Source organism: Photobacterium kishitanii (assembly GCF_000613045.3).
GTDB lineage: Bacteria > Pseudomonadota > Gammaproteobacteria > Enterobacterales > Vibrionaceae > Photobacterium > Photobacterium kishitanii.
In genome coordinates this window covers 1,495,925-1,611,267 of record NZ_LN794352.1, presented here as the reverse complement: position 1 = coordinate 1,611,267, position 115,343 = coordinate 1,495,925, and the positions used below count along the sequence as shown (strand labels likewise).

Here is a 115,343-nt window from a genome sequence, read left to right as displayed (position 1 = left end):
TCTGATTGGAAGTGAGACTGCTTTAATAAATTCAATCTCAGATATGAACTCTTCACCATCGTCAAACACGATAGCGTGAGTAAATTGTGACAACTTCCATTCTTTTGCAATTTCAAATGAAGCTACATTACCACCCTCAGAAGAAAACTGACTAACAAAACCATTATAATCTAACGGGGAAATAATTGTATAAACCCCAAAGTTACTCACAATATTTTTTAACTTACGAGCAAACTTTGAGTATGATTTAAACTCTTTTGGATAAATTACGAGTAACTTGTTCATATTAATATAGATGCTTCACTTTAAGTTTTAAATCCGTTGTCTGATTTAGGTAGTCAACAACTAACCTCCTATGACAAAAGTGTGGTTCGTGCTCACTACATAAAAGACAACCATTATTAATCAAAGTCTTGTCGATAGTACGTTCAACGTTTCTTTTTACCATCAAACTCATAAACTCTTCTTCATAGTTATCCCAAGTAATTATTCCTTTCTTGTAATTACTTAATATATCTTTTGTTGGTGCTAAATCTGGCAGGTGGACATATTCAGTTTGACAGATTTCTCTAAGAAAAAATTTCAAATCATCTCTTTTTGCAAAGCCCGCCAATTGAGATACATTATTTAAACGAACATCAATTAATGTAGATATCTCTTGGCTTTTTATAAAGTTAAAAAAAGTTTCAGCGTTTTTTTTTGTAAAGCCTATTGTATATACATTCATTAAGCATAGTTCCTTTGCAAATAACCATCAAAATCAAATGCGGTAGCCACAAGCTTATAGTGCATATCTTCAGTTCCAAATCTAGGACTCAAGCTCATACACAATATATAGTTATCACCTTTATTTAAACTCATAGTTATAGGTTCTTTACCTTGTTGAGGATACTTATTTTTAAGAATCAGTCTCACAACAGGACAAGTAACAGATATGTTAGCATAGCTAACATCCAAATAATTAAAGCTTGCAACAATTTTCTTCTTATACTCACCCTCATAGTCATCATATTCGTTAGACAAAGTAACCATAAAGTTTTTAGGTTGGATTAAGCATAGTGACTGCAACACCAACCCTTGCTCGTCATACTCCGCTGTCACTTTGTTTGATTCAGTGGTGGTATCATTCCAAATACTCGCCACTTTTTCTGTCGCCTTGAGTATACTGTCGCCGTTAAGGTTACCAATTTTTTTCCATTTTTTATTCTCGTCTACAACATGATTTTCAGGCTGACCATCTAGGGGAAATGCTCTGACTATTGGAACTTCTACGATATCTAAAACTCTAGCTTCTGTCCCGTCTTCATATATATACATATCTCTAGTTAGTGCTCCTTTTCCTGTACCATCATTTGCTACAGGTCGCACCCAATCACCTAACGCTACTTTCTTGTCTCCGATAAATTTAACTCTTCGACCTGCAATACATCTACCACCAGGCTTATAGGATTTAGCCAATAAAACCATCACGATACTTTCCATTATCTATCTCTAATATTTTTGATTAACTCTTAACACTGGTATAAGCAATGATAAGTAATGTATTGCATATGGTATTATTGAATATACTGATGAGATAACACGAAACTATAGAAATGTGAGCAATGACGTACCATTAAATAAAAAAAATATTATTACACTATAAAATCATACAGATAAATATCATCTTCTTAACATCACAAATACCCCAACAACCTATTAACAGCCAACTCTACTTCTTCCTCATCATCAAAGTAACTATTCAAAATGCTATTCCACAAGACTCCAAACGATGCTTGGTATAACTCACTGAATTCAACATCATCCATTTTGGCAAACCGAATACTCTTAGCCTCTCTGCGAATAGAACCATTAGGTAATATAACTTGGTCATACCATCCTGCTTCAACAATCACCCATTTGCGATACGCTTCAAATGACTTCTCTGTTTCAAGCTGCGCTCTATGTACTGATAGATGGTCTAAATAACCACTCGCCATATCTTGCAATGTTTGTTGTTCTCCGCCGTATTGCGCTAACATCCGAACAAAGCGCATCAATAGCCCACATTCTGCTGGTGATACTGTTCCTCCTGTTGGATTCCAGTAATCAAATCCTAAGTTCAATAGAGCAAAGTATTTACGATGAAACATTGGATTACGTAACGTTTTAAAATCACACTCGAGCACCGTCCCTACGCGTTTTTTATCAATGAAGTTCTTATCATCATAAGTAAGCGGGACTAATGCCCCGCCTTGCGTTTTGACCAACGCTATCTTAGCCATTGATAAAACAGCTCGCTTGCGCACCTTGCAGCTTAAACGCACGCTTAGTGACAACTTCGGCGATAACACACTTAAAAACATGAACTTCTATTGAGTGCCATACACCGCCAGATTTCACTTTATGGATAACATGACCAGAACGTTCACCGTGTTTCTCGATAGCAGCAATTGCAGCAACACGCTTATCAAACGTGTCAGCACCAATAATTCGAATCTCTCGACTGGTCATACTGCTACCGCCTTAAGTACACCAGCTTTAATGAGCTTCTTAGTGAGCCACAGTTCACCTTTGCCTGTAATCAATGTGGTATTAGCAATACGGTCATTTTCAGGCCCATAGGTACTTTGGCGCACAACAAAGCAGCCATTCTTATTGCTGCATCGGCAAGTTATAGCCTTGGCAGCCACTGATTAGTATTTTCATATCACGCAGAACAGCGAAGATTTTACGGGGGCCTAAGTTCACGGCTTTAGCGAATTTACCCAATGTCATACCGCAATCTACTTTAGCGATACGCTCGGCAAAGTCTACCTTTGGGGCATCAAGCATGAGCTGCTTATTTTGGGTTTCAATTTGTCTAGCTTGGTCAGCGGCCAGTTGTAATGCATCAGCAAATGACGCTGGCAGCACAGTGCTCGGCTGTGATAGCTCTCTTAGTTTAACTAATACGTTTTTCCGAACAGCTTTTGATTCACGCATACCAATGAGCATCATCTGGTCGTATGTAAGTTCAAAATATTTAACTGTATTGCCACGTACGATTTTTTCGTACGTCACCAAGTCATCACATTCATCAATAATCTTCTTATTAAAATCATTATTTCGAACTTCACTCTCGTTTGCTGCAATACGTGTAGGATTAATATAATCATTCAAAAAATCTAGCGAGCTCATATTTAGCTCATGGTTTTGCATTACTGAAATATTCATCACTACATCTCCCCTACACTCATTGAGCACTCAAAATTTGCTGTTTTGATTGACGGTTTACCTATCACCCCTCGAGCCGCAATATCCCAACCATTAAACGTGCTGGCCTTTGCTCGACCTGATTTAACCAGGTTGTAATCGTACTCAAGCCACTGCTCGACAATTGCCTTCGTTGGCTGTAACTGATGGGCTTTGATTGATAGGCGATAACACGCTGCAAACTCTAATGCACGCTCGACATACACTCCACGTAAACCATGTTTCGACCACGATTTAATGGCGCTACCACTGGCACAGCAATAGGTTCCTACTTTGTATTTTGCTCTCGTCACATCAGGGATATTTTTATCGTGAAGAACAATCAAACGTAGCAATGAATTAAAACCATTAATCGCCAATTCTTCTGCCATTGCTGCACGCTCTGACTCAGTAAATTTACTCATAATTTGCTCCTTTTCGTGCAATACGAGCAAACACTGAATTAGCTTTAAACTGCTCTGGTCGCACTGTTGTCGAGTTACGTTGTTTATCAAATTCAGTTACTAAGCTACTCGGGGGCAGCTGCACAAGTTCAGTTAATAAACCTTGTTCTTCAAGTCCCTGATATTTCTCAAAAGCTAGTTTGAATTTCTTCTCAGCATCGGATGCTGATAACTTGTTTCTAATCGCCCAAGATGTTGCCTGACGCGCTCTTTTTTCAGCTAAATTTTGTACTGGCTCATGATCCAACATGCGCTTAAACGCCTCTTGCCATGAATCATCTTTGCACCAACCGCAGAACTTACCCACGCTTGGAAAGAAATCAGACTCTTGCTGACGGGCTTTCACTAACCCACGTTGTACTTGGGTCATGCTAACAATGCCGTTTTCCATCATGCCTTTGGCAAAGCTTGCGCGTGTCGCTTTGAACTCTTCAGCGGTTCTCAAGTGATTACGCCAAGCGGGTAAAATCGCGCATAACTCTTTGAATATTTCATTGATGTTCTGCATAGCAAATTCATCAATATTTCTTACTGACTGTTGTTGCGCTGGTCGATGCGCAATGTTTGCCTTTTGTGCTATTTCAGCGATAGTTTTCATTGGTCGTTACCTTTGGTCGTTATAGGCCTAAATCATGACCCCAAGTGGTGTCATCAAAATCTGCGAGAGTGACGGGTCGATTAGCATCATTGCCACTTGCTTGGTTAGCAAAGAACTTTAGCTCGTATAAATCCCGCCATTCAGAATCAATACTCTGATTCACAATTGCCATTTGAATAGATTTATCACCACCCGATAGCGTGATCAGACGGTTAGCTTTAACTTGTTCGCCATTGAGCGTTTTGTAAGATGTTTTGATAGTTTTCTTATACTCAAGCCATTTCGTCCAAGCTTGTTGATTGAGTTCTTGAGGGAATTGACTAAGCAGTGAACCGCCAGCAACCTTGCGTTGCTTATCTTTATTGTTACTCTTCAGTTCTTGTTTTAGATTAGTCTTTATTAGTATCGGCTCAGACTGATTAGGTTTATCCGCATCAGGGTTTTCCGTATTTGGTTCAAACTGCTCTATTTCTATTAGATCATATTGATATTCACTCGACTTAGGCTTCTTATCCTCTTTATTTATAAAGGCTTTATTACCTATAGGCGTGTCATAAACAATATAATTGGTTTCACCTGTAGACAGCTTTTCACGAAGAATAAAACCAGTATCACGAAGCTCTTTTAAAATGGCGTAAACGCCATCTCTAGCGGTCTTTTTTGCTGTGTTTTTAGTGACTGTGATTAACTGCGCTGGCGATACACTCCAGTTATCAGGTTTAGATAAAATGTAAGACAACATACCCATAGCCTGAAATGACAGTTGGTTATTAGCAAAGACGGTATTACTAATTGTTGTGTATCGATTACGACGTTCAGATCGGATGATAGACATTACACTTCCTCCAACTTTTGCGGAGTCTGCTGACGATGAAACAAAGTGGCATTAGCACTTGTTGGTTCAGTCCCTAGCAACAATAAACTTCTAGCAACCGTGATACTCATGCCACGGCGTTTAGCCGCGACACGGGATGCTATAGCGATAATTTTATCGAGATCATTTATGTTATTCATAACTCAGTCATCCATTCAGGAATGGCAATACCAGCAATCGTTAATTCATCTCTTATCTCGCGAGCTAACTCGGCATCATTAATCATCATTTCGCGAACGCTTGAGATAGCTAACGTGTATAAAAACTGTGCTTCGTTGGTATCAGCTGCTTTAGAAAAAGAATCAATCACTGCTCGGTCAGATTCAGTAAATCGTACTTTCACCTGTTCATCACGAATCAAGGCTTGTGGCAGCCCTACTTTTCCGATCTTACGGCGTGCTGCGATAGTGATTAGCATCTGTGTTTCGAACTCGTTTAATTGAATCATTGGTCGTTACCTCTTTGGTCGTTTTAATATTTAGCCTCTTTCCATTCCGTCCATAGTTGCTAGGGTTGTAGGTGTACGGAATATCTTTTGATAAATGACACAGTAAAGCTATTTTCTCAGGGACTTTCTTTTTGAAATGACTAGCGCGCTCTAAACCAAACGCCTTGGCAATTGCTTGTTCTGTTTTAAAAACATCTAAAAGTATTTGATATAAAGAATCCATATATCACCTCCGACAATAAATGGTTAGATAATTTTGATTTTTTAGAACGATTACACAGCGTCCTTAAACCAAGTAAACCCATTGATAATATTGAACAATTATGGGGTCGAAAAAAACAACTCCAAGAATTAGAAGTAGCATTACATGCTGATGGACGACACGCTTTTATTCTAGGAGATAGAGGAGTCGGTAAATCTTCATTGGCTCAAACTGCGGCACATCTTCTGCAATCGTCAGATAATCAGCCGATTATTGTTAGTTGTGATTATACATCTACATTAACTGGTATTATTTCTGCCATTTTGAATGAAGCTCTATCCACTATTGATATATCAGAGTGCTCCCATAAAATTGCTTTTAAACCACCACTATTCTCTTTTGAATTTTCGGGACAACTATCAAACAAACCATCATTACCCGAAGTTATAGATCCGCTAACCGCCACAATAGCTTTGAATAGTTTATCTAAATGGCACTCTGAAAAGACGATTATTGTTATTGATGAGTTTGATCAGATGCCTGATGATCAGCGAAAAGCTTTTGGTGTATTACTTAAGCAACTCGGTGATAAAGGATCTAAAGTTAAATTAATTTTTACAGGTATTGGGCAATCATTAGATAGCTTAATGGATGGTCATTTATCCAGCTTTAGGCAGTTACATCAAGTAAAACTAGATGTATTACCATGGGATGGACGTTTTAAGATTATTGATACGGCCTTTAACGAGTTCAATATTAAATTACCTGATGATATTCGTTATAAAGTAGCTGGCTTAAGCGATGGTTTTCCTAGTTATGTACACTTGATTTGCGAAAAAATCCTCGTTGCAGCTCATTTTTCAGATGATCCAATAACTGAAATTAATTTTTCTTTATTTTTGCAGGCTCTTGATGATGCAATCAATTCTGTCTCTGAAATATTACGAAAAAGCTATGATCAAGCAACAGATGGAAAACCAGAATATATTCATCATATCCTCTGGGCAATGGCGGATTCAGCAGATTTAATCCGAAGTTATGAGCATATAACCTTTTCCTATTCAGATATTGTTAATCAATTAAAATTAGAAGCTTTAGACGAAGATAAATTTAAAAAAGAATTTGCTAAATTAATAAATAAATCCTACGGATGTATATTAAAACGAGCATTTGATAATCGTCCCGGTTGGTTTGCTTTTCGTGAAAATGTTATTCGAGGCTTTATTCGAATGTGCGCTGAGAAAAGCAATGTTCAGTTAGATTTTGAACGTTACTTCACTGCCCATACAGCATCAGCTAGAACAGTGGGAACTCAACGCAAATATCAACCACTGACAGAAGTTGAACGTAATGTTGAATATCTAAAATGTAAAAAATGATTATTTTTATGAACGTAAGCCAAAAGAAACTTTTTACTAATGCGCTTTAGTCATTAGAGCGCATTTAGGTAAAGACCAAGAAAGCCAAAGGTAATGACCGAGATACAGCTCTTCGGGGCTGTATCTCAAAGAGAATTGAATTCAGTTTTCTTTGAGATACAAATAGCTAATTACGAATAAAGAATGAACCCATCAATCCCATAGTTATCATTTTTATTATCTTTATCAAAATAAGAAATATGGTAATGATAATTAAAAAAATAATAACCCCAAACAACAAACACGAAAACAAAAATGATTTCCATTTTTCAATCTTTAATCTTTTATTTGTAATAACTGACTGACTCATAAAATTCATAACATTAAAATATCTCCAAAGAAATTCCTCAAAAAAATAGACTTTACTGATTTCCTTACAATAGAAAGCAACGTATTTATTTAGTTTTTCTTCAATAAATAATTTAACTGTAAAAAACATCCTAAAACAATTCCGCACATATTCACCCTTGACCATATGGTTGAAACTTGAGCGTAACATATCATTAAAGAATAACAAATAATCTATATGGTACTTTTATGAATATAAAAAACCCTGCCATTCCTGACAGGGTTGACTTAGCCAATAACAATTAACAGTAACTGATTATCAGGAATGGGTAGATTTCACGAAAAGAGATTGAAAATAATGTGAGTTTATATCTAATCCAATAGGGCTAATTTCTATACTGCTCATCCCTTTCAATGTCTCGAAGTCAGGTTTTTTACTCGGTTTCGCCCCGAATAATAGAGCAATTATTGATAGTTCAGGTGGGAAAAACACTTGAATATGAAGACTATTTTTATACATGACGGAAATAGGACATTTTAAAAAACCACCTGATGGAAAGCAATTAAGGTAATCGACTACAGCCGATGAAATTTGAATCTCTGTATTGAGAGCCTCATTTGGCATATCTATATAATCGATATTTAAAACGCTCCACGTCATATCTAATACTCATATTGTTTAGTAATAAAATGCTCAATAACTATACACGTCAATATGAATTTCGTTAATTTTTATCTGATACAAAAAAACCCTGCCATCTCTGACAGGGTTGATTTGGGCACTAATCACGACCAAGAAATTAGCGCCATGGTGTATCGACCAGATATCACCAAAGGTAACGACCATTGCTTTGCAGACAGCTAATAAACATAGCAACCAACAACAACAAGGGACATGGAGAGTATCTTATGAAAAATATCTTTAATCAAGTCTCACCCCAAGAAGTTGAGACACTGGAGAGGTTCCTAGATATAGGTAAACATCGGATCCTAAATAACCGTGAGTTTTGCGGCCTATCAGTCTCTGATTTCGTAACCTTTTACTTTGAAGTTCATGATGGGAAATTAGCCAATGCAATGGTCAAATTTCTTATCACCGCCGACTGTGGTTCAAACAACACCCTACTTGTTTTAATGGGTTTTCAAGAATTCGCAAAAGATGTATTTGAGGATTTCTTTAATGAAAATGAAGCCACTATCTTAAAAACCTTTCGTACTGAATATAAGGAGCAAAAAGAAGAATTTGAAATTGCATTGGCAGGTTTATAACTCATTCGTAAAGTGCTCTTACTTAACCAGAGCACTTTGAGGATGCATAACCTAAGGTAACGACTAATGACCACTCAACCTACTATTTCTTTCGAGCAAGAATACCCTGCTGTCGCACAGCGAGGTATAGATCAATCAACATGGGGAGCCCTGCAAAATAGTGTCTTCCCTGGTGCGCGAGACGAGTCAATATTAATGGCTGTGGATTACTGCCTATCTCGTCATTTAGATATTCTACTTAAACCCGTTCACCTTGTTCCGATGAGCGTTAAAGATGCTTCTTCGGGTAATTCAACATGGCGTGATGTTGTTATGCCAGGTATTGGTTTATATCGAATCCAAGCTGACCGAAGTGGTACTTATGCTGGTGCAGATGAGCCCGAGTTTGGCCCAGTATTAACAGCCGATTTGGATGGTAACCAATACACGTTCCCTGAATGGTGCAAATACACTGTACATAAGTTAATTGGTGATCGAATTGTCGCTTTCAGTGCGAAAGAATACTGGCTAGAAAACTATGCAACCTCAGGACGTAACGCCCAAGCACCCAATGCAATGTGGAAAAAACGCCCTTATGCTCAGTTAGCAAAATGTGCTGAAGCACAAGCTCTACGTAAAGCGTGGCCAGATATCGGACAAGCACCTACCGCCGAAGAAATGGAAGGCAAAGAGTTTGTACCCTCCGAAAAAGATATCACCCCACAACAACCAGCCATCAAACACTATCCTGTCGATCAGTTTGAACTCAATTACACTAAGTGGTCATCCGTTATTCAGTCCGGTAAGAAAACCGCTGAACAGTTGATCTCCATGATTGAAAGTAAAGGTCAATTAACTGAACCTCAAAAACAAGCACTCATCAATTGTGAAGCGGAGTAAGCCTAATGCAAATTATCAACGTCACTCAAGGTTCGCAAGCGTGGTTAGATTTACGAGCTACCAAGTTCACCGCATCAGAGGCGCCAATGATGATGGGAGCATCAAAATATCAAAGTCGTGATACCCTACTTAAACAAAAAGCAACGGGTGAGCGACCAGAAGTGAATAGCTTTCAAGAGAAGATATTTGCCAAAGGTCATGCCGCAGAAGATGCAGCTCGTCCACTCGTAGAAAAGCTCATTGATGAAGAGTTATTCCCAGCAACAGCTGTCAGTGATGAATACGATTGGATGCTTGCCAGTTTTGACGGTATCACCCTACTTGAAGACATTATCTTTGAGCACAAACTCTATAATCAAAACTTGTTTGCTCATGTACTTAATGGTCACTTAGAGCCCCATTATTACTGGCAATTAGAACAGCAACTTCTGGTATCTGGCGCAGATAAAGTCATCTTTGTTTGTAGTGATGGCACAGAAAAACTCTTTGCATCTTGTGAGTATGTTTCACTGTCAGAGCGCCGCGAACAGCTTATTGCCGGTTGGCTGCAATTCCAAAAGGACTTAGCTAATTATGAGCAAAAAGAAGAAATCATTATTCTTGAAGCAGAGCCTATCCGTGACCTACCCGCTTTAACTTACAAAATGGATGGTCTAACACTTAACAGCAACTTTGATATTTTCAAACAAGCTACCATGGCACTGATTGAAAAATCAAAAATCCCCATTGAAACTGACCAAGAGTTTGCTGATGCAGAGCAGCTTGTCAAAGTATTCAAAGGTGCAGAAGACAAACTAAAAGCACTATCAGAGCAAGTGCTTGGTGAAGTCCAAAGTATTGATGCGTTCATTAAGGAATTGAAGTTTATCAGTGAACAAATTCGCCAAGCGCGATTAGCTGCAGATAAACAAGTGAAGAGTCGTAAGGATGAAATTCGCAAAGGTATTCTTAACGATGCTAATGCTAAAATTCAACAACATCTCAATGCGTTATCCTTAGAAATCAAAGCCCCAATGCCAACACCTACAGTATCAGTACTTAATGCCATCAAAGGTAAAAAGACAGTTCAATCACTGGAGGAAGCTGCAGATACTGCTGCAGCACAAACTCTTGTAGAAGCAGACCTTATAGCTAACAAAGCAAAGGAAAACTACGCCACCCTATCGACACATGCTGAGTACCAATTCTTATTTAATGACTGGGCGGCAATTTGCTTCAAAGATACCGATGATTTTAATGCTCTTGTTAAAACTCGAATTACTGACCACAAAGCTGCAGAAGATATTCGATTAGAACAAGAACGCCAACAAATGCAGATAGAAGCAGATGCTAAAGCACAAGCAAAGGTTGAGGCTCAACAGGAAATACTACCCGCTAGCGAAGAAAGTAAGCAAAGCGATGTGATTGCCCATACACTTGAAAAAGGCAAAGCTGCACTTTTACCAACGACATTAGCCCATCAAATAGAAACATCAGAAATCAAAACGGTACCTATGGTTCAAATGACAGCTAAAGAAGCGAATTATCTTCGTAAACGTGATGCTATTTTGACAGCGCTAGAAAATGCAGGTGTTGATAATTGGTCAGGTTATGAGAATGCTATCAGCAATATTACTAGCACCAACACCCAACTATAAATTCTTTACTAAAGAACTTTTCCGTTTTAACACCCGTAACACACAATTGCCAAGCGTCTATTGGGGTCGTTCTATCCATATTCCCATCACTGCACACCATGAATCGGGGTCGTCTTTCTAATTTTGTTAGCACAACATGCCAATAAGGAATCAAACATGTTCGATTACAACAGCTACCCTACTGTAAACATCTCATATACCATAGAAAATAGCTTAAACGTGACACCGTCACACTATAAAAGTAAACAAGAAAAGCAACTACCTGATTCACCGCCACCAGCAAAAACTTATGCTGAACTTAATGAGCAATCAACACACCTTTTAATTAGTCACGTTGAAGTTTTAGAGATGTTTCAAATCACAAGTCGAGCAACTATTTATAAATGGCGACAAACACGAGGCTTCCCTGAACCAATTACACTGATGCCCTTACGTTGGTTACGTTCTGCCGTTGAAGAATGGAAAGATAATACAAGTCGTTTTGGAAAGCGGTTTTAGGAGCAAAGCGATCTTGGTGAGAGATCGCTTTGTTTGTTTTTGGCAATAATACTTAGGAATAAATTATGGCAAGTATTAACTATGAATATTCACTTGATGAAAAAATCTTAGTTGTTTATGAACACAATTCCTTCGATGATATTCAAGAAACATTATTAACGTGTTGCCAGCAATATCTAAATTGTACATTCAAAGTTTACTTTAATAATTACAATCATGAATTTACTCATATTGGATTTGTAAAACTCACTTATAACTACACTAATGCTATACATGTCATTCAGCCTTTCACAGCTGATCATGAAGAGCTATCCAATCAATGGGACGCAGTTAAGTTTTATCAACACCGATGCAGATTAAAATCTAGATTATAAATACTTTAATATAGAAAATCTCAAAAAACCAACAATACTAAATGTAGAAAATCGTATTAATATGCCTGTTAAATCTATACAAACATACTAAACCGAAGCTCTTACTGCCCTTTCAAAATCGTCACTTCTGGACAAAGCCTTCATTAAAACGACCCGCCAATGATTTATACCATATAGCTGCTCATCAGAAGATAATAGTATGTTAATGAATCGACCAACATCTATCCCCCCTCCCCGAAGGTGACTAATACAAACATTAAATACTTCAGATATTTCATTATTTGCTAGTTCATTATATATCTTAATTAGATTTAGTTTAATATAGTGCATGCTCAAAACATCCCATACATTATTAGGAATGTTTGGAGCTCGAGATATAGAAAAAATAGCACCTACAGCACACAAATTTATATCAGACACCAGCCTAACATTAAGGTACTGAATATCAGGTATAATATCCATGTAAAAATGTAAAAAAAGTCTATGGTTATCGTTTTTCCAAAAATTATTCTTTGTTTGATTACATGAATTACAGCAAGGGATCAAATTCAATGCATGAACAGAGAGTTCAGGATAAAGACTTTCAGGTAAGTAATGATCATAAGTTTTTGGTAACGTAATACCACAATACGGACAACGCCTCAAAAAATTAGCCGGCTGTACATCCTCTATTGACGAAAAGATTTCTTTTACTTTTGCAGTCCTTCCTGTGTAGCAACTCAATAAATCATCTTTATGTTCAGCTAAAATTGGATCTTGCGCTAAATTAAAAAGGTTACCGCTACTTAAACTCGACTCAAAAGCACTATACCTAGCTTCAATTGCTGACTCTAAGCTTTGTAAATTCTGTTTAATTAAGTTTGGTTCACCTTTTACTGTGTTAGCTTTTGAACTAACTACATTTTTATGTCTTTGAAAGTATGAGATTGAATCTGCTGACGGAGTAATCATTCTTTTCATTCATCACCGCCATACTGCGCAAGTAAGTATGCTTTAGCATTAAAACTAAGATTATTATTAAAAAGTTTATTTACATCTTCAGCTGACATACTCTTTGATAAGTTTTTAAGCACTGTTTTGTAATAGTTTGAAATTGACGCGGTATCAAATACATGCCTAGTTAACTCGGAGACACTTTCTCCAAAGGTTTCAAACTGCATTCGAGTTGGCATAGTACTATTGCCTTCTCTTGTAAGCAAAATCACTCGTTTACTAGGAATTTCTTGAATTACAATAGGTGAATGTGTCGCGATTATTGCATATGACTTGTAACGTCTTAGCATATGATTCATTACATTAAAGAGGTTTGCTACTGCATTTGGATGTAAATGAGTTTCAGGCTCATCAAATAAGACTAATGTATTTTCCTGAATACGAGCAACAAGAGCAGTAACGAAATGCGCTAATATAGATTGTCCCGAACTTAATAATGATAAGCTTTCACTGTCAGCATCTTCAATATTTTCAATTTCCTTTAAAAGATTCTCTTTAAAACCATCTCCTAACTCATCAAGTATTTGTGCCATATAATTGACCCAAGCATCAACTCTCTCTTGGTCTTTTATTTTTTTTAAATTACATTTATAATTTTTAATTAATGACGATTTAGATAAGCCACCTTTTTCATCTCTTATACCACAATATACATAGCTAGCTTGTGGGTTTTTAGGACGTATAAATTTATCAAACGCACTATATGATATTGTAATAACACGATTAAATATGGGTCTGCTACCCTTAAATCTTCTATTTTTATCGTCAATCGTCTTTTGTGATACCCGACCAACTTGTACTAAATCTTTAGCTAACGCTCCCATCAAATGAGTTTTTCCAACGGCATTACGACCTATAATACCCACAATTCTATTCGGTAATAAATCGTCATCATCAAAATCTATTGATATATCATAAGAGCAGCCTGATGATTCAATATTCACCATATATTCAAACGAAACACTATCATCGTATGGCTCATTTAAAATAATTGATCGCCCAAAACGAAATGCGTTATGTGCACTGTTTTCTCTAAATAAGGCATTTCTATATGCAGGTTTGCTTTCAAACTCATCAGCTTTATTTGCTTGCCATGAGATATCATTCAATGAATCTAATACAACTTCTGAGTCCGTTGCACCGATACACTCTCGTAAGTTCTCATAAAACTCTATACTTTGTCCAAGTGATATGTATTCTGAATCTAAGTCGTCAAACTCTTTATCAAGCTTTGTCGTGCTTTCATTAAGCTGTATTATTTTCAACTCACCAATTTTAATAACTACACTTTTACTTTTGTGGTATCGGAGATTAAAAGTACACTTAAAGCCAAAATCATCCCAACTATCTGTTGATAGACTAAATATTGGATATTTATTACTTACTAACGTTTCGCCATACTCTTTAACTTTAAACATTTTATTATTCCTGATTTACTACCGATGTAAGTTTTATATAATAAGAATATTAAATTGTACTATCTTTATCTTAGAGATATAACCAAAATATCATACAACATCATTAACTTTTATGATATTAATCATGTTGTTAACGCTTATTAAATACAATAATTTAAAAACTAAAAACGATATTACTTTAAATAATCAAGTCATAACGATAAAAAATAAATAGTCACTTATATTAATTAAATTCAGAACATCGTAAACACAAATAAAAAAGTATTTCCTTATCAATAGCAAAAAAAATAACAAGAAAAGTACAAGCTATTATTATTTTAAATAAGACTCCAACTTCTCCGCATACAGCTCATACCCTTCTAGCTGATCTTTCAAGCAATCATTTTTGTTATAAACAAAAAAGGCCCATATCGGGCCTCTTCTATTATCATTGTTTATTCATCTGCTTAAACTGCGCATCTTGCAGCCTTGCTATCTCTGCAATACTTGTATTCACACTATTCGATATCGCCAGTAGCTCATCCACACTGAACAAACTCGACTCGTTAAATATTTGAGCAAGACTTGGTTTACTAATTATGAACGCATCATTAGGGATTATTTTTGACTCTATAGGCTGACCATTTTCAATAACGGTCATGATTCTATAGCTAACAGGTTCTGCTACTGGTTTCTTCGTGAGTTGTTCTACCATTAGATTAAAGGCATTGATATAAGCTTCTTTGACTGCTGCTGCTCGTTTCCCCGTAAATCCCATTACGAGGAACATGAAGCCATCTTTCGTCATTTGGTAAACTTTAGAGTCTCTAACAACTATACCTGCTGTGATTTTTTTTGTGTGAGCCGAAAAGTTGGCTGACGTAAAAACTTCTGAACAATCAAGAGATTCTATTTTTGATAAGACATGTTTGTGTTGTTTACTGAAATGCTTCGATACCATTAAAGAATCGGTAACGAGTTCATTAGTATCAGAGATAAAAATAAGATCTGAGGGACTGAGTTGCGCGATAGGCAAAGCAGATTGGATAGGCATAATAACCTCCTGTAGTATGATTTACTCATCACTCAAAAGGCTAATTTTGGGTGGTGAGCTGAACAGGATTAGCCTTACCGCCTACAGGAAACGGCGCACCGAAGTGCTCCCACTCAGCCCACCATAATTCAGATGTGCGAGTTCGCCGCATAAAAAAACCAGCTAAGTGCTGGCGATAATGCGCCCGTAGTTTGTGCGAGAGGCTAATCTCGATACCAGATTTTGCTGGTACTCTTTAAAGATAATATACAGGTGCTTATTAAGTCAACGAGTAATAGTGAATATTATCCGTAGGGGTTTTTATTAGGTAGCCTTGCTTGTCCAACACTTCGGATAGGTGTCGGCTGCGCGACACATATCTTTATCTGTTAACTTATTACTCGTTTAAGTTGCTCATTTATACCCTTGACCCATTCCTGCTGCTTTTCTTGTGAACGAGGTAAAGGGTGGTAAAAAAGACCTTTCTTACTTTTGTTTCCTACAATTCGATTTGTTTCAAACTTGGAAACAGCCCTAGATGTTAGAAAGCGCAGTTTGTAATTGACACCACTTGCAAAAATAACTGAAGATGCCTTACACCTTTCTATAATTTGATTCAATTCATCGCATCTACTCTCGGAGAAAAGGGAGTGCCCTTCACCAAACGAGCCAAATGAAAACCGATTTAATTTTCTTGTAAACAGACTACTCTTGGGTTCTCTTATATCAGATAGGTTTATAACAATAGTAGTCCTAAAGTTATTGTCACCCATGACCTTCATAATTTGAGATTGAGTATTATCTGGCTTTGTAAGCACACATGGTTTTGAAAATATTGTAGCTCGAACATTTGAATCTTTTGGTTCAGAATTACCTGGATTCATCATCACTACTAATAAGTCAATTTGAATGTCATCCGAAATATCCTCTAAATCAGTAATTAAGAGTAAATCACGAAAATTCAGCTCACAAGATGAGTAGAAATGACCATAACACTTATAATTCATATTGCTATTACTCGTAAAATTAATTCTAGTTTTGACGCCAACAGCCTTGAACATTGACTGCTAATAACCCACATTGCAAGCTAACAGTGTATAAATAATAACCCTTGCTTTAATGCAAAAGTATACTTCTAAAACCCAGCAATCACTAATAAATTAACCTTTAAATATCAAAAACTTGTTAGTATTCTTATCTTTCAAGTAGCTAACTCACTTGTGTCGAGTAGACGACACTTGTTACCAAGTGCCGCCCCTCTAAGAACCGTACGTGCAACTTTCACTGCATACGGCTCAAGCCTCCACTAAGGCATCATTGATACCCAGCAACTTAAAACGAAGTCAGGACAGGCTCTTTCCAATAATTACGAGCTAGCCTTTTGGGTTTTCTCTTCGCCAAGTATTCTTGGTGTTGAGGGTCAAAAGGGGTCGCTGCACTCCTAATTTTCACGTGTCGTTCGATGGGCACTTTCGCTATTTGGAACAGATTGAAGTGACAGTCCATGTTCATGACTTTCTGCCAACCGTGAAATTGCCACTGGCTTTTACGATTGAGGAAGTACTTATGGACAACCCAGTCTTTGGACTTGGTTGGATGACGTCTAACTGCCCAGTGCCATAGCGCTTGGAATAGTTTGTGGCCGACATACCCGAATATCTGCTTAGCGACACAGTGGCGATAGTAATTCGCCCATCCTCTGAGTTTCGGATTTATCAACTTGATAAGATCGTTAACAGGAATGGTTGCGTGCTTTTTGATGAGTTCACGTAGGTTTCTCAAAAATAACAACGTGTTGGATTTGCTCGGTTTAATAAGCAATTTTCCTTTGTACTTTCTATGGTTGAAGCCAAGAAAGTCAAAGCCATCATCAATGTGAGTAAGCTTCGTTTTCTCTACGGAGAGGGTTAACCCTCTTTCTGCCAGAAAATCAGAAATCAACGGTTTGATGTCGTTCACTAGCACTTCCTTTGAAGAGCAAGTGACCACAAAATCATCTGCGTAACCAATAAAGTTGGCTCTAGCGCTCTTTTTGAGCGCAGTGGATTTTATGCACTGCTCTAGCCCTGCGAGAGTCATTAACATCAAGGTCGGAGATATGATTCCACCTTGTGGTGTACCCTCATCAGTATCATAGAACAGACCTTTGTCCATAAAGCCAGACTTTAGCCATTGTTCCAACATTCGCTTATCTACAGCGATGTTATCAAGAAGCCATTGATGGCCGATCTTGTCGAAACAGGCTTTGATATCCCCTTCAAGTACCCATTTGGCTGATTTCTTTAGAGCCAAACATTTGAAGCATTGACTGACTGCGTCAGCAGTACTGCGGTTAGATCTAAATCCATAACTATTGGGGTCAGCAAGTGTTTCAGACACAGGCTCTAGTGCTAGTAGATGGAGTGCTTGTTGCGCTCTATCAACCATGCATGGAATGCCTAATGGCCTGAGTTTGCCGTTCTTTTTGGGAATGTAGATGCGTTTAAGTGGTTTCGCTTTATAAGTCTTGCGACTAAGCTGGTTGACTGCTTTCATACGGCGTGCATCTGTGTTCCAGATGACACCATCTATTCCAGGCGTTTTACTGCCTTTGTTTTGAGATACTCGCCTAACCGCAAGAAGCTTAGCTGAGCGAGAATGAGTTAAGAGCCACTGTAAGGAGTTCACCTTACCGTAATTCTTTTCTCTAGTTGCTTTTGCGATACGCATTTGAAGCTTTAATACCTGCGCTTCAACGGATTTCCAGTCTATTGACTGCCATTGAGCACCGTCAGAAGATGCACTAATCTCTTTCGAGATCACCATTTGCTTTTCTCCTTAAATAAAGTTCTTCAAACTCTCTCGCAAAGGGAGACCAGTCAGAAGTGGGCTCACTTTCGTGATCAGACATGGGTCTGTATCTACATCATTACAATGTAGCTTTCGCTTTTTCCAACCTCCTATACCTGCATCACTATCGGCCACAAAGGCTTTCCCAAAGGGAATGATACAGGCTTACCCTGTTCCGTATGTCACGTAAAATGTCAGCTTAGATGCCCACTATAGTGCGGAGAGTACTGCGATCACGAAAGAATACTGTCCAACGTCTTTCCAACTCTCATTGCCTTTTGGCCACAGCGTATTAACCACTTCCGCTGCTTCATCGTATAACGCACCTTGAATGGATTCACATACGTTCATCATACTGACTACCTAGCACTTACCCGAATTGTGGTTTTCAGGAGGAACGTCCTCTCACGATTCTTTTCCCACTCAGCCCAACGGCCAAATTTCGTTACATTGTCCGAGCCGCTGCTTTATTCAGGCTCGTAGGTTCATCTGGTGATACAGATGGTTCATTCATAAAGCGATGAACAACGCTTCATACGACTTCAGGTCGCACGGACAAAAACGGGTTAGGCAATTTGGGCTGGTAGGTATAAATAAAAGTATGGATAACGCTTAAATAAACGGCTAAAAATGCTTGGTTATACTTGGGAACGCAGCGAACTAAGCAAGCGTTGTTAGTCCGATTAATTTTCTTGTTATAGCTAAATGTAGTCTCTAGGGTTGAACTTTACGGTATACATAATACCTTTTATTTTTATTGCTTTTTTAAGCTGAGAATAGGCAAACAACATTGCTAATCCACCGTAAATATTTAAGTAAGGTAAATACTTCAAATACTTAGTATCTGCTTGACCTTGGAATACAAGAATTAAACACATAAAACTCAGTATTGCCAAAAGCGTTGAGCGTTGCCTAAATCGACTTTCTTCAAACCCCAGTAAAAACAAAGTTCGATCACACTCTTGAACTTTTTTAACTAGCTCAATATGTTTGTTTTTCCTTTGTTCAACATTTAATTTCCATGCTTTAAAAATAGAAGATAATATTTTATCAATTGACTCTTTTATGTATGCAGCAATGACACTAACCAGTATGCCAACTACAACAACACTAATCCACCAAACAGGTGAAGTTAAACTTTTAAAAAATTCGTCCATTCTGGCTGGACTCTCCTTATTAGCTATCAACGCCGCGTTAAGTGGTGAGCAACGCAAACCACCTGACCTAAACTATTGTGCCGTAAACACTTAAGCTGAAGCAAACCGAAAATACCGAGCATTGGAAATCCGTCTTAAATACTTGTTAGCTCATGGGCGGATTAATACATGTACTTCTAGTTCAGAGTCTTTTCTTAAATCTGTTTCCAGCCCTCTAGGATTAACGATACGTTCTTCTGGATCGTAGACAAAACACACTAAAGTTTTACAGTCAGGATGTGTCTTGTATCTATGTATATCTTCGATCAATTGACTACCAACTTCCTTTGCAGTTAGTCCTTGCCTAGTTTTCTTCACTTCAATAATGATTCCCTCATTTTTGAGTAAGAAATCGACACGAGTGCATTTGGCAGCATTACTTGGAACCCATTCTTCTGCTCGAATATCTTCAAAGTGCAAATGTAGAAGTCCATGTAGTAAATCTTGCACATCGTATTCATCATTCACATTTAACGTTTCTCGACTTGAATACCTGCTTCTGAGTTGTTTAACAACTTTATGAAAGCTGTTACACACATTAACGACATTTTCTAAAGGCAAATTAGTACTTAAATGTTCATCTGTAGTTTTTGTTACGTCAGATTCAATAATTTGAGGCTGTTCATATGTGCCCTCTTCTAGATCAATAATTAGGGATTCCAGATACGAGCTAACCTTTTCTCCATCTTGACGCCAGAAAGATTCAAAGGCAGACTCCCAGCGGCCTTGATGTACTCCAAGTAGTGTTCGCTTATTCTTAAACCTTTGACTTTCACCAGGTAAGTGCTGATCGAGAAATTTTGTAACTTGTTGACGCCATGAGCCATAACGTTCATTTCCAAACTGCATGCCTCGCTCATTATATGCTGGCACAATTTTTTCAATCAGATCATCATGATGCTTTTGAATTACATCTATTATTTTTTCTGGATCCATTTATTCCTCTTATAAGCATTCTTACTTTTATGTAGCGTGATGCCTAAAATTTTGGGTAATCATACAAGAAATTTGGATATAAAGTCATTATACTGATAGCGATTTATTACTTTCCTTTAGAATTGTTTGAAGAAATTACCAACAAGCTACCACTAATTCAACTTTAAGGTTAAGTTGATTATTAAAACTAATCCAAACCGCGTTAATGAGATATTAATAAGTATTTGACCTCACTCGTTTCGAGGCAATTATGAGTTAGCTGAATAGCTAACTCACTTGTGGACAAAAATTGGTTAGAGTATTAGCGCTAATCAGACTAAGATATATTAGGAAAAGTAAGGGGAATGCCGCATTAAGGTATGAGCGACGCTACCAACTAACCTAGACCATTGCACCGTAAACACGAAACCCAACCTTAAACTGAAAATACCCAAACATTGGGAATAACTCTTAAATGCTTTATTATACATTGTTCTCAGCAACTACTTTTGTGCCGTAAATTGAAATGTGGTGCGCACGTGTACCAACACTGGAGTGATGCCAAATCTCAATAGAGCTAGCATCATGACCTTCATTTACAAACTGAGTAACAGCATTTGTAATATTTCTGATTAACCTAGGTTTATCACCATAAATCAGACAAATACCACGCTCATATCCAGCATGATTGGACTGCATAAATTTAACTATTGTTTTAAAGTCTTTTATAAGCTTCTGACGATCAAAGTCGGCTGGTTTGACTTCAATAATTGCAAAATTTGCGGGCTCCCCTGGTACATGAACAAGAAAATCAGGAGACTCATCAGAATCTCTCAGTACTGGGTGGCCGCGTTTATCAATTTCACCACAAATTTTCCAGTTAGTTTCATTTGGCCAACAGCTACGCAGTTGATGATAAAGCTCATAGCAATATACGCGCTCTCTGAAAATAACAGTGTCACGACCATTAACTTCTAATTGAAAATATTCCGCACTTATTCTTGAGGCAGAATCAGCTAAATAACTATCAAAATTATGCATTTAAACCTCTAAAATGTATAACGCCCTGTTAGCTCTTGGACATAAAGTTACCGCACCTTTCTTGCCACATATTTAACCATTCTTCTCGTGAAGTGCCATTAGCTTCCAAAGTATGGTCGTGCGAACCACGCATGACTTCAGCTTTTCCGTTTTCTGTTGCGTAATAACCAGATGCTTTTAATAGTTTATGTGTATCTTTATTCGCCAGTCTGGCACTCGAATGACTACAGTTCTTGCAGCTAGAACAACAATACTTTTGCGTTCGATTGACTGGGCTAAATTGACGCCCGCAATATGCGCAATTTTTATACATCACACGATCCTTTAATTTTATTTCTAAGAGAGCTAACAGCTTATTAGCAAGCGTTCTTACTTTCACGTAAAGGAATACCCCTAAAGCCCGACAATCATAATCAATTTAACGCATAAATATCATTGATTTGATTGCATTATTTTGTTTCAAAGTGTGTATTGGGCATGTATTAAACAACTCTGATTAACTACAATCCTACTTCAAATAACTATCCAGCTTCTCCGCATACAGCTCATAACCTTCTAGTTGGTCTTTCAACCAATCATGTTTGTTATAAACCGCTAATACTCCACCTAGCTCATGGCCAAGCATTTTCTCTACTACATGCGGCATTACACCTAATTCTGATGCACCGGTAGATAGTGAACGTCTAAAATCATGAGTACGCCAATCATCAATAGGTAAACCATCTCTAATACGGCGGATATAACGGTTAGCTGCTGAAATAGTTATCGGCTTATCAAGATCACCACCAGGGAAAAGCACATCATCATAAGTAGCCATTACTCGCTCTAATATCACCCGCGCTTTAGTTGGGATTGGGCGTCTTATTGGCGTATTGGTTTTACTGAGCTCTTTCGGTACCGTCCATATACCCGCTTCCATATCAAAATGGCTACGACGAGCAAGGCGCAACTCTGAAAGACGGCTGCCCCACAACATAGTTAATTGATGCAGCGCCTTATTGGATGAGCTGGCGCGGCTGCGTTCGATAGCCAACCAAATCATGCTGAGTTCTGAAAACGTTGGCACTCGAGTTCCGACTTCTGGTGCTTTACCTACGTGCTGTCTTTTAATTCGGTCTAAGTCTGTTTTTTCAATAATGAACTTACTCTTACAGAAATTTAAACAGGCTCTTAACTTGGTGAATAGTGAATTAGCGGTTTTGGGTTTATCAAGACTAATAGTATCTAACCATTGCATCCACTCTCTGGCAGGAATGGTTTCGACATTACGTTCAGGGAACGCACCAATAAAGTAATTCTTTGCAAAAGAGCGATAAAGCACCTGAGTACCCACTTTTAATTGAGGGACATAATGTTTAAGCCAGTACGCGACACAGTCATCTAAAGTGATGAATTCAAGCTCACCCGTTATAGCAATGTTGGGATTTCGACCAGATTCTCTTAATTCCATCATTAATTTATGCTTTCGCCTTGCCTCTTTAAGGCTAGTTACGGGATACTTACCTATACGAATTCTTAGGCTTTTTTTATTAAAGCGGCAACGGTAATGAAAATAGATTTTAGCTTGAGGTGTTATGCGGACAACGAGCCCTTCACCATCACTAATTTCAGCTTTACCGTCATAAGTGTCTTACTTTGATATAAGATTAAGTTGTCGGTCTGTCAGGCTCATTACGCTATTCCTTTAAATTAGGACACAGGCTCAGATTTAGGGACACACATTAGGACACTAATGCAAATCCCACGCTGAATTCAATTGGAATTAACTACTGTATATATAAACAGTATATCACGAAAAGCCATAGTTATAACAATTACTTAATACAACACACATGGCTTCTGGAAACTACTATGAACAAGAAAAACGAGCCAACATTATACTGGATTGATTACGAAACCTTTGGTGCCAGTCCAGCAAATGATCGCCCTTGCCAGTTTGCAGGGGTACGTACCGATATGGAGATGAACATTATCGGTGAGCCTTTGGTGATCTATTGTAAGCCACCAGCCGATTACCTACCGTCACCTGAAGCATGTTTGATCACGGGGATCACGCCACAGGAAGCAATGGAAAAAGGTTTATCAGAGCCGGAGTTTATTGCCCAAATTCATGCCGAGCTGTCAAAGCCGAATACTTGTGTTATTGGTTATAATAACGTTCGCTTTGATGATGAAGTGACCCGCTATACGTTATACCGTAACTTCTATGACCCATATGGTTGGGCATGGCAAAATGGTAACTCGCGTTGGGATCTATTAGATATTATGCGTACCTGTTATGCATTACGTCCTGATGGGCTTAACTGGCCAACTGACGATGAAGGTCGTCCGAGCTTTAAGCTTGAAAAACTCTCAATTGCTAACGGTATTGAACACACTAATGCCCACGATGCTATGGCTGATGTATACGCCACTATCGAACTGGCAAAAATCTTAAAGCAAAACCAACCTAAGCTGTTTGATTACTTGTTTAACTTACGTCATAAGCGTCAATTACAAGAATTAATCGATATTGTCGATCTCACCCCTATTGTGCATGTATCGGGGATGTTCGGTACTGAGTGCGGTAATACCAGTTGGATCGTGCCGATGGCATGGCATCCTGATAATAAAAATGCAGTGATTTGCGTTAATCTTGCGCAAGATCCGACCCCATTAATTGAACTTAATGCCGACCAACTGCGTGAGCGTTTATATACTAAACGCATTGATCTTGGTCCTGATGAATTGCCAGTACCGATTAAAGAAGTGCATTTAAATAAATGTCCGGTACTTGCGCCAGCTAAAACACTTAAAGCTGAAGATGCGGCCCGCTTAGGGATTGATCGTGAGTTATGCCTTAAGAATCTTGCGCTATTAAAGCAACATCCTGAAGTGCGAGCCAAATTACTCGAAATGTTCAGTGTTAAACGTGAGTACGCTAATAATGGTAACGTTGATACCATGCTCTATGATGGCTTCTTCTCCACCGCTGATCGCTCAACCATGGATATTATTCGTGAAACAGCAGCAGATTCACTAGCAACACTGGAAATTAATGTCGATGATGAGCGCATTAAGCCGTTATTGTTCCGCTATCGCGCACGTAATTATCCATTAACGTTAACTTATCAAGAACAGCAACGTTGGAAGCACCACTGTCAAGATTTCTTTGAAGAAAACATGACCAAATATATGGAAAACTTTGAAGCTGTCGCGCTAGATTGCCAGTCAAATGAACACAAAATGAAGATCATGAAGTCGTTATATGACTACATTAATAAATTGATGTAATTCATTATGTTATGACTTTTGAATACGCATAAGCTCGTCATAGTGATCCTGTGATGGGCTTTTTTATTATTAATAAGACCCGTTATTTGATGATTGTCGTAATTCCGTCAACACTTAATGCTATCGAATGATGTTGTGTTCGAAGCGTTTACAAGTGGGTGATCTAATGACAACCAAAACAGCAGTAAAATGTTATCGGTTTGAAGGGATTGATTTTATTCCTGAAAATAGACTACTTAACTGGCATGATAATCAACAAACACTATTAACGGCTGATGAGTCCCGTTTTTTAGCCTCACTGTGTTACCTCGCAGGTGAAGTGGTTAGCACTGAATCGATATATCGTTATACCTTTACCTCCCCTAACGCCTACGAAGAAAGCTGTGATCATCATTATGATCTAAATGTTTTATTGCTATCACTGTCTAAAAAATTACTCCGCAATGGAAAGATGGCGATACCTATCTATATTATTCCAAGTTATGGCTTTCGAGTGTCTTTACCTAATACCACTGCAGTTCGCAATGAAACGACACCACTTAAATCCCCTCCATCATGGCCTGCTCTAGTTAAAAACAAATCAAAAAAGCCTTTGCTTCAAGTGATTAACATAAATTACGCCATCATCACAACGGTAGTAATCATTACATTTACACTACTGATTAGTTATTGGATTATGACAACCCAATAACATTGATGCTTGTTTTATCAACAGAAACAAATATAGTTCATTAATCGTGAAAAATTAGTGTGACATTTATCATACTTATTTGTATGATGAATTAAATATTTAAAAGTTGTAATATCCATGAATTATATACGCTCATTTGCCATCGTTATGATTTGTTTCTTTTTAGGACAAGGCATTCAACACTTTTCTGGATTACCGATTCCAGGCAGTATTATCGGTTTATTTATCCTTTTTATCAGTCTTGTCACAGGCATTTGTCGGGCTGAGTGGGTTGAAAGTACCTGTAATCTATTAATAAAACATATGGCGTTGCTATTTGTCCCCGTCGGTGTTGGCTTGATGAACTATTTAGGTGTCATTGAAAACAACGCTGCGATCATTTTTGCAAGCACCCTAGGTAGTACCATTATCGTATTAATTGTTATTGGCTTAGCGGTACACCATAAGGAGAAAGAGTCATGATATGGCTAGTAGCAACCTTAGTGTGCTTTTATTCCGCACGCTATTTAGCAATGAAAATCAAAAATCCCTTTTTTAACCCCCTTTTGATCACGCTTATTGTGATGATCGTGGCACTTAAATGGTTCACTGTACCTTATCAAACCTATTTTGCCCAAAATGAAGTGATTAACTATTTGTTAGGTCCTGCTGTTGTTGCATTAGCCTTTCCTTTATACCAACAAATTGGGCTTATTCGCAGCAAATGGAAGACGATCTTAACTTCGTGTTTTGTTGGTAGTGTATTGTCGATGACATTTGGTACTGCTATTGCTTTTTCAATGGGCGCCGATGCCCAACTCGCAGCAAGTATTTTACCGAAATCAATCACAACGCCACTAGCGATGGCGGCTTCACAGCAAATTGGTGGTATTCCTGCAATTACATCTGCAATGGTTATTATTGTTGGCTTATTTGGTGCCGTATTAGGTTATCCAATCATGAAATTATTTCGTGTTAAACATCCTTTAGCAAAAGGTTTGTCGATTGGTACGGTTTCACATGCATTAGGCACAGCCAAAGCCGTTGAGGAAGACTATCAAGAAGGGGCGTTTAGTTCATTAGCATTGGTTATTTGCGGCATTATGACGACCCTATTAGCACCGCTGATGTTCCCTTTGCTTTTACGCCTATTTGGACACACCTAACAGCAATGTATGAAAAGCAATCAATTTGATTAATTTTCACTAAGTTATTGAAATATTATCTGCAAAATTGCAGAAACAAGTGTGACGCCACTCCCAACAATGTAATAGGTGCAACATCAAAACCAACAATGTGACCAAGATCACTTCCAATACCTTGTGATTCACATAGAATGTTTTGCCATCAACAATGAAGGAGTAACACCCAATGTACGCACGTGTTATAAAAGCATTAAGCTTATTACCTGCTGAATTGGCGTCAGCTTTAAAGCCTATTATTGAAGCTTCAGATTTCGACTCAACCATTAGTCCTGAGCAATTCGAACTTTTATTATCAACTACTCAGATGACTGATACTGAACTTCGCTTGGCTCTCCTTCCTATTGCTGCATCTTATGCTGTTGTACCTATTTCCAATTTCTATGTCGGCGCGATTGTGCGTGGCGCATCTGGTCGCCTTTACTTTGGTGCGAATATGGAATTTGAGAACGCTAGCATGGGTTGTACTATTCATGCCGAGCAATCAGCTATTAGCCATGCATGGATCAAAGGTGAAGTTGGCATTAAAGATGTCACCATCAATTACAGTCCGTGTGGTCACTGTCGTCAGTTTATGAATGAATTAACATCAGCTAACGATATGATAATTCAACTGCCGCAACGTCAGCCAATGACATTACAACAATACTTACCCGATTCATTTGGTCCACTTGATTTAGGCATTAAAGATGGCTTATTAAGTGACATTGATAATGGTATTAGTATCGAAGAAGATTCAGAGCTAGCTGCTTGTGCTTGTAAGGCCGCTAACCGCTCACATGCGCCTTACTCGAAAAACTTCAGCGGTGTTGCATTAAAAGCACAAGATGGTCGTATTTTTGAGGGGATGTATGCAGAAAATGCAGCCTTCAACCCTAGTCTACCTCCGCTGCAAGTTGCATTGATTAATATGAATATGTCTAATTATCCGCTATCTGAAATCGTTGAAGCGGCATTAGTAGAAAGTGCTGACAGCAAAATTAGTCAACTAGCACGCACACAAGCATTACTTGAAGCACTTAATCCTGATGTGCAATTAACGTACGTTGCTTATTAAGTCACCAATTGATTTAAATAATCTAAAAAGACCGCCTTACTGGCGGTTTTTTATTACCTAATATTGATCAATGTTGGCTATCAAACATCAAAAGCGTATTATCTCGCCACCTATTATTAGAAGCCAATGACAATGTCTCAAACACATAATCCTTTGCAAGGCGCTGCATGGATGCTCACTGCAGGGCTCGCGTTTGCTATCGTAAACAGTTTAGCTCAGTACCTTAGTATCAAAATGCATGTTCCCTCAACCTCTGTAGCTTTGATCCAATATTTCATTGCTCTAATCGCGATGTTACCTTGGTTACGTACTATGGGTATTCGCCACTCGCTTAAAACAAATCACTTTTGGTTACACTGCTTACGCGTGTTTTTAGCGGTTATTGGTATTCAATTATGGCTATGGGCACTGGCCTATCCGGTACCAATTTGGCAAGGCATTGCCCTACTCATGATTTCACCACTATTTGCCACTATTGGTTCAGGTCTAATTTTAAAAGAAACGGTCGGTAAGGCGCGTTGGTTTGCAACGTTAGCAGGGTTTGCTGGTGCCATGATTATTCTTGAACCATGGTCTGAAAATTTTAATATCGCGACACTATTGCCTGTCGGCGCCGCATTTTTCTGGGCGGCCTATTCATTAATGGTGAAAAAACAGTCCAGTAATGAATCACCGACGACTATCGTGATGTACCTACTCATTTTAATGACACCATTTAATCTTATTTTAGCGGCGCCTGATTTTACAATGCCAACAGTGAGTTTTAGCTGGTGGCTATTAATTCTAGCAGGCTTACTAACGGGCTTAGCGCAATGGGCGATTGCAAAAGCTTATGCTGTCGCTGACGCGTCTTTTGTACAACCCTTTGATCATGCGAAGTTACCACTAAACGTATTAGGTGGCTGGCTGGTCTTTGGCTGGGCTCCTCCTGGACGACTCTGGCTGGGTGCAGCTATTATTATTCTTTCCGTCGCGTTTATTACCCATTGGGAAAATCGCAAAAAATAACCATTTTAAAAACCGCTTATCATAAGCGGTTTTTTTTGTCTTCGGTTATGGTTATCCATTAATCAGGTCGAAAGCAAACGATTGCGCAAACGTAAAAATAAGGTATTATTAATTTCAGATTTCACCTTTAATGACAAATCGTAAGGAATATCAATGTTTGGTACAGCTACTTGTTCTGATGCAACCCGTGTATTACTGCTTGGTTCTGGTGAACTGGGTAAAGAAGTTGCTATTGAGTGTCAGCGTCTTGGCCTTGAAGTAATTGCCGTTGATCGTTATGAGAATGCGCCAGCGATGCAAGTTGCGCATCGTAGCCACGTTATTGATATGTTAGATGGCGATGCACTTAAACGCATTATTGCGCTTGAAAAGCCCCATTTTGTTGTTCCTGAAATTGAAGCAATTGCAACAGATACATTGGTTGAACTTGAGAACCAAGGGGTAAATATTGTCCCAACCGCTAACGCGACTAAATTAACCATGAACCGTGAAGGTATTCGTCGTCTAGCCGCTGAAACGTTAGCTATTCCAACCTCCCCTTACGAATTTTCAGATCAATATGCTGATTTTGAAGCTTCTGTGCATCGTATTGGTATGCCATGTGTGGTTAAGCCAATCATGAGTTCATCAGGTAAAGGTCAAAGTGTCATTAAAACCGCCACTGATATTAAATCTGCATGGCAGTATGCACAAGAAGGCGGACGCGCAGGCGCGGGACGTGTCATTGTGGAAGGCTTTGTTGATTTTGACTACGAAATTACGTTACTAACAGTACGTGCTGTTGATGGTGTGCATTTTTGTGCCCCAATTGGACATCGACAGGAAGATGGCGACTACCGTGAGTCATGGCAGCCACAACAAATGTCTGCTGCTGCCCTAAAAGCAGCAGAGAACGTTGCTCAGAAGGTTGTAAACGAATTGGGCGGTTATGGCTTGTTCGGTGTTGAGCTGTTCGTTAAAGGCGATACAGTGCTATTTAGTGAAGTATCCCCTCGCCCACACGATACAGGTATGGTCACATTAATATCGCAAGAGTTATCTGAATTTGCACTCCATGTACGTGCATTTTTAGGCATGCCTATTGAGCAGATCACTCAATATGGTGCGTCGGCTTCTGCCGTTATTCTTGCAGAAGGTGTATCTACTAATATTCGTTTTGATAACCTTACCGCCGCGCTATCTCGTCCACAAACACAAGTTAGATTATTTGGTAAGCCTGAAATCAATGGCCGTCGTCGTCTTGGCGTAGCGCTCACACGCCGTGATAACATCGATAATGCAATAACTGATGCTATTGCTACTGCTGCTGACATTAAAGTGATTCTATAGCCTTAGCAGCGCAATAGAGACCATAAAGGCGTCATCATGACGCCTTTATTCTTCATATAGCAGTCTTAAATCAAATTACACTTCGATTAACCATACTTCTTCAGCAAAGCGCTCAACACCACGTTGACGGCGAGGATGGGTTTCATCTGCCTCATCACGCTCTAAATGGGTAATTTTGCAGCCACTAAATAAAGCGCTGACTTCAGCCTTAGGTACAGAGAATGGAGGTCCGTCCATTTGTGCTTGAGGATAATCCAGCGTGACTAATAAAATTCGTCCACCGGGTTTGATTAAACTCAATAAACGTTCAACGTAACGTTCACGCATTGACTGTGGCATCGCTATCAATGCTGCACGATCATACACCACATCAACAGGTGCTACCGGAACAGTAAAGTAATCACCTTGATAAATAGTGATCTCATCAAAAGAATATACATGCTCACAACCAATCCCTGTCACTAATGGCGTATAGAGATTCTCTGCAAAGAAGGCTTTCACTGCAATATCACTTAACTCGATGCCAACAACATCGCTATGATGTGCTGCTAGCCAAACTAAATCTTCTGACTTACCGCACATAGGCACTAGCACTCGCTCATCACTCTGAGCGTTAACCTGCGGCCAATATTTCACTAATAACGGATTAACGTCAGTTAAGTGAAAACCAATGCGATCTTCAGCCCAACGGCTATGCCAAAATTCAGCGTCCATGAATTACCTTTTCTAGTGATCTCTAATTTGGCGTTAGTTGACCATAATTTTATATAGAGACTCAAGGATTATCAGTAAAAACAAGAGAAACAGGAAAGAGGTAAAGCAGGTAAAGCAGGTAAAGCAGGTAAAGCAGGTAAAGCAGAATACTGGAGGGAGAAAGGTAAATAATATGATTTACATTAATCAACAAAAAAGGGATGCCGCAGCATCCCCTTTTTATTGACCACGCTGATAGCTAGATCAAAAATCTGTTTTTCAATTTTTCTATCGGAGAGTCATTGAATAACGATTGGAAGCCACTCAGGTTATGAAATTCTGAATAGTTTAATCGAATCACGACGAACCGTTACGCCACGGAAAGTTACAGGCTCTAACAACGTCATTAGTTGCTTAGAAACAAAAAACTTACCGCCATAGCTACGATCACCGCCACGATTAACCCAATCAGCAAATTCATCAGCCAGACTGAACATTGAGTTACCGACTAGTAAAACTAGAACTTTAGCAACTTCGCTATCGTTCTGACGGTTAAACTCTGCGTCACGAACTTTTTTGCGATATTCGTCGACAATTCTTTCAAGGCACTCAAATCTGCTCATATACACCACCATAAAAATCGAGGCGTGGATACTACTGCTCAACTCCCATGAAATCAAGCTATCTCGGCATGTTTCTTGTGTTTAATCATTAAATTTTTCACTTTAATAACATTATCAACACTTATTGCTAAAATATTTCATCTTTATCTTCATTATTTGTTATTTTTTGAAAGTTTTATTTAAAATGCATCTTTATAAGCGTTAGAATAATTCCTTTTACTAATAGTGATCATAAAACATGGATAAAGACACTGATTTTCACCTATTTGGTAAGCTTAATACTGAATTTGATACCATAACTGCAATGATCGACCTTTATTGTTTAAACCATCACCAAATCAATACGAATAAATTTCAGCGTTGTACTAACTGTGAGCAATTTAGAGCCTACGTCAAACAACGTCTCGACCGATGTCCTTATGGTGAAAATAAACCCAGTTGTAAGCAATGCCCTATTCATTGCTACAAACCACAACAAAAGGTTAATTCACAAACAATTATGCGTTATTCTGGCCCTAAAATGATAGTTAAACATCCAATTATGGCAATCAGACACTTAATTCATGACAAAAGATCAATCCCCGTAATAAACAGAGATATGATATCTAATCACAAAAGAAGAAAATCATTATTAAACAATAAATAATAAAGAAAAAATAATAACTACAAATAATTCATTTCGTAATTATGATTATATTTCGCACCACATAAGTGGTGATTATTTTTTAACCGTAATAAGCAAATTATGCTGAATGATTAAGTGAAGGCAATGGTGATATTATGGCTAAAAATAGCTATAGAGTATGAAAAGAAACAGAAAATGCAGAACGCAGCCCTTAGATAAGTAAAGACTGCTTGATTATAATATAGGCGTACGTAACCCATTTAGTTACGGTAAAAATCTATCACTTCAATTTTTACTGGGGTATTCTTTTTGGTTAACTCAACAGTAAATTGATCTTCATCAACTACTTTTGCATCTTTCGCACCTTCACCTACAACACTCACCCCTTCGATTTTAGTGTAAAGCTTACTGTAGTCGTAGTGCATAGTAACCGTTACTTTTGTTGGAGCAGAAGTTGATAATTCAAAAGTACAGATACCCGTTGGACAAAATACATCAATATCATCAGGTGATGTGACCGATACAGTATCGACGTTTTTAACTGGTGTCGCTGTGACTGTCGCTTCACTACAACCCGCTAATAACATTGTTGCTGCCACCACAAGAAAACCTAATTGACTTTTTTTCACCGATTCATCCTCATTTGATTTTATATGCCATGCACTTGCTTGATTATAAATATTGCACAGCATATATTAACTTTATTATTGGCTTAATGCCTTGATTTCATCAACCGTCAAATAGCGCCATTGACCCTCGTCAACATCTAACGTTACGCTACCAATAGACTCACGATGTAAGCTAACAACTTTATTGCCAATGCTTGCAAACATACGTTTTACTTGATGAAATTTACCTTCTGTGATCGTTAGTAATACCTGTTTATCATCAACAATAGTTAATATTGCAGGTGCAGTCAGCTGTGTTTCACCTTGTAATTTAATACCTTGAGCAAACAGCTGTTTAGCACTTGCATCAATCGGCTGGCGAAGTTGAACTCGGTATACTTTAGGGCATAATTTATTTGGCGAGGTAATATTAAACGACCATCGACCATCGTCTGTAATCAGCACCAACCCTGTCGTATCTGCATCTAACCGTCCAACAATATGTAACTCTTGAAGACGTTCTATATCAATATAATTGAACAACGATGGGTAAACTTCGTCAATATTAGAGCAAATTGTCTGCGGCGGTTTATGCATTAATAAATAACGAAATGGACGTGGGTAAAGCCGCTCACCGAGCAATGTTACATCATTATTTTCATGTACTTGAGTGGTAATGTCAGTAATTACCTCACTATTAACCGTTACATCACAGCGAGTAATCGCAGCAATGGCTTGCGCTTTCGTTAATGCGGTACTTTTACAAACAAATTTATCAAGGCGCATAAAATATCGCTATTTATAAAGCGATTATTATCCTTGTCCGTCAATAATAATCAACACTTACACCTATATTTAGCATGTCAACTATCAATCCCTTATTATAAAAGTAAAGCAGTATAGTTATACTAGCATTGTTCCCTTTAATACGGTTACAGCTTGACCACTAAGCATAACGCGATCGTTTCCAAGTAATTCAACCTTCACTTCCCCACCTCGTAATGATGCTTGATAGCCTGTCAACATAGTTTTATTTAGCTTTTGGCCCCAAAAAACGGCCAATCCACAATGAGCTGCACCAGTTACAGGATCTTCATTGATTCCGACCCAAGGCCCAAAATGGCGCGACATAAAATCAATCGAATCCGTTGTTGATGGAGAGGTCACAACTACAGCAGATAATCCACTAACGCTGTTCAATCCATCAAAATTAGGTGTTAATGCCAGTAAATCTGCTTCATTTTCAATTTCAATTAATGCCTTACCATTAAAAAAATGACTGCTAAGCACTTGTTTTTCAGCTAAACCTAAATGAGTTAATAAGGCTGATGTTGGTGTAAATGTTGAATCAATATTTGCGGCAGGAAAGTTCATATCAATACCAGCATCATTAATGGTCACAACTAATTCTCCTGATAATGTATGAAAAACCAGTTGCTGCCCTAGCGTGACGTTATGTTGCTGTTGGAGAATATGAGTAACAGCCAATGTGCCGTGTCCGCATAACTTTACTTCTACTGTGGGCGTAAACCATCTTAATCTAAAGTCATCAAGGGATAAAAAAGCCGTCTCTGGCAATGCCATTTCAGCGGCAATTGATAGCATCAAATCATCTTCAAGCGCAGTATCAGTAATACAGACACCCGCAGGATTACCTTTAAATGGCTGTGATGTAAATGCATCAACTTGGTAAATAGCGATTTCCATACGTTTTCCTTAACAAAATAGATTAACGCCACTACTACACCAGAAAAACCATCTAATTACCACCAGCCTCGACAAGTCAACATATACCAATTAAGAATCAAATGAGATCAATCTTAATAATTTTATTAATTTGCTAAATATTGTTTGTTGCATTACTAAAGCTAGGCTAATATCGCGCAACTTTGGTAATAGAACGATTACCACAACCAAGATAATCTCTTTATAATCATTAGGTTAATAATGTCTTATAACGCTTTATACACTGATTTGTCTGGCTACTATGATTTAATGTGTGCTGATATCGATTACCAAGAACAAAGTAATTGTGTTCGTAGACTCCACCAGCTATTTGGCAATCAAGGCACTCGTTATCTTGATCTCGCTTGTGGTACAGGGCCTCACGTAGAACATTTTATTGGTTATGGTTACCAAGCAAGTGGCTTAGATATTAATCAGCCGATGCTAAATATTGCTCAACAACGCTGTCCACAAGCAACGTTTGTACAACACGATATGTGTAATTTCCTTGTTGATGCACCATTAGATTTAATTACCTGTTTCTTATATTCATTACACTACAACGCTAATATCGAAAAGCTAATGCAATGTATTGAAAGTGCGTTTAATGCATTAGGTCCAGATGGTGTTTTCTGCTTTAACGCTGTTGATAAAGATAAAATTGATAATAACTCGTTTGTACGTCATACAACCGAGTTTGAGGGAAGTCATTTTATGTTTCAGTCAGGTTGGAATTATAATGGCGATGGCGAACATCAACAATTACAGTTACATATTGAAAAAACATCAGACAATGTAACGCAATCTTGGCGTGATAATCACCCAATGGTGGCAATAAATTTTGCTCAGCTACAGCAACTACTAGCACCCTTTTTTGATGTCACTATGTTTGAACATAGCTACGATAAAATCGTACCGTGGAATGGCAAATCGGGTAATGCCATTTTTGTATGCGTCAAAAAAGAAAATGCGCTAATGTGCCAACAAGCCGCATAAAAAAAGCCACGATCAATATATTGATCGTGGCTTCATCTGCTTAACTAATAATCCATGCAATGCTTTAATATCACTGCACTTAAAAAACGATATTATTTGTTATTTTCAGCAATTACGATGTCAGCTGCTGCTTCTGCAGATGCTTCTTCTTCTTTAAGGAAGTTTTCTTTATCACGCTCGTTCAATTCAGAACGGTGAGCAAGTGGCTTCTCTTTTTTCTTAATGATTTGACGCTCTAAACGTGCAAATGCTGCATTTAGCGCATCGCTTAATTCTTTTTCATCAGCAGATGCTTCAATATCACCTACGCTAGTTTTAACTGCGATTTCGACAATAAATTGACGACCAGGTTCTAGCTTCATAAATACATTACGGCTATGGAATACAACTTGGAATTTATCGAATTTAGCAAACTCAGATTCAATATGAGCTTCCATGTAGTCAGGTAATTCAAAACCTTTAGCAGTTACTTTTAAAGTCATTTTATCCACCAATAATTTATTAAGTTATTTATTGTTTGTGCTATTAAGATGAACCTAAATTAAAAAACAAAACGTGATATAGATCACATTTTTAAATTATCATTGTTAACTCTCTTTTGAATAACACCTATTAAATCAATCACAAACGATAAAAAATAGAACAAATACCAACCAACAACAAACAATAGAGTGCAAAAAAAATACTGATTTATCTTTTTTTGACAGCATCATTATTGTTATAAAAAAAATTAAATTAATAAAATTAGAACTAAATAGTTAATTTGGTCTATGGTTCATGAGGCTAATGTTTAAGTCTTACTTAATTATCTATTTATAATAATTGATTACATAAATTTGAATTTTAACCTTTAGGTTTTAGATAATGACTTAAATATTTGCTGGCGATAAAGTGTTGCTAATGTTGAGTACATTAAATTATATATATTTAATATGTACCCGTGCTTTAGCGTTTTTAAATTTAATTTATCATTGGTATAAAATTATGAATCAGACATTTCCTCTAATAAAAGGTAATTGGCTTCCTAAGAATAAAGCACATGTTGCAGCTTGGATTAAAAATTTAAAAACACGTACGCATTTAACGTCTCACTCGATCGCTCAACCGATTGCTGAATTCAAAGAATTAGTTGAAAGTGATCCTGTACTTTTACGTCTTTCACAAGATATGTTTAGCGAAGCAAAAAGTCACAAAGAACTGACCCCTTTAGAAACGTCTGAGGTTAATAACTTTGATGAGTTTTTAGTTTTATTGAATCATATTATGACTCAAGCACCAGAATGCACTGAGTTTTTAGATCCCAAAACAGGCGCACTTGAGCCTTGTGGTTTAATTGGTTTCCCAATTAATGCCCTACTTGATTGGCCAATGGCAACTGATTCAGGTTATGCGTTCTTTGCTAACGAACTTGTTAATCAACAATTCAAGAAAATTTTAACTTACTGGAGCCTATACCTTTCATCTCCAGAGTCACGTTCAGTATTGGTTGAAAACCATCCTGATCGCACTCCGAAAGTATTTGGTTGGCTAAGTGATAATGCTCAAAAAGAAATGGTGACTGTTGCCTGTCAAGCTGAAGCCAGTGATTCAGAAAACCATGATAAACCATTTGAGCATTTCTTTAACTGTGATCCAACAGATAAACACTACGGCTTTAAGTCTTGGGATGATTTCTTTACACGTACCTTTAAAGACGGCGTAAGACCTGTTGCAGAAGGTGATGATGTTATCGCTAACGCCTGTGAATCTGCGCCTTTACAAGTCGTGACTAATGTTGCTAAATCTTCAAGCTTCTGGCTTAAAGGTCAACCTTATTCATTAGAAAACATGATGGATTTTGATCCACTTGCAGAGCAATTTGTTGGTGGTACTGTTTATCAGGCCTTCTTAAGCGCATTAAGCTACCACCGCTGGAACAGCCCAGTAAGTGGTACTGTTAAGAAAACCTACATGGTTAATGGTTCATACTATTTAGGTAACCGTTACCAAGGTTTTAATAACCCTGACGGTGCTGATGATAGTGCGCCAAATAATTCACAGCCATTCTTAACTGCTGTTGCGACACGTGCTGTGATCTTTATTGAATCAGACAACCCTAAAATTGGTTTAATGTGTTTCATTGCTATTGGTATGGCTGAGGTTTCTTCTTGCGCTGTTACTGTAGAAGAAGGTCAACACATTAATAAAGGTGATGAACTAGGTATGTTCCACTTTGGTGGTTCTACTCACTGTCTAATCTTCAAACCAGGTGTAGAGCTTGAGTTTGATTTCCACAATACAGCACCAGGTCTTGATGCAACGAACATTCCTGTTTGTTCTCGTATCGCGACAGTAAAAAATAAATAATATAACCACATAATTGAACGAACGAAGGCAGCCTGATAATAGGCTGCTTTTTTATGCCTTAACTTTCCAACCAGCATGGGTTTTTATAAAGATAACTTGTTGCTGATTACTGCTAACATCCCCTGCTTTATACTGCTCATACTCAACTGAAAGCACATATAAACCCAAACCTGAAGCACGAACATCCTTGCCTATAGTATGGTTTTGTTGACTACTAATAAAACGAATGTCGTAACTCACTTCTGCTATATATTGATCCTGTTTTTTATATCCACTGACTTTAGCGAAGTTATCAACGGTCAAGATTTTACTAGCTTTAGAGGACTGTGCTGCGGAGTAAAAGGCTTGTTCTAATGTCATATCATTAGGGATTTCAGTGCACCCAGCGAGAAGAGGAATCATCGCTATACTAATGTTTTTGTTCATACCAACATCCTTTGTCATTAAACAATATGAATTACAAGTCATATTAAATTGAGCAACGAATAATGACAAAGGAAAAACATCTTTATACTAAAAATTATGCTGTTATATGTTACATGCACTGATTATGATACTGCAACAGTACGCGTTTCTTTTACCCAACGGTTAATTAGTCTCCCAATTGTTTCAGTATCAGAATATTGATGCCTATCACCGTTAACCTCTAAACAGCAAATATTATGCTTGCCTGCCACCTGTGCGGCAATTTCAGCATAAGAACCAAAAGGATCGTGCTTTTCTTGAATAATCAATATAGGCAGATCTTTATCTTCTAATGCTGGTAATAATTCCCGCTCTTGATCTGAAAATAGGCTCCATGCAACACCAATAAGCACTAATCGATCCCAACTAATGGTATTTTGCGCTTTCAGGGTAATTAAACTCCCTATTGATTTAGTAATTACCACATCAAAGTGCCCTGATGGTAAATAGCTTATTTCTTTATCTACACTAAATGTTTGTTCATTATCCCACGCCGCAAAACGGTGCATCTCGATAGATTCTTTACTCCAATTCGTCGCCGCTAATATTTTTAATAGCCACTTTTCTGTGATCGGCATTTTTCCTGGTATTGCCAAAATCTTCATATATCATCCTTAATTAGATCTATAACACAATAGAATTAACTCTATAATAGTCCTGTTTATTGATGAAGAAGGCACCCAAAAACGCAATATTATTATTGCTTGATGTCCAATAAAAAACATTGGTTCAATTGTTACTAAGACACTAACGCTTACCAACAATCGAGTAATACAAAAATAAGTGACTCTGATTGGCAAGTTACCTTACTTGTTATTCTCGCTTTTAATCAAGTTGGCGAGTCCATCAACCTCAGAGAGTTTTTCAATTAAGTTAATCGGTAATGGAAATACAATTGTCGACGTTCGTTCATTAGCAATTTCAGTTAAAGTTTGAAGATAACGTAACTGCAGTGCATTAGGTGCTTTATTCAATTCTACGGCTGCTTGTTGAAGCTTCGCTGACGCCTCTAATTCACCTGTTGCATGAATTACTTTTGCTCGACGTGATCGTTCAGCTTCCGCCTGTCTCGCCAGAGCACGCACCATACTCTCATCTAAATCAACATGTTTTATTTCAACATTGGCAATTTTAATACCCCAATTATCAGTATGTTGATCAAGAATCCCTTGTAAACCTCGATTAAGCTCCTCACGCTCAGATAATAATTCATCAAGTTCATGTTGACCTAATACAGAACGTAATGTGGTCTGTGATAATTGACTGGTTGCCTCTAAATAATTCTCTACATTAATGATCGCCATTTTAGGATCAACTACTCTAAAATATACGACAGCATTCACTTTCACCGATACATTATCACGAGTGATTAAATCTTGAGTTGGTACATCAAGCACAATAGTACGTAAATCTACTCGTACTATTTGCTGCACAATCGGAACAATGATAACTAATCCCGGCCCTTTTACTTCATAAAAACGTCCCAGTAAAAATACGACTGCTCGTTCATATTCTCTGAGAATTTTAAACATACTGATCACAAGAGCAATGACCAATACAGTTACTGTCACCAGCGAATAAATCAACATAAATGCTCCTCTAGTAGCGGTATGCTGAAGTGACACCGCATAGTATTACCTTGTTACTAGACTTCTATTTCTAGCCATAAGCCCTGCACATTGGTTACTGTCACCTTATCACCTTGTTTTAGGCTCTGTGGCCCTTTGGCTTGCCATACTTCACCATTAACTAATACTCGATATTGCCCATCGGCTTTACTGCAATCAACGACTTCAGCTTGGGTGCCAATCAATATTTGAACCCCTGTAGTAACAGGCCGTCGGCGTGATTTGAGAAGTAACGTCACAATAACGAAAAAGAAAACAACTGATACAATCGTAAACCCTGCAATTAAAGGAGCAGCTATTTGATAACCAGGCAAATCTGTATCCATTAGCATGATCGACCCAACGACAAAAGCAACAATGCCACCTAAGCCTAAAACACCAAAACTCGGGCTAAAGGCTTCTGCTACCATTAACATGATGCCAAGTACAAGCAACGCTAAGCCGGCATAACTAATCGGCAGCATTTGTAATGAGTACATCGCTAGCACTAAACAGATCCCACCTAATACGCCAGCAAGACCAACGCCTGGACTATAAAACTCCAATAACAGACCATACATTCCCAGCAGCATTAAAATATAAGCGACATTAGGATTAGTCAGAACCGAAAGTAATTTAAACCGCCAATCCTGTTCTCGCTCAACAAAAGTCACATTATTTAATTCAACAGGAGTCTCAACCCCATTGAGTTTCACCATGGTGTTATTTGACTGTTTAACAACCTGATTGATATCGTTAGCTATAAAATCGATAACATTCTGTTTTAGTGCCTGCTCTGCATCAAGACTCGCAGCTTGCCGCACCGCTTTCTCTGCCCACTGCGCATTACGTCCATGTAATTTGGCTAAACTTTGAATATAAGCAGCTGCATCATTAATCACTTTCTTTTCCATTGAGGTTTTATTTGAAGCTGGTACGGCTTTAGCTGCTTCTTCTGCTATATCTGACGGTGCTTTGTCTTTGGGTGACGGTGGGCTTTCAGAAGATGGCTGTGGTTTATCCTCTTTTTCAGAGGAGAATGGATTACTCTTGGGTTTTCCACCACCAAGTGATACTGGGGTTGCGGCACCAAGATTAGTGCCAGGTGCCATCGTTGCAATATGGCTTGCAAATAAAATATAAGTTCCAGCACTCGCAGCACGTGCACCTGATGGCCCGACCCAAGTGGCAACAGGTACAGTAGATACAGTTATAGCTTGAATAATTTGTCGCATAGAAGTGTCTAGGCCACCGGGAGTATCCATCTCTAAAATAATCATCGCCGCATTATTTTTTTGTGCTTCAGTTATTTCTCGTGTGACATAATCACTGACAGCTGGACCAATTCCACCTTTAATATTAATAACCCAAACTTGTTGCCCAAATACAGGAAATGTATGTAATGCGATAATAAACAATAACAGTCGAATAAATATATTCATGAATTCACCTATTACAAGCATAGGGTGTGATTAACCTAACCCAATACTTATTGTGAGTATTATTAGGTTCCACCTTAACTATACTGCTATAGATACAACTATGATTTCTCAACAATGCTAAAACAACACTTAATTAACATTCCCCCTCGCCAACTAAATAGTAAAAGCTTAACAGCACTCCATATTACTCTACCAGGCAGTTATACTAAAAATCACAAAAAATATATCTAAAATGACTGGTGTTTTATAAAATACTAATAAGGTGAAAATAAACAATACGATTTGCTACAAATTTAACCAACCGTAATATTAACCAGATAGCTATCTATATTTATTACCCACATTAATAACAAACGACTTTATTATATAAAAATATTTTTGTTCGATTTGATTTAGAATGCGTAATAAAAACAAACTCTCGTTATATATAAATTTAATAAGAAAATAATATATAATAATAATGAGTTCATTTTATATATTTCCATATCTTATATTAAATTTAATCCTAAACTTCCAATAACATATAATTATTATTATTTTTCTTATAACCCTTTAAATATTGATTGTAGTTGTCTACAATTCAATGGTTCTAACAAAACATTAATAAGGCATCTCCTTATAACCACAGATATCAAAGGAATTTAGTTATGAGCAATATGCCTCTAAATGGTGTTTATCGTGCTGTTTTTAAAGCAAATATAGTAATGAGCCAGTCGCTATTGCAAGAACGATTACAAATTCGTAAGGAACAACAACATATAACATTAGAAAAAGTGAAAATTCTAGATGAAAACAACCATAAAGAAGCAATATTAACAGGTAACTCTTCTGATATTTACCAAAAAATTCAAGAGATAATTACATCTGTTCAATAACACTATTTACTTTATATTTACAAAATTTCAATTTATATTTATGCGTGGTATTAAATAATTTAATACCTGCGATTTTTATAAAAATAAACTTTATCATGATCACTTATTTCACGAGTAACCTTACACGGGTTTCCCATTGCGACCATATTACTTGGAATATTTTTTGTTACGATACTCCCGGCTCCTATGACGGTATTATCACCAATAGAAACACCGGGTAAAATAACACTGTTTGCGCCAATCCAAACATTATTACCAATTGTCACTGGAATATTAAATTGTGTTACCTGTTGTCGTAATAGTGGATCTATTGGGTGTCCGGCAGTTGCGATAGTGACATTAGGACCAATCATGACATTATTGCCAATATAAATATGGGTATCATCAACCAAGGTTAAATTAAAATTCACATATACATCGCAACCAAAGTGAGTATGCTTACCCCAATTAGCATGCAATGGCGGCTCGATATAACACCCCTTACCGACTTCAGCAAACAACTGCTGCATAAGTTCTGCACGTTTTGATATTTCTGAAGGACGCGTATGATTAAAATCATAAAGCACTTCCAAACACGCTAATTGTTGTACTGCTAATGCCTCATCACATGCATACACTTTTTGACTATGTAATTTATCTTCTGGATTGACTTTCATTCTTTATCACCTTGATATTTATAAAGTAAAAGTATCATAGATTTTTTTAATTCATCTAATGATAAAGCAATGATTTACACCAAAAATAGACACTGGTCACTCAATTACTTTTCAGCCTTTATTGTTGCAACTTGATACATAAAATCACATGCTAAACTAGTCGTTCTCAATTACAATTACGACCTCTTTGAGCTAGCTTTTAATCTTAACCATGCGTGTTATATTCCACACAGTTTCAGTTTTATTATTAAGCTCCATGCTTATCATATCGCCAGCAGTATATGCAGCGACAAAGACAACGAATGAAATTCAACAAGCAGCAAAAATCACACTTGGGCGTTATCTTTTCAATGATAATCGACTATCCAAAACGGGAAATCGTAGTTGCGCTTTATGCCATGCGCCGGATTTAGGCTGGACTAACCGCTTTGCTAAAGTGCCAGATATCAATAACAGTCCTACCACCCTCAATACACCGTCATTACTTAATAGCGCGCAGCTAACGACATTCATGCAACGTCAGCCAAATTTAACCACGCTCACTGACACCATTAAATTACCGCTTTTTTCATTACATCCACCAGAAATGGGGATGACAGATGCATTACTACTAACACGGCTACAACAAGCAGACACGTTATATCAACCTCTTTTTAAAGCTAGTTTTGGTGACAACACGTTGAGTACACCTAAAGTCATTGACGCATTAAGCAATTATGTAGCAACCATTAGAGACACCAATACAGCTTATCAAGCTTTTATTGATGGCGATAAAACGGCACTTAATGAGCAACAGCAACAAGGACTAGCACTATTTACCAGTCAACGACTTAATTGTTCTCAATGTCATGCTGGACCATTATTAAACCAACCGAAAGCCAGTAAGACCGTCTATTACAATACTGGACTCTATGGCATCACAAATAATTCAGATGAATATGGCTACCCACAGCATGAAGTTGGATTACGACAATTTACCCAACAAAAAAACGATGATGGTAAATTTCGCATTCCGTCACTGATCAATGTGATAAATACTGGGCCATGGGGACACGATGGTAGTTTTAATCGTCTTGAAGCAGTACTTGATAGTTATGCTGCTGGTGGGCGTATTATCAATATTGGCCCAAATAAAGGTGATGGCCGTAAACATCCTAATAAAGATCAAAGGTTACAAGGCTTTACACTAACGACTACTGAAAAACAGGCATTACTCGCCTTTTTTTCAAGTTTAAATACCCGTGATATGAGTAAAGATCCAGCTCATCAATCACCCTTTTGCCAAATTATTCCACTAAAAACTAAACAAGATCCACCTAATTGCATTACAGCTTTTCCACTTCAACAATAAGAATATTACCATGAAAAAAACACTGTCGGCTTTGCTCACTATTGCTGCTAGCTATCCTGCAATTGCAGCACCACAAATCCCTTCTGACGCTGAAATTCAAGGTCGCAACACCTATTTTATTACACCATATAAAGCAACATGTGATGTGATACCCGTCAATCAACCAACGTCGAATACTGCAGAAGAAGCAATGCAGTTAGAGCAAATATTTGACAAAACATTGGGTTACTCACTAACCCTCAACGCTAAAGGACAAGCGTATATTCAGTTAGCGATTAAAGAATGGAACGAAAAAATGGTTTTTGCCGTCAACCCAGATGTAAAAATAACCATCAAAGGAGCTGATATTAATGGTCAATACATTACGAATAAGTATTGTCTTGAACAAAATCTAGCTTTGCATCATGTAAATACCCATGAATGGGGCAGTTATTTAGTTGAACTACAAGGTAAGCCAAATCAATTAATCAGCTTACGTATCGTTAAAGAATAGCAAATACAAAAAGGCCTGCACGAATGCAGGCCTTAGTTATATCTCTACAGGTTAAGGATTACAGCTTGCGCCATACGCCCCACTCACCTGTTGTACCTGGTTCTTCACCAACTGTATGCCAGTGTGCTTTCCAGCTAATGCCGTCATGAATTGCTACGTCATTTTCATTGTATGTTTTAGCCGCAGACCAAGCTGAAACAGCAGGTGTTTCACCTTCAGCTAGTACTTGTGTCCACACGTTTGCAACGCCAGGTTGTTCACCTTTCGTCCACCAACCAGCTTTCCACGTTTTACCATCATGTGTAACTACATCATCAGCAACATAAGTTGCAGCCTTGCTCCAGCTACCTTCTGGTAATTCAGGTTCTGGTAATTCAGGATCAACAACTGGTGGTGGCAATGGCTCAAGCGCTTTAAAAATACTTAATGCAAAGCCATAATTCTCACCTTCTACCCATACTTGGTTAGCATAAATATTATCAGCATTGAATTCGTACTTAGTTGCGGCTTGATTCCAAACACCAATAAATAGTTTATCGTCTGCTAATGCGTTTACTTGCTCTGCTAATGTTTGTGCCCATGTTGCTTGGTTAGCAGTAGTGATCACTAAACGCTCGTCTAAAACTTCAGCGCCAGTACCTGGTGCCATTAGACGAAAACGAACTGTATCGCCAGCAACAGGTGTAAAGCCAGGCTTAACAAAGAAACCTGGAATTGCGTGTAAATCACCGCCTACAACTGGTGGTGGTGGAGTAATATCACCATTACCTTGCTTAATTGTAATGTCACTACAGTTGTAGAAACCTTCACCGGCTGGATCAATACGCTGCCAGCGAGAGTAAAGGATAACATCATCACCTACGCGATCTTTCGGTAATTTAACTTTGAAATTATATGAAGCTGGTACTGTATCTGTTGATGGCGCAACGTCGCTTACTTCATCAACAAGATCTAAATCATCCCACGTTAACGGCTGTGACTTATTGTAACCCGGCTTAGTAATATAGAACTGCCAGAATGATGGATTATGTGTTGCTGTTGCAACCCATTTAAAATCAAACTCGCCGTTAGCATCAACAGTAACTTCTGTTTTCTGCCATTCATTATGTGGAATATCTAGACCCGCTTTTTTCTCATCGCCACCAGAACATAACAGACCATCAACAACTTGTTTTTTTACTTCTTCGATGTTGTAGTAATCTTCAGTGTTTGCAGCATTTTCATTCTTTTGAGTAAAAGGATGAGCATTTGATTTATCCCAAAGTGCCTGACATGCCGCATTAGGAATTTTATCCTGCCAATAGCCACCGTCACGATCACAAATTTCAGTACGTGATGGCGGAAAGTCAGCCCAACCATGTGCACTTACAGCACCAGCTGCTGCAAGGTTAGTTGCAATAAGCGCAATCGCTAATGATAGTTTTTTTAATTTTAAAGGCATGTTTATCTCTTTTATTTATAAAAACACCGTCTATCCATTGTGAGCATATAGATAATAACGATGCCATTGCTTTCATATTTGTGTAGTGAATATACCTAACAAATCATGCCGTTAAGAAATGGATTTTTACACACCAAATATAAACAAAACTTATAGTAGCAATAAGTATATGATATATAAGAAAATAAAACTTTAGCTGGCAAATAAAAGAAATATCTTGTTACAAATGTACTATTTTGCTTTGAGTCAATACAGTCACATATATAACTATCATGATTTTTATGCTTATTTTACAATCAGTTTAAAGCATTGTTGATAAATATAAATGTGATTTTTTTAACCCAAAATGTATATATTATCTCCCTATTCTATTACTACTAACCCCACCCTTACTGGCAGTGAAAAATATTACTCAAAGTTTATTTTTAGCTATTAAATATCGTATACATCAATACGACTGAATATATAGTCGATTAAATTTGTAATATTTGGTTTTTTAGCTAACTCTAATTATAAGTACCGAATATATAGGAGAGGTATGATGAATACGCCATTAATGTGTAGTTTACAGCTTACCCAACTTAGTGATCATGCGGTTAATGAGCTTGCCCCTTCATTCAAATATTTGCCTCACACTTCTCACGCTGACGGAGAGTACCGTTTACGTCGTTATTCTATTATCCGTATTCATAACGGTAAGATAGAACCTTTACCTTCAACAGATTTTGTCCAATCTAATGATATTAATCATTTTCAAGGCAATGTTGTACGCCATTTTGAGGCTTTAGACGATGAGCTTATTCATTGCGGTGGGATGTTAGAAATGTGCAAATTATTTCAACGTGCAAATACCTTACCTGATGATCAACCGATTGAAATTCACCAGATGCGTATTGCCACCCTCGATAGTGAAGTTCCAGCATCTCCTGAAGGTATCCATCAGGATGGCTTTGAACATATTGCTGTAATTGGGATTGATCGTCACAATATTAAAGGCGGGGAATTTTTAGTATATAAAGATAAAACAGCATCACCTTTTCTTTGTACAACATTGCAACATGGTGAAATGGCAATATTAGCTGATGATATTTTATGGCATAACGCTCACCCTATTAAGGCGATCAAGAAACATCAACAAGGATACTGGGATGTATTTGTATTAACGACCAAGGAGATCCAGCATGGCGTTTGATCCCTTTACTAAGCGGTTATTATTTCCAGCACTAAATCGATACATAAATAAACAACCTGTATGTTTCTTTGATGGTCCCGGAGGCTCACAAGTTCCTCAATCAGTTTTAGATGCAATGAGTCACTATTTAAGCCATTTTAATTCAAACTTAGGCGGTGCTTTTTTCTCAAGTACTGCAACCACATCATTAATGGCGAATGCTCGTGAAGTGGCGCAGGCGTTCGTTAATGCACCATCAATCAATAATATGGTTTTTGGTGCTAATATGACCAGCTTAACGTTTCAACTAAGTCGTATTATTAGTCGTGATTGGCAAGCTGGGGATGAAATTATTGTAACTGCCCTCGATCATTATTCAAATGTATCAAGTTGGCAACAAGCAGCCGAAGATAAAGGAGTGATCGTACATCAAGTACGCTTAGATGATACTAATTGTGATTTAGATTATGACCACTTTAGCTCACTACTCAATTCGCGGACTAAACTGGTCGCTGTCACTTACGCCTCAAACGTGACAGGGTCACTAATTGATATGAAGCGTATAATTAGCGCTGCTCATGCTATAGAAGCACAAGTGTATGTTGATGCTGTACATTATGCGCCACATTGTTTAATTGATGTCCAAGAATTAGATTGTGACTTTTTAGTTTGTTCTGCCTACAAGTTTTTTGGTCCTCATCTGGGTATTGCTTATATCGCTCCCCAATGGATCCAGACATTACGTCCTTATAAGGTCGAGCCTGCTCCCAATAATGGACCCGCTCGTTTTGAAACTGGAACGCAAAATTTTGAAGCCTTGGCTGGATTTATTGCCGCAGTCAATTATTTAGCAGATTACAGCCGTAATTTAGACGAGCAATCATTATCTCTTCGGCAACATTTAAGCCGTAGTTTTAAATATTATCAAATCTATGAAGGTACACTCAGTCAGTATTTCCTTTCTCGTTTAAATCGCTATAGCAACGTCAAATTATTTGGCTTAAATCATCATCACCAACGTACACCTACTTTTGCAATACGTATTAACAATGTAGAACCTGCCGAAGTGGCAGCCTATCTTGCTAAACACAACATCTGTATCTGGCACGGCCATTTCTATGCACAAGGATTATGCGAACAATTAAATCTGCTTAATAAAGGTGGCGTGATACGTATCGGATGCATGCATTATAATACTTTTAATGAAATCGATACTTTGTTTAGCATGCTCGATTGTTTCTTAACCCCAAAATAAAACAGTTACATTTGTTTTAAATATTGCTTTGGCGTAGTACCTAATTTCTTTTTAAAAAAAGTAATAAAAGCACTCACCGACTCATAACCTAAATCATCAGCAATTAGTTGTACTGGCATACCGTCCGATAATTTTTTAAATGCTAGTACTAGATGCAATTGTGAGCGCCAACGTGCAAATGATAAACCCATTTCTTGTTTAACTAAGCGACTTAATGTTCGCTCACTCATTGCATATTTAGTCGCCCACTCACCCACAGTACTACGATCAGCTGGGTTATCTAATAGCTGTTCTGCAATTTTTTGCAGTCTTGGCTCCGTTGGGATTGGAAAGTCGAAATGTTGTGTTGGCATTACAATCAATTGATCAATTAACACATCGGCTAACCGTACTGTTGTTTGTTGTTGCTGCTGTTGATGATCGACATGACACAAATATGTAATAAGCTCACGCAATAATGGCGAAATTGATATCATTGCAGCTTGCTCTGGCAAACCTTTAACTGTTGAGTCAATAAACAAATTACAGACTTGGGCATCTGGTGAGACACGTACACTATGAGGGGTATCTGTTGGTACCCATACTGCACAATTTGCAGGCATCATCCATATCGCATCAGCAATTTTACAAGTAACAAATCCACTTAATGGCATTACCAACTGACATTTTTTATGTTGATGCATTGGGGTTTCACTTTCTTGATCAATGCCATTCAGCATATAAGCAATCGCTTTTTGTGGAAATGCATCAGAATCAAAGTGAGGATCAAAAGAATGGTATTCCATTAGGTACTCTTTTATTGTTTTTCAGACCAATATACCTAGCTGAGCTAACAACGCAACAATCAATAGCGATTCATTAATACCGCTATCGTTGACTTTTAATAACAAAAGAAACATTGCTTTTTTTTGTTATTAAAGTAAAAATAATCGAGAATTACTAATGGAATATTAGATTGCAAAAGACAACCGGGCGCTTATCTTTTTTTATCACTTTACTTACGGTATTACTTTTTTGTAATGTCGCGAGTGTGGTTGAGCTCGGCTTTTCTCAACATTCGTTTACAGAAGCAAGCCAAGATCGTGCTCCTGATGCTTCAATAGATATTCTTATTCAGCGTCATGCAACATCTAGAATAAATTCACTTGAAGCACAACCCCCAACTAAAGATCCACAATCATGGCCAATTTTGTTGCTCACTATTGCCATGTTGCTTGGTCTATTTTCTAATTTAAAATATATAGCCCCTCACTACCTTACATTTAGTAGCCATCGTCTTGCTGGCTGGCAAGATGCGAACCTCCAATTTCGATTTATTCATAGTCGCAGATAATCCCTTTTATACCTCAATAACGTTCTATTTCTATATGTTGGTATATTGGAGAAAACTATGTTTGAAACAATCCAGGAAATACTGGTTGCCCTTTGGCGTCAGGATTTTGATGCACTACTCACGCCGGGTAGCGCCATTGTAATTTATATTATCGTCACGCTGTTTATTTTATTAGAAAGTGCTTTTTTGCCAGCAGCCCCTCTACCTTGTGACAGTATTGTCGTTTTGGTTGGAACGCTCACTGCTATTGGTGTACTACATCCACTAATCATCTTTCCACTGCTCATTTTAGCAGCATCATTTGGTAGTTGGCTCGCCTATTTACAAGGGCAATGGCTGAATAAACTGCCTCTGGCTACCTCATGGCTAAATAAAGTTCCTCAAAAAGGTCTCGATACGGCTGACACTTTATTAATTCGGCATGGCCTAATTGCCCTCTTTGCAGCACGTTTTATTCCTTGTGTACGCTCTGTTCTCCCAATGATGATGGGAATTCGATCACAAAAAATAGCACAATTTCATTATTTCTCATGGATAAGTGCTTGTTTATGGGTGGGAATTCTTTCTGGGCTTGGGTGGCTATTACCTATTCTTCCCGATCCATTTAATCGTATCGTGACTATTGGGTTAATGATTGCACCTTTTGTAACCTTAGGTATTGCTCTTATAACTGCCATTATTTGGCGTTTAAATAAAACAATACTCGTGATAAATCCACTACATAAGGATATGTAAGATGACGATAATATCGAATAAAAAGAATCGAATAGCACCACTAAACCGACTCAGTAAGTGGAAATATGCGCTTTTATTACTGATGCTAATTAGCTTATTTCTACAAGCAATCCCAACCTTTTACGGTGATATTCCCGCACTAGGCATACACCCTAAAAAAGGAGAGCACGTCTCTTTAACTAATATCAAAAGCATTTTAGCAGCTGAATATATTCCGACGGTTGATGTTGCTATAAATGATGGCACTATCATTGTTACATTTGAGGATATTGATAACCAACAACGTGCAAAATTAGCATTAACAGATGCCATCGCAACAAAAGCGGATATTACAGTGCAATATCAATCCGCAGCACCCGCTTGGTTTGCTACTTTTGGGGCTGACTCTGTAAAACTTGGACTCGATTTACGCGGGGGGGTGCAATTATTACTTTTTGTTGATCTGGATGCTGTATATACAAAACACACAGATGCAATGGTTAATGAAATACGGCGTACATTACGTGAAGATAAACTACGTGGTATTACTGTTCGTAAAACTGCGTCAACCAATATAGTAATTAATACTAATACTTCTGATCTTAATCACAGCATGCAAACGTTGTTACAAACTTATACCCATCAATGGCAACTTATTGATAATGGCAATCAAATAAAGCTAGCAATAACTGATGATGAGCGTCTTTCTTTAGCCCAATCAGCTATGGCACAAAATATGTCCATTTTACGCAATCGTATTGGTGAATTAGGCATTGTTGAAGCCAGTGTTCAACGTCAAGGTCGTGATCATATTCGAATTGAATTACCTGGCGTACATGATCCTAAGCAAGCAAAGTCAGTAATAGGTGCTACAGCGTCATTAGCCTTTTATGAAGCAAATGCTGCCGGCGCACTCACTATTCTTGACCGAAATGATGTCCCTGTACGGCTAGTTCGCCAAGCTGTACTTTCAGGTGATCACATCATTAATGCCAACAGTAGCAATGATGAAATGGGGCGACCACAAGTTGACATTCGTCTTGATGGTATCGGTGGCGATAAAATGACAACATTTAGCCGTCAACATATTGGCCAACCTATGGCTACTGTTTATACCGAATATAAACTAAATAATATCAATAAATTAGTTCCTCATGATCAAGTTATTAATGTTGCAACGATTCAAAGTACGTTAGGTAATAGCTTTCGTATAACAGGTTTAGACACTATTACAGAAGCGCAAGAAATTGCCCTACTGTTACGTTCAGGAGCTTTAACTGCCCCAATTCAAATTGTTGAAGAACGCGCCATAGGACCAACATTAGGTGCTGAAAATATTCGAGCTGGATTCAGTGCATTAGCATTAGGTATGGCTGGTATGGCTATCTTTTTAATCTGCTGGTATCGACGTTTTGGCTGGGTCGCTATTGTCGGATTATCCGCGAATCTAATCATGCAAATTGGTCTGTTGGTACTCTTACCTGGTGCTGTATTAACCTTACCTGGTATTGCAGGTTTAGTGCTAACTGTAGGTATGGCCGTCGATACTAATGTGCTTATTTTTGAACGTATTCGAGACCGATTACGTGAAGGAGCATCATTAGCAACATCCATTGATTTTGGCTATCGTTCCGCATTTACAACAATTTTTGATGCGAATATAACCACATTAATTTCTGCTATTTGTCTTTACAGTATTGGATCTGGGCCATTACAAGGCTTTGCTACCACACTGATTTTAGGCTTAATTTCTAGCATGGTCTGCGGCATATGGGGAACACGTGCCATCATCAACCCATTATGGGGCCGCGATAATCGTCGTGCCATCAAGATTTAAGGATAATAATTATGCTATTTCGTACATTAACACAATTACGTTATTTCGGTCTTGGCTGCTCATTACTACTCGTTACTGCCAGTATTTTAAGTATTAGCCACTACGGACTAAAATTGGGAATCGATTTTACGGGTGGAATTATTATTGATGTCTCTATACAAACCTTAGCAACAGCGGCAGAACTTCAAGCACAACTCTCTGGTTCATGGGCTACGATAACGGCAGATGCAGCGCAAGGGATTTGGCAACTAGCTTTGCCTGCAAAATCAACCATTACGGATCCTCAACAAATCATTAGCCTATTAGCTCAACAGCTAAACCTTCCGGTTAATTTACTACAGGCAACCGTTATTGGCCCACAAGTTGGCGAGGAACTTTATCATCAAGGTGGGTTAGCTCTGCTGGTTGCATCACTTTCTATCATGCTTTATTTAACCATACGTTTTGAATGGCGTTTATCATTAGCAGCCATTGCATCGCTTATTCACGATACAATTATAACTCTTGGTTTATTGGCTTTTCTAGAAGTAGAGATGGATCTTAATGTGGTTGCAGGCTTATTAGCCGTTATTGGCTACTCACTTAATGATTCAATAGTTATTGCTGATCGTTTACGTGATGTATTACGAGCAAAGCCTGATACTAATATCTTCACTAGTACGGATATTGCAGTATCAGCAACTTTTACTCGAACTTTAATCACAGCAGGTACGACATTGTTTACAATTGGTTGTTTACTTTTATTAGGTGGCGAAGCGCTTTATGGATTCTCTATTACTTTATTTGCAGGCGTGGTAACGGGTACATGGTCATCAGTCACGATTGCATCAACAGTTCAAGAGTTGCTTGGATTACACCCTCAGCATTATCAACCTAAACCTGATTTAATCGACGAATTACCTTAACCAACGTAATGTCTACGACAAAGGGATAATATTATTATCCCTTTCTAATTCTTCGCTGTCATTGACTCAAAAATACAAAAAAATTATTGGAGTAATGTCACTTAATATAAAAATTATTACGCTAAATTCTGCAATTTATAATTAACGTATTAACTATTATCTTACGCCAGTAATAGTATGATATTATTATCTAACCCGCTCCAACTCGGTACACCAATGAATCAGTCTCAACAATTACTTGATATAAGTACTAACGCTCTACTACATCTAGAGTTTAAAAAACTTGATAAACGACTAACACAAATAGAACAAAATAACCTACTTGTTCAGTATCTAAAGCACATCCTAAAAGATAATAGATACCGTACAGTTAAAAAATCGACTAAAAGCTGGTTATTACGCGGTAGAAAAGCAGGTGCCAACCTAGAATCTATACTTAATAATGATCGAGAACGTATTCTGCAAACCAGTTCAACGGATCTTTACCGTTTTGTTGAGCTTATTGAAGACGTCGAGTCGCAACTACATACCAAAGTGCAATATTCGTTAGCGCATAATATCAATCTTAAAGCACGCTTTGGTAAAGTGTTGGTATGTGTAGTCGATGAAGATTTAACATCAAGTTTTGATGATGATGGGCTGATGATTAAATCAACTCAGGTTTTATTTATTGGCAGTATTGAGCATAAAGATATTTTTTCTGCTGCAATTGATCAAAGTGGGTATTTCCAATCTGTAATTGCATATGAAGATGAAATTCACCTTCGCGTTGAGCTCTTTAGACTCTAAAGTTAAACATCCTTGTAACTTAACAATACCAATGAGTTAGCCCTTCTGACTTACTCATTGGTAATGAATATTTCAAATTAATAATGATAAGAAAAGCCATTACCTTATTGATAGTAGACATAATTACTTTATTGGTTTGCTAAAAAAACATCTCTTGCTGCAACAAAAGACACTTCTTCTAATAGATAATCAATATTATCACATGCGTCATTAACCATTAGTTTTTTTGCTATTTGTTTTACTACATAACATTTGGCTGGTATTTGTGGCTGCTCATGACTGCCATTAAAAAATTGAGCATCATTAATTGCAAGAGATACTGGTAATTGAGTATCAATATCAATTTCAGCAGTCAAAACATCACCAACACGCGGTAAATAAGATAAGCTATCAGCTGTAATATATTTTCTAGCTGGAATAATGTTTTGGTCTGATTGTAGATCAATAAAATTAACCATCAATGCAATCATTGAATTATTTAACATGTTATCACCTTATTTAACTGTTTTTTTTATTATATCGACTTAACGACCAAGCGATGACAGCTAAATTCTATTTATTATTTTCCATAAAATAACCGATAACAATGTTCCAATTTCACAGTAAAATTAAAGTAACACCTTGTCAAATATAATACACAGAAAACAAATAAAATCAACAGCTTAATTAAAAAACAAAACCATCTAAGATTCTAATCAGGTTCGACTAATACCATTAATGAAAATATTAGACTCTGTGACATCTAAATCACAGAGCCTAAAAATAACTGTTACATCATGAATTAAAACATCTGTAACAATTCAGCCTTTATATGCAAACTTAGCTCCTCTTATGACAGAACCCTATTATTTAAATACATGATCATTAAATAAATGCTGAATAATATCATTTGAGGTTGTAATACCCGTTAAATCTGAATGAGCAGCAAAGTTATCCAATACAACGAGTGTATGCATCGAATCATCAGCGTTATGAATCGACAGCTGTACATCCATTTTATTGTCATGATCGACGTCTTTAATCTCAGCTGAAACGTGCTTTAACAAATCATCTATTGTTGTTTTATTACTATTATCAAGAATATCAGTCAAATCTATTTTATCTTCACCAACTGAAAAATCCTTAATATGGTCAATAGGTTGATTATTAGTCGAATCTTTAGCTGCTAATGAATCTTGACTCCAACTAAATACATCTTTACCTGTTCCTCCCATCAAGATATCACTACCAAGACCACCATCTAACCAGTCATTACCACTGCCACCAGTTAAGATATCATTACCCAACCCACCGATAAGGTGATCATTACCACCATCACCAATTAGAATATCATCACCCTTACCGCCATTTAGATTATCATTACCGCCATATTCATTATTACCAAACTTTTCTAAATGGTCAGCAACAAAGTGGTTTAGATCTGAGGTAAGAACCTTACTGACGTCACCATTATGGTGTTCATCAGCTAAATACTGCTTAAGCTGGTCAGCGGGTTGATCTTTACCGTGGTCATGTTGAAATTTACTATCAAGAATTTTATCGTCATACATCCACTGAATATTTAAAGCGTCACCAACGAGCACATCATTATCATCACTACCAGTGATAGTGTCACTTCCAGGGACAAAATGCTGACCTATGTTATGGAAGGCATCATTTAATTCATTCGCGTTAGTAATAACTTTAGAATAGCTTGGTGCTGTCGGATCATTATGATCATACCCAGAACCCATTTGAGCAATTTCATTGACTTGTTTTCCATCACCTGAAGGACCAACAGCAATAGAAACTATTTCTGTATTGGGTAAAAAATGTATTCCATTTGGATGAAAAGAATCCTCATCTTTACCGTCACTTAAAAAGTAAATAATATTTCTTTTTGTGCTATCAGTAATATGTGCGCTTGCATCTTTTAAGGCACCTTCAAATTGAGTACCACCGCCAGCATGAAGACTGCTAATATAAGTATCTATTGATACATTTTTACTATTCACATATTCATGTGTTTTTGCATCATAATGAAACGATTCATTTCCCTGAACAGAATTACTGAATGTCACAATATTAAACTCTAATAAACTTTTATTATCAGTACTATCAAGAATACTATTTGTTAACGTCTCATATGCCTGCTTTGTCATATCAAATATTGAAGGTAACGATAAAAACGGATTGCTAAAATCTTGACCATCTGCTGATTTAATATAGATATCATCATAATTACCAGCATCATATTGTAAGCCCGCTTTAAGTTGATCATACGTTACAGTTACCCAACCTTGAGTACTGGCGATACGAGTACCATCTGCGGCAGTTAATTCTGAATTATCACTAACATATATTCGATATGAATCGGCTTTATGTCCATGTACTGCGTCTAATGTTAATAAACGGCCAAAATACATACTACCTGATGTATCGATAACAAAATTTACGTTAGTTGGCTTTGGTTCCACTTCTACAGGTACAAGATCACCAATTAATAAATCACTACCAACCGTACCATTAATTATGTTGTCACCATTATCACCTTGAATAACAGAACCATCAATCTGATAACTTTGTTCGGCTGTATCTGACGCTGTATGGCTAGCCCCATCAGTAGTTGTTACTGACGCATCTACAATACGATCACTGTCTTTTAATAAAGCATTACCATCAACATTAATCTGGTAGTGTCCATCTTTTGCTTCGCCAGTAAAATGCTGGCCATCGATGGTTAATGTTACAGTATCGCCATCTTTTACATCACCACCAACAGAACCTTTAATTGCTACCGTACTCTTACCTTCTGCTTGAGTAACAATATTATCTTCAGCAATAGAATCAATAGTCACTAATGCGCCAATATCTACTTTATATGGTTCATTCGTTTCTACTGTCGCATTATGAGAACTATAAGATGTCGTAACGCTTACTACAGCTTGATCTGCGTGCAGAACATTCGTCCCAGCTACCGCAACACTCCAACTCAGATCTTTATTAACATGAGTAACATAATTTGTATTATTAATTGTTAATGTAACAACATCCCCTGCACGTGCTTGTCCACCTACTGTACCAGTAATATCAATACTCTTTTGGTGACCTTCTTGCTGAGTAATGATGTTATCACCCGTGATAGGATCAATATCAATGGTCGCACTAACATCAACAGTGTAATTATGTGTATCTGTATCACTGGCGTGATTACCTGCAGCATCGGTTATCGCCACAGATGCTGTCACGTTATCGGCTTTGGCATCTAGTAATATCTTGCCATCAACAGACAAACTCCATGACTTATCCGCTTGCACTTCTGCGGTGCCTAACTGCTGACCATCCAGCGTCACAGTAACAATGTCACCCGCTTTTACATCACCACTGACCGTACCAATAATAGCCTGAGTATGCTCTGAGTCAGGGCCGGTGACGTTATCATCCGTTGCAATCGAAGTGATCGTGATATGAGCCGTAATCTCAGTATCAACTTGATAATCGTGATTATCTGTCGCCGTTGCACTGTGACCAGCTTCATCTTTCGTCATTACGGTGGCGGTAACACTGTCTTTGTTAGCACTCGACAACACACTGCCGTCAACCTCTGCGCTCCACGTCAGTTTACCGTTATGACTTTCTACTGTCGCCTGACCAATCTCTTTACCGTCTACAGAAACAGTAACCGTATCACCCGCTTTTACATCACCACCTACTGTACCGGTAACAGGTACTTTTGTGTGTGACTCTGCATTGTTGATCACATTATCACCACCGATGCTATCAATAGTCACACCCGCGTTGATTTCAACCTGATAATTTTCATCACTGCTTGCAGTGGCATTATGAGAACTGTATGAGGTAGTGACGGTTGCAGTAGCTTCATGGGCGTGCAGTACATCACTGCCCGTGACATTCACTGACCACTTATTACCCGCTTCAACTTTGGTTTCATAATGGTGCCCACCTAGAGTGACCTTGACGATATCACCTTCTTGAACCTGACCGCCCACAGTACCTGTGATGGTAATATTCTGCTGATGACCTTCTTGCTGAGTAATGATGTTATCGCCAGTGATAGGATCAATATCAATGGTCGCACTAACATCAACAGTGTAATTATGTGTATCTGTATCACTGGCGTGATTACCTGCAGCATCGGTTATCGCCACAGATGCTGTGACGTTATCGGCTTTGGCATCTAATAATGTCCTGCCATCAACAGACAAATGCCATGACTTATCCGCTTGCACTTCTGCGGTGCCTAACTGCTGACCATCCAGCGTCACAGTAACAATATCACCCGCTTTTACATCACCACTGACTGTACCAACAATAGCCTGAGTATGCTCTGAGTCAGGACCAGTAACGTTATCATCGGTGGCAATCGAAGTGATCGTGATATCAGCATGAATAGTGGTATCAACTTGATAATCGTGATTATCTGTCGCCGTTGCACTGTGACCAGCTTCATCTTTCGTCATTACGGTGGCGGTAACACTGTCTTTGTTAGCACCTGACAACACACTGCCGTCAACCTCTGCGGTCCACGTCAGTTTACCGTTATGACTTTCTACTGTCGCCTGACCAATCTCTTTACCGTCTACAGAAACAGTAACCGTATCACCCGCTTTTACATCACCACCTACTGTACCGGTAACAGGCACTTTTGTGTGTGACTCTGCATTGTTGATCACATCATCACCACCGATGCTATCAATAGTCACACCCGCGTTGATTTCAACCTGATAATTTTCATCACTGCTTGCAGTGGCATTATGAGAACTGTATGAGGTAGTGACGGTTGCAGTAGCTTCATGGGCGTGCAGTACATCACTGCCCGTGACATTCACTGACCACTTATTACCCGCTTCAACTTTGGTTTCATAATGGTGCCCACCTAGAGTGACCTTGACGATATCACCTTCTTGAACCTGACCGCCCACAGTACCTGTGATGGTAATATTCTGCTGATGACCTTCTTGCTGAGTAATGATGTTATCGCCAGTGATAGGATCAATATCAATGGTCGCACTAACATCAACAGTGTAATTATGTGTATCTGTATCACTGGCGTGATTACCTGCAGCATCAGTTATCGCCACAGATGCTGTGACGTTATCGGCTTTGGCATCTAATAATATCTTGCCATCAACAGACAAACTCCATGACTTATCCGCTTGCACTTCTGCGGTGCCTAACTGCTGACCATCCAGCGTCACAGTAACAATGTCACCCGCTTTTACATCACCACTGACCGTACCAATAATCGCCTGAGTATGCTCTGAGTCAGGGCCGGTGATGTTATCATCGGTGGCAATCGAAGTGATCGTGATATGAGCCGTAATCTCAGTATCAACTTGATAATCATGATTATCTGTCGCCGTTGCACTGTGACCAGCTTCATCTTTCGTCGTTACGGTGGCGGTAACACTGTCTTTATTAGCACTCGACAACGCACTGCCGTCAACCTCTGCAGTCCACGTCAGTTTACCGTTATGACTTTCCACTGTCGCCTGACCAATCTCTTTACCGTCTACAGAAACAGTAACCGTATCACCCGCTTTTACATCACCACCTACTGTACCGGTAACAGGCACTTTTGTGTGTGACTCTGCATTGTTGATCACATCATCACCACCGATGCTATCAATAGTCACACCCGCGTTGATTTCAACCTGATAATTTTCATCACTGCTTGCAGTGGCATTATGAGAACTGTATGAGGTAGTGACGGTTGCAGTAGCTTCATGGGCGTGCAGTACATCACTGCCCGTGACATTCACTGACCACTTATTACCCGCTTCAACTTTGGTGTTGTAGTCAGTACCATTAACGGTAACCACAACCTGATCGCCAACTTGTACTTGGCCGCCCACAGTACCTGTGATGGTAATATTCTGCTGATGACCTTCTTGCTGAGTAATGATGTTATCGCCAGTGATAGGATCAATATCAATGGTCGCACTAACATCAACGCTGTAGTTATGCGTATCTGTATCACTGGCGTGATTACCTGCAGCATCGGTTATCGCCACAGATGCTGTGACGTTATCGGCTTTGGCATCTAATAATGTCCTGCCATCAACAGACAAATGCCATGACTTATCCGCTTGCACTTCTGCGGTGCCTAACTGCTGACCATCCAGCGTCACAGTAACAATATCACCCGCTTTTACATCACCACTGACCGTACCAATAATAGACTGAGTATGCTCTGAGTCAGGGCCAGTGACGTTATCATCGGTGGCAATCGAAGTGATCGTGATATGAGCCGTAATCTCAGTATCAACTTGATAATCATGATTATCTGTCGCCGTTGCACTGTGACCAGCTTCATCTTTCGTCGTTACGGTGGCGGTAACACTGTCTTTATTAGCACTCGACAACACACTGCCGTCAACCTCTGCGGTCCACGTCAGTTTACCGTTGTGACTTTCCACTGTCGCCTGACCAATCTCTTTACCGTCTACAGAAACAGTAACCGTATCGCCCGCTTTTACATCACCACCTACTGTACCCGTAACAGGCACTTTTGTGTGTGACTCTGCATTGTTGATCACATCATCACCACCGATATGATCAATGGTCACACCCGCGTTGATTTCAACCTGATAATTTTCATCACTGCTTGCAGTGGCATTATGAGAACTGTATGACGTAGTGACGGTTGCAGTAGCTTCATGGGCGTACAGTACATCACTGCCCGTGACATTCACTGACCACTTATTACCCGCTTCAACTTTGGTGTTGTAGTCAGTACCATTAACGGTAACCACAACCTGATCGCCAACTTGTACTTGGCCGCCCACAGTACCTGTGATGGTAATATTCTGCTGATGACCTTCTTGCTGAGTAATGATGTTATCGCCAGTGATAGGATTAATATCAATGGTCGCACTAACATCAACGCTGTAGTTATGCGTATCTGTATCACTGGCGTGATTACCCGCAGCATCAGTCGCTGTCACGGTTGCAGTCACGTTATCGGCTTTGGCATCTAATAATGTCTTGCCATCAACAGACAAACTCCATGACTTATCCGCTTGCACTTCTGCGGTGCCTAGCTGCTGACCATCCAGCGTCACAGTAACAATATCACCCGCTTTTACATCATCACTGACCGTACCAATAATAGCCTGAGTATGCTCTGAGTCAGGGCCGGTGATGTTATCATCCGTTGCAATCGAAGTGATCGTGATATGAGCCGTAATCTCAGTATCAACTTGATAATCATGATTATCTGTCGCCGTTGCACTGTGACCAGCTTCATCTTTCGTCGTTACGGTGGCGGTAACACTGTCTTTGTTAGCATTCGACAACACACTGCCGTCAACCTCTGCGGTCCACGTCAGTTTACCGTTGTGACTTTCTACTGTCGCATGACCAATCTCTTTACCGTCAACAGAAACAGTAACCGTATCGCCCGCTTTTACATCGCCACCTACCGTACCGGTAACAGGCACTTTTGTGTGTGACTCTGCACTGTTGATCACATCATCACCACCGATATGATCAATGGTCACACCCGCGTTGATTTCAACCTGATAGTTTTCATCGCTGCTTACGGTTTTATTATGAGAACTGTATGAGGTAGTGACGGTTGCGGTAGCTTCATGGGCGTGCAGTACATCACTGCCCGTGACATTCACTGACCACTTGTTACCCGCTTCAACTTTGGTTTCATAATGGTGATCACCCAGAGTGACCTTGACGATATCACCTTCTTGAACCTGACCGCCCACAGTACCTGTGATGGTAATATTCTGCTGATGACCTTCTTGCTGAGTAATATGGTTATCACCCGTGATAGGATCAATATCAATGGTTGCGTTAACATCAACGCTGTAATCATGATGATCCGTTGCTGTTTGACTGTTACCCGCAGCATCTGTCGCTGTCACGGTTGCAGTGACGTTATCAGCTTTGGCATCTAATAATGTCTTGCCATCAACAGACAAGCGCCATGATTTATCCGCTTGCACTTCTGCGGTGCCTAGCTGCTGACCATCCAGCGTCACAGTGACAATGTCACCCGCTTTTACATCACCACTGACCGTACCAATAATAGCCTGAGTATGCTCTGAGTCAGGGCCTGTGACGTTATCATCGGTGGCAATCGAAGTGATCGTGATATCAGCATGAATAGTGGTATCAACTTGATAATCGTGATTATCTGTCGCCGTTGCACTGTGACCAGCTTCATCTTTCGTCGTTACGGTGGCGGTAACACTGTCTTTGTTAGCACTCGACAACGCACTGCCGTCAACCTCTGCGGTCCACGTCAGTTTGCCGTTGTGACTTTCTACTGTCGCCTGACCAATCTCTTTACCGTCTACAGAAACAGTAACCGTATCACCCGCTTTTACATCACCACCTACTGTACCGGTAACAGGCACTTTTGTGTGTGACTCTGCATTGTTGATCACATCATCACCACCGATATGATCAATGGTCACACCCGCGTTGATTTCAACCTGATAATTTTCATCACTGCTTGCAGTGGCATTATGAGAGCTGTATGAGGTAGTGACGGTTGCAGTAGCTTCATGGGCGTGCAGTACGTCACTGCCCGTGACATTCACTGACCACTTATTACCCGCTTCAACTTTGGTGTTGTAGTCAGTACCATTAACGGTAACCACAACCTGATCGCCAACTTGTACTTGGCCGCCCACAGTACCTGTGATGGTAATATTCTGCTGATGACCTTCTTGCTGAGTAATAATGTTATCGCCAGTGATAGGATCAATATCAATGGTCGCGCTAACATCAACGCTGTAATCGTGATGATCCGTTGCTGTTTGACTGTTACCTGCAGCATCAGTCGCTGTCACGGTTGCAGTCACGTTATCGGCTTTGGCATCTAATAATGTCTTACCATCAACAGACAAATGCCATGACTTATCCGCTTGCACTTCTGCGGTGCCTAACTGCTGACCATCCAGCGTCACAGTAACAATATCACCCGCTTTTACATCACCACTGACCGTACCAATAATAGACTGAGTATGCTCTGAGTCAGGACCGGTGACGTTATCATCGGTGGCAACAGACGCAATATAAATATGGGCGGTAATGTCAGTATCAATTTGATAAGTATGATTATTTGTTGCTGTAGCGCTATGGCCAGCTTCATCCGTGGTTGTTACGGTAGCTGTTACACTGTCTTTGTTAGCATTAGACAACACACTGCCGTCAACCTCTGCAGTCCACGTCAGTTTACCGTTATGACTTTCCACTGTCGCCTGACCAATCTCTTTACCGTCTACAGAAACAGTAACCGTATCGCCCGCTTTTACATCGCCACCCACCGTACCTGTAACTGGCACTTTTGTGTGTGACTCTGCATCATTAATAAAATCATCGCCAGCAATTGAGACTATATGAATATCAGCTGATAATTCAGAGTGATCAATCCGACTACTTTCGTCAATATGGTCCTTTTTTATCTCTGGCTCATAAGCAGTGTCAAAACCAGCCTTTGCTAATAACGCGTCATTATCGTAATCAATACCTACAAAACTTTGGGCAGAAGAAGAACTCTGATTCCCCTCATGTCCTGCTCTAGGAGCGAATTCATTACCCATTGCAGTTGCTTCAAATAACTTAGTTGGATCCTGTCCTGCTAAAATAATGTTATGAATAGTACTAATATCATCGGCAGAAAAATTTGCATTTTTAATACCTTGTTCATTGAAATGAATACTATTATTTAAATCGACCGTTTTTATCCCATTAAGAGATACAGTAGAACAAGTAGGTACAGGTTGTTCAATAACTTGCTCAATACCATCCTTAACAAAAATAATTTTAGTATTACTATTAGCTACAATAATTTCATCAGATTGGAGTTGGTGGTTACTATTAATAGATATAATCTCTTTGTTATTTTTAATAACAAAACATGTACCATTAATAATCTTTAACTCACTAATATTATCATTTTTAATTTCAGCCATAAACATCCAACCTCTGATATGTAATGGATAATATTTATCTCATCACTATTTAAATTATTGCGATAACGCATTATTGACGCGGTATATTCTAAAAGAGAATTAAATAGAAAAAACAACTATACGTCAACGCTCTAAGAGATTATTATCAATTTTTTTCAGAACAACACATTGATATGTAATAATTTATAAATTCCACCGCTTTGAATAATATTTCAACCGTTAGTTGCAAGGTATTACTCCTTCCTTAATAGCGATTATTATATACAAAGGCTCTACGCTTAATTATCTATTGAAAACTTTAAAGCCATTACAAATAACAAAAAGGGAATTTATTAAACAAAAGTAACTCACTTATTGGTCAGTGTTAAGTATCTAACCATACTAATACTAACGCAGTAATTACTAAGATACTTTCAATAATTTCTAATATAAAAACCCCTGCAATGAACTTCAAAGTAAATGTCAGTTAATAAACGCCTCTAAAAATGATGATACAACCAGTGGATAGTCACCATCAGTTACTACTATATATAATCTACAAACAAAGCTGACAAAACAATTTTGAATGGAACAACGACTATTACTTGGCATATTTACTCAGTTAGACTGCTTATGGCTACTGAATAAAAAACTAAAACTCTCAATATATAACTAGTCTTTTAATACTATCAGATCCTTTAATAGAAAAAATTAATTACAACACCATGATGAAATACTTAAAACAAAAAACATCTATTTCTTGTATTTATCACCAAAAAGCATCAATTAAGACTATTTTCTCTTGTAATAACCAGTTATCGATTAAATTATATGAATTAATGGCTAACCTTCTTCAATTGCACTTATTAGTAGAGAATAAAATCATAAAACAACACCAAAGCAATACAACAAACTAACAATTGAACAATAAAAAGCAACAACATCTAATATAAACCCAATTCAAAAAACAAATAAACACCAACTTATCAATAAGTTATAGATATCATCAAGTGCGATAACATTTAGTCACAATTAACTTTTTCCTTACTTAGCAGCGGTGAGATAGCATCCAATCACAAAGATCCCATTGACGGGATCAATATGATAATGGAGTTCATCATGTATTCACCAGATTTAAAGCAGACACAACTGCCAAGGAAAACACTCTTTACACGTTTTCTTGATACTGTTGAATGGCTCGGAAACCTATTGCCCCACCCAATCACTCTTTTTGCACTTTTTTGTGTGGCAATTTTAATCTCTTCCGGTATTGCAGGTTATTTTGGGGTATCTGTTATAGATCCACGCCCAGAAGGAGCAGCCGGTCGCTCAGCTGATGGTATTATTCATGTCATCAGTCTACTCAATGCCGAAGGTCTACAGTTAATCGTGGCCAACCTTGTAAGCAACTTCACTGGATTTGCTCCACTTGGTACCGTTCTTGTTGCCATGTTAGGTGTTGCTATTGCTGAACATTCTGGGCTGTTATCATCAGCAATGCGTGGTTTAGTGATGGGAGCATCACGTCGCATGGTTACAGTCGTTGTCATCTTCTCAGGTATTATCTCAAATACAGCTGCAGAATTAGGCTACGTAGTATTAATCCCTCTTGCTGCAATGCTGTTCCATTCATTAGGACGCCATCCTCTAGCCGGCTTAGCTGCTGCATTTGCTGGAGTCTCAGGAGGTTACAGTGCCAACCTATTGCTAGGCACTGTCGATCCACTACTGTCTGGTATTACCGAGACAGCAGCACAGATGATTGATCCTAATTACACTGTCGGACCAGAAGTTAACTGGTACTTTATGTTTGCCTCAACATTTGCCATTACCATCATGGGTGCATTTGTTACTGAAAAAATTGTAGAACCAAAACTGGGAAAATACGATAGTCACTTAGCGAGTGATGATCTTAGCCACGATAAGATGGGTACATTAACAGATCTTGAAAAGAAAGGTCTTAAAGCCGCTGGTCTTGCTGTTCTCGTTGTTTCAGCACTACTCGCTCTCACTATTGTTCCCGCTGACGGCGTTCTACGTAACCCTCAGACAGGTTTAGTCGCTGGATCACCTTTCTTAAAAGGCATTGTGGCGTTTATCTTTGTATTCTTCGCCATTCCTGGGTTTGTCTACGGTAAAATCGTTGGCACCATGAAGAATGACCGCGATGTAATCAATGCAATGTCATTGTCGATGTCATCAATGGGTGTCTATATTGTCCTAGTCTTCTTTGCCGCACAATTTGTTGCTTTCTTTAAGTGGACAAACTTTGGTCAGGTTTTTGCGGTTGGCGGAGCTGATTTATTACAATCAATCGGATTGACTGGCCCAGCCTTATTCTTTGCCTTTATCTTAATGTGTGGCTTTATTAACTTAATGATAGGCTCAGCATCGGCACAATGGGCTATTACTGCACCTATCTTTGTACCCATGCTAATGCTAGTGGGTTATGCACCAGAAACCATTCAAGCTGCTTACCGAATCGGGGACTCTGTCACTAATATCATTACGCCTATGATGAGTTACTTTGGTATGATCTTAGCAGTCGCTACCCGTTACCATAAAAATCTTGGTCTTGGTACACTGATTTCAATTATGCTGCCATACTCAATCGTCTTTATGATTGGCTGGAGCATCATGTTTTATGTGTGGGTATTTATACTTGGTATCCCTGTAGGTCCAGGTGCTGCAACTTACTATAACGTTGCTGGTTAATGGTTCTTTATTTACGCAGCCAAACAACACGATAATCAAACACAGAAAGCCCTCCTATGAGGGCTTTTTTCATTATACAGCTCTATCAACGAGTACTTCTTTAAAAGCAAACATACCATTTAAAGCCGCAGGAAAACCGGCATAGATTGACATTTGGAGTATGACTTCTTTTATTTCTTCTTCACAACATCCTACATTTAGCGCAGCATTTAAGTGAACTTTAAGTTGGGAAACACAATTCCCTAAAACTGTTAATGCGGCAACTGTTGCAATTTCTCTCGATTTTAGATCTAACCCTGAGCGAGCATAAATATCACCAAAAGGATATTCAATGGTGTATTTAGCTAAATCAGGACAAATATCCTGCAAACTTTCAAGGACTTTATGTCCAGCTTCACCATCAATACTTGTAAGTAGTTCTAGACCATTTTCAAAGCGAGATTTATTCATTGTAATATTCCTTATTGGCTAATTCGGAATATCATACAAGTTAGAGTTAACTCTAAGTCAACGGACTTTCCCACATTTATAGAGATTGATTTTCTCTTCTAATGCAGCCATATGTTTTTCCTGCTGCGCTATATGAACTGTTAAGGTTTCTTGATGCAGCTCTAATAACTTTTGACGCTGAGATAACGATTCCGAACCGAGTTCTCTTAAGCTCGCATACACCAATATATTATCAAGAGGCATAGCCGTCTCTTTTAAGCGCTTCACAAAGATAATCCATGTTAGATCTTTAGATGTATATGCTCGATGACCGCTGCTATTCCTTTGAACATTTTTCAGTAAACCTATTTTTTCATAATACCTAAGAGTATGAGGTGATAACCCCACCAAACTAGAAAACTCTCTCATGTTCATGATTCTACCTTCTGGAATATTTACTCATGCTCTAATAACCATCATATACTTCGATATACAATCACCATATCGAAATATCATCTTTATCAACTCCTTCTGGTGCACTCATCACCGCCCGCCTCTGAATCGATCATAGCACTAAGGCTAATTCATACTCATAGCTTAGAGCGACAAACAAATACCCAGTAAAACTACTGTATATTTTTACGTGAGATGACTCGTATATTTGCAACGTAAATTTATTATTTTCTATCATTTACTGGAAAATCACAGGTTAAAGCAACAAAAAATAATAAAAATAACACTATAAAACAGATAGTTAAAATAAAAAGAACGCCACAACCCTCCTGGAGGATTTTTAGTCGATATGAGAAAGTACAGATAAATAATACTTGCATCTACACTCGAATAAAACTACTGTATGTACATACAGCATGTATATATAACCACTGTCGGAGATGGCACTATGAAAGCACTAATGCAGGCTCAAGAATTTATTACTGCTTCTGAAGTTTATAAAGCAACATTTGGCTCTTGCTCAAATGTTTTTGAGTCTCCGTCAATGGCAGTACCTATTGAAGTAAGCTATAGCGAACAACAACAAGTACAATTAGCGTATTTTTTACGCCTTCTTAAACAAGCTAATGAAGAAAATCGTTGGATAATGTTTATCGGTCAAGATGCATTATTAGATAAACGTTTATTAATTAATGCAGGCATTGATATTAATAAAGTGCTATTACTGCGAAATACTAAAAACCAAAGCAAACATTTGCTAATGGCAAAAGCATTAGAAATGGGGAACTGTTCAGCAGTTATCGTTGCTGGTGAAATTGAATCATTTAACACCCCAATTATCTCAATGGCAGCGGAACACGGTAAAACACTAGCTTTTGTACTAAATCAAAATGTTAAAGCACAATTAACGTTCCATTGAGTTAATTTACAATCACCAATGTTACTATTTAGTTGCAATCACTGGAATATTGCATAAAGTTAATAATGAAATGGAAACAGAAAATATATATTTATTTGAAAATATGTTTTTTTAATTATTAAAAATTTAAAAAATAGCTTTTACGCATAATGAAAATCCATATAATCGAGGAAATTCAAAATTAAATACTAGGTTTCAGAATGGATAATAAGCTCGGATTTGGTGCATTAACTGCATTTGTAATCGGCTCAATGATTGGAGCGGGGGTTTTTAGTCTGCCACAAAATATGGCAGCTGTTGCTAGCCCCGCAGCAGTCATGATCGGCTGGACTATTACTGGTGTAGGCATGATCTTCCTTGCTATGTCTTTTCAGGTTCTATCATTACTAAAACCAAACATTAACAGTGGTGTTTTTGGTTACGCACAAGCAGGTTTCGGTGACTTTGTTGGTTTTTGTTCTGCTTGGGGCTACTGGCTCAGCGCAATGCTTGCTAATGTTTCATACCTAGTAATTGTATTCAGTACCTTAGGGATGTTCTTTGATAAACCTGGACATGTCATTTTTGGTATGGGTAATACTTGGCAATCGATTGTCGGTGCTTCTATTTTATTATGGCTTGTATATGCATCTGTAAGACGTGGTGTACAAACAGCGGCAACCATTAATGCTATCACTACTGTCGCTAAGTTAATCCCACTAGTATTATTTATTTTCTGTGCATTAGTAGCTTTTAAATGGCACACATTTACATTTGATTTTACAGGTGTTCAATTTGGTGCTCAGCATGACCTACTAAGCCAAGTTAAAAGCACCATGCTTATTACTGTGTGGGTCTTTATTGGTGTTGAAGGCGCTGTTATCGTTTCATCACGCGCACGTAACCGCCGCGACATTGGTCGAGCAACAATTCTTGGCTTACTTACTGCACTCACCATTTACGTATTCGTAACACTACTTTCTATGGGTGTTATTTCCACACCTGAATTAGCTAAGCTTCACAATCCATCAATGGCACTTGTACTCGAACATATTCTTGGCCCATGGGGTTCAATTATTATTGGTTGTGGTTTATTAGTTTCGGTAAGCGGTGCATTTTTAAGCTGGACAGTATTAGCAACAGAAGCACCATTACTTGCTGCGCAAAATAATATGTTTCCAAAATCTTATGCCAAAGAAAATAGCGCAGGCACATCAATTAAAGCGCTTAACCTAACTATCATTTGTATTCAAATTTCATTATTTGCAGTTATCTATGCTGGCGGTACTTATAACTCACTACTGATTATTGCTTCAGAAATGATTTTAGTACCCTATTTTCTTGTTGCTGCTTATACGCTTAAACTTGCCATCAAGAATAAAAATCGTGGTATGTTGTTATTTATTGGTGCAGGCTCAACAATTTATGGCATTTGGTTACTTTATGCTTCAGGCTTAAGCCACTTATTATTAGCATCTTTATTATACTTACCGGGTCTTTATTTCTTCATCAAAGCCAAAAAAGAGTTGAATCAGCCTTACTTCGTCGGTAAAGAACGTCTTTTTGTGCTCTTCTTAATTCTATTATCTATATTTGCTATCTATATGGTTGCGACTGGGCATATTACCCTAGAAAGTTAATCTTTATATTTAAACTCAAAAGCCGTGTATTTACGTCAAGTAATACACGGCTTTTTATTATGAGATTATTTAAGCTGTTGATGTTCCCAAGTTATTTCAATTCGATTACGACCCATTTTCTTCGCTTTTAATAACGCTAAATCGGCACGCCTAATCAGATCTTCACTGGTCTCATCCACTAATTCAGCAATACCAAAACTACATGTTAGATTAAATTCTCGATCGAAATTCCAAGCTTTATTCGCAATACTAGCTTGAATAGACTCTGCAATTTCAACAGCTGCACTCATATTGGTTTCAGGACAGAAAATAACGAACTCCTCTCCACCCCAACGAGCAAATACATCAGAACGGCGTATTAACGTTTCAACTGTTGCTGCAAATTTAATTAACACCTCATCACCAAAGCTATGGCCATAAGTATCATTAACTGTTTTAAAATGATCAATATCTATAAAAATCATCGAAAAAGGCAGATTATTAAGCCTCGTTTGAATCGTTATCTCTTCTAACCATTCATCAATCGTATGCCGATTTCGAATTCGTGTTAAAGGATCTGTACAAGCTAAATGTTCAAATTTTAAACTTTTATTATACAGTAATCTATTAGCATCTCGTAAACGCTGGCTACGTTCTTCTGTATTTTTCATTTTTTTATAAAGAATAAATCGCTCAATGATAATGAGAATAACAGCAGTAACCACCCACAATAATAACAATGACTTTACTAAAGTAGATTCGCTTATCCAGTCGCCATAAAATACCAACCGATTTAATCGAATGGCATAATAAGATTCTTTAACATAACTGCCTGTCGCAATTTCAATAATAGAAATATTGTCAAATTGTCGGCTCGATTTATCTACTGATATATTATTTTCTGCTATCCACCACGATAAAACTTGAAAGGTCCGTAATGGAAAAATTTGTAATCCAACATCAACGCCCGGTGAATATTCAATAGCGTTAAATTTCAATGAAACTGGATCGTCAATATTTGCATAATTTGGATCAAAGTTCCGTAAATAGATACGTACTCGTTCACCTTCAATTGGGCTGGTATAATCAATATCAATTCCAACTGAATGATAAGAACTTAAGTCAATGCCCTCTTCAATAGAGTCGGTTAACGATATAGCAATTTCACAAAATGGCCACTTTGCCTTATTAATAATATTACATTCTAATAATGCACCATGCTTACGAATATCTAATGTTGCTGTTGTCGCTCCATTTTGTGCTGAATCATCGATGATTTTATATTCACTATTTTTAGGAGTAACAATATATTCTTTCTTAGCACCACCAAGAATAAACCACCCATATGCTGCAATTGTAAAACAAACTAAAAATAAGACAATTGATCGAAGCCATTTATTTAACCCCGTCATAAATACCCCGAAAAACATTAACGGTTACGAAAAATAAAGTAAAAGACAACATTTACGTGCGACAAACTATCAGACAACATTAGGTTAAACAACCAATTAAAACAAACTGTTACAATTCAGCCCAAACACAGTCACTACTAGTAGCATATACATAAAAAAACGCCGCTATTATGCGACGTTTATGATTTTTTGAGATATAAATGACTTTTATTTAACGACGACGCTGATTATTTTTGCCGCGATTTTGATGTATTTTACTTTTAGCTTTTGCTCGACGTTTTTCTGCCGATGCGCCACGATGAACAGACACCGTTTCAATTAAACTCGGATCAGGTTCATAACCTTCAAGCCATTGTTGTGGTAAACGAGTATTTAATAACTCTTCAATCGCTTTTAATGCCCATTCTTCGTCAAGACTCATTAATGTAATTGCATGACCCGTATTTCCTGCTCGGCCAGTACGACCAATTCGGTGTACGTAATCCTCAGCATTAAATGGTAAGTCGAAATTAACAACATACTCCAGTTGCTGAATATCTAAACCACGAGCAGCGACGTCTGTTGCAACCAATACACGTACTTTACCGGCCTTAAAGTCATCAAGTGCACGTTGGCGCGCACCTTGACTTTTATCCCCATTAATAGAAACGGCTTTAATGCCATCTAAACCTAAGCTTTTAGCTAACTGGTCAGAACCTTGTTTGGTTTTAGTAAATACTAACACTTGCTGCCAATTACGCGAGCCAATCAAATATGCTAACAATTCTGATTTCCGTTTTTTATCAACCGGATAAACCATTTGTTGAACTGTATCTGCAGCAATATTTTCAGGTGTTACTTCCACCATTTTTGGATCAGTTAAGATACTAAACGCTAATTTTTTAACTTGCTTTGAGAATGTAGCTGAAAAGAATAATGTTTGGCGTTCAGCAGGCATACGCTTCATGATACGGTTAATATCAATAATAAAACCCATATCAAGCATACGATCAGCTTCATCCAATACAAATGTTTCTACATTCGCTAACGAAACATTACCGACAAAAACATGATCAAGTAATCGCCCTGGTGTCGCAATAAGAATATCAACGCCAGCTCTTAATGCTTTAATTTGAACATTCATGCTCGTACCGCCATAAGCTACAGCTACTTTCAAGTCACTGTATTTACCGTAAGCGATAAAGCTATCATAAACTTGTTGCGCTAACTCTCGTGTAGGCGTAATCACTAAAGCACGAATTTTTGCACCTTGCTGGGGCTTGGTTTCATCACTTCCCTGCTCTGCTAATGACGGTAACGTCATCAAACGTTGTAAAATAGGAAGCGCAAATGCTGCTGTTTTTCCGGTACCCGTTTGTGCCCCAGCCATCACATCATCCCCAGCTAATGCCAATGGGATTGCTTGCAATTGCACATCTGTTGGTTGTTCATAACCTAACTCTGTAACGACTTGCAATAATTTAGGGTGAAGGCCGAGCGTTTCAAACGACATAGTGTATTCCTAGCAATAAATACGCTTATACCAATAGAGCGGTATAAGAAAACAAGCGCGAATTCTAACACAAAAAAAAAAGCACTCCGCTACGAAGTGCTTTTTGTTACGAAATAAATGTCTGCAATTTATATCATTATTACTGTTTAATGTTTAGGAATGCAGCACCACGAACACCACCAGCATCACCATGTTTTGCCTTCACAATTTTAGGTGCTTGTGACACGGACAGTAAATATTTAGGTAAGCGCTTTGGTAATTCATCATAAATTAACTCAAAATTCGATAAACCGCCGCCTAATACAACAACATGAGGATCAACGCCAGTAAATAAGTTAGCGAAACACATTGCTAATATTTCCATAAAACGATCAACGTGCTGTTGTGCTTTTTCATCACCCGCAGCATTACGTTCAATAATCTCAATCGCTTTTAGTTTTTCGCCATAATAATGCGCATAAAGCTGCTCAAAACCACGGCCAGATAAATAATTATCGATACAGCCTTTTTGACCACACCCACAATCAAACAATGGTGCTTTATCACCCATGTGTAACCATGCATCTAAAGGTAAACGGGCATGACCAAACTCACCACCAACATGATTTAAGCCTGAGAATACCTTACCATCAAACACCATACCACCACCAAAGCCTGTGCCTAAAATAAGACCCAGTACTGATGGTGCATTTTTATGCTCATCGTCCCACGCTTCAGACAGAGCAAAACAGTTAGCATCATTATCAAGGCTGACGCTACGACCTAGTTTTGCTTCCAAATCTTTGCGTAAAGTACGACCTTTTGCTGATGGTATATTCGATGTGAGTACAGTACCATCTCGCGCATCTTCGATACCTGGAATACCAAGACCTACAGAGCCTTCACAGCCAAATTTTGCGTCTGCAGCTGTAATAATAGATACAATAGTATCAATAAGTTTATTGTAATCATCACTCGGTGTCGGTACACGCTCTGTTGCTACGCGCTCTAGTTTTTCATTAAATGCACCAAATTCAATTTTAGTTCCGCCTACATCAAAGCCGTAGTACATCCTATTCTCCTACAAATAATGTTTTAACAACACCTTGAGCTTATAACTCATTAAATATACTAAAGATTATCCACATTTAGACCAAAAATGACTGTGATCTACGGCTAATTCATTAGTGATGACCAAAATCGGTTTTAATATTATTCAATCAACATCACATCTTTAAATAGTTGTTTCATCAATCGACATGAATTTTTCCAATATAGATAACGAGGATAATTCAGGTAATAACCGATTCATTTTACCAGCAATATAATTTTCACGAAAAACGTCGAACCATAAATCTAACAGTTCTGCATTATAGTGCTCCCCAAATAGATCAATAATACGCGCAGCAACTTCTGCAGTCCCTAATTGATTCTCTTTTGATGCTTCTCGCATTTTGTAACGTGAAGGCTTATCAGGATTAATTGATAATAGTGGGAAACGATCGAGGTATGGGCTCTTACGAAACATTTTTTTTGCTTCAGCCCAGCTGCCATCTAGCATTATAAATAATGGACGCTTACCTGCTTCAAGTGCAATCGTTGTCACTTCTCGTTCTGGAGCATATTCAGCAGGGAAAACGATATATGGCTGCCATTGAGGATCTTCTAATAATGCTAACATTTCTGAATTCGGTTCAGTACGTGACCAAATATAAGCGAATGTATCTTCAAATATATCAGCAATTAAGCGACCAGTATTACTAGGTTTTAGGATTTCATCATCGAACATAACCAGTAAAAAAGCAGCATTGGATGTCGCTAATGGGCGATGTTTACAGATACACAAATGCGTACGTAACATACACTGACGGCAGCGTTGGACTTTACAGCCACGAGCAAGAAAAGGACGAGTTGAACGTGCAAGACGTTCTTCATAAAGAGTATGTATAGCATGAATGCGCATAGCGACTAACCTAAAACAGGAAAAACGCCTGCATTTTACAGAAACCGTACTAAACATACAGTCATAATCCACATTACAGGATTAGCTGTATACTATTGGTTATTTTGTAACCATGTTTTTATCTGTCTGCGCTAAAATAAACTCCCCTTTACTATCACTATAACAATTATCGCAATTGATAATCGTCGTGGTATTACGGCCTTTTTTCTTTGATTCATATAACGCTAAATCAGATTTCTCTAACCACGATTTATAATCAGTTAATTGCGGGTTCCATTCACATACGCCTAAACTGACTGTAACTCTAACAACACCTCGTTGATCATCAAATACGGTTTCTTTTTCGATACGGTTACGTAACCTTTCTGTGAAATATCCCGCAAGTTCAGCTGATGTTCCCGGTAGAATAATACCAAACTCTTCACCACCATAACGCCCTGCAATATCACTTTGTCGTTTAGTGCGGCGTAATACATCAGCAATAACTTTAATTACCCCATCACCAGCAACATGGCCATAAGTATCATTTACACGTTTGAAATGATCAATGTCAAACATAACTAGCGTGGCTGGCGTTTGAGTTTGATTACAAAACTCAAACGCATCGGCTAAGCAATTCTCCCAATGGCCTCGATTATAAAGCTGAGTTAAGCGATCAGTAATACTTAAATATGTTAATTGCTTATTAGATTCATGAAGATGATTCTTATTCTTCGCAATATCAGTAACATCAGTAATAGTTAGGCATATATGCTGGTATTCACCTGATAATGAGCGTAATGGTGTTAAAGTCATATTTTGATACATGATATCTGAACTGCCAGAAATTGGACAAAAATTCAAAAATCGGAATACCCATGGTCGATCTTCCCACGCAGAGAATGAACGCATTCTTAATTTAAACGTCGATTGTATTTTGTTCTGTAACCATAACTTTGGTAAATCAGGCACAATATCAAACAGAGATTTTCCCATAATTTGAACACTAGAAATTCCACTATAAGCTTGCATAAAAGTATTCCATGCACAAACATTATAGTTCTCATCTAGTATCACAACACCAGCATCAAAATTATCTAATACTTGCATCGTTAAGTGAAAATCAGCTAAAGATATTTCGTTCAATGTAATGATTCCATCACTTTCTTATTAATAACGGCCAGAGAATGGTTGTCCATAATAAATAGAACCTCACACTCAACATCTAGTACTTCGGCTTTATAAGTATATTCAATAGTAAAAAAAGTATTAGAATCACCATAGGTATGATGTAAATTCATATATTCTTCTAAAACGATCGGCTGTCGTACAGAAAATGGAATAGTAATTTGTTCTGATAATGCGACTAAGAAAGACGAAACCATTAAATTTGCAATATCGATGACCACTTCATTTTTATATTCATCGGTTTGACTGAAACCCAATTTTTCACCAAATAAATGAATATCTTTACCATGCAATTCAACTAATGCTTCGCCATGAATTCCACCACCTACAAAACGCTGTGTTATTGCTATTAGCTCATTATCATTACGTATATCTGCAATCGCCATCGATAGATCATTACTTTTCATAAACGCCACATTTGGTAATGGCATTTTAATAAAATCACCTAAATGATCAGAGATAATTGCAGCGCCACGTCCTAAAGCAATATTGGCAAGTTCACGAATACTTTCAATAGGTTCACTTATTAAATGATTATCTGGTGTGATAAATTGACTGCTATCAAATACTAACCCTAAATGTTGAGAAAGTTCAGTCAGTTCTTCATGGTTAAATGGCTTAGATAAAAAATAATCAGCCCCTAGTGCTAGACTTCTTTCCCTTGCGGTTAATTGGATATCAGCCGATAGCACAATAATAGTCGTATTAAACTCGCGTACAGGTAAAGATTTCATCACACTAAAACCATCCATAACTGGCATGGTTAAATCTAAAAACATAATATCAATATCAACATTTTTTAAACAATCAAGTCCTTCTTTTCCATTTTCAGCATAGAAAAAAGTTGCATTACAGCATGATTGTAGTGATCGCGTAATTGATTTATGTACCAATACTGAATCGTCACAAATGAGAATATTTATATTTTTAATCATCCAACTGATAACTTATCCCATAAAACTTTGATTTAGTATAATGCAAAGCAACATTTCACAGTAATTTAAATATGCATTCAGTGACATACATCTAATTATTGAGCTTGCTTCCAACAATTATCACTAATATAAAAACAAAATATTTATGTCTTATCGGTGGTGATTGAATTTATAAATTACTATTACTTAGCTGACAATTAATAGCTTCTAAATAGTAACTAAGCATAATAGCTATACAATATAGTTACCCAAGACAGTTTTTATAATAGAATCATTGCACAATTTTAAGTAGTCAGTGGATAAAAAACATGAAAGCCCTTCGTTGGATTGTCGGTCGCATCATCCTTATACTCAACGCAATTTTTTCACCACGAGGTATGCAACGCTCCGCAGTAGAACAACAGGTTGTTGACACTGCAGTCGCTAATATGCAGCTCTATCAATTTGAGACTTGTCCTTTTTGTGTAAAGGTACGTCGCCATGCTAAACGTCTAAATATACCACTTACAACTCGCGATGCTAAAGTTGCTCCTTGGGATAAAGAGCTATTAGAACAAGGCGGAAAGCGAAAAGTTCCTTGTTTACGCATTGAAGAAAATGATCAGATCACCTGGATGTATGAATCAAATGATATTATTGCATACTTAGATAAACGTTTTGCTTAACGTTACCGATAAGTATCACAAGACCTTCAAATAAACACTCAAGTCCTGATGTTATAAGCCGATATGTATCCATTACGTTTTTTATAGTTGCAGTATAAAAAACCGCACGCTTATCGGCTTTTAACGGCTGAATTTTCACTTATTCGTTATAAATAAGTTTTACAGGGCTGTATATGAGAAAAAATCATACAATCACTACCGACGATATTTTAATTAAATTATGTCATTCTTTGGCTGATGTATTATCAGTTGCGACAGAAAGCCAGATTAAATATTCACCAATGGTACAAAAAATCAATAAAACCAGCCTCAAACCGGATATTGGTTGTTTTGTTTTATTTGACGGCGGTTTCACCGGTTTAGTCGTTACCAACTTCTCAGCATCAGCAGCAATGGAATTGTATAAAAATTATATGCTACGAATGGGATTTACTGACTCAGATCTCGCCATTCATCATACCGCTGATGATGTTGCGAATATTTTAGGGGAATTAATGAACCAAGTCGTTGGTGACTTTACTGGTAAAATTGGCAGAGAGTTGAAAATATCCATTACTCAAAACCAACCTAAAATGTTGGCATTACATAAACAAATTATTTTATCCGTTGACACTAACCTCGACCGCCCTCAAGTACGACGTGTTAGTTTTACTACTGCAAACAATCATATTTTCTATCTCGAACTTGCCATGGACAAAACAGAGTTTATTCAGCTCGAAGCGTTTGAAGTAGATGAACAAGATCCTGATACTATTTTTGAAACTGCTTATGATGCTCGGCAACAACAAAACCAACTAACCTCAAACAATAGCACCCCTGATAATAACAACGACAATCAAGATTTACTTGATCAACTTGGATTATAAAAACAGTAATAATTTAAGCAGTTAGGTAACTTTAATAACAATATTGTTGCCTACTTACTTTGTGCTCAATTCAAATAACGATTATTACTTTAATTATGTGATCAATAACGGTATTACCTTTCATAATACAATTTACAAAATCTTCAAATCCGTATAATTTCGATCCCACTTTGAATCTGTGAGTTTTAGTAATGTCTCAACACCGTATTGGTAGTTTTGAATTCGGTCGAATTATCGCCACCATCGCCATCATTGCTTTGCATTGTCAAATTTTCATGCAAGCCCCACTCTTTAATGGTCAGCCGCTACTGGGAATGGGGCTTAATCAAGTTAGTCGTTTTGCTGTACCACTATTTTTTATTATGGCTGGCTATTTTATTCAACCTCGTTTAACAACAGAACTTGGTCCTTACCTATGGCGTTATGCACGTCCTCTACTGATCATGTGGGTATCATGGAGCATTATTTATCTCATTCTGCCATTTAACTTTCATCTTGTCGCAACCGATGGCTACTTTGCTGAACGTAGTTTGTATTGGCAAAAACTATTATCAACGCCGTTAAATACTCTCTTTGAGGGGGGCTTAGTCCATCTTTGGTACATTCCAGGCTTACTCAGTGGTTTAGCTGTTATTACCCTACTATTACGTTTCAACTTAGCTCGATTTATTATTCCTGTCGCTACCGTATTATTTATTTTTGGTCTAATGGCTGGCAGTTATGCACAAATGACAGATTTAAGTTCTCCTGTCTTTACTCGTAACGGTCCTTTTTTTAGTACCTTTATGATCATGCTCGGCTTTGAAATTCGTCGCCGTAATATTAGCCTTAGCCTAAAATACAGCATCATAATGATGATGGTTGGGTTTGGCTTATTTATTGGTGAAGCAAATTACCTTTCCTTACAAGAAAATGGTTCTTTTTTCCATGATTTCCTGTTTGGCACCCCGTTATGGGCATTAGGTATTTTCTTTGTTTTATTAGCGAAACCAAGCTTAGGTGACAGTAAAATTACTCATTCATTAAGCAAAGATGTATTGGGTATTTATTTATGTCATCTTATTATTGTGATTTATTACTTAAATATCGTCAGAATATTAGGTATTAATCCGATTATTGCGAGTATTTTTGCTGTACCCGTCGTATATTTCGTATCAACAATAATTGTTCGCGGTTTGCGTAAAACGCCACTGGCTCGATTCTTAGTACGATAAACACAAAAAAGGCTAGTTTTAAACTAGCCTTTTCATTATTTATAGATAAAACGAAAGCAATCCTTTATAAAATAACTACCGTTTTAACTATAGAGCTATTATTGAAAATTACCTTCTTTTAAAATCGCACTAAATTTATGCTCTACCGCATGATCAAATTGATCAAAATAATAACTACATACTTCAGGCTTATTATAATATGGTGTAACAACACAAGATCGAATCAAAGTAACTTTATGAATATCATCCCAGTCTTTACGTGCTATGCCACTTCTTGAAATTAACTCTACTGGCGAGTCTTTGTAATCAGAATAATCAAACTCAGTGTGAGATACAATTAAGTCATTAAGATAAGCTTCAGTATAGTATGAGGAGCATTTGTAGAATTCAGTATTCAACTGATTCATAACAGCTAAACTAGCATTACCTTTTAAATTAAAAACATAATTAACCATATTGGTATCAGGCTTAACAAGAGGATGTACTTGTAATGCTATACCATTAATATCATATTCTGTATTAACCAATTTATTATAAAAGTTTTGAGCACCTTCGATACTAGCGCCAATCAGGCGTCCGTAACCTGTAATATTTAATGGCAATATTTTATGGCATACCCACACAGAAGCTGCTGCAGCCCCTGCTTTTGAGCCTTCAAAAACAAATGCTCCCAATAAATCAGGAATTGAAGTGTCTTTCTGAAATGCATAATTAGAAAAATATGAAATAGTATTTCTCATTCGCTTATCACGAATAACAATACCACCAGCTTTATAAGGTATATATCCCATTTTATGAGGATCGACAGTAATACTATCAGCTTGATTCATTGCTTTATAAGCGTTATAAACCTCTAGGCATGGCCAATCTAGTTTCTCATTTTGGAAAATATTATATTGACTATATTTATCATGAATATTATTAAATGGAATAAAGTTATAATCTTCATCAAGAAATATTGAGCGCATATAACCACCATATGCAGCATCAACATGATAGTAAAAATTTATTCCTTGCTGACTATATTCTGACCTTAATAATGCAACTTTATCAACATAATCAACAGAACCCTCTTCTGTTGTACCCACAACAGAAACAACCCCAAGTACTGGAATCTTTTGCTCTACTAGAGAATCAATCGCTTCTTTTAGTTTATCAACTCTCATTCTAAAATGATCATCAACTTCAATCTCAATAATATTATTAATACCAACACCTAAAATATCAGCCGCTTTCAACCAAGAATAATGCTTAGTTTCAGGCACAATTAACTTACCAAGTAGTGGGATTTCTTTATCATTAAACCGAGCAGAATAAGCTTTAATATCATCTAATTTTTGAGGGATCTGATCTAATATATCCATTATTTCGCTAATAGACATATTTAATAATTGCCAATCGCTTTTCCCAACAATAAAATCAGGAGCAACGTCTTTTAATGCAAAAGGAATCGATTTAATATTTCTCATGTACCATACAGCTTCATAATTTGCTGTTGATCCATCAGGTGTTAAATGTCCCCAGCCAATATTATCGTCATAACCCATTAAATGACAAAAATCATATGCTAGTTCATTTTCTAACTCACTTGTTGCTGGCGATCCCTCATAAGCAATATTATTACCGTTATATAGCATACCCGCAAAATAGCCCAAAAGAGCAGGCATTAATGTTTCTGAGTTCATATGCCCTAAATATCGAGGAGAATGCCATGGCATCATCTTTGTTCGCAGTTTAGATGAAAGCTCATTTAATGCATCCTCCATCTTATTAGTGCTTTGTAAAAAGCTTTCACTACACATATCTGCTTTATTAATAATATTAGGATCTTCTGGATGAAAGTTTTTCCTCCACTGAGAATGATCAATAAATAATTTCATTAAATTTTTGCTGAAAGTCTCTTCATTTTCAGATTTAGTTCCAAGAAACATACTATCGATATTAATTGGAGTAGTTATTGCTTTATTGTTCATAAAAACGTCCATTTATTTAGCTACGACCATTTTTTTCCATGATTCTTTTTTAAATTTAAAAATAACCAATGGAATAACAAAGAAAATCACTGTACCTATAGACTCAAATAAAACATATGTTAATTTTTTATCGCTTGGTATATCTATTGATGGTATAAAACTAATTATAATTGTAATTCCCACACCTAAGTAAGCGAGAATACATATTAACCACATTCCAGCACTTCCACCTGGAATTTTAAATGCTCGAGGAACATCAGTTGCTGCATAATGTAATTTAACTTCAGCTGATATTATAAACAAATATACAATACTATATAATATAGTCGTTAATATAAGCACCATAAAATATACAGTATTTATACCTGGGATAAAGACAAATAATAAGGATATTAATGACACTGCAGCTGCTTGTAATAATACAAAACTAATAGGTATATCATCTTTATTCCTTTTTTGTAGAATAGCAGGTAGATACCCTTCTTCCGCAACTTTAACCATTGATTTTGAAGGACCAAGAATCCATGCACTCATCTGAGCAATCATACCAACACAAATCATTAACCCTAATATGCTAGTTATCCATGGAATATTTAAGTCTGTAAAATAAACCTGAAAAGGCTGTAATATATTAGCAAGTTGAATATCATGTACAGGTATTGCATTCGCTTCAGTCAAACCTGCAATCAAGTTAAAAATAACCATTGCACCAATTGAAATAAATACCGCTATTGGATAATTCTTTTTTGGATTATCTATATCATTAGCATGAACAGATGCTATTTCTAAGCCTGCAAAAATAAAACAGATACCAGCAAAAAATGACCACTTAGATAAATTTGTAATATCAGGTATAGCACTATTAAAATTAAGTGGGCCTAAATTAACATTACCATATTGAATCCAATACCATATACCTAAAATCACTAATAGTGTAAATGGGATATAAATACCAATGACAGAACCAAATGTACTAATCCACTTACCTAAACTACCTTTTAGATTAGCTAATGTTACAATCCAAAAAATAATCATAGTAGTAATGGCAATATAACTACCATCATTAACTAAATCTGGTCTATGTATTGAATAGGCAAATATACTTGCAAATGCAGAACCTACCATTTGCATACCAACTAACATTTGAACCCATAGTAACCATGAGACTACAAACGCCCATTTAGAACCAAATGCGGCTTTAATCCAAACTTGTGGACCACCTTCCTGCGGCCAACCCGTCGCTAACTCTGCTGCTATTAATGAAATAGGTATCGCAAATAATATTGCTGCTCCTGCCATAAAGAAAATAACTTCCCAACCAGAACTCGCGACTGTCGGAACATTTCGAATGCTTCCGTAAAAAGCAATACTCATTGCTATTAACTGAAACAGCGTTATTTTTTTAGTCATGCTTTTCTCCTTAAGCACTTAACTACTTGGTTAAAGAAAACTACTCCCATTATATAGATGCGTATATCTATGAAAAAAAAACTTAATATTTTAAGATTGAATTGATGACATATTCACATTAAGAGCATAAATATTATCAATCAAGCAAAACTCATTCACTGGCATCCCCTCCTCTCGATTACATATTTGTAGAAAAGAAATACCAGTCTAATCATGAATTAATGATTATTTACAAAGTGATTACGTAGTCATTTTCAATGTAATTCATGTTTACTTTGTAAATAATTTCTATGTCAGTCGCATATTTCTTTTTTTTAGATTGTTAAATATTTCCATTAATTTTATAAATTCAACGTTAAGCAATAATTAATGACAACTAACTCTCTGTGATATCTATTTTCATTATTAATGTATGTAACGTTATATTTTAAAAGGATTTATCTGATGACTAAACCGCGCCCTTTATCACTATTTATAGGCTGTGCTTTTGCAGCAAATAGCTATGCCATGACACCTCAACCAGATCCAGATAACGTCGGCGGCTATGTCATTGAACGCTCACAAATTATTGCTGCCGAAAATGCTAAAACAACCGATCCTATGTACGATGTTTGGGCGCAAGCTTTAGCTACTGCATCAAATACTGTCGTGGAAGCCATCGCGCCAGGATTTAATACTAATCCTGATAATGTGAAGCGCGTAGAGCGAGTTTTTCCTGAAACTGAGTGGAATTTCCTAACCCAAATGGCAGCACCTGAATATACTTACACCCGCTTTTTACGTGCTATAGGTAAATTCCCTGCTTTCTGTGGTGAGTACACTGATGGTCGTGACTCTGATGCTATTTGTAAGAAATCAATTGTTACTGCTTTCGCCCATTTTGCCCAAGAAACTGGTGGCCATATTAGTATTGAAAACGTCTCAGATAACCCATTAGGCCTTGAGGAATGGCAACAAGCATTAGTCCATGTTCGTGAAATGGGTTGGTCTGAAGGCCAACCGGGGTACACCACGGGATGTGGTCAAGATGATTGGCAAAATAAGCGTTGGCCTTGTGCTGAAGGACAAGGTTACTTTGGTCGTGGTGCCAAACAACTCTCTTATCACTTTAACTACGGTGCATTTTCTGAGGTAATGTTTGACGGCGATGCAACCGTATTACTCAACAACCCGGGTTTAGTTGCTGATTCTTGGCTCAACCTCGCTTCAGCTATTTGGTTCTTCCTAACTCCTCAAGCGCCTAAACCTGCTATGTTACATGTTATTGACCGTACTTGGACGCCTTCTCAACGTGAAACAGATGCAGGTATCGGTTATGGATTTGGTACTACTATCAATGTTATTAACGGTGGTATTGAATGTGGTGAGCAAAATAAAGATAAAGGTCAACCTGTTAACCGTATTCGCTACTGGGAAGGTTTAGTTGAAAACTACCAAATATCATTACAGAGTGATGAAACCAACACCTGCTGGCAACAAACACCTTATGGTAGCTTAAATTTAAATGGTGCTACTGATGTGCTTTACACTAACTGGGATGCAAATTGGAAATACTATCCAGATCGTCCAGGTGGTGTCTCATTTGAATGTGAATTAGTCGGTTTCCAAACCGCTTATTCTGCTTTAGTGGCCGGTGATTATGAAAAATGTGTCGCTAATTTCTATGGATCACACGCTAACTGGCCAGCCGTACGCGTCGTCGATGAATTAGATCCAGACACTGGTGGTGGTACAACAGATCCTACAGATCCGCCAGTTGATGGGGTTGCTAGTTGGGATCAAAATAAAGTCTATACAGGTGGAGAACAGGTCTCATACAAAGGCGCTATTTATGAGGCACAATGGTGGTCACAAAACAATCAACCTGATTTAGGTGGGCCATGGAAGCTGATCCAAGCGGCAGTTTCAACAACCAACGCAGCCTAACTACCACCGAATAATTAAATCAATAAAAATGGCTTTGATGTGGTTGTATAAAACCCTATCAAGGCCATTTTTTATAACTAGCAACAATTATTACTGTTATTTTGTTGCAGCATCAAACACTAACTTACCTAATCGATACAGCCGCTTTGCTTGCTCACTATAATCAATACTCTCACCCTGAGCACGACGACGATTTAACTGCGTATTAACGCCATCTTGATATACCTGCTGTAACTGGGATTGTAAATTATCAAGATTATATGGAATGCGATCACTACTCACTGAAAATGGCAAAATATATTCGGCCTGCATTACATCACTATTATATTTCACAGCATCCACAATAATACGTCCTTTAGCCGTTTGTGGTGCATCCAAGTCATATGGCGGTAACCATTCATCAACTGGTTTAAGTTTATCAACTTGGTTAACTAACATAATCACTTTAGGTGCTTTACGCTGTTGATTTTGAGGCTGTTTATAAAAGGCATCTAATGCGGACTTCAATGTCACATCAAGTTGTCGTGATGATTGATTAGCTTTCAATACCCAAATAACTACATCACTTTGGGTCATTTGCTTCAGTAGTTTTTTCTCTGTCTCCGCACAGCCATCAATGCCGGGTAAATCGATAAGATTAATTAAATCAAGCCCTTCAACCTCACACTTATAAGTTGTGGCTTTATCTGTTGATGGTAATGCGCTAACTTCAGCTGCAATTTCTCCAAGTAAGCCATTAATAACAGAAGATTTACCAGCACTCACTTGTCCAACAACTGCCACACGTAAAGGCTCAACCTCAATTGCTACCGCTTGTTGATCTTGGTCATGAAGCTGACTATGCGGAACCGCAGCATCATCAAGTTTAAATCGACCGCTATATAAATCAATCGCAACTGATGCAACCTCTTGTAATAACGTCGCCTTTAATTTGCTTTGAACTTCAGCACTAACATCATCAAATAACTTACCGACCACTAATCCACGTACTTCAGATAACCACCCCGTGGGAGTCGCGATTCTAAATAAACGATAAACATCATAAGCACTTTTAGCGTAACCTATTTTATCTTTAAGGGCATAACCTTGCTTTAAACTCGTTAAGGTGATCTTCTCTGAAAAAGGAACATGTTGTTGTAAAAAATGACGGTAACGACGGCTAACTTCTTCAACCATCATTAAAAACTCTGGAGCAGTAAAAGCTAATTTTTGCGAGCTAGATTGCTGATGATATTGCGCTGCAACATCAGCAACCAAAACATAAGCATGAGCCTGTAAACTTTCCCATGCAGAATCTTGAGCTAACTGTTTATCAATCAACGCCACCATTTGTTGCCATACTTGATGATCGTGCTCGCTCCATTGTGGATTCGCTGTTACATGTAATGGTGCGATATCATCCATCACAGCATCAGCAACAACACGCTTACGGCGCAGCCACCAATATGGCAAGAAAGCCAATAAACAACCACCAGCAATAATAGCAAAGAACAACAACCACTGACCTTGTTGAATCAAATCAACCACGCCAAAACCGGCTAATACAACCACTGGCAAACAGATAGCCGATACCACTAACGGCAAAAAGCCTTCAGAGAGTTGATTAATTAAATGATAACTTTTACTGACCCGTTTCATTCACAGTCCTTTTTCGATGATGCTTTACTTAATTGTTGTCGATCAGCAACTTGCTTAACGGTTGTAAATGCTTGTTGATAAGCTAACTTAATTTGATCTTTAGATATGGGTTCACCTTTACTACGATGATACAAATACATACATGCTGCTCGACCAATGGCATAAGTTGATGAAAAACTCATTGCCGCAGCTGTTGCACTACCCACTGTTTGGCCATAAGCAGGAATAAACTTAACTAATTGGTTAAGTCCTAACTTAGATATATATTGCAGTAAAAAACCTGAACCCAACATACCGACAAATTCTGCATAATCTTTCTTATTCCAACTCACGCCATATTGATTAGCGAGACTATGTAGCATTTTTCCTTGAATAGCAGGTACGCTAAATAACCCAACAGCAGGAATAGCATCACTAGCACCAGCAGCGCCGGCATACCACAATACTTCTTGACGTAACTGGTAAAAATTTTGTTCTTCGCGATTAGTATGTGCTTGTTGATTTGATAATAAACTCAACATAGGTAGCGCATCAGTTAATGCACACTGCAATACATCAAGGCCAATAAATTGTTCATCATCGGGAATAAAATCAACCACTATCGGTTGATACATTGTTGCAGTTTTCGATTGCCATTGTGCGGGTTTTATCCCCCACACATCCATTACTCGCTGATGATTATAATCAATTGCTCGTTGCCGCTCTTGAATATCAACAATACTATTAACAGCGGTATGAATAACCAATAAATGTTTAATTGCACCGCTGCGTTTTATCTGCTTTAAGGCATTTAATAGGCCTGATTGTTCTGGCTCTTCAGCTTTCATTACCACCATTAATGCATGGCTTTTACCACTACACATAGCAATATCTTCAGCAGGATCGTAATCCGCCTCACCTAGCCCTCGTGTATCAAGAAAACACACTAATGGGTTTTCAGCAGGATAAAGATAATGATGCGCAGTACGGGTACAAGGCTGAAAGCCATTACCGATCTCCACTAAACTATTTCCAGTGAGTGTTTGAATAATAGTCGATTTTCCAGCGCCAGTTTTACCTAATAGCCATAAGGTTGGAATATGCTTTTGCCATTCATCAAACGCAGGCGCCAAGTCAGGATTAACCGAGGGATTTATATATTGATAAACTTTCTTAAAGAAGCGATTCATATCACCTACACAAAATAGTCAACAAAACAAATAGATATCTACTTCTAACATACTCCTATTTTCTCAATTTTGGAAAACAGTTAATGCTATTCGAAATCGTTAACTTATTTACAGTGACAAAAAAGGGAATGATCATCACAATCATTCCCTTTGATTTCATTGCTTTTTATTTACCAATTGAGGTCTTAATACTATTAGCAATAGACTCAGCTTTAGGCCCTAAAATAACTTGTGCACTTTTAGCGCCAATTCTAACAATACCCTTAGCACCAAGCTCTTTTAAAGCATCATCATCAAACAAGTTACAATCTTTCACACCTAGGCGAAGTCGTGTTATACAAGCATCAACAGAAACAATATTATCAGTTCCACCTAGCGCTTCGATGTAAGCTTTAGGATCTATTGTAACCGGCTGTGATCCTGACTTATCGTTAGCTTCATCAACTTCCGGTGTCGGCAGCTTAAATATTTTGATAATAAAGTAAAATATTACAAAATACAGAACAAAGAACACACCAATTATAGGTACTAGCAACCATGGTTTTGTCGCTAATCCCCAATTCAGAATAAAATCAATAAGACCCGCTGAGAAACCAAAGCCATGTAAAATACCTAATGAATTACACACAACCATTGCTACGCCAGCTAGTACTGCATGGATCACATATAAAACAGGAGCTATAAATAAGAAACTAAATTCAAGTGGCTCAGTAATACCCGTCAAGAATGACGTTAATGCCAGCGATAACAACATCCCCCCTACCAACTTACGCTTACTTTTAGGTGAGGCTAAGGTTAATGCTAACGCAGCACCAGGAAGGCCGCCCATCATGACTGGGTATGCCCATGCCATGTATACGCCAGCTTTTGGATCCCCCGCAAAGAAGCGATTAAGATCACCACGAATTGTCATATCAGCAATTTTTGTAATAACGGAGTTATCAATATTGGGTAACGCTTGGCCTAACGTTAGATGTGATACGACCTCAGGATTTAAACAAATTTGATGCAATGAAGATCCAACTTCATAAGACACTTTAGTACATTCACCAAGGCTGAACCAGAACACTGAGTGTAAAAAATAATGAAGCCCTAAAGGTATTAAAGCACGGTTCATTACGCCATAAATAAATTGCCCAATCGCACCGCTTTGCGCAATCCAAGCACTAAAATTATCAATTCCATGCTGAGCAAAAATCCAAAACTCACCACAGAACCACGCCATCACTAAACAGCATAATCCAGCTACAATCGGGGTTAACCGTTTACCAGCAAAGAAAGCTAAAAAATCAGGCATTTTTGCTTGGTAAGAGTAATTATAAGCATGACCTGAAATAATACCGGCAAGAATACCCGCGAAAAATCCAAGATTAACATCAGGATTAATGGCTATTGTTGCCTGCGTTAGAATGAAATATCCAACGACCCCAGCTAATGCCGCAGCACCTGAGCCATCTTTGGATAGCCCAACAGAAATACCTAAAGCAAAAATTAAGGGCAGATTATCGAAAATACTACTACCGGCTTTAGCTATAAAACTGATATCAAGCATATCAGGCATACCGAACCTCAACAGCAAAGCTGCAATTGGTAAGGTTGCGATGGGTAGCATCAATGCTTTACCTAATCGCTGGAAATAAGCGAAATTTACCATATTCGTGGCCTTATTTTATTGAGAATTAAAGCTACAGATAAAAGATAAGCAAAACCTATATTTCATCTCAAGCGTTCAATAAAATAATCTTTTTACGTAGTACGAATTAATACTAAACTTGCAAATAGCAGTACTTTTTCATCAGTCGCATTTTTTTCCCTCTAATTCATGTACTATCTTCGTAAATAACAATACTTTTACGTCATATTTTAATTTCTAAGACCTCTGTAAATGGAGAGATAATTTGAAAGCAAGTTTAGAAAAAGTACCACAGCGTGTTGGAGTATCATGGCGTTTGAAGCAGATAGTGGATAGAGAAAAAGATTTTAGTTGGCATTATCATAATAAAGAGTTCGAACTGATGCTGCATCGAAATTTTCACTCAAGATGCCATATTGGACATTATCATGGTGAGCTTGAACCACTAAGTATGATTTTAATTGCTCCTAATACTCCCCACGCCATTCAAGCTATCGAAACAAATAATAATGAAGATTTTGAGACTATCGTTATCTGGTTTAAACAAGATTGGATAGCTAATATGATGTTTAGTTGTCATGAACTAAGAAAGATTGATGTATTACTAAAACGGGCTCAGAAAGGACTTTTATTCAATCAGCAAGCTGCAAACGATGTGGCTGTTATCGTTGATGACATTGTCACATCCAATTACGGATCTATCGAATTATTATCACAATTACTGAAGATTTTTGCCATTTTATGCAAGGATAAAACCAGCAAAACGCTGCAGTCTCACCACATTGATAATGAAATCATAACTCGCAACCATAAAGAAAAGATTGAGCGCATTTGTAATTTTATCGAAAAGCATTACGCCGAGCCTCTGACACTAGCCGATATTGCCAATAACCTTTGTACCAGCGAAAGTACAATTCATCGGCTGTTTGAACAACACTTTAATGAAAGCTTTATTCAATACTTAAAAAAATTACGACTTAATCACGCTGCCGAAGCATTAATGTCAAGCAGCGATCCTATCTCTCACATTGCTGAACATGTAGGTTATCGAAATCAAGCAAACTTTAATCGTCAATTTAAGCAATACAAAGGCATGACTCCACGAGAATATCGTCGCACCTATAAATTAAACGCTAAAGTGTAGCCACTTTAGTAATAATATAACGGTAGCGTTTATTAATTAGAATCATCGCTAAAATACTGCTCACGGCTTGAACTCACTAAACTCGATACCACAATTGCCATGTAAAACACGCCAATAATAGCTTCAAGATATGCAAACACTTTAGCAATTGGTGTTATCGGTAAAATATCACCATAGCCAAGCGTCGTTAAAGTGACAAAACTAAAGTATGCGGCATCTGAAAAGTTTTCATGCCATGATCCCTTGCTGAGACCATGAAAAGATCCTGGTAAGAAATGGATCAAAATTAAATAGCCAATTGCCCACATAAGACCCAGTAACAAAAACAAGGCCATTGAACCAATGATTTTGTTGGTATTAATCGAACCCGTAAACAGTATTTGACGCATAATTGAGCGAAAAGTGCCAAAGAAGAAAATAAACATCAATAACAACATGATAATCTCTATTTCCTCGACCCCTAATACAGTACGAGTAATAACGGCCACCAGCCACGTTACGGCTAATGCTGATAAAAATCGAAACCAATTTTTATCAAAACGTAAACTTAGTAGGCAAATACCAAAAGTCATTAACGTAAAAGCTTCAAGAATATATTGTAAAAAACCTGACGTAATCACTTTTTCTAACGATGCACTGATCAATAAAAAAACCAAAGCTAATGTTAAATAGAAAAAGTTATTTTGAGCATTAATTCGCTGGCTGTTTTTATTCAACATCGGTCAATATTCCTTATTATTATTCATATCCTGTAAGCTCCATAAACCCTTTACCGCTCTGCGACCCCGTCACATTTATCGGGCCCTCCCAATAAGGGAACATAAAATGAAGCCACTGATTACGTCGTACAACACTTGTTTGGAGTTTTAATCCTTGTGATGGCACTTCAATTAACCAGCTTAATGGAAATTTAATCCCACTCACTTCACGAAAATGCTGTGGTTTCATACGGATTTGATTATTATCTAATTCAACGACTCTGCCATCAGGCCATGATCGTGAACCGATAAAATAGGGCCTTTGTCCTTTTTCACGTAATTGCGACACCATCAATGCACTACCATCCGCAAGATGAATTGAAAACCAATCCCATCCCAACTGTTTGGCACTGAGCATACTACTGCTCCACTCACGATCAAACCACCCACGACCACGCACGTTGTATTGCTTACCATCAAGCTCAATGACGCCATCAATATCTAAAAACGGAGCACTATAATAATATGAGGCGATACCAAGCAATGGATGTTTTTGGCTATACCCTTCGTCACCTTGTAAAACAATAGAACCCTTTTGCTTAATATTTAGTCTAGCTAACATATCGTCATCGGAAAATTCAAGATTTCCAGGAAAGGGATTGCTAGTGGCTGCACGCCATGACCAATTATCGAGCCAAGCCCGAAAAGGTTTAAGACTTACCCCTGCTTGCCCAATTCCACCACGAGCAAACCTTTCTGTCGCCCAGATTTTATCTTGTGTTGTTATCACCGCATGCGCCATATACATTTGCGGCGTTTTCCAACCCGTTAACTCATCATCACTCGTTGCCATACGAAATAGCGTCCACTGAACGGCTATTTCTTTGCCTGTTTCAGTTTTTAGATTTGCAGTTAAATACCACCATTCAGCAAGATATTCAGGGTGTTCGCCATAATCTCGTGGGAAAACTATCGGCTCTCCTTTAATAACAGGTTCAAACACAAAATCTTTAGATTGGGTTAATGTCTTCACTGAATTACTTCGGGCAGGCTGATTATCACAACCACTTAATGGCATTATAATAAGCAGCATTATTGCTAGATAATATTGCTGCCAACGAGATTGTAGAGTTAAAGCTCTCATTAAAATGACTCTCGCAAAGATAAAATTGCTGACCGATGAACTAAACGCCATACAGGCCATGCACCTGCAACTAATAAAACCAACAAAGCAGTCCCTAACGTCATCAAATAATCATAAGGAAAATACTGTATTTGCATTGTCCAACCAAAAGAGTATTTCAGCACCACATCAATCAGCAACTGGGCTAACAGTAATCCTAACGGCAGGGCCATCAATGCTGTCATCAAACCAATAACAAGCAATTGTCCACCACCGAGTAGTGCTAATTCAATCCCCGTCATTCCCATACAACGCAATAATGAGAATTGTCGTTGTCGAGAAATCTCGCCAGCTATTGTTGCGAAGAATAAGCCACAAATAGCAATAAATAACGTTAAATTCCCTAACGTTGATGTCACCACAAAAGTACGATCAAACACGGTCATCGCTTGTCTCATTAATGCAGCGTTATTGCGAATTCGTTCAGGCTGCAAACGGAATTGCTCGCCTAATTTTGCTAATAATTTATCGGACTTCGCACCCTTATTTAAATGAATAGCTAACCCTACTAGCCCTGAATTAGGCCAAAAGCGTTGCCATTTTTGCTGCGAAATGAGTACCTGTCCGTAAGGATTACCATAATCATAATAAATACCGACAACTAACCAATCTTTATTCATTGGTGCTGGTAGATTAATAATATCTCCAGGTTTCCAATGATGTTTCAACGCCATAGATTCACTGACCATTACCGCACGATCATGATGCAATTGTTGCCAATAATTATTAATACCGACCTTCACCGAAAGTGCTTTTTGCTCTCCCGATGTTTGCCCAATACTCATCACTTGAATGGTACCATTGTCTGAACGTGTTTCTTTTTGCCAGCTCCACCACACTTGCTCAACTTCAGGTTGTTCTTGCAGCCACTTTGAAATACGTGGTGCCATATTCATTGATGGACGAATATAGATATCAGCAGCTAATCGTTGCTCAAGCCAATTTTCAGTAGTATTGCGAAAACTACCGACCATTGTTTCCATGCCAATATTAGAAGCTAATGCCAACATAAAAGCCATTGCTGCAATACCGCGATAACTTAAACTTGCTGCTGCATCGAAGAAAAACCATCGCATACGTGCTCTACGGCTAATATTGCCCAAAAAGTGAAACAGTAACCACAGCAAATAAGGCATCATTAACCCTGATGCGATCAAAATAAAAGCAATTAAAGCGAATCCAGCTAGCTGTCCATGGGGTAATTGATAAACAGCAAAAGCACCCACAATAAACACACAAGAAAACAAAGCTTGCCATGCAAACTCTCGACCACTAAAACGTACTAATGCTAAGTGAGTTGATAAGCGCGCTGGCGGTGTTTTAATTAATCGTACTAATGGCCATGTACATGCAAATGCACAACCAAAAATCGCAATCGCTAAACTTGCCGCCCCCCATTGCCAATTCCAATGCACTTGAAGATTAACATTAGCGTTATATAAATCATTCAATGATGCAGCAACCGATGGCAACAATTGCTGTGCTAGCAGTAATCCAATGATATTACCGCCAACTAGGCCAAGTAATACCCATAAGCACAGCTCACCAATTAACGCACCAGCTAGTTGAGTTCCATTAACGCCAAGTTGTCGTAATACCCCCACTAACGGCTGTCGTTGTGCTAAAGATAATGACATCGCTTGGTAGAAAATAAATAAGCCAACAACAAACGCAAGCATACCCATCGCAAATAAATTCAAATGGAATGCGTTGGTGAGAGGTTCTAATTTAGCGCTTTGTTTACGTTCAAGAGTTAAACCTGGAGGTAGAATATGCGTCAGTTTCATCAACTGCTTACGACTCATTTCACCACAAACGACAGCACTAAACCCAGAACTGGGTTGTAATTCACGCAATAGAGAGATATCAGCAATCATCCGTGAATCATTCATACGACTATCATTGATCACTTCCAATGGACCAATTTTACGTCCTGAATTAAGCGTGAGCATATCGCCACTTTTAATGCCAATATAACTAGCCAGTTGCTCTCCCAGCATAATGGGATACGGTGGCCGCATTAATGTTAATAATTTAACTTTACCGGCATCGATTCCGTTACTTTTTACCGCGCCTAACATAGCAACAGGATCGATACCAAGCAGCTGAAAGTCTCGTTGATTTTCAGTAATGATTCGATGTTCTATTACTGGTGCACAACTTTTAAGCCCCGCTCGACGCATTTGAATGTAAAAACCTTGCGGTACATTCATGCCAATTTGAACGTGACGAATACGGTATGGAAAAGGATTAGAAAAAAGTTGTTCACCTTTACGGTAACTTTCTTTGGCTTGTTGATTAACCCCCATTACACCAACCAAGAGTGCAATGCCTAATGTTAAACCAAGCCAAACTAAAACAATTTGTAATGGATGACGGCGATAATGCCCCCAAAGCGCATTAGCTACGGGGCGTAACATTAAGCTGGCCTCCCTGCAAACGAATACATCCCTGCATATGTGATGCGACCTTCTCACTATGGGTAACAACTAATAACGTGCAATGAAGTTGTTTCGTTAATGAAATAAGTAATCTAATAACAGCATCAGCATTACGCTCATCTAAACTGCCAGTGGGTTCATCTGCAAGTAACAATGCAGGTTCCATATAAATGGCACGAGCAATCGCTGCTCGTTGCTGTTGACCTCCTGAAATTTCTTCAGGATAACGTAATAATAATGGCCTTAAGTCCAGTGCGGAAATTAATTTTAACCACAGCTTGTCATCATCTGGTAACCCTTTTAATTGGCGACAAAAACGAATATTATCTGCCACGGTTAACGTCGGTAATAAATTATATTGCTGAAATACCAGACCGATATTTTTACGACGAAAAGCAGTACGCTCACGCTCAGAAATTGCATGTATTGCCGTACTCCCCAACCATATTTCACCCGATTCAGGTTTATCAAGCCCTGCTATTAAATTCAATAATGTACTTTTTCCTGAACCACTTTCTCCCATAAGAGCCACTTGATCTCCGGGATTTAAAGATAAATCAGCCCCCTGAAGCACAGAATGAAACTCAGTACCGTCTAGATAACCTTTACAGAGTTCAGATAGTCGTAACATGTCCAATCACCAACGTTTACTTGCATTACAAATTAGCTACTATTTATTTTAATATTGAATAACTAAAACAATAGTTATTCAATATTACCTGTTTTATTCTTTACATAACAGTTTAGTCATTAACTATTATCGCTTTAAACACTAATCCTATTGAGATATTCCTCTTTAACAACAAACAGCTACCGAGCAAGAGCGATAAATTGTCATTAAGAAACCGAATATGCCGGAAAATTTAATTTTAATAACTATAAAACAAAGACGCATATTAAATTAAACAATAGATAGACTGATTATTTAAAAAACAACTATTCCTTGAGTGAATTATTTGAGGGGTTTTCTTCATCATAAAGCGACAATATTTATATGCATAAAAGCCCATAAAATGTAGTGATAATAAACATATTAAATGATAAAAACTATCATCTTCTACTGTTTAGTATTGCTTTTAATCAATAAAAAGCCATTATCTTTAAAGACGATATTAAAAAAGTTAATAACCGTTTATTTTCGTCCTTATATCACAACACGGAATTTAGAGTGGTTAATTAATGAGCAAAAATATTCTTGTAGTCGGGGCTTCTGGTTATATCGGTAGTCACTTAGTGCCTAACTTATTAGAACTTGGCCATCATGTTAGAGCAACAGGACGTAATCTTAAGCTATTAGAGAAGCGTGGCTGGGGGCACATAAATAATTTAGAGTTAGTTGAGTTAGATTTAGAGCGCGACCAAGATTTGACCGATCTATTTATGGGTATTGATACGGTTTACTTCTTAGTCCATGGGATGAATCATGGTCATGACTTCATTGAATTTGAACTCGATTGCGCTCGTCGATTTAGTCATTACCTTGCTCTTAGTCACGTTGAGCATGTTGTTTATCTTGGTGCCTTACAATCACAAACCGGCCAATCAAAACACCTAACAGCTCGTAAAGAAACGGGGAACATTCTTCGTGATAGTGGCAAGTGTGTGACTGAACTACGTGCAGGTATCATTATTGGCCCAGGCTCTGCTGCATTTGAAGTAATGCAAGATTTTGTCTATCACCTACCGATTATGTTAACGCCCGACTGGGTTACGTCGCGAAACTCCCCTATCGCATTACGTAACCTACTCTACTACCTAACAGAACTTATCGAATGTCCTCAAGATCATAATCTTATTTTAGATGTCGCTGGCCCAGAGCAAATGACTTATAAAGATCAAATGGTCAGACTTAGTAAGATCCATGGTAAAACCATTCGCGTCATTCCATTAAAATGGTTAAGTCCAAAGATGGCGACTTACTGGCTACGGTTTATAACCTCTGTTCCTACTAATATCGCACGCGCACTTATTGGCGGTTTAAGTTGTGATCTTCCTGCTGATGGTAGTGAACTTCAACGTCGTATTCCTCAACACCTCATCAGTTATGAAGAAGCGATCCAAGAAGCACTAGACATGAGTACTGAATTAGTCAAGAGTGAAATTTGGGGCTTTGATCCAGATGCACTATTACGCTGGCAAACCGGTTATGGCTATTACCCCAAGCAAGCTGGCTATACACTCAAAACAGACGCAAGTTGTGAAGCTCTCTGGCGTCAAGTACAGCTTATCGGCGGAGAGGAAGGCTACTTTTTTGCTAATAGCTTATGGCGAGTTCGAGAATGGATGGATGCCATGATTGGTGGTGATGCGCTACAACGTTATCGCCGAGATCCACAACAGCTACAACTGGGTGATAAAATAGATTCATGGAAAGTGATCAGTCTTGAAAAAAATCATTTCCTGTCGTTACTATTTGGTATGAAAGCACCGGGTTTAGGCCGATTAGAATTCACGATTGAAGATTGTGGCGATCATCGCACGATAGATATTCGTGCATGGTGGCACCCAAAAGGTTTCATGGGATTACTGTATTGGTTTGCTATGATGCCTGCGCATTTATTTATTTTCCGCGGTATGACTCACGCCTTAGTTAAACGCTGTAAGGCAAAAATACAAGAAGGTAATATCGACACTAAATAACGCCTACCGTTAATTTATCACTCACGATATTCGATAATAAAATGCAGCTCTAAAAAAACCGAAAGCATCACACTTTCGGTTTTTATTTTAACAGCATAGGTATACGGTAATAATACCCTATTGAATTACGCTGTTTTTGCCGTTTTTGATGCGCACGTCATTTTCCATGCTGCAATAGGACCACTTAGTAGCGTTAGTCCAATTAATAACGAAACGGGTACTGCCGTTATAACAATGAAGGATTGTAGAGCATTCAACCCACCATCACCGGCCAATAATAATACCGCAGCAACAATACCCATAGTGATAGCCCAAAATAAGCGATGCTTACTACTTGGTTCATTATCACCGGAAACTACCATCGCAATTGAATACGCCATTGAATCACCCGTTGTAACTACGAATGTTGTAGTTAACACTAAAAACGCAGGTAACAAAATATAACTCAATGGTAGATTAGACAATGATGCTAATAATACCGCGGGTAAGCCACCATCATTTAGCGGACCAGAGATCATACCTGGGTTATTAAGCTCTAATGAAATACCTGTACCACCTAATACCGCAAACCAAAAGTTTGTCGCAATCGGAGCACCTACAGCAACACACAAGATTAAACTACGGATACTACGACCTTCAGAAATTCGAGCGATAAAAATAGCCATCATTGGTGCAAAACCAATAAACCAACCCCAGAAAAACCATGTCCACCATAAGTTCCACTCAGGCTTAGCCGTGGTCAAACTCATCGTTCCCATATTTTGCAAATAGCTACCAAAAGCAGATCCAAATTCTTTTAATAAGAACGTTGTTGGACCTAGAATCAACATGGCAGCTAAAAGTACAAAAGCACCGATGACATTAAGACGTGATAACCACTGTAAACCTTTATCCATCCCTGATGCTGCTGAGGCTGAATAAATTGCTACCACAACTGCCAGAATAATTAGCTGGGATTGAGTGTTATTTTCTAAACCGGTTAATAACTCAAGGCTATAACCTAACTGCGAGGCTAAAAATCCAATCGGACCAATAGTGCCTGCAGCAACAGCAATAATTGAGCATGCGTCAATGACACTACCCAGCCAATGATTTTCTAAGCGATGTCCAAAAAGTGGAAATAATAAAGCGCGAGGACGTAATTTAATACCATGTTCATGATGAGCGTACATTAACACTATCGTTGATAGCGTACCTAATACAGCCCAAGCAAGAAATCCCCAATGTAAAAAGGCTTGATCTAATGCAGGAGTAACTGCGGCTAGTGTACCGCCTTCTACACCAGAAAATGAAGGTGATGGTGTCATAAAATGATAAATAGGTTCAGCTGCTGACCAAAATACACCGCCACCAGCAAGTAGCGTACACATGATCATCGCTAACCAACGAAATGTACCAATCGTCGGTTTACTTACACTGCCCATCACTTTTTTACCGAACGGGCTAATCGCGACAATTAGTGCAAGAAAAAAATTAACAAGCATCAACCACTGCCAACTTGAACCAAAGGTTTTAGCTGCAGAGCTAAAAGATGTTTGAATCATTGCGGTGAAAGCTGGCATATCAATTAAAGCAGAAAGGACGAATAAGCTAATAAACCCAATCGTTAGTGCTGGAACGAGTTTGTTATCTAAACCTTTCAATCCCATGACTATATTTGGCGTTGTATCATTACTAATTTGGCTTGTATTGCGTTGCATAAATCTCTCACGCTGTGTGTGAGGGAAGACACACTATCAGCATATAGATATTAACACCAGATAAATTTCTCTATAAATTTCAACACTAAAGAGCACAAACAAACACTTCCCTAAGTTTTGTAATTTAAAAACAAAAACTTATATTTTGTCCTACAAACCAATATAACAACAAGCAAAAATCATCGTCACCATAAAATACCATTACCACAAATCATTTTAAAAATTAAAAAATGATTACTGAACAAATCATATTAACTAATGCCATTGCAAACTTAAGTTACCATTCTCATATTTTAACAATCCAGTGAATGTGACATTTTACGCAAATACCCATGTTCCTATGTCCTATAGTAGAAACCATTTTTTAAACGCCCCTATAGAGACACATAATGAAATCCACGTTAATTTGTGCCGTCGTTGCGGCAACCATTTCCCCATCCATTTTTGCTTGCACAACTATTCTTATTGGTAATCAAGCAACAATTGATGGTAGTTATATTATTGCAAGAAATGCAGATCATAGCCCACTCGTTAATCCTCATTGGTTTAATCACCCTCATCAGATCAATACCCACGATGAATTTAAATCTAACAGTAATTCTTTTACCTACCCTTTACCTAAAACAAGTCTTGCTTATAGCAGTTTCTCTAAGGCAAAAACGCAAGATACCTCCTTTGGTTCAGCAGGTTTTAATGAATTAGGTGTCGGTATGTCTGCCACTGAAACTATCTATAACAACCCGACTATGCTTGCAGTTGATCCCTATAATGATGAAACAGGAATTAATGAAGATTCAATTGTTAATGTGATTTTACCACGGGCAAAAACAGCTAAAGATGGCGTAAAACTATTAGGTAGAATTATAGAAGAAAAAGGAGCTGCGGAAGGATTTGGGGTAGCTTTTGTTGATAAAACAGGTATTTGGTATTTAGAAACAGGTAGCGGTCATCAATGGATGGCAACCAAACTAGATAATCATGATTATTTCGTTTCTGCCAATCAAGGACGTTTACAACGTTTTCACCCTAACGACACTGATAAATATCTTTCAAGCCCGACGCTTATAACGTTTGCAATTGCTCAAGGGGTGTATAATCCCGCACATGATGGGCCCTTTAACTTTCACAAAACCTATTCGGTTGATAACGCCAATGATCGCCTCTATAACTACCCTCGAGTCCATGTTATACAGCACATGTATAGTCATGGCATCAAAACAACGTTAGCGAATCCATTAGAGTTTCCTGTATTTGCAATGCCAACCCATAAATTATCAGTAAACGACGTAAAAAAAGGGTTGCGTAACCACTATCAAGGCTCAACACACGATCCATATGCCAACGTTAACCCCAATGAAGCTTATCGGCCGATATCAGTATTTAGAACTTATCAATCCCACATTCTTCAAGTTAGGCCAACACTCCCTCAAGCTATTGGAGAAGTTGCTTATATCGGTTGGGGAATGACAGACCTCACACCATATATTGCGTTTTATCAAGGCGCAAAAATTCCAGCTATCTATAAAACGGGGATCGGTAAAACAGCCGATAACTTCTCAGCCTATTGGCAATTACGCAAAGTGCAAACTCTGGCGATGACTGACTATAATCAGTTTGCTCCAATGGTTAAGAGTGCATATGCTAAATTTGAGAAAAAGCAAAAAGCATTAATGAAAGAAACTGAGAAAAAATATTTAGCTATCTATAAAACTCAGCCTCAAAAAGCACAAGCATTATTAAATGATTTTGAATTAACCACCACTAATCAAGCGATGGCAACTGCAAGTAAACTCCAAAATGCTATCATTACCCAAATGACATCCAATATTAATACTACCTATCAATTCTCGGGAGCTTAATATTCTTTTAATAGCGTAACTACCCTATTATAACGTCACATCTACAACTATTAAGAAAGGCTGTCATTCAATGACAGCCTTTCTTGTTTTGTAACAAATATGTTAATCAATAATTAAATCATATTGAGTGCAGTGATGGTTTACGATATGAGTAATTGTCTGACGATCGATTTTTTGCCACGAGTCTGAATGATCTAATGGTTCAGATGCAAGGATGGTTTTTTTCGCTGAGCACTGAATAAATACCGGTGGTGGCTGATGATCAGAGCTATAACGAACCACCCAAAATTGCTCGCCATCAGAAATACAAAGCGATGTTTTTAATGGTTCTGTTATCGCCTTATCTTCCATTGCTTGTTCGATTTCATACAGCGTCTGATTAATCGCAGCAATTGGGTCGATTCTTAAGCCATTTTTAATCATCATCAAGAAAATCAATTCACTATCAGTTGTTCCTACGCGTTTTAAAAATAACTCTTCCGTTAATTGTCGTACCAGAGTGAATTTTACCTGATCAAAACCACCAATATGGCCATTATGTAAAAACATCCAATTATCAAGTACAAATGGATGACAATTAACACGCGATACTTGTGATCCCGTAGAATGCCGAATATGTGCCATAAAGCGATGAGAGCTAATATGGTGAGCTAACGATCGTAAATTCTCATCACCCCATGCAGGTAAGATATCATGGTAGTAACCAGGTAATGCACGATGAGAATACCAACCTAACCCAAAACCATCCCCATTAACTCGAATAGTTCGTTTTTTATTCGACTCTACACTTTGCTGAATTAATGAATGCTCGGGTTGATAAATTAATTCATCCAAATAGATACTATCACCATGATAGGCTAACCATCGGGACATAACGTATTCCTTACTCAAAACAAAAAGTGCTAACGAAGCAGGATAATTTATCATGCGCTACGCTTGATAACTATGCCTATGTCGTCTATCGTAACCTGCTTATTAATTAATATATTTATAACAAAAATATATCATTCACGCTCTTTCATATATTGCTTTGGTGGTCGCCCTAACGTTTTTTTGAAAAACAAAATAAAGGCACTGACAGACTCATAACCTAAGTCTTCAGCTACACGTTGAACAGACTCACCCATTGATAGTTTTTGAAGCGCCACGACGATATGCAACTGTCCACGCCAACGGCCGAATGTTAATCCAATCTCTTGTTTAACAAGTCGTGCTAATGTCCGCTCACTCATCGCAAATTGTGTCGCCCACTCACCAACAGTATTTCTATCCCCTGGATTTGCTAATAATCGTTTCGCTATTTGATTCAATCTATGCTCAGAGGGAATAGGAAAATCAAAATGTTCTGTTGGCATTGATATTAATTCATCAACTAACACATCAACTAAACGTGCGACTGAACCATCTTTATCATAATCCTGTTCTTCTTGAGCAAGGCGAATGATTAACTCGCGTAATAATGGCGAAATAGAAAGCGTACATGCTTTGTTTGGCATACCGATAATATCTTGCTCAACAAATAGCATACACACATCAGCATCTGGTGAAATTCGATTGCTGTGCGGAACCTGGCTGGGTATCCATACCGCACAATGTGCAGGCACCATCCACACCGCATCATTAATATGGCACTTAGCAAACCCAGTTAAAGGCATGACTAATTGGCCTTTATGATGTTGATGGAATGGGACTTCCTCTTCCTTTTCAATACCAGCAATACGCAATGCCAGTACCTTTTGTGGGTAGAGATCTGTATCAAATTCCATAAAACTGGTTTTAAAATTCATGTTATGTCCGTTTTTAGATATGAATTGTCAATATACCCGAATACAGAAATAAAAGTAAAGCTTATTATTACATCATTGCTTTATAGGAGACTGATATGTCACACAACGTACGTAAAATTGCGCATCCAGCGCTGGTGATCGCAGGAATCTTGCTAATCGCAAGTAACCTTCGTGCACCAATCACTGGTCTAGGCCCTATTCTAGACTTTATCTCTCATGATCTTGGCTTATCAGCAACACAAGCCGGTATGCTTACCACATTACCATTGCTAGCCTTTGCCATTTTCTCACCAATATCTTCTGGCCTAGCAAGAAAGATGGGACTTGAGCCCTCACTTATGTTGGCACTGGTACTTGTGGCTGCTGGTATTGTTGTCCGTTCGGCTGGCTCAACCACCATGCTCTTTTTAGGTACCTGTATTATTGGTGTGGGTATTGCTATCGGTAACGTATTGCTACCAAGTTTACTAAAAAGAGACTTTCCAACTCAAGTACCGACACTAACGGCTGTTTATGTACTTGTTATGGGTATTGGTTCTACCGTAAGTTCTAGTTCTGCTATTCCTTTGTTTAATTTAGCAGAAAAACTACACATTACTGCTATTCCAAACTGGGCATTTTCACTTGCTGGTGTCATTATCTTCCCAGCGCTATCTATCTTAGTGTGGTTACCACAGTTAAGCGGCAATACTCGTCCAGCTGCAGACACCGCAGAGATTGATAGCCATAGTTACTTATGGCGTTCAGCAGCAGCTTGGCAGGTAACGATTTTCCTTGGTCTTAACTCATTTATTATGTACATCTTTATCAGTTGGTTACCAAGTATCCTAATTGATAACGGCTACACAGAAAACCAAGCAGGTTATATCCACGGTATTCTTCAACTTTCAACAGCAGTGCCAGCATTAGTACTTATTCCACTAATGGCAAAAATGAAAGATAAGCGTGGTATGAGTGTGGCAATGGCGATACTGTCATTTGTTGGTATTCTTGGCCTATTATTCATGCCAGAGCACGCAATTGTATGGGTTATTGCTTTTGGTTTCAGCTGTGGTGGTGGTTTTATTCTTGGTCTATCGTTCGTAGGTATTCGTACTCATGACGCACACCAAGCAGCAGCACTATCAGGTATGGCGCAATGTATGGGTTACCTACTTGCCGCTACTGGCCCTATCATTTTTGGTTCATTACATGAAATGACAGGCAGCTGGCATACACCATTACTAATGACTGCTGGTGTATGTATTATCTGGGCCTTATTAGCGTTATTTGCGGGTCGTTCACATGTCATTGTTCGCACTAAGAGCGGTAAAGATATCATTATCGATGACACTGAACAGCAGATTCAATCTCATCCACATACTGATGTGCATGCAGAGATTAAATATCTAAAAGCAGAGTTACAACGTATTACTAAAGAGCGTGACCAATTGAAAAACGCTATTGAGAATAAACAGTAATCTCGTATCAATAGATCGCTATCAGCATACAGCTGGTAGCGATTTTTTATCGCAATATATAGTTAGTTATGCAACATGATCTTTTAATAACAGCAATTTAAATACATCATCATTCGTCGTAACGTTTGTTTTATTTAAATGGTTATTACTCGAATGAAACGTCTATCTTTAATCACTGCCAATTTAGCCTTACTTTCTCCTTCCGCTTTTGCACAAACAGTAATCCCTCAATCTCAAGTTAATATGCCAGACATCATTACGACAATTATCATATTTCTAATTGCACTAGGCACTTACCATCTAACTAAAACTAAAATCCAACAAAAAAAACCGAACTTTCCAGTAGTAATACATCATGCCGCTGGTGCTATTATGGCGGCTATGATTTTCTATGTTATCTTCTTTTTTATCGGTTTTTGTTTCTAACATAACATTAATGCTGAACCCCACAAGCGGTGATCAAAAAAAAAGGCCACTCAAGAGTGACCTTTATCTATTAATAACTCGCTTTAACCAAATTGATGTTCAACCTGATCAGCTTTAACAAATTTATCATGCGTTGCTAATTGAGCTTGATAGCGTTGAATATTAGGATAATGATTAATCATACCGTTATTTTGCAGTATTTCAGCAATAAACGACATCATGATATCCGCCCCAGTGAGTCGTTCTTCAACTAAATAAGTTTTACCTTCAAGACACTGTTCAAAATAGCCAATCACTTTTTCAGCTTCAACGTCAGCGTAACCTTCTAAAAAGTTGGTTTTTGCCCCGTCTTTAGCGACAAACATCTTTAATAACAAAGGTAAAATTGCTGAACTTTCAGCAAAGTGTAGCCATTGTAAATATTCAATATAAGCGGACGTTCCAAGCTTTGGTGCTAGATTAGCACCATACGTTTGGATCAAATATTCAGTAATAGCCCCTGATTCAGCAATCACTAACCCATTATCTTCAATAACGGGTGATTTTCCTAACGGATGAATAGCTTTCAACTCTGGCGGCGCTAAAAAAGTAACACTGTCACGAAGATAAGGTTTTACCTCATATTCCAACCCAAGCTCTTCTAATAACCAAATAATACGTTTTGAGCGTGATTTATTTAAATGATGCAGGGTAATCATAATATACTCACCTTTATTATTGAGCTTGATTGGTTTGAATAACTAGCTTGCCAAAATTCTTACCTTCTAATAGACCTATAAATGCTTGAGGTGCATTTTCTAGCCCTTGAACTAAATCTTCACGATAATGAATTTTACCTTCGGCTAACCACTGGCTCATATCTGCTGCAAATTCATCATAACGATCAGCATAATCATCAAAGATAATGAAACCTTGCATCTTAATCCGCTTCACAAGTAACGTTCCCATTAGCATCGACATTCGATCGGGCCCTTGCGGTAATTCAGTCGCATTATATTGAGAAATCAAACCACATAATGGAATACGAGCACCAGTATTTAATAATGGTAACACTGCATCAAACACTTTGCCGCCCACATTTTCATAGTAAACATCAATACCTTGATCACAAGATTGTGCTAGTTTTTCAGCAAAATCATCCGCTTTATGATCAATGCAATCATCAAAACCTAACACTTCTTTGGCATAGCGGCATTTTTCTTCACCACCAGCAACACCAACAACACGGCAACCTTTAATTTTACCAATTTGACCAACCATTGAGCCAACCGCACCTGTTGCTGCCGCGACGACAATCGTATCACCTTGCTGAGGCTTACCAATATCAAGTAGACCCATATAAGCGGTAAAACCAGGCATCCCCATCACACCCAAAGCATAAGATGGATGTGTTGGATGCATGCCTAATTTAATTAAACCTTCACCATTTGAAATAGCATAATCCTGCCAGCCTGAATAAGATAAAACCCACTCTCCTTGCTGATAATCGGCATGATTTGACTGCTCAACTTGGCATACCGTACCGCCAACCATCACCTCACCTAAAGCAACTGGATCTGCATACGATTTAGCATCGCTCATACGACCTCGCATGTACGGATCTAATGATAAATACACACTACGTAGTAAAATCTCCCCTTCACTTATCGTCGGTATGGTTGCTTGTTCTAAGCGAAAATTATCTGCCACAGGAGCACCAACAGGACGAGAAGCTAATACGATTTTACGGTTTACGTTTTCCATTGAGCTTTCCTTTTCATTCTTTTACAAATAATAGACCAGTCGTCTAGTGTTGTTTTATAAAAAATCCCGTTGCTATTATAACGGGACAATTATAAAATATACGACTTAAAAAGCTGGTCGTAGCTGAGCTTTAGTTGTAGCTAACGCTTGCTGTAATACATTTAAATCTTGGCTAAGCTTATAAAATAAACTGGCACCAAGCCATAATTGATACAATGTTTGTGCGGTTGATTGACTGTCTTTCACAGTAATCGAACCATCTTTAATACCATCCTCAATGCAAAGTACAATTAAATTAACAATGCTATAAGCACCGTTTCTTAATGCTTCTCGCATTGGTTCTGAAAGATCTGACACTTCAGCACTAAGCTTAACAACCACACATTTATTGGCGTTACAGGTACCATCATCAATTTCTAACCAACGTGAAAAATAGTCAGTTAAACGTTCAAAACCACTACCTGTACCTTGTATTAAAATCGTTGCCACATGCTCAAGGTAGTATTCAAAATAATCTTCAATTAACGCCTCACCAAATTGCTCTTTCGATTTAAAATAATGATAAAAAGAACCTTTTGGCACAGCTGCTGTTTTTAATAATTCTGACAAGCCAACATTAGTGAATCCTTTAGCAACCACAAGTTGGTAACCAATATTAAGAATATGTTGGCGTGTATCGTTTGTTTTTGTGTTCATGCGCTAACTATAAACCCGACTAGACCAGTCGTCTAGTGCTTATTTTAAATATATTGTCCGCAAGAGATCAATGATCACTCATTCACCTTCTGAAAAGAACGAATATAACGAGCAAGCTCACTTAACTCAGCATCATCAGCTCGATTGCAATCATGTGATGATAAATACCCCTCATAATGCTCAAAATACTTCGTTGATTTTGATTCGATTAATTTAAAACTCGCATCATTCCCAGTCCCATGCATAGGAAATAATTTACTATGTAAGTGATCAACACCGTAGCCTTCAAAGAACATACCGGTTCGACCGACATCATCAAAAGCACGATCCAATACATTCGCCACTTTTTTGGTCGCCAAAATCAATTGTGTTAATACTTCATCTGATTGCTCAAACGCATAACTACCACAATGATGTTTAGGGATCACAACGGTAAACCCCTTGGTATTAGGGAAAATCGAAAGAAAAGCCATATGGTTCTCATCCTCCCATACTTTATGACAAGGTATTTCTCCTGCAACCATTCCACAAAAAATACAACTCATATATACCGCCTATAATTAAATAAAATATTACTATTCAAAAAGTTATAAATACATTGAATCCATCATGCAACTACTTTATCTATGACGACTTTATATCATGATAATAAACCCAAACTATCCCCATGGATTTACGAGGATATTAATAGACATACGGCGCCGAACACGTATGATCTACACCATTAGCAAAACACCTGTATTACACTGTCAATTGGAATATCGTTTTGATTAGAGAAAATGTCTTTACCCCTTTTGCAACTTGGAGCAAGCCGTTAGTTTCTGAAGTTGCAGAAGCAATCAACTTATTAAAAGATAATGGTTATGATGCTAAGCAACTTACTTTAGCAACTGGACTACAAGAAAAAAACATCTGTAACTGGACTGCTAAATATAAGAAAGAGCCATTAGATGTTTCTTCAATCCCTTACCCTTGCTGGTGTTTTATTGCCGCACTTATTGGTCGACCTAACATCGCAACCAATGGCCGAGTGATTGAAGTTGATGAGATCAAACGTGTATTACGTTTATTTAAGCCTTCTGCATTTGGTAGCCAAAATACGTTTGTATGTCCAACTAGCGATCAATTCGCAAAATTAATCGATAGTGGCTTATTTGCAGAAATGACCACAGACAATATTGCAGCACTATTTAACTGGAAACCAGAAAACGTCAATGAAAGTTTACGTGCAGGTAAATTACCTTACTTAAACTGGTGTTTAATCATGATGATGTTTGGTATTAACATTCAAAAAATGGCGTTAAAAGACTTAGATTCTGAAATTACACTTAATCAGTAATTGTCCCATTATTGCCTAAAAATAACGCCTTGTGATCGGTACTTTACCCACAAGGCGTTACTGCATCTAAAGGCTCATAATATTCATATAATCAGAGCTTGAATAGTCAGGCTCAGTGATTTTAGTTAAATCCGTCATAATTTGATAACGCATTTTCTTCGCTAACTTTAACATTTGATTTAATTGCATTGTCGAGTAATCAACCGACACTTTTATAGCGGCAGTTGGATCCTGATGATATAGACGTATTAATTGCTGATCTGTATTAGCAAATGTCTGATAAATATTATGTTGTGCCCGTTGCCAATTATTATTAATAAATGGTAAATATTTTATAGGGTGTGTTGTAGCCAGAGTCGTTAAACTTCTAAATTGCCAATAAGCAGAATCATCAGAATAGGTATCTGTCCCCGTTTTATATGCAATAGGAAAATCATGTAGTCCGCTATATAAGGGAATTAATATAGACTCTGCCAATATACCGTAGCTCTGCCAAATCACACCTTGAAAAGGAACGGGCATCGTCGGCCTTAACTGAATAATATGTGATTCAATTTGACGATCAACACGAATAGGACGATCACCTGAATGTGCTAGCACTGTATTTTCGTAGGTTGCACTCAATACTTGTGCAACTTTATTAACACTAATTTTGTCATCCGGCTTCATAAACAATGGATATTGCTTCTGTCTCACTTGTTGTCCAACTGAATGCGATAGTATTTGTTGTCCGAGCCATTCACGATCAACATTAAAGGTATCGCCAATCACACCAAACGCTTTTGCAAAATTAAAATCATCTCGCTGCGGGTTAGACAATAACTTGTGCTGCTGAACAAATTCAAACAACCCTTTGGAATGCAATACCTCTTTGGAATCCAAATTAATACCATGGATCCTCAAGCCATTAGCTAACATCGCATAACTATCATCAGGTACTTTAACTGCAATCCAATGATGACCTGAGCCTATTTCCATTAACCATGCTTGATTAATATCAGCAATATATAAACTATTGCCCTCGCCTGCTCCATATTTTTCAATATAGCTGCCAAGTAATTCAATACCTTGTTGCGCTGTTTTAGCTTGGGGAAGGACAAGAGTAGGTATATTTGCTTCAATCACTCCATGCTTTACTAATGGATCCGATTGCTGAGCCCGCTCATTTATATCAACACTGGTAGTTGCAGAAACAGCAACATTAAATTGATTAATGCCACGCTCTTCAAAATATTTACTCTTAGGTGCTATTTGTTTTGCGTTCCAATCAGGCATTGCTGAATAGGCATACAACACATCAGGCATGGGGACTACAAGTCCATTACCTAGCGGCCACAGTTTAGTGGTATTGATCTCTTTGGGACGATAGACTTGATACTTATTCCAATTATTAACTTCATAATCTTCATTTCTAGCAATAATAATACTGCCATCTATCGTGGCTTTTTTACCAACAATTAATCCAGTACAAGCCTCAGCGCTAATACTCAACATCGATATAATTGAGATCATGACTAAACTGAGCACAATAATATTCATTAATCCTCTCTTAACCTCTACCTCGCCAACAAAGATACAAGTTTAAACAAATCTTTATTTATTGCCTTAAAGATTAACATTCTATACATTTATGCATTATAGGCATGCATATCGCTTGAATTTGCTCAGAAGATCACGAGATAAGATATTTTCTTTGTTATTTCTATGATCATAAATCGCGTAATAACTTGATTGATCGTAATACCTGATTAAAATGGTCGATTATTATCGTCTTCTGGAATCTCACCACTCATGCCAACCTCTACTCAACATTTGGCGTTAAAACCTACAACTTTATTGACCCTCTACAGTATTATTTTCCTTGGCTCTGCTGGTTTTTTTATTACTATCCCCGCCTATGTGAGTTTATTTTTAACTGATCATTCATTGGCTATCGCACAAAATATGCCAATCGAACAACGTCGTACCCTGTTTGGCACCGTAATGTCAGCCGCCCCTTTTATTTCGATGTTCTTCACACCATTAATTGCCCGCTTTGCCGACCGTTTTAGCCGCAAAGCGACAATGGTATTATGTTTAATTATTGCTGCAATTGGTTTTGCAATGCCTATTTATGCCATTGTTATCGGTTCGATTGCATTATTATTTGCAGGTAATATGATCAATAGCCTTGGCTCTGCCAGCCAACCTATTGCACAGGCAATTCTGGCAGATAATAGCCGCGGGAAGACCAAAGCGACATTAATGAGTATGGTCGCAGTAGTCATGACAGCAGCAATGTCATTTGGCCCAGCATTAGGCAGTAAATTATCAGCAACCTATGGCACTCAAGCTCCGTTTTACGCCTGTTTACTCATTGCTATATTTTGTTTGATATTGTTAAATCTCGTTCGTTTACCAGCGCAAATGTCATTACACAATGAGAATCCACTGTCATTTATTGCGCCATTAAAACGTAGTCAATCCGGCTTAGTGGCTTGTTTAGCGATTGTGTTTATTTGCCAATTCAGCTGGAGCTTATATTTCCAAAATATTGCATTTATTTTTCCGCAGAAATGGGGAATCAGTGTTGAAAGTAGCTTTTATCAATATTTTATGATGGCAATTGGTGTAGTAATGATCAGTTCATTATTAGTACTTCCACGGATTATTTTAGCGCGGATTCATGTTCAATCAGCATTACGAATCACGACACTATTTGCTGCTATTGGCATGATTTTATTGGCAATCACACCAACACCAAATACACATATTGCAGCAATGATTTTTACTGCAGTTATGGTTGCTATCTCATTTCCTTTTTACATTACAGCATTATCAGATAGAGCCAGTGAAGCGGATCAAGGTTGGGTAATGGCACTGTCTAGTGCAATGGTAGGTTTGGCGTGGACACTAAGCGGCTATTTAACAAGCCTATTTGTTAACATAGATTTAATACTACCGACATCTATTGCTGCTATAGGTTACTTAATTGCGATGGTACTCGTACCACGAAAAGCAGCGACAGTTACTGCTGCTGCTTATTAATATCTTTAATAAGGAAATTGCTGATGACACCATTAGCTCGCACACTTGCTGCACATCGTTTTCACCCGGTTATTCCACCAGCGCTCCAATTTGGCACTGGATTAATCGTCGATCTTTCACCAAGCAGTGATATTTGGAAAAATGTCACCAATGATCATAGCTTTGCAGATGAAATAGTCCGCCAAGCCACTGCTATTAGTGCTGAAATAGTGATTGGTCGTTACGCAGAACAACGTCTCATTTATCAAGATAAAGCAAATTTTAGTGACAGTAAAAATCGCACTGTTCATATGGGCATAGATCTAGGCGTCTCTGCCCTTACTCCTGTTTTTGCACCACTTGATGGCATAGTACATAGCATTGCTAATCATCAGGGTGACGGTGATTATGGCCCTACTATTATTTTACGCCATCAACTTGAAGGAATAACTTTTTTCACTCTATATGGCCACTTACACCAAGCAGCACATGCCACGTTAAACGTAGGCGATATTATTACCGCCGGAGAACGGTTCACTGCAGTAGGCACAACAGCAGAGAATGGTGGTTGGGCTCCTCACCTGCACTTACAAATCATTGAGGATATGGGTACAAATAAAGATGATTATATTGGTGTGGTCGATCCTGCTGAGCTGACGTTCTACCGCGATAATTGCCCAAACCCAAATTTGATTTTAAAACGCAGCGATCTTAATTAAATAACGATAAAAAGCGCCCTCTTTACTTTCCTGTAAGTCTAAATAATCAATCAGGGCGCTTATCAGTTTAAGCTTTCGCTAACAACCACTTTTCATTAAAACCAATGAGTTATCATTCCACCACCGTTGTACTGAGATATTCAGTAATGCCATCGTCACAAGTACACATGCCATCATCCATTCAATACTCACTAAATGACTCACAATAAAAGTTAACGTAAAGATCCCAACCATTTGTAATGAACCAAACAGCGCACCCGTTTGTCCTTTATGCTTAGGGAATAAATACAGCGCACTGACTGCCACGACTGAGGTTGTTAAGCCTGCGCCAAAACAATAGATACCCATGCCGATAATGATCGTCGCCATGCTGTGAAATACCACATTCGATAATATCGTCAGCGCACCAAGCAACATAATACAGCTTGCTGCTTTAATGATTCGGCCTTCTGTCTGGGTATATTTTAGAAACCGAATATAAAAAATACGTGCGCATAAACTACAACCAATTAATAACAATGAAGACAGGCCAAAATATTGCACGGGTAAATGGTATTGCTCTTTAGCAATAAACGCGCCCATCAAATAGAACACCAGCGCACCACCATTCGCCATCACCATCATGGCTAAATAGCGTAGAAACTGCGTGTTCGTTGCAATCATGGCATAATCACGAGCAACAACCGTTGGTTTTGTCGCGTGAATATTCTTTTCTAAATGCGTTTCTTTTAAGCCAAAGACAATAACCACAAATAACAATATGGCCAAACCCAACATAAACCAGAAGCTACTATGCCAACCAAAATGGCTTTCTAAATAGCCACCAATCGCAGGTGTCGACGCGGGTAAACACATAAATAAAATACTAAACCACGACATCACATCCACTAACTGCTCTTTCGTCAATGAGTCTTGCATTATGGTTCGGCATAATAAAAACAATGCCCCTACGCCGATACCTTGTATCGTACGCCCAATAATCAAACCGGATAGTTGATCTGCGTGTAAACAAAAGGCTGAGCCGATAATGAATATCACCGCACCTAAGATCGCGATAGGACGACGACCAAAGCGTTCTGCGACAGATCCACACATTAATTGGCTTAAACCTAACGCTATAAAAAACGCACTCACCGTTTGTTGTACTGCTGTCGATGACACATTCAGCGCCTCAGACATCACTGGTAAGCTAGGTGCATACATATCAGAGGCAAAGAAATAGCTACACGCCATTAATAAACTGATAGAAAGTAAACGTAGTAAAGACATGACAACAATCTCCTTAATTGATGCCTTTAGCTTAAAGAAATGCGCTTACTGTTGTTGTTGAACTGACGCCAATAGGTTGTGATTTTTCGCCAATTTCTGGCTAGCTTTATCTTGTTTGAAGCGATTAAGGGCATGAGAAAAAGCGGATAAGCTGTTATAACCTAAATCTAATGCAATATCTGTATGTGCGACACCTGCTCGACTCAACTGCCATGCTTTTTCCATCACCAACTGTTGCCTTATTTCACGAAATGGCTGCTCAAAAGTGCTAATAAATAAACGATTAAGAGTTCTAGAAGAGGCACCACAATGTTCAGCGAAGCGCTCTAACGAAAGTTTAATATCAGGCTCGATAGTCAGCGCTTCAATAATAGGTAATAAGCGTTTATCGATGTCGTTCGTACTTTGATAAACATCATTTTGGTAGTTTTGCTTCTTAAGTTGATCAATAAACACCGCTAAATAATGATGTTGAACATCGCTATTGCTGTCATCATTTTGATCTCTGCCACTATCTTGCGCCTCCATTTCCGCCATCACCTGCACCATTAAACGATTAGTCGATATAATCCCCATCTCGTCATGGAAATATGGAATAACATCAGGGGATGCGTGAATAACACTTAAACAGGAATCTTTTAGCACTTTCAAATGATGGCGATGATTAAGTGGTACCCAAATGAGCTGCCCACCGACAGCCAGGATGCTTTTATCTTGTGTTCTAGCAATACCGCAGCCTTGATGGATATAGAAAAGTTGTACAAAATCGTCATGAGAATGCGGCGCTTTTTCTTCTGTCGGTGCATAACGTTTAATCGAGTGAAATAACCGCATTCATTCCCTTTAGCGTAAAATAATAAGTTCAACCTATATATGGCTTAACAGACTTCATGCTGTCTAACCAACTATAGACAGTTTCCAACGTTTCGTAAGACGGTAAACGGTTATTTCTAGCTTGAATTTGGTCCACCGTATAAATCTCACTCGCACGCCCATTTGCAAGATAGTGTCGCTTTAAGCCAATAGTTACTCTTTCTGGCATATGCATTTTATAAACGAGGTATTCACCTTTGATGATCCTGTTATGGTAAATAGCGACATAGTGATTCTGTTCTACACCCTCAAGTTCAAGCTGCTGATAGTTCCGAATCGGTACAATATTACTGTTGCCAGCAAAAGGAATATCGTAAGCCTTGTCACAACTTGGATCAGGTACAAATTTTACTGTTCGCTGCGCAATTACCCACCGATCGTGCAATTGTTTCAATTCATCATATGAGGTAATAGCATGAATACGCCGAACAGAATCAACATCAAGAACGCGATACCCTAACTGAAAGACGTCTGATAATATTTGGTTAATTTTTAGCCGCTCTCGTTGTGTGGCTTTAACTAAATAAAAACCTAACTTTGTTCCCGTAAGCGTTGGCCATTGTAAATAAACTTGCAAAGTTAAAGTTGTGATCGTTTTATAATGACGAAACAATTTAAACGTCATTGTTTCTGGATCTAATAAACGATGAATAACGATCACAACAGAACGCGTAGAAAAATCACTTTGAATACGATCAATAAATCGTAATGCTGAGCGACACGATGCTAATCCTAAGTATGCCAATATATTACGCTGGCCTAGTTCACATAAAGACAAAACGTGTTCATGATCTAAGGGATAACGCTCACACACTAAATAAAGCAATATTGG

The 115,343-nt window shown here is 38.0% G+C and carries 107 protein-coding genes and 1 pseudogene (2 of these 108 running past the window's edge); 41 read left to right on the top strand and 67 right to left on the bottom strand.

All coding sequences use genetic code 11. The features are described 5' to 3' along the window. From PPBDW_RS07640 to PPBDW_RS07585, 13 genes are all read right to left on the bottom strand, one after another. Window positions 1–285, bottom strand: the 5' portion of a protein-coding gene (locus PPBDW_RS07640; protein WP_036794521.1) for a DUF4326 domain-containing protein. Its footprint begins 339 nt before the window's first position; 285 of the gene's 624 nt are visible here — the first part of the coding sequence; it begins with the start codon at window positions 283–285; its stop codon lies beyond the left edge, outside the window. Window position 286: 1 nt separating this feature from the next. After that, on the bottom strand, window positions 287–727 hold the full coding sequence (locus PPBDW_RS07635) for a DUF488 domain-containing protein (protein WP_036794519.1): 441 nt from the start codon (window positions 725–727) through the stop codon (window positions 287–289). Beyond that, window positions 727–1,482, bottom strand: a complete 756-nt coding sequence (locus PPBDW_RS07630) for a dual OB domain-containing protein (protein WP_036794518.1) — start codon at window positions 1,480–1,482, stop codon at window positions 727–729. Before PPBDW_RS07630 ends, PPBDW_RS07635 begins: the two co-directional genes overlap by 1 nt. A 194-nt stretch (window positions 1,483–1,676) precedes the next feature. Beyond that, window positions 1,677–2,264, bottom strand: coding sequence for a DUF1367 family protein (locus PPBDW_RS07625; RefSeq protein WP_036794517.1), 588 nt, complete (start codon window positions 2,262–2,264; stop codon window positions 1,677–1,679). Further along, the gene (locus PPBDW_RS07620; RefSeq protein ID WP_036794516.1) at window positions 2,257–2,493 is read right to left on the bottom strand and encodes a hypothetical protein; all 237 of its coding nucleotides are present in this window, start codon (window positions 2,491–2,493) and stop codon (window positions 2,257–2,259) included. The genes PPBDW_RS07625 and PPBDW_RS07620 overlap by 8 nt, the downstream gene beginning before the upstream one ends. After that, on the bottom strand, window positions 2,490–2,618 hold the full coding sequence (locus PPBDW_RS22860; protein WP_279382163.1) for a hypothetical protein: 129 nt from the start codon (window positions 2,616–2,618) through the stop codon (window positions 2,490–2,492). The genes PPBDW_RS07620 and PPBDW_RS22860 overlap by 4 nt, the downstream gene beginning before the upstream one ends. 16 nt (window positions 2,619–2,634) lie before the next feature. Then, a complete protein-coding gene (locus PPBDW_RS07615) occupies window positions 2,635–3,195 on the bottom strand; it encodes a phage antirepressor KilAC domain-containing protein (protein WP_054262016.1) in 561 nt (186 codons plus the stop codon). A gap of 2 nt (window positions 3,196–3,197) precedes the next feature. Continuing rightward, the gene (locus tag PPBDW_RS07610; RefSeq protein WP_036794515.1) at window positions 3,198–3,638 is read right to left on the bottom strand and encodes a hypothetical protein; all 441 of its coding nucleotides are present in this window, start codon (window positions 3,636–3,638) and stop codon (window positions 3,198–3,200) included. Next, on the bottom strand, window positions 3,631–4,275 hold the full coding sequence (locus PPBDW_RS07605) for a replication protein P (protein WP_054262015.1): 645 nt from the start codon (window positions 4,273–4,275) through the stop codon (window positions 3,631–3,633). Before PPBDW_RS07605 ends, PPBDW_RS07610 begins: the two co-directional genes overlap by 8 nt. Before the next feature lie 19 nt (window positions 4,276–4,294). Next, on the bottom strand, window positions 4,295–5,110 hold the full coding sequence (locus PPBDW_RS07600) for a hypothetical protein (protein ID WP_036794514.1): 816 nt from the start codon (window positions 5,108–5,110) through the stop codon (window positions 4,295–4,297). Next, window positions 5,110–5,289 (bottom strand): hypothetical protein, encoded by a 180-nt coding sequence (locus tag PPBDW_RS07595; protein WP_036794513.1) that lies wholly within the window; start codon window positions 5,287–5,289, stop codon window positions 5,110–5,112. Before PPBDW_RS07595 ends, PPBDW_RS07600 begins: the two co-directional genes overlap by 1 nt. Then, complete coding sequence (locus tag PPBDW_RS07590; protein WP_054262014.1) at window positions 5,286–5,597, bottom strand: hypothetical protein; 312 nt, start codon at window positions 5,595–5,597, stop codon at window positions 5,286–5,288. The genes PPBDW_RS07595 and PPBDW_RS07590 overlap by 4 nt, the downstream gene beginning before the upstream one ends. Beyond that, entirely contained in the window at window positions 5,539–5,820 is a 282-nt protein-coding gene (locus PPBDW_RS07585) for a hypothetical protein (protein ID WP_155521662.1), read from the bottom strand. The genes PPBDW_RS07590 and PPBDW_RS07585 overlap by 59 nt, the downstream gene beginning before the upstream one ends. Between PPBDW_RS07585 and PPBDW_RS07580 the strand changes: the two genes are divergently transcribed. Next, window positions 5,808–7,178, top strand: a complete 1,371-nt coding sequence (locus PPBDW_RS07580) for an AAA family ATPase (RefSeq protein WP_082386820.1) — start codon at window positions 5,808–5,810, stop codon at window positions 7,176–7,178. The two genes, PPBDW_RS07585 and PPBDW_RS07580, sit on opposite strands and share 13 nt — an antisense overlap. 646 nt (window positions 7,179–7,824) lie before the next feature. On the opposite strand, the gene PPBDW_RS07575 is transcribed toward PPBDW_RS07580, so the two are convergent. Next, window positions 7,825–8,166: a hypothetical protein gene (locus PPBDW_RS07575; RefSeq protein ID WP_036794507.1), complete on the bottom strand. Its 342-nt coding sequence runs from the start codon at window positions 8,164–8,166 to the stop codon at window positions 7,825–7,827. Between the two features lie 248 nt (window positions 8,167–8,414). On the opposite strand from PPBDW_RS07575, the gene PPBDW_RS07570 reads away from it, so the two are divergent. The 5 genes from PPBDW_RS07570 (at window position 8,415) to PPBDW_RS07550 (ending at window position 12,162) form a co-directional block, all read left to right on the top strand. Then, entirely contained in the window at window positions 8,415–8,774 is a 360-nt protein-coding gene (locus tag PPBDW_RS07570; RefSeq protein ID WP_036794504.1) for a hypothetical protein, read from the top strand. 66 nt (window positions 8,775–8,840) lie between these two features. Next, window positions 8,841–9,653: a phage recombination protein Bet gene (gene bet / locus PPBDW_RS07565; RefSeq protein ID WP_036794502.1), complete on the top strand. Its 813-nt coding sequence runs from the start codon at window positions 8,841–8,843 to the stop codon at window positions 9,651–9,653. A 5-nt stretch (window positions 9,654–9,658) separates the two neighbouring features. After that, the gene (locus PPBDW_RS07560; RefSeq protein WP_036794500.1) at window positions 9,659–11,290 is read left to right on the top strand and encodes a lambda-exonuclease family protein; all 1,632 of its coding nucleotides are present in this window, start codon (window positions 9,659–9,661) and stop codon (window positions 11,288–11,290) included. A 156-nt stretch (window positions 11,291–11,446) separates the two neighbouring features. Further along, on the top strand, window positions 11,447–11,788 hold the full coding sequence (locus tag PPBDW_RS07555; protein WP_054262011.1) for a helix-turn-helix transcriptional regulator: 342 nt from the start codon (window positions 11,447–11,449) through the stop codon (window positions 11,786–11,788). Window positions 11,789–11,853: 65 nt separating this feature from the next. Beyond that, entirely contained in the window at window positions 11,854–12,162 is a 309-nt protein-coding gene (locus PPBDW_RS07550; protein ID WP_036794498.1) for a hypothetical protein, read from the top strand. An 87-nt stretch (window positions 12,163–12,249) separates the two neighbouring features. Here the strand turns inward: PPBDW_RS07550 and PPBDW_RS07545 are convergent, their stop codons facing one another. The 10 genes from PPBDW_RS07545 to PPBDW_RS07500 form a co-directional block, all read right to left on the bottom strand. Then, window positions 12,250–13,122: an HNH endonuclease gene (locus PPBDW_RS07545; RefSeq protein ID WP_036794496.1), complete on the bottom strand. Its 873-nt coding sequence runs from the start codon at window positions 13,120–13,122 to the stop codon at window positions 12,250–12,252. Continuing rightward, on the bottom strand, window positions 13,119–14,573 hold the full coding sequence (locus PPBDW_RS07540; RefSeq protein ID WP_036794493.1) for an AAA family ATPase: 1,455 nt from the start codon (window positions 14,571–14,573) through the stop codon (window positions 13,119–13,121). The genes PPBDW_RS07545 and PPBDW_RS07540 overlap by 4 nt, the downstream gene beginning before the upstream one ends. Window positions 14,574–15,000: 427 nt before the next feature. Further along, window positions 15,001–15,606 (bottom strand): Rha family transcriptional regulator, encoded by a 606-nt coding sequence (locus tag PPBDW_RS07535; protein ID WP_054262010.1) that lies wholly within the window; start codon window positions 15,604–15,606, stop codon window positions 15,001–15,003. Window positions 15,607–15,974: 368 nt separating this feature from the next. Next, on the bottom strand, window positions 15,975–16,646 hold the full coding sequence (locus PPBDW_RS07530; RefSeq protein ID WP_036794490.1) for a DUF1643 domain-containing protein: 672 nt from the start codon (window positions 16,644–16,646) through the stop codon (window positions 15,975–15,977). Between the two features lie 271 nt (window positions 16,647–16,917). Continuing rightward, window positions 16,918–18,390: a group II intron reverse transcriptase/maturase gene (ltrA, locus tag PPBDW_RS07525; RefSeq protein WP_036794488.1), complete on the bottom strand. Its 1,473-nt coding sequence runs from the start codon at window positions 18,388–18,390 to the stop codon at window positions 16,918–16,920. Between the two features lie 234 nt (window positions 18,391–18,624). Further along, entirely contained in the window at window positions 18,625–18,768 is a 144-nt protein-coding gene (locus PPBDW_RS07520; protein ID WP_181950651.1) for a hypothetical protein, read from the bottom strand. Between the two features lie 347 nt (window positions 18,769–19,115). Continuing rightward, window positions 19,116–19,571 carry a hypothetical protein gene (locus tag PPBDW_RS07515; RefSeq protein ID WP_036794486.1) on the bottom strand — a complete coding sequence of 152 codons (456 nt, stop codon included), beginning with the start codon at window positions 19,569–19,571 and terminating at the stop codon, window positions 19,116–19,118. Window positions 19,572–19,721: 150 nt separating this feature from the next. Further along, a complete protein-coding gene (locus tag PPBDW_RS07510; RefSeq protein ID WP_207860792.1) occupies window positions 19,722–20,546 on the bottom strand; it encodes a PD-(D/E)XK nuclease domain-containing protein in 825 nt (274 codons plus the stop codon). Window positions 20,547–21,008: 462 nt separating this feature from the next. Then, window positions 21,009–21,566: a hypothetical protein gene (locus PPBDW_RS07505; RefSeq protein ID WP_054262009.1), complete on the bottom strand. Its 558-nt coding sequence runs from the start codon at window positions 21,564–21,566 to the stop codon at window positions 21,009–21,011. Between the two features lie 508 nt (window positions 21,567–22,074). Beyond that, window positions 22,075–23,172 carry a tyrosine-type recombinase/integrase gene (locus PPBDW_RS07500; RefSeq protein WP_279382174.1) on the bottom strand — a complete coding sequence of 366 codons (1,098 nt, stop codon included), beginning with the start codon at window positions 23,170–23,172 and terminating at the stop codon, window positions 22,075–22,077. A 245-nt stretch (window positions 23,173–23,417) separates the two neighbouring features. On the opposite strand from PPBDW_RS07500, the gene sbcB reads away from it, so the two are divergent. The 7 genes from sbcB (at window position 23,418) to purT (ending at window position 30,105) form a co-directional block, all read left to right on the top strand. Beyond that, the gene (sbcB, locus tag PPBDW_RS07495; protein ID WP_036794485.1) at window positions 23,418–24,839 is read left to right on the top strand and encodes an exodeoxyribonuclease I; all 1,422 of its coding nucleotides are present in this window, start codon (window positions 23,418–23,420) and stop codon (window positions 24,837–24,839) included. 166 nt (window positions 24,840–25,005) lie between these two features. Continuing rightward, entirely contained in the window at window positions 25,006–25,530 is a 525-nt protein-coding gene (locus tag PPBDW_RS07490) for a hypothetical protein (protein WP_036796346.1), read from the top strand. Between the two features lie 117 nt (window positions 25,531–25,647). Beyond that, window positions 25,648–25,992 (top strand): CidA/LrgA family protein, encoded by a 345-nt coding sequence (locus PPBDW_RS07485; protein WP_036794484.1) that lies wholly within the window; start codon window positions 25,648–25,650, stop codon window positions 25,990–25,992. Continuing rightward, window positions 25,989–26,675, top strand: coding sequence for a CidB/LrgB family autolysis modulator (locus tag PPBDW_RS07480; protein ID WP_036794483.1), 687 nt, complete (start codon window positions 25,989–25,991; stop codon window positions 26,673–26,675). Before PPBDW_RS07485 ends, PPBDW_RS07480 begins: the two co-directional genes overlap by 4 nt. Window positions 26,676–26,880: 205 nt before the next feature. Next, on the top strand, window positions 26,881–27,768 hold the full coding sequence (gene cdd / locus PPBDW_RS07475) for a cytidine deaminase (protein ID WP_036794482.1): 888 nt from the start codon (window positions 26,881–26,883) through the stop codon (window positions 27,766–27,768). A gap of 132 nt (window positions 27,769–27,900) precedes the next feature. Further along, window positions 27,901–28,776: a DMT family transporter gene (locus tag PPBDW_RS07470; protein ID WP_036796345.1), complete on the top strand. Its 876-nt coding sequence runs from the start codon at window positions 27,901–27,903 to the stop codon at window positions 28,774–28,776. A gap of 153 nt (window positions 28,777–28,929) precedes the next feature. Further along, window positions 28,930–30,105, top strand: a complete 1,176-nt coding sequence (gene purT, locus PPBDW_RS07465) for a formate-dependent phosphoribosylglycinamide formyltransferase (protein WP_036794480.1) — start codon at window positions 28,930–28,932, stop codon at window positions 30,103–30,105. A gap of 75 nt (window positions 30,106–30,180) precedes the next feature. Here purT and PPBDW_RS07460 read toward each other — a convergent pair whose 3' ends face one another. Together PPBDW_RS07460 and PPBDW_RS07455 are read right to left on the bottom strand one after the other, a co-directional pair. Next, complete coding sequence (locus PPBDW_RS07460; protein WP_036794478.1) at window positions 30,181–30,819, bottom strand: thiopurine S-methyltransferase; 639 nt, start codon at window positions 30,817–30,819, stop codon at window positions 30,181–30,183. Window positions 30,820–31,127: 308 nt separating this feature from the next. Then, complete coding sequence (locus PPBDW_RS07455; protein WP_005367981.1) at window positions 31,128–31,421, bottom strand: hypothetical protein; 294 nt, start codon at window positions 31,419–31,421, stop codon at window positions 31,128–31,130. A gap of 238 nt (window positions 31,422–31,659) precedes the next feature. On the opposite strand from PPBDW_RS07455, the gene PPBDW_RS07450 reads away from it, so the two are divergent. Then, window positions 31,660–32,067 carry a nitrous oxide-stimulated promoter family protein gene (locus PPBDW_RS07450; protein ID WP_036794474.1) on the top strand — a complete coding sequence of 136 codons (408 nt, stop codon included), beginning with the start codon at window positions 31,660–31,662 and terminating at the stop codon, window positions 32,065–32,067. Window positions 32,068–32,306: 239 nt separating this feature from the next. On the opposite strand, the gene PPBDW_RS07445 is transcribed toward PPBDW_RS07450, so the two are convergent. From PPBDW_RS07445 to PPBDW_RS07435, 3 genes are all read right to left on the bottom strand, one after another. Continuing rightward, window positions 32,307–32,675 (bottom strand): hypothetical protein, encoded by a 369-nt coding sequence (locus PPBDW_RS07445; protein WP_036796344.1) that lies wholly within the window; start codon window positions 32,673–32,675, stop codon window positions 32,307–32,309. Window positions 32,676–32,750: 75 nt separating this feature from the next. Continuing rightward, window positions 32,751–33,440 carry a pseudouridine synthase gene (locus PPBDW_RS07440; RefSeq protein WP_036794473.1) on the bottom strand — a complete coding sequence of 230 codons (690 nt, stop codon included), beginning with the start codon at window positions 33,438–33,440 and terminating at the stop codon, window positions 32,751–32,753. 117 nt (window positions 33,441–33,557) lie between these two features. Continuing rightward, entirely contained in the window at window positions 33,558–34,361 is an 804-nt protein-coding gene (locus PPBDW_RS07435) for a PhzF family phenazine biosynthesis protein (RefSeq protein WP_036794471.1), read from the bottom strand. Window positions 34,362–34,601: 240 nt separating this feature from the next. On the opposite strand from PPBDW_RS07435, the gene PPBDW_RS07430 reads away from it, so the two are divergent. After that, a complete protein-coding gene (locus tag PPBDW_RS07430) occupies window positions 34,602–35,375 on the top strand; it encodes a class I SAM-dependent DNA methyltransferase (protein ID WP_036794469.1) in 774 nt (257 codons plus the stop codon). Between the two features lie 92 nt (window positions 35,376–35,467). Here the strand turns inward: PPBDW_RS07430 and hpf are convergent, their stop codons facing one another. Continuing rightward, the gene (hpf, locus tag PPBDW_RS07425; protein WP_036794467.1) at window positions 35,468–35,857 is read right to left on the bottom strand and encodes a ribosome hibernation-promoting factor, HPF/YfiA family; all 390 of its coding nucleotides are present in this window, start codon (window positions 35,855–35,857) and stop codon (window positions 35,468–35,470) included. A gap of 502 nt (window positions 35,858–36,359) precedes the next feature. Between hpf and PPBDW_RS07420 the strand changes: the two genes are divergently transcribed. Beyond that, on the top strand, window positions 36,360–37,721 hold the full coding sequence (locus tag PPBDW_RS07420; protein WP_036796342.1) for a phosphatidylserine decarboxylase family protein: 1,362 nt from the start codon (window positions 36,360–36,362) through the stop codon (window positions 37,719–37,721). Window positions 37,722–37,772: 51 nt separating this feature from the next. Here PPBDW_RS07420 and PPBDW_RS07415 read toward each other — a convergent pair whose 3' ends face one another. The 4 genes from PPBDW_RS07415 to PPBDW_RS07400 all read right to left on the bottom strand — a co-directional run bounded on the left by PPBDW_RS07415 (window position 37,773) and on the right by PPBDW_RS07400 (window position 41,235). Next, entirely contained in the window at window positions 37,773–38,147 is a 375-nt protein-coding gene (locus PPBDW_RS07415; RefSeq protein ID WP_036794464.1) for a hypothetical protein, read from the bottom strand. A gap of 122 nt (window positions 38,148–38,269) precedes the next feature. Further along, a complete protein-coding gene (locus PPBDW_RS07410) occupies window positions 38,270–38,791 on the bottom strand; it encodes a hypothetical protein (protein ID WP_036794460.1) in 522 nt (173 codons plus the stop codon). Window positions 38,792–38,992: 201 nt separating this feature from the next. Beyond that, window positions 38,993–39,775 carry a slipin family protein gene (locus tag PPBDW_RS07405; protein ID WP_036794458.1) on the bottom strand — a complete coding sequence of 261 codons (783 nt, stop codon included), beginning with the start codon at window positions 39,773–39,775 and terminating at the stop codon, window positions 38,993–38,995. A gap of 56 nt (window positions 39,776–39,831) precedes the next feature. After that, a complete protein-coding gene (locus PPBDW_RS07400) occupies window positions 39,832–41,235 on the bottom strand; it encodes an NfeD family protein (RefSeq protein ID WP_036794455.1) in 1,404 nt (467 codons plus the stop codon). 647 nt (window positions 41,236–41,882) lie between these two features. Between PPBDW_RS07400 and PPBDW_RS07395 the strand changes: the two genes are divergently transcribed. Continuing rightward, complete coding sequence (locus PPBDW_RS07395) at window positions 41,883–42,110, top strand: hypothetical protein (protein ID WP_036794454.1); 228 nt, start codon at window positions 41,883–41,885, stop codon at window positions 42,108–42,110. Between the two features lie 59 nt (window positions 42,111–42,169). On the opposite strand, the gene PPBDW_RS07390 is transcribed toward PPBDW_RS07395, so the two are convergent. Further along, window positions 42,170–42,766, bottom strand: coding sequence for a sugar O-acetyltransferase (locus tag PPBDW_RS07390; protein WP_036794453.1), 597 nt, complete (start codon window positions 42,764–42,766; stop codon window positions 42,170–42,172). A gap of 256 nt (window positions 42,767–43,022) precedes the next feature. Between PPBDW_RS07390 and PPBDW_RS07385 the strand changes: the two genes are divergently transcribed. Together PPBDW_RS07385 and PPBDW_RS07380 are read left to right on the top strand one after the other, a co-directional pair. Further along, entirely contained in the window at window positions 43,023–44,117 is a 1,095-nt protein-coding gene (locus tag PPBDW_RS07385; RefSeq protein WP_230850387.1) for a cytochrome-c peroxidase, read from the top strand. A gap of 10 nt (window positions 44,118–44,127) precedes the next feature. Further along, window positions 44,128–44,610 (top strand): hypothetical protein, encoded by a 483-nt coding sequence (locus PPBDW_RS07380; protein ID WP_036794450.1) that lies wholly within the window; start codon window positions 44,128–44,130, stop codon window positions 44,608–44,610. Window positions 44,611–44,668: 58 nt separating this feature from the next. Here PPBDW_RS07380 and PPBDW_RS07375 read toward each other — a convergent pair whose 3' ends face one another. After that, window positions 44,669–46,051 carry a lytic polysaccharide monooxygenase gene (locus PPBDW_RS07375; protein ID WP_036794449.1) on the bottom strand — a complete coding sequence of 461 codons (1,383 nt, stop codon included), beginning with the start codon at window positions 46,049–46,051 and terminating at the stop codon, window positions 44,669–44,671. A gap of 541 nt (window positions 46,052–46,592) precedes the next feature. Between PPBDW_RS07375 and PPBDW_RS07370 the strand changes: the two genes are divergently transcribed. Both PPBDW_RS07370 and PPBDW_RS07365 read left to right on the top strand, forming a co-directional pair. Next, complete coding sequence (locus PPBDW_RS07370; RefSeq protein ID WP_080888949.1) at window positions 46,593–47,243, top strand: 2OG-Fe dioxygenase family protein; 651 nt, start codon at window positions 46,593–46,595, stop codon at window positions 47,241–47,243. Continuing rightward, the gene (locus tag PPBDW_RS07365; protein ID WP_036794447.1) at window positions 47,233–48,477 is read left to right on the top strand and encodes a cysteine desulfurase-like protein; all 1,245 of its coding nucleotides are present in this window, start codon (window positions 47,233–47,235) and stop codon (window positions 48,475–48,477) included. Before PPBDW_RS07370 ends, PPBDW_RS07365 begins: the two co-directional genes overlap by 11 nt. A gap of 5 nt (window positions 48,478–48,482) precedes the next feature. On the opposite strand, the gene PPBDW_RS07360 is transcribed toward PPBDW_RS07365, so the two are convergent. Continuing rightward, a complete protein-coding gene (locus tag PPBDW_RS07360; RefSeq protein WP_036794446.1) occupies window positions 48,483–49,262 on the bottom strand; it encodes an AraC family transcriptional regulator in 780 nt (259 codons plus the stop codon). A 170-nt stretch (window positions 49,263–49,432) separates the two neighbouring features. Between PPBDW_RS07360 and PPBDW_RS07355 the strand changes: the two genes are divergently transcribed. The 5 genes from PPBDW_RS07355 to PPBDW_RS07335 all read left to right on the top strand — a co-directional run bounded on the left by PPBDW_RS07355 (window position 49,433) and on the right by PPBDW_RS07335 (window position 54,055). Continuing rightward, on the top strand, window positions 49,433–49,810 hold the full coding sequence (locus PPBDW_RS07355) for a hypothetical protein (protein WP_036794445.1): 378 nt from the start codon (window positions 49,433–49,435) through the stop codon (window positions 49,808–49,810). A gap of 57 nt (window positions 49,811–49,867) precedes the next feature. Continuing rightward, window positions 49,868–50,545, top strand: a complete 678-nt coding sequence (locus tag PPBDW_RS07350; RefSeq protein ID WP_036794444.1) for a DedA family protein — start codon at window positions 49,868–49,870, stop codon at window positions 50,543–50,545. Window position 50,546: 1 nt separating this feature from the next. Further along, window positions 50,547–52,361, top strand: a complete 1,815-nt coding sequence (secD, locus tag PPBDW_RS07345; RefSeq protein ID WP_036794443.1) for a protein translocase subunit SecD — start codon at window positions 50,547–50,549, stop codon at window positions 52,359–52,361. 11 nt (window positions 52,362–52,372) lie between these two features. Beyond that, entirely contained in the window at window positions 52,373–53,266 is an 894-nt protein-coding gene (gene secF / locus PPBDW_RS07340; protein WP_036794441.1) for a protein translocase subunit SecF, read from the top strand. 216 nt (window positions 53,267–53,482) lie between these two features. Continuing rightward, a complete protein-coding gene (locus tag PPBDW_RS07335; protein WP_036794438.1) occupies window positions 53,483–54,055 on the top strand; it encodes a DUF2913 family protein in 573 nt (190 codons plus the stop codon). Window positions 54,056–54,183: 128 nt separating this feature from the next. Here the strand turns inward: PPBDW_RS07335 and PPBDW_RS07330 are convergent, their stop codons facing one another. Continuing rightward, window positions 54,184–54,540: a hypothetical protein gene (locus tag PPBDW_RS07330; protein WP_036794435.1), complete on the bottom strand. Its 357-nt coding sequence runs from the start codon at window positions 54,538–54,540 to the stop codon at window positions 54,184–54,186. A 360-nt stretch (window positions 54,541–54,900) separates the two neighbouring features. Next, entirely contained in the window at window positions 54,901–63,993 is a 9,093-nt protein-coding gene (locus tag PPBDW_RS07325; protein WP_054262007.1) for a retention module-containing protein, read from the bottom strand. A 1,098-nt stretch (window positions 63,994–65,091) separates the two neighbouring features. On the opposite strand from PPBDW_RS07325, the gene PPBDW_RS07320 reads away from it, so the two are divergent. Beyond that, a complete protein-coding gene (locus tag PPBDW_RS07320) occupies window positions 65,092–66,687 on the top strand; it encodes an AbgT family transporter (RefSeq protein ID WP_036794431.1) in 1,596 nt (531 codons plus the stop codon). Between the two features lie 72 nt (window positions 66,688–66,759). Here the strand turns inward: PPBDW_RS07320 and PPBDW_RS07315 are convergent, their stop codons facing one another. Together PPBDW_RS07315 and PPBDW_RS07310 are read right to left on the bottom strand one after the other, a co-directional pair. Then, window positions 66,760–67,137: a carboxymuconolactone decarboxylase family protein gene (locus tag PPBDW_RS07315; RefSeq protein WP_036794429.1), complete on the bottom strand. Its 378-nt coding sequence runs from the start codon at window positions 67,135–67,137 to the stop codon at window positions 66,760–66,762. A 57-nt stretch (window positions 67,138–67,194) separates the two neighbouring features. Then, window positions 67,195–67,551 (bottom strand): MerR family transcriptional regulator, encoded by a 357-nt coding sequence (locus PPBDW_RS07310; RefSeq protein WP_036794427.1) that lies wholly within the window; start codon window positions 67,549–67,551, stop codon window positions 67,195–67,197. A 466-nt stretch (window positions 67,552–68,017) separates the two neighbouring features. Between PPBDW_RS07310 and PPBDW_RS07305 the strand changes: the two genes are divergently transcribed. Continuing rightward, window positions 68,018–68,488, top strand: coding sequence for a cell division inhibitor SulA (locus PPBDW_RS07305; protein WP_036794425.1), 471 nt, complete (start codon window positions 68,018–68,020; stop codon window positions 68,486–68,488). A gap of 200 nt (window positions 68,489–68,688) precedes the next feature. Continuing rightward, window positions 68,689–70,107, top strand: coding sequence for a basic amino acid/polyamine antiporter (locus PPBDW_RS07300; RefSeq protein ID WP_036794423.1), 1,419 nt, complete (start codon window positions 68,689–68,691; stop codon window positions 70,105–70,107). A 65-nt stretch (window positions 70,108–70,172) separates the two neighbouring features. Here the strand turns inward: PPBDW_RS07300 and PPBDW_RS07295 are convergent, their stop codons facing one another. The 6 genes from PPBDW_RS07295 to PPBDW_RS07270 form a co-directional block, all read right to left on the bottom strand. Further along, complete coding sequence (locus tag PPBDW_RS07295) at window positions 70,173–71,498, bottom strand: GGDEF domain-containing protein (protein ID WP_036794421.1); 1,326 nt, start codon at window positions 71,496–71,498, stop codon at window positions 70,173–70,175. Window positions 71,499–71,709: 211 nt separating this feature from the next. Beyond that, the gene (locus tag PPBDW_RS07290) at window positions 71,710–72,990 is read right to left on the bottom strand and encodes a DEAD/DEAH box helicase (protein WP_036794420.1); all 1,281 of its coding nucleotides are present in this window, start codon (window positions 72,988–72,990) and stop codon (window positions 71,710–71,712) included. A 139-nt stretch (window positions 72,991–73,129) separates the two neighbouring features. Further along, window positions 73,130–74,041 carry an N-acetylglucosamine kinase gene (nagK, locus tag PPBDW_RS07285; RefSeq protein WP_036794418.1) on the bottom strand — a complete coding sequence of 304 codons (912 nt, stop codon included), beginning with the start codon at window positions 74,039–74,041 and terminating at the stop codon, window positions 73,130–73,132. A gap of 162 nt (window positions 74,042–74,203) precedes the next feature. Beyond that, entirely contained in the window at window positions 74,204–74,932 is a 729-nt protein-coding gene (locus PPBDW_RS07280) for a tRNA-uridine aminocarboxypropyltransferase (protein ID WP_036794414.1), read from the bottom strand. Between the two features lie 99 nt (window positions 74,933–75,031). Next, a complete protein-coding gene (locus PPBDW_RS07275; RefSeq protein ID WP_036794412.1) occupies window positions 75,032–76,057 on the bottom strand; it encodes a GGDEF domain-containing protein in 1,026 nt (341 codons plus the stop codon). Continuing rightward, window positions 76,054–77,034, bottom strand: coding sequence for a response regulator (locus PPBDW_RS07270; protein WP_036794411.1), 981 nt, complete (start codon window positions 77,032–77,034; stop codon window positions 76,054–76,056). The genes PPBDW_RS07275 and PPBDW_RS07270 overlap by 4 nt, the downstream gene beginning before the upstream one ends. 308 nt (window positions 77,035–77,342) lie before the next feature. Here PPBDW_RS07270 and PPBDW_RS07265 point away from each other — a divergent pair, with 308 nt between their 5' ends. The 3 genes from PPBDW_RS07265 (at window position 77,343) to PPBDW_RS07255 (ending at window position 79,779) form a co-directional block, all read left to right on the top strand. After that, window positions 77,343–77,699, top strand: a complete 357-nt coding sequence (locus PPBDW_RS07265) for a glutathione S-transferase N-terminal domain-containing protein (protein ID WP_036794410.1) — start codon at window positions 77,343–77,345, stop codon at window positions 77,697–77,699. Between the two features lie 173 nt (window positions 77,700–77,872). Next, window positions 77,873–78,565: a DUF3334 family protein gene (locus PPBDW_RS07260; RefSeq protein ID WP_036794408.1), complete on the top strand. Its 693-nt coding sequence runs from the start codon at window positions 77,873–77,875 to the stop codon at window positions 78,563–78,565. Window positions 78,566–78,756: 191 nt separating this feature from the next. After that, entirely contained in the window at window positions 78,757–79,779 is a 1,023-nt protein-coding gene (locus PPBDW_RS07255; protein ID WP_036794407.1) for an acyltransferase, read from the top strand. A 98-nt stretch (window positions 79,780–79,877) separates the two neighbouring features. Here the strand turns inward: PPBDW_RS07255 and PPBDW_RS07250 are convergent, their stop codons facing one another. Continuing rightward, a complete protein-coding gene (locus PPBDW_RS07250; RefSeq protein ID WP_036794406.1) occupies window positions 79,878–81,752 on the bottom strand; it encodes a pyridoxal phosphate-dependent decarboxylase family protein in 1,875 nt (624 codons plus the stop codon). Window positions 81,753–81,764: 12 nt separating this feature from the next. Continuing rightward, window positions 81,765–83,162 (bottom strand): amino acid permease, encoded by a 1,398-nt coding sequence (locus tag PPBDW_RS07245; protein ID WP_036794404.1) that lies wholly within the window; start codon window positions 83,160–83,162, stop codon window positions 81,765–81,767. A gap of 444 nt (window positions 83,163–83,606) precedes the next feature. On the opposite strand from PPBDW_RS07245, the pseudogene PPBDW_RS07240 reads away from it, so the two are divergent. After that, window positions 83,607–85,055, top strand: a pseudogene (locus PPBDW_RS07240) (chitinase); the annotation flags it as partial. A gap of 129 nt (window positions 85,056–85,184) precedes the next feature. Here PPBDW_RS07240 and PPBDW_RS07235 read toward each other — a convergent pair. The 3 genes from PPBDW_RS07235 to nagE all read right to left on the bottom strand — a co-directional run bounded on the left by PPBDW_RS07235 (window position 85,185) and on the right by nagE (window position 89,549). Then, entirely contained in the window at window positions 85,185–86,726 is a 1,542-nt protein-coding gene (locus PPBDW_RS07235) for a GTPase family protein (protein ID WP_036794402.1), read from the bottom strand. Then, window positions 86,723–87,895 (bottom strand): YcjF family protein, encoded by a 1,173-nt coding sequence (locus PPBDW_RS07230; RefSeq protein WP_036794399.1) that lies wholly within the window; start codon window positions 87,893–87,895, stop codon window positions 86,723–86,725. Before PPBDW_RS07230 ends, PPBDW_RS07235 begins: the two co-directional genes overlap by 4 nt. Window positions 87,896–88,061: 166 nt before the next feature. Beyond that, window positions 88,062–89,549: an N-acetylglucosamine-specific PTS transporter subunit IIBC gene (gene nagE, locus PPBDW_RS07225; protein ID WP_036794397.1), complete on the bottom strand. Its 1,488-nt coding sequence runs from the start codon at window positions 89,547–89,549 to the stop codon at window positions 88,062–88,064. Window positions 89,550–89,793: 244 nt separating this feature from the next. Between nagE and PPBDW_RS07220 the strand changes: the two genes are divergently transcribed. Beyond that, window positions 89,794–90,672 (top strand): helix-turn-helix domain-containing protein, encoded by an 879-nt coding sequence (locus PPBDW_RS07220; protein ID WP_036794395.1) that lies wholly within the window; start codon window positions 89,794–89,796, stop codon window positions 90,670–90,672. Between the two features lie 32 nt (window positions 90,673–90,704). Here the strand turns inward: PPBDW_RS07220 and PPBDW_RS07215 are convergent, their stop codons facing one another. The 4 genes from PPBDW_RS07215 to PPBDW_RS07200 are packed head-to-tail and all read right to left on the bottom strand — an operon-like array spanning window position 90,705 to window position 95,625. Next, window positions 90,705–91,391: a potassium channel family protein gene (locus tag PPBDW_RS07215; RefSeq protein WP_036794393.1), complete on the bottom strand. Its 687-nt coding sequence runs from the start codon at window positions 91,389–91,391 to the stop codon at window positions 90,705–90,707. A 19-nt stretch (window positions 91,392–91,410) separates the two neighbouring features. Next, window positions 91,411–92,514 carry a lipocalin-like domain-containing protein gene (locus tag PPBDW_RS07210; RefSeq protein WP_036794391.1) on the bottom strand — a complete coding sequence of 368 codons (1,104 nt, stop codon included), beginning with the start codon at window positions 92,512–92,514 and terminating at the stop codon, window positions 91,411–91,413. Continuing rightward, window positions 92,514–94,973 carry an ABC transporter permease gene (locus tag PPBDW_RS07205; RefSeq protein WP_036794388.1) on the bottom strand — a complete coding sequence of 820 codons (2,460 nt, stop codon included), beginning with the start codon at window positions 94,971–94,973 and terminating at the stop codon, window positions 92,514–92,516. Before PPBDW_RS07205 ends, PPBDW_RS07210 begins: the two co-directional genes overlap by 1 nt. After that, window positions 94,954–95,625 carry an ABC transporter ATP-binding protein gene (locus PPBDW_RS07200; RefSeq protein WP_036794386.1) on the bottom strand — a complete coding sequence of 224 codons (672 nt, stop codon included), beginning with the start codon at window positions 95,623–95,625 and terminating at the stop codon, window positions 94,954–94,956. The genes PPBDW_RS07205 and PPBDW_RS07200 overlap by 20 nt, the downstream gene beginning before the upstream one ends. A 548-nt stretch (window positions 95,626–96,173) precedes the next feature. On the opposite strand from PPBDW_RS07200, the gene PPBDW_RS07195 reads away from it, so the two are divergent. Continuing rightward, window positions 96,174–97,634, top strand: coding sequence for a DUF2867 domain-containing protein (locus PPBDW_RS07195; RefSeq protein WP_036794385.1), 1,461 nt, complete (start codon window positions 96,174–96,176; stop codon window positions 97,632–97,634). 125 nt (window positions 97,635–97,759) lie between these two features. Here the strand turns inward: PPBDW_RS07195 and PPBDW_RS07190 are convergent, their stop codons facing one another. After that, window positions 97,760–99,334 (bottom strand): BCCT family transporter, encoded by a 1,575-nt coding sequence (locus PPBDW_RS07190; protein ID WP_036794384.1) that lies wholly within the window; start codon window positions 99,332–99,334, stop codon window positions 97,760–97,762. Window positions 99,335–99,723: 389 nt separating this feature from the next. Here PPBDW_RS07190 and PPBDW_RS07185 point away from each other — a divergent pair, with 389 nt between their 5' ends. Then, window positions 99,724–101,193: a C69 family dipeptidase gene (locus PPBDW_RS07185; RefSeq protein WP_036794383.1), complete on the top strand. Its 1,470-nt coding sequence runs from the start codon at window positions 99,724–99,726 to the stop codon at window positions 101,191–101,193. 102 nt (window positions 101,194–101,295) lie between these two features. Here PPBDW_RS07185 and PPBDW_RS07180 read toward each other — a convergent pair whose 3' ends face one another. Both PPBDW_RS07180 and PPBDW_RS07175 read right to left on the bottom strand, forming a co-directional pair. Further along, window positions 101,296–102,066, bottom strand: coding sequence for a class II glutamine amidotransferase (locus tag PPBDW_RS07180; protein WP_036794382.1), 771 nt, complete (start codon window positions 102,064–102,066; stop codon window positions 101,296–101,298). Between the two features lie 131 nt (window positions 102,067–102,197). Next, entirely contained in the window at window positions 102,198–102,980 is a 783-nt protein-coding gene (locus PPBDW_RS07175; RefSeq protein ID WP_036794381.1) for an AraC family transcriptional regulator, read from the bottom strand. A 95-nt stretch (window positions 102,981–103,075) separates the two neighbouring features. On the opposite strand from PPBDW_RS07175, the gene PPBDW_RS07170 reads away from it, so the two are divergent. Together PPBDW_RS07170 and PPBDW_RS07165 are read left to right on the top strand one after the other, a co-directional pair. Further along, on the top strand, window positions 103,076–104,440 hold the full coding sequence (locus PPBDW_RS07170) for a CynX/NimT family MFS transporter (protein WP_036794379.1): 1,365 nt from the start codon (window positions 103,076–103,078) through the stop codon (window positions 104,438–104,440). Window positions 104,441–104,593: 153 nt separating this feature from the next. Continuing rightward, entirely contained in the window at window positions 104,594–104,866 is a 273-nt protein-coding gene (locus tag PPBDW_RS07165) for a hypothetical protein (protein WP_036794377.1), read from the top strand. 83 nt (window positions 104,867–104,949) lie between these two features. On the opposite strand, the gene PPBDW_RS07160 is transcribed toward PPBDW_RS07165, so the two are convergent. The 4 genes from PPBDW_RS07160 to PPBDW_RS07145 form a co-directional block, all read right to left on the bottom strand. Continuing rightward, window positions 104,950–105,564, bottom strand: coding sequence for a glutathione S-transferase family protein (locus tag PPBDW_RS07160; protein WP_036794375.1), 615 nt, complete (start codon window positions 105,562–105,564; stop codon window positions 104,950–104,952). 16 nt (window positions 105,565–105,580) lie between these two features. Further along, window positions 105,581–106,609 (bottom strand): NADP-dependent oxidoreductase, encoded by a 1,029-nt coding sequence (locus PPBDW_RS07155; protein WP_036794373.1) that lies wholly within the window; start codon window positions 106,607–106,609, stop codon window positions 105,581–105,583. A gap of 105 nt (window positions 106,610–106,714) precedes the next feature. Further along, window positions 106,715–107,305 carry a TetR/AcrR family transcriptional regulator gene (locus PPBDW_RS07150; RefSeq protein ID WP_036794370.1) on the bottom strand — a complete coding sequence of 197 codons (591 nt, stop codon included), beginning with the start codon at window positions 107,303–107,305 and terminating at the stop codon, window positions 106,715–106,717. Between the two features lie 74 nt (window positions 107,306–107,379). Next, window positions 107,380–107,850: an HIT family protein gene (locus PPBDW_RS07145; RefSeq protein WP_036794369.1), complete on the bottom strand. Its 471-nt coding sequence runs from the start codon at window positions 107,848–107,850 to the stop codon at window positions 107,380–107,382. 221 nt (window positions 107,851–108,071) lie between these two features. Here PPBDW_RS07145 and PPBDW_RS07140 point away from each other — a divergent pair, with 221 nt between their 5' ends. Further along, window positions 108,072–108,644, top strand: a complete 573-nt coding sequence (locus tag PPBDW_RS07140; protein ID WP_036794368.1) for a hypothetical protein — start codon at window positions 108,072–108,074, stop codon at window positions 108,642–108,644. Window positions 108,645–108,710: 66 nt separating this feature from the next. Here PPBDW_RS07140 and PPBDW_RS07135 read toward each other — a convergent pair whose 3' ends face one another. Beyond that, window positions 108,711–110,183, bottom strand: a complete 1,473-nt coding sequence (locus PPBDW_RS07135) for a C69 family dipeptidase (protein ID WP_036794367.1) — start codon at window positions 110,181–110,183, stop codon at window positions 108,711–108,713. 252 nt (window positions 110,184–110,435) lie between these two features. On the opposite strand from PPBDW_RS07135, the gene PPBDW_RS07130 reads away from it, so the two are divergent. Both PPBDW_RS07130 and PPBDW_RS07125 read left to right on the top strand, forming a co-directional pair. Then, the gene (locus PPBDW_RS07130; protein WP_036794366.1) at window positions 110,436–111,671 is read left to right on the top strand and encodes an MFS transporter; all 1,236 of its coding nucleotides are present in this window, start codon (window positions 110,436–110,438) and stop codon (window positions 111,669–111,671) included. A 23-nt stretch (window positions 111,672–111,694) separates the two neighbouring features. Continuing rightward, complete coding sequence (locus PPBDW_RS07125; RefSeq protein WP_036794365.1) at window positions 111,695–112,369, top strand: peptidoglycan DD-metalloendopeptidase family protein; 675 nt, start codon at window positions 111,695–111,697, stop codon at window positions 112,367–112,369. A 78-nt stretch (window positions 112,370–112,447) separates the two neighbouring features. On the opposite strand, the gene PPBDW_RS07120 is transcribed toward PPBDW_RS07125, so the two are convergent. The 3 genes in view from PPBDW_RS07120 to PPBDW_RS07110 are tightly spaced (at most 45 nt apart) and all read right to left on the bottom strand, a layout consistent with a single transcriptional unit that may run on beyond the window. Then, a complete protein-coding gene (locus PPBDW_RS07120) occupies window positions 112,448–113,638 on the bottom strand; it encodes an MFS transporter (protein WP_036794364.1) in 1,191 nt (396 codons plus the stop codon). Between the two features lie 45 nt (window positions 113,639–113,683). Then, the gene (locus tag PPBDW_RS07115) at window positions 113,684–114,472 is read right to left on the bottom strand and encodes a helix-turn-helix domain-containing protein (RefSeq protein ID WP_036794362.1); all 789 of its coding nucleotides are present in this window, start codon (window positions 114,470–114,472) and stop codon (window positions 113,684–113,686) included. Window positions 114,473–114,500: 28 nt separating this feature from the next. Next, on the bottom strand, window positions 114,501–115,343 hold the 3' portion of the coding sequence (locus PPBDW_RS07110) for a PcfJ domain-containing protein (protein ID WP_230850430.1). 348 nt of this gene lie beyond the right edge of the window; 843 of the gene's 1,191 nt are visible here — the last part of the coding sequence; its start codon lies beyond the right edge, outside the window — the gene reads right to left on this strand; the stop codon is at window positions 114,501–114,503.

Coding starts and splice junctions, on each gene's coding strand:
- PPBDW_RS07635 (WP_036794519.1), bottom strand. CDS start 727: ATGAATGTATATACAATAGGCTTTACAAAAAAAAACGCTGAAACTTTT.
- PPBDW_RS07630 (WP_036794518.1), bottom strand. CDS start 1,482: ATGGAAAGTATCGTGATGGTTTTATTGGCTAAATCCTATAAGCCTGGT.
- PPBDW_RS07625 (WP_036794517.1), bottom strand. CDS start 2,264: ATGGCTAAGATAGCGTTGGTCAAAACGCAAGGCGGGGCATTAGTCCCG.
- PPBDW_RS07620 (WP_036794516.1), bottom strand. CDS start 2,493: ATGACCAGTCGAGAGATTCGAATTATTGGTGCTGACACGTTTGATAAG.
- PPBDW_RS07615 (WP_054262016.1), bottom strand. CDS start 3,195: ATGAATATTTCAGTAATGCAAAACCATGAGCTAAATATGAGCTCGCTA.
- PPBDW_RS07610 (WP_036794515.1), bottom strand. CDS start 3,638: ATGAGTAAATTTACTGAGTCAGAGCGTGCAGCAATGGCAGAAGAATTG.
- PPBDW_RS07605 (WP_054262015.1), bottom strand. CDS start 4,275: ATGAAAACTATCGCTGAAATAGCACAAAAGGCAAACATTGCGCATCGA.
- PPBDW_RS07600 (WP_036794514.1), bottom strand. CDS start 5,110: ATGTCTATCATCCGATCTGAACGTCGTAATCGATACACAACAATTAGT.
- PPBDW_RS07595 (WP_036794513.1), bottom strand. CDS start 5,289: ATGAATAACATAAATGATCTCGATAAAATTATCGCTATAGCATCCCGT.
- PPBDW_RS07590 (WP_054262014.1), bottom strand. CDS start 5,597: ATGATTCAATTAAACGAGTTCGAAACACAGATGCTAATCACTATCGCA.
- PPBDW_RS07585 (WP_155521662.1), bottom strand. CDS start 5,820: ATGGATTCTTTATATCAAATACTTTTAGATGTTTTTAAAACAGAACAA.
- PPBDW_RS07575 (WP_036794507.1), bottom strand. CDS start 8,166: ATGACGTGGAGCGTTTTAAATATCGATTATATAGATATGCCAAATGAG.
- PPBDW_RS07570 (WP_036794504.1), top strand. CDS start 8,415: ATGAAAAATATCTTTAATCAAGTCTCACCCCAAGAAGTTGAGACACTG.
- bet (WP_036794502.1), top strand. CDS start 8,841: ATGACCACTCAACCTACTATTTCTTTCGAGCAAGAATACCCTGCTGTC.
- PPBDW_RS07560 (WP_036794500.1), top strand. CDS start 9,659: ATGCAAATTATCAACGTCACTCAAGGTTCGCAAGCGTGGTTAGATTTA.
- PPBDW_RS07555 (WP_054262011.1), top strand. CDS start 11,447: ATGTTCGATTACAACAGCTACCCTACTGTAAACATCTCATATACCATA.
- PPBDW_RS07550 (WP_036794498.1), top strand. CDS start 11,854: ATGGCAAGTATTAACTATGAATATTCACTTGATGAAAAAATCTTAGTT.
- PPBDW_RS07545 (WP_036794496.1), bottom strand. CDS start 13,122: ATGAAAAGAATGATTACTCCGTCAGCAGATTCAATCTCATACTTTCAA.
- PPBDW_RS07540 (WP_036794493.1), bottom strand. CDS start 14,573: ATGTTTAAAGTTAAAGAGTATGGCGAAACGTTAGTAAGTAATAAATAT.
- PPBDW_RS07535 (WP_054262010.1), bottom strand. CDS start 15,606: ATGCCTATCCAATCTGCTTTGCCTATCGCGCAACTCAGTCCCTCAGAT.
- PPBDW_RS07530 (WP_036794490.1), bottom strand. CDS start 16,646: ATGTTCAAGGCTGTTGGCGTCAAAACTAGAATTAATTTTACGAGTAAT.
- ltrA (WP_036794488.1), bottom strand. CDS start 18,390: ATGGTGATCTCGAAAGAGATTAGTGCATCTTCTGACGGTGCTCAATGG.
- PPBDW_RS07520 (WP_181950651.1), bottom strand. CDS start 18,768: ATGATGAACGTATGTGAATCCATTCAAGGTGCGTTATACGATGAAGCA.
- PPBDW_RS07515 (WP_036794486.1), bottom strand. CDS start 19,571: ATGGACGAATTTTTTAAAAGTTTAACTTCACCTGTTTGGTGGATTAGT.
- PPBDW_RS07510 (WP_207860792.1), bottom strand. CDS start 20,546: ATGGATCCAGAAAAAATAATAGATGTAATTCAAAAGCATCATGATGAT.
- PPBDW_RS07505 (WP_054262009.1), bottom strand. CDS start 21,566: ATGCATAATTTTGATAGTTATTTAGCTGATTCTGCCTCAAGAATAAGT.
- sbcB (WP_036794485.1), top strand. CDS start 23,418: ATGAACAAGAAAAACGAGCCAACATTATACTGGATTGATTACGAAACC.
- PPBDW_RS07490 (WP_036796346.1), top strand. CDS start 25,006: ATGACAACCAAAACAGCAGTAAAATGTTATCGGTTTGAAGGGATTGAT.
- PPBDW_RS07485 (WP_036794484.1), top strand. CDS start 25,648: ATGAATTATATACGCTCATTTGCCATCGTTATGATTTGTTTCTTTTTA.
- PPBDW_RS07480 (WP_036794483.1), top strand. CDS start 25,989: ATGATATGGCTAGTAGCAACCTTAGTGTGCTTTTATTCCGCACGCTAT.
- cdd (WP_036794482.1), top strand. CDS start 26,881: ATGTACGCACGTGTTATAAAAGCATTAAGCTTATTACCTGCTGAATTG.
- PPBDW_RS07470 (WP_036796345.1), top strand. CDS start 27,901: ATGTCTCAAACACATAATCCTTTGCAAGGCGCTGCATGGATGCTCACT.
- purT (WP_036794480.1), top strand. CDS start 28,930: ATGTTTGGTACAGCTACTTGTTCTGATGCAACCCGTGTATTACTGCTT.
- PPBDW_RS07460 (WP_036794478.1), bottom strand. CDS start 30,819: ATGGACGCTGAATTTTGGCATAGCCGTTGGGCTGAAGATCGCATTGGT.
- PPBDW_RS07455 (WP_005367981.1), bottom strand. CDS start 31,421: ATGAGCAGATTTGAGTGCCTTGAAAGAATTGTCGACGAATATCGCAAA.
- PPBDW_RS07450 (WP_036794474.1), top strand. CDS start 31,660: ATGGATAAAGACACTGATTTTCACCTATTTGGTAAGCTTAATACTGAA.
- PPBDW_RS07440 (WP_036794473.1), bottom strand. CDS start 33,440: ATGCGCCTTGATAAATTTGTTTGTAAAAGTACCGCATTAACGAAAGCG.
- PPBDW_RS07435 (WP_036794471.1), bottom strand. CDS start 34,361: ATGGAAATCGCTATTTACCAAGTTGATGCATTTACATCACAGCCATTT.
- PPBDW_RS07430 (WP_036794469.1), top strand. CDS start 34,602: ATGTCTTATAACGCTTTATACACTGATTTGTCTGGCTACTATGATTTA.
- hpf (WP_036794467.1), bottom strand. CDS start 35,857: ATGACTTTAAAAGTAACTGCTAAAGGTTTTGAATTACCTGACTACATG.
- PPBDW_RS07420 (WP_036796342.1), top strand. CDS start 36,360: ATGAATCAGACATTTCCTCTAATAAAAGGTAATTGGCTTCCTAAGAAT.
- PPBDW_RS07415 (WP_036794464.1), bottom strand. CDS start 38,147: ATGAACAAAAACATTAGTATAGCGATGATTCCTCTTCTCGCTGGGTGC.
- PPBDW_RS07410 (WP_036794460.1), bottom strand. CDS start 38,791: ATGAAGATTTTGGCAATACCAGGAAAAATGCCGATCACAGAAAAGTGG.
- PPBDW_RS07405 (WP_036794458.1), bottom strand. CDS start 39,775: ATGTTGATTTATTCGCTGGTGACAGTAACTGTATTGGTCATTGCTCTT.
- PPBDW_RS07400 (WP_036794455.1), bottom strand. CDS start 41,235: ATGAATATATTTATTCGACTGTTATTGTTTATTATCGCATTACATACA.
- PPBDW_RS07395 (WP_036794454.1), top strand. CDS start 41,883: ATGAGCAATATGCCTCTAAATGGTGTTTATCGTGCTGTTTTTAAAGCA.
- PPBDW_RS07390 (WP_036794453.1), bottom strand. CDS start 42,766: ATGAAAGTCAATCCAGAAGATAAATTACATAGTCAAAAAGTGTATGCA.
- PPBDW_RS07385 (WP_230850387.1), top strand. CDS start 43,023: ATGCTTATCATATCGCCAGCAGTATATGCAGCGACAAAGACAACGAAT.
- PPBDW_RS07380 (WP_036794450.1), top strand. CDS start 44,128: ATGAAAAAAACACTGTCGGCTTTGCTCACTATTGCTGCTAGCTATCCT.
- PPBDW_RS07375 (WP_036794449.1), bottom strand. CDS start 46,051: ATGCCTTTAAAATTAAAAAAACTATCATTAGCGATTGCGCTTATTGCA.
- PPBDW_RS07370 (WP_080888949.1), top strand. CDS start 46,593: ATGAATACGCCATTAATGTGTAGTTTACAGCTTACCCAACTTAGTGAT.
- PPBDW_RS07365 (WP_036794447.1), top strand. CDS start 47,233: ATGGCGTTTGATCCCTTTACTAAGCGGTTATTATTTCCAGCACTAAAT.
- PPBDW_RS07360 (WP_036794446.1), bottom strand. CDS start 49,262: ATGGAATACCATTCTTTTGATCCTCACTTTGATTCTGATGCATTTCCA.
- PPBDW_RS07350 (WP_036794444.1), top strand. CDS start 49,868: ATGTTTGAAACAATCCAGGAAATACTGGTTGCCCTTTGGCGTCAGGAT.
- secD (WP_036794443.1), top strand. CDS start 50,547: ATGACGATAATATCGAATAAAAAGAATCGAATAGCACCACTAAACCGA.
- secF (WP_036794441.1), top strand. CDS start 52,373: ATGCTATTTCGTACATTAACACAATTACGTTATTTCGGTCTTGGCTGC.
- PPBDW_RS07335 (WP_036794438.1), top strand. CDS start 53,483: ATGAATCAGTCTCAACAATTACTTGATATAAGTACTAACGCTCTACTA.
- PPBDW_RS07330 (WP_036794435.1), bottom strand. CDS start 54,540: ATGTTAAATAATTCAATGATTGCATTGATGGTTAATTTTATTGATCTA.
- PPBDW_RS07325 (WP_054262007.1), bottom strand. CDS start 63,993: ATGGCTGAAATTAAAAATGATAATATTAGTGAGTTAAAGATTATTAAT.
- PPBDW_RS07320 (WP_036794431.1), top strand. CDS start 65,092: ATGTATTCACCAGATTTAAAGCAGACACAACTGCCAAGGAAAACACTC.
- PPBDW_RS07315 (WP_036794429.1), bottom strand. CDS start 67,137: ATGAATAAATCTCGCTTTGAAAATGGTCTAGAACTACTTACAAGTATT.
- PPBDW_RS07310 (WP_036794427.1), bottom strand. CDS start 67,551: ATGAACATGAGAGAGTTTTCTAGTTTGGTGGGGTTATCACCTCATACT.
- PPBDW_RS07305 (WP_036794425.1), top strand. CDS start 68,018: ATGAAAGCACTAATGCAGGCTCAAGAATTTATTACTGCTTCTGAAGTT.
- PPBDW_RS07300 (WP_036794423.1), top strand. CDS start 68,689: ATGGATAATAAGCTCGGATTTGGTGCATTAACTGCATTTGTAATCGGC.
- PPBDW_RS07295 (WP_036794421.1), bottom strand. CDS start 71,498: ATGACGGGGTTAAATAAATGGCTTCGATCAATTGTCTTATTTTTAGTT.
- PPBDW_RS07290 (WP_036794420.1), bottom strand. CDS start 72,990: ATGTCGTTTGAAACGCTCGGCCTTCACCCTAAATTATTGCAAGTCGTT.
- nagK (WP_036794418.1), bottom strand. CDS start 74,041: ATGTACTACGGCTTTGATGTAGGCGGAACTAAAATTGAATTTGGTGCA.
- PPBDW_RS07280 (WP_036794414.1), bottom strand. CDS start 74,932: ATGCGCATTCATGCTATACATACTCTTTATGAAGAACGTCTTGCACGT.
- PPBDW_RS07270 (WP_036794411.1), bottom strand. CDS start 77,034: ATGATTAAAAATATAAATATTCTCATTTGTGACGATTCAGTATTGGTA.
- PPBDW_RS07265 (WP_036794410.1), top strand. CDS start 77,343: ATGAAAGCCCTTCGTTGGATTGTCGGTCGCATCATCCTTATACTCAAC.
- PPBDW_RS07260 (WP_036794408.1), top strand. CDS start 77,873: ATGAGAAAAAATCATACAATCACTACCGACGATATTTTAATTAAATTA.
- PPBDW_RS07255 (WP_036794407.1), top strand. CDS start 78,757: ATGTCTCAACACCGTATTGGTAGTTTTGAATTCGGTCGAATTATCGCC.
- PPBDW_RS07250 (WP_036794406.1), bottom strand. CDS start 81,752: ATGAACAATAAAGCAATAACTACTCCAATTAATATCGATAGTATGTTT.
- PPBDW_RS07245 (WP_036794404.1), bottom strand. CDS start 83,162: ATGACTAAAAAAATAACGCTGTTTCAGTTAATAGCAATGAGTATTGCT.
- PPBDW_RS07235 (WP_036794402.1), bottom strand. CDS start 86,726: ATGAAACGGGTCAGTAAAAGTTATCATTTAATTAATCAACTCTCTGAA.
- PPBDW_RS07230 (WP_036794399.1), bottom strand. CDS start 87,895: ATGAATCGCTTCTTTAAGAAAGTTTATCAATATATAAATCCCTCGGTT.
- nagE (WP_036794397.1), bottom strand. CDS start 89,549: ATGGTAAATTTCGCTTATTTCCAGCGATTAGGTAAAGCATTGATGCTA.
- PPBDW_RS07215 (WP_036794393.1), bottom strand. CDS start 91,391: ATGTTGAATAAAAACAGCCAGCGAATTAATGCTCAAAATAACTTTTTC.
- PPBDW_RS07210 (WP_036794391.1), bottom strand. CDS start 92,514: ATGAGAGCTTTAACTCTACAATCTCGTTGGCAGCAATATTATCTAGCA.
- PPBDW_RS07205 (WP_036794388.1), bottom strand. CDS start 94,973: ATGTTACGCCCCGTAGCTAATGCGCTTTGGGGGCATTATCGCCGTCAT.
- PPBDW_RS07200 (WP_036794386.1), bottom strand. CDS start 95,625: ATGTTACGACTATCTGAACTCTGTAAAGGTTATCTAGACGGTACTGAG.
- PPBDW_RS07195 (WP_036794385.1), top strand. CDS start 96,174: ATGAGCAAAAATATTCTTGTAGTCGGGGCTTCTGGTTATATCGGTAGT.
- PPBDW_RS07190 (WP_036794384.1), bottom strand. CDS start 99,334: ATGCAACGCAATACAAGCCAAATTAGTAATGATACAACGCCAAATATA.
- PPBDW_RS07185 (WP_036794383.1), top strand. CDS start 99,724: ATGAAATCCACGTTAATTTGTGCCGTCGTTGCGGCAACCATTTCCCCA.
- PPBDW_RS07180 (WP_036794382.1), bottom strand. CDS start 102,066: ATGTCCCGATGGTTAGCCTATCATGGTGATAGTATCTATTTGGATGAA.
- PPBDW_RS07175 (WP_036794381.1), bottom strand. CDS start 102,980: ATGAATTTTAAAACCAGTTTTATGGAATTTGATACAGATCTCTACCCA.
- PPBDW_RS07170 (WP_036794379.1), top strand. CDS start 103,076: ATGTCACACAACGTACGTAAAATTGCGCATCCAGCGCTGGTGATCGCA.
- PPBDW_RS07165 (WP_036794377.1), top strand. CDS start 104,594: ATGAAACGTCTATCTTTAATCACTGCCAATTTAGCCTTACTTTCTCCT.
- PPBDW_RS07160 (WP_036794375.1), bottom strand. CDS start 105,564: ATGATTACCCTGCATCATTTAAATAAATCACGCTCAAAACGTATTATT.
- PPBDW_RS07155 (WP_036794373.1), bottom strand. CDS start 106,609: ATGGAAAACGTAAACCGTAAAATCGTATTAGCTTCTCGTCCTGTTGGT.
- PPBDW_RS07150 (WP_036794370.1), bottom strand. CDS start 107,305: ATGAACACAAAAACAAACGATACACGCCAACATATTCTTAATATTGGT.
- PPBDW_RS07145 (WP_036794369.1), bottom strand. CDS start 107,850: ATGAGTTGTATTTTTTGTGGAATGGTTGCAGGAGAAATACCTTGTCAT.
- PPBDW_RS07135 (WP_036794367.1), bottom strand. CDS start 110,183: ATGAATATTATTGTGCTCAGTTTAGTCATGATCTCAATTATATCGATG.
- PPBDW_RS07130 (WP_036794366.1), top strand. CDS start 110,436: ATGCCAACCTCTACTCAACATTTGGCGTTAAAACCTACAACTTTATTG.
- PPBDW_RS07125 (WP_036794365.1), top strand. CDS start 111,695: ATGACACCATTAGCTCGCACACTTGCTGCACATCGTTTTCACCCGGTT.
- PPBDW_RS07120 (WP_036794364.1), bottom strand. CDS start 113,638: ATGTCTTTACTACGTTTACTTTCTATCAGTTTATTAATGGCGTGTAGC.
- PPBDW_RS07115 (WP_036794362.1), bottom strand. CDS start 114,472: ATGCGGTTATTTCACTCGATTAAACGTTATGCACCGACAGAAGAAAAA.